The 113,987-nt window shown below is 67.8% G+C and carries 93 protein-coding genes (2 of these 93 only partly in view); 43 read left to right on the top strand and 50 right to left on the bottom strand.

Translation table 11 applies throughout. From position 1 onward, the window contains the following. Positions 1-1,462, top strand: the 3' portion of a protein-coding gene (locus M3149_RS13185; protein WP_251709999.1) for a UvrD-helicase domain-containing protein. The gene continues 902 nt to the left of window position 1, outside the view; only the last 1,462 of its 2,364 coding nucleotides appear in the window; the start codon falls outside the window, past its left edge; its stop codon occupies positions 1,460-1,462. Positions 1,463-1,471: 9 nt separating this feature from the next. On the opposite strand, the gene M3149_RS13180 is transcribed toward M3149_RS13185, so the two are convergent. From M3149_RS13180 to asd, 3 genes are all read right to left on the bottom strand, one after another. Next, positions 1,472-3,472, bottom strand: a complete 2,001-nt coding sequence (locus M3149_RS13180) for an LTA synthase family protein (protein WP_251709998.1) — start codon at positions 3,470-3,472, stop codon at positions 1,472-1,474. Between the two features lie 86 nt (positions 3,473-3,558). Then, complete coding sequence (locus M3149_RS13175; protein WP_251709997.1) at positions 3,559-5,730, bottom strand: PhoX family protein; 2,172 nt, start codon at positions 5,728-5,730, stop codon at positions 3,559-3,561. A 78-nt stretch (positions 5,731-5,808) separates the two neighbouring features. Then, positions 5,809-6,747 carry an archaetidylserine decarboxylase gene (asd, locus tag M3149_RS13170; protein ID WP_251709996.1) on the bottom strand — a complete coding sequence of 313 codons (939 nt, stop codon included), beginning with the start codon at positions 6,745-6,747 and terminating at the stop codon, positions 5,809-5,811. 58 nt (positions 6,748-6,805) lie between these two features. Between asd and M3149_RS13165 the strand changes: the two genes are divergently transcribed. Continuing rightward, a complete protein-coding gene (locus M3149_RS13165) occupies positions 6,806-8,455 on the top strand; it encodes an aminotransferase class III-fold pyridoxal phosphate-dependent enzyme (RefSeq protein WP_251709995.1) in 1,650 nt (549 codons plus the stop codon). A 309-nt stretch (positions 8,456-8,764) separates the two neighbouring features. Here M3149_RS13165 and M3149_RS13160 read toward each other — a convergent pair whose 3' ends face one another. Then, positions 8,765-9,367: a hypothetical protein gene (locus M3149_RS13160; RefSeq protein WP_251709994.1), complete on the bottom strand. Its 603-nt coding sequence runs from the start codon at positions 9,365-9,367 to the stop codon at positions 8,765-8,767. A gap of 170 nt (positions 9,368-9,537) precedes the next feature. On the opposite strand from M3149_RS13160, the gene M3149_RS13155 reads away from it, so the two are divergent. Beyond that, positions 9,538-10,770 (top strand): glycosyltransferase family 4 protein, encoded by a 1,233-nt coding sequence (locus M3149_RS13155; protein ID WP_251709993.1) that lies wholly within the window; start codon positions 9,538-9,540, stop codon positions 10,768-10,770. A 99-nt stretch (positions 10,771-10,869) separates the two neighbouring features. Here the strand turns inward: M3149_RS13155 and M3149_RS13150 are convergent, their stop codons facing one another. From M3149_RS13150 to M3149_RS13135, 4 genes are all read right to left on the bottom strand, one after another. After that, entirely contained in the window at positions 10,870-12,972 is a 2,103-nt protein-coding gene (locus M3149_RS13150) for a PhoX family protein (RefSeq protein ID WP_251709992.1), read from the bottom strand. Between the two features lie 128 nt (positions 12,973-13,100). Continuing rightward, entirely contained in the window at positions 13,101-13,907 is an 807-nt protein-coding gene (locus tag M3149_RS13145) for a BPSS1780 family membrane protein (protein ID WP_251709991.1), read from the bottom strand. Beyond that, positions 13,904-14,899 carry a homoserine kinase gene (locus M3149_RS13140; RefSeq protein ID WP_251709990.1) on the bottom strand — a complete coding sequence of 332 codons (996 nt, stop codon included), beginning with the start codon at positions 14,897-14,899 and terminating at the stop codon, positions 13,904-13,906. The genes M3149_RS13145 and M3149_RS13140 overlap by 4 nt, the downstream gene beginning before the upstream one ends. 25 nt (positions 14,900-14,924) lie before the next feature. Further along, positions 14,925-15,248 (bottom strand): hypothetical protein, encoded by a 324-nt coding sequence (locus tag M3149_RS13135; RefSeq protein WP_251709989.1) that lies wholly within the window; start codon positions 15,246-15,248, stop codon positions 14,925-14,927. Between the two features lie 66 nt (positions 15,249-15,314). On the opposite strand from M3149_RS13135, the gene polA reads away from it, so the two are divergent. From polA to M3149_RS13115, 4 genes are all read left to right on the top strand, one after another. Further along, a complete protein-coding gene (polA, locus tag M3149_RS13130) occupies positions 15,315-18,104 on the top strand; it encodes a DNA polymerase I (RefSeq protein WP_251709988.1) in 2,790 nt (929 codons plus the stop codon). 2 nt (positions 18,105-18,106) lie between these two features. Continuing rightward, the gene (locus tag M3149_RS13125) at positions 18,107-19,297 is read left to right on the top strand and encodes a serine hydrolase domain-containing protein (protein WP_251709987.1); all 1,191 of its coding nucleotides are present in this window, start codon (positions 18,107-18,109) and stop codon (positions 19,295-19,297) included. Positions 19,298-19,408: 111 nt separating this feature from the next. Then, entirely contained in the window at positions 19,409-20,308 is a 900-nt protein-coding gene (locus M3149_RS13120) for a dienelactone hydrolase family protein (RefSeq protein ID WP_251709986.1), read from the top strand. Between the two features lie 75 nt (positions 20,309-20,383). Next, the gene (locus M3149_RS13115; RefSeq protein WP_251709985.1) at positions 20,384-21,205 is read left to right on the top strand and encodes a ZIP family metal transporter; all 822 of its coding nucleotides are present in this window, start codon (positions 20,384-20,386) and stop codon (positions 21,203-21,205) included. A 34-nt stretch (positions 21,206-21,239) separates the two neighbouring features. Here M3149_RS13115 and M3149_RS13110 read toward each other — a convergent pair whose 3' ends face one another. The 4 genes from M3149_RS13110 to M3149_RS13095 all read right to left on the bottom strand — a co-directional run bounded on the left by M3149_RS13110 (position 21,240) and on the right by M3149_RS13095 (position 26,912). Beyond that, positions 21,240-23,852: a PAS domain-containing sensor histidine kinase gene (locus tag M3149_RS13110; protein WP_251709984.1), complete on the bottom strand. Its 2,613-nt coding sequence runs from the start codon at positions 23,850-23,852 to the stop codon at positions 21,240-21,242. Next, positions 23,839-24,705 carry a sulfurtransferase gene (locus tag M3149_RS13105; RefSeq protein ID WP_251709983.1) on the bottom strand — a complete coding sequence of 289 codons (867 nt, stop codon included), beginning with the start codon at positions 24,703-24,705 and terminating at the stop codon, positions 23,839-23,841. Before M3149_RS13105 ends, M3149_RS13110 begins: the two co-directional genes overlap by 14 nt. A 93-nt stretch (positions 24,706-24,798) precedes the next feature. Beyond that, complete coding sequence (locus M3149_RS13100) at positions 24,799-25,689, bottom strand: DMT family transporter (RefSeq protein ID WP_251709982.1); 891 nt, start codon at positions 25,687-25,689, stop codon at positions 24,799-24,801. A gap of 62 nt (positions 25,690-25,751) precedes the next feature. Further along, positions 25,752-26,912, bottom strand: a complete 1,161-nt coding sequence (locus M3149_RS13095) for an aromatic ring-hydroxylating oxygenase subunit alpha (protein ID WP_251709981.1) — start codon at positions 26,910-26,912, stop codon at positions 25,752-25,754. A gap of 242 nt (positions 26,913-27,154) precedes the next feature. Between M3149_RS13095 and xseB the strand changes: the two genes are divergently transcribed. The 7 genes from xseB (at position 27,155) to dut (ending at position 34,555) form a co-directional block, all read left to right on the top strand. Then, a complete protein-coding gene (xseB, locus tag M3149_RS13090) occupies positions 27,155-27,409 on the top strand; it encodes an exodeoxyribonuclease VII small subunit (protein ID WP_251709980.1) in 255 nt (84 codons plus the stop codon). Then, positions 27,406-28,305, top strand: a complete 900-nt coding sequence (locus M3149_RS13085; protein WP_251709979.1) for a polyprenyl synthetase family protein — start codon at positions 27,406-27,408, stop codon at positions 28,303-28,305. Before xseB ends, M3149_RS13085 begins: the two co-directional genes overlap by 4 nt. A 15-nt stretch (positions 28,306-28,320) precedes the next feature. Beyond that, positions 28,321-30,252 carry a 1-deoxy-D-xylulose-5-phosphate synthase gene (gene dxs / locus M3149_RS13080; RefSeq protein ID WP_285887071.1) on the top strand — a complete coding sequence of 644 codons (1,932 nt, stop codon included), beginning with the start codon at positions 28,321-28,323 and terminating at the stop codon, positions 30,250-30,252. Between the two features lie 192 nt (positions 30,253-30,444). Then, a complete protein-coding gene (locus M3149_RS13075; RefSeq protein ID WP_251709978.1) occupies positions 30,445-31,524 on the top strand; it encodes a TRAP transporter substrate-binding protein in 1,080 nt (359 codons plus the stop codon). A gap of 151 nt (positions 31,525-31,675) precedes the next feature. Beyond that, complete coding sequence (locus M3149_RS13070; protein ID WP_251709977.1) at positions 31,676-32,272, top strand: TRAP transporter small permease subunit; 597 nt, start codon at positions 31,676-31,678, stop codon at positions 32,270-32,272. Between the two features lie 11 nt (positions 32,273-32,283). Then, positions 32,284-34,095: a TRAP transporter large permease gene (locus tag M3149_RS13065; RefSeq protein WP_251709976.1), complete on the top strand. Its 1,812-nt coding sequence runs from the start codon at positions 32,284-32,286 to the stop codon at positions 34,093-34,095. 10 nt (positions 34,096-34,105) lie between these two features. Next, positions 34,106-34,555 carry a dUTP diphosphatase gene (gene dut, locus M3149_RS13060; protein ID WP_251709975.1) on the top strand — a complete coding sequence of 150 codons (450 nt, stop codon included), beginning with the start codon at positions 34,106-34,108 and terminating at the stop codon, positions 34,553-34,555. A 10-nt stretch (positions 34,556-34,565) separates the two neighbouring features. Here dut and M3149_RS13055 read toward each other — a convergent pair whose 3' ends face one another. Next, positions 34,566-35,105, bottom strand: coding sequence for an FKBP-type peptidyl-prolyl cis-trans isomerase (locus M3149_RS13055; protein WP_251710012.1), 540 nt, complete (start codon positions 35,103-35,105; stop codon positions 34,566-34,568). Positions 35,106-35,143: 38 nt separating this feature from the next. On the opposite strand from M3149_RS13055, the gene M3149_RS13050 reads away from it, so the two are divergent. Together M3149_RS13050 and M3149_RS13045 are read left to right on the top strand one after the other, a co-directional pair. Beyond that, entirely contained in the window at positions 35,144-36,274 is a 1,131-nt protein-coding gene (locus M3149_RS13050) for a JmjC domain-containing protein (RefSeq protein WP_251709974.1), read from the top strand. A 13-nt stretch (positions 36,275-36,287) separates the two neighbouring features. Further along, positions 36,288-36,824: a hypothetical protein gene (locus M3149_RS13045; RefSeq protein WP_251709973.1), complete on the top strand. Its 537-nt coding sequence runs from the start codon at positions 36,288-36,290 to the stop codon at positions 36,822-36,824. On the opposite strand, the gene bamC is transcribed toward M3149_RS13045, so the two are convergent. From bamC to M3149_RS13025, 5 genes are all read right to left on the bottom strand, one after another. Next, positions 36,821-37,936 (bottom strand): outer membrane protein assembly factor BamC, encoded by a 1,116-nt coding sequence (gene bamC, locus M3149_RS13040; protein WP_251709972.1) that lies wholly within the window; start codon positions 37,934-37,936, stop codon positions 36,821-36,823. The genes M3149_RS13045 and bamC overlap by 4 nt on opposite strands. Before the next feature lie 34 nt (positions 37,937-37,970). Beyond that, entirely contained in the window at positions 37,971-38,858 is an 888-nt protein-coding gene (gene dapA / locus M3149_RS13035) for a 4-hydroxy-tetrahydrodipicolinate synthase (RefSeq protein WP_251709971.1), read from the bottom strand. A gap of 69 nt (positions 38,859-38,927) precedes the next feature. Then, positions 38,928-39,482 carry a class I SAM-dependent methyltransferase gene (locus M3149_RS13030; RefSeq protein ID WP_251709970.1) on the bottom strand — a complete coding sequence of 185 codons (555 nt, stop codon included), beginning with the start codon at positions 39,480-39,482 and terminating at the stop codon, positions 38,928-38,930. Continuing rightward, positions 39,482-39,607 (bottom strand): hypothetical protein, encoded by a 126-nt coding sequence (locus M3149_RS23035; RefSeq protein ID WP_285887079.1) that lies wholly within the window; start codon positions 39,605-39,607, stop codon positions 39,482-39,484. The genes M3149_RS13030 and M3149_RS23035 overlap by 1 nt, the downstream gene beginning before the upstream one ends. Then, positions 39,604-40,839: an MFS transporter gene (locus tag M3149_RS13025; protein ID WP_251709969.1), complete on the bottom strand. Its 1,236-nt coding sequence runs from the start codon at positions 40,837-40,839 to the stop codon at positions 39,604-39,606. The genes M3149_RS23035 and M3149_RS13025 overlap by 4 nt, the downstream gene beginning before the upstream one ends. A 153-nt stretch (positions 40,840-40,992) precedes the next feature. On the opposite strand from M3149_RS13025, the gene M3149_RS13020 reads away from it, so the two are divergent. Together M3149_RS13020 and parC are read left to right on the top strand one after the other, a co-directional pair. Next, the gene (locus tag M3149_RS13020; protein WP_251709968.1) at positions 40,993-42,960 is read left to right on the top strand and encodes a DNA topoisomerase IV subunit B; all 1,968 of its coding nucleotides are present in this window, start codon (positions 40,993-40,995) and stop codon (positions 42,958-42,960) included. Then, on the top strand, positions 42,960-45,311 hold the full coding sequence (parC, locus tag M3149_RS13015) for a DNA topoisomerase IV subunit A (RefSeq protein ID WP_251709967.1): 2,352 nt from the start codon (positions 42,960-42,962) through the stop codon (positions 45,309-45,311). The genes M3149_RS13020 and parC overlap by 1 nt, the downstream gene beginning before the upstream one ends. A 61-nt stretch (positions 45,312-45,372) precedes the next feature. Here the strand turns inward: parC and M3149_RS13010 are convergent, their stop codons facing one another. From M3149_RS13010 to M3149_RS12995, 4 genes are read right to left on the bottom strand one after another with little or no spacing between them, the layout of a single operon-like run. Further along, positions 45,373-45,840 carry a RidA family protein gene (locus M3149_RS13010; protein WP_251709966.1) on the bottom strand — a complete coding sequence of 156 codons (468 nt, stop codon included), beginning with the start codon at positions 45,838-45,840 and terminating at the stop codon, positions 45,373-45,375. Between the two features lie 31 nt (positions 45,841-45,871). Beyond that, on the bottom strand, positions 45,872-46,786 hold the full coding sequence (locus M3149_RS13005; RefSeq protein ID WP_251709965.1) for a transglutaminase family protein: 915 nt from the start codon (positions 46,784-46,786) through the stop codon (positions 45,872-45,874). 10 nt (positions 46,787-46,796) lie between these two features. Beyond that, positions 46,797-49,385, bottom strand: coding sequence for a circularly permuted type 2 ATP-grasp protein (locus M3149_RS13000; protein ID WP_251709964.1), 2,589 nt, complete (start codon positions 49,383-49,385; stop codon positions 46,797-46,799). A 34-nt stretch (positions 49,386-49,419) separates the two neighbouring features. After that, positions 49,420-52,869, bottom strand: a complete 3,450-nt coding sequence (locus M3149_RS12995) for a DUF2126 domain-containing protein (protein ID WP_251709963.1) — start codon at positions 52,867-52,869, stop codon at positions 49,420-49,422. A gap of 115 nt (positions 52,870-52,984) precedes the next feature. Here M3149_RS12995 and M3149_RS12990 point away from each other — a divergent pair, with 115 nt between their 5' ends. The 5 genes from M3149_RS12990 to M3149_RS12970 all read left to right on the top strand — a co-directional run bounded on the left by M3149_RS12990 (position 52,985) and on the right by M3149_RS12970 (position 60,577). Next, a complete protein-coding gene (locus tag M3149_RS12990; RefSeq protein ID WP_251709962.1) occupies positions 52,985-55,411 on the top strand; it encodes a DNA internalization-related competence protein ComEC/Rec2 in 2,427 nt (808 codons plus the stop codon). A gap of 73 nt (positions 55,412-55,484) precedes the next feature. Further along, complete coding sequence (locus tag M3149_RS12985) at positions 55,485-57,530, top strand: hypothetical protein (protein WP_251709961.1); 2,046 nt, start codon at positions 55,485-55,487, stop codon at positions 57,528-57,530. Between the two features lie 30 nt (positions 57,531-57,560). Further along, entirely contained in the window at positions 57,561-58,061 is a 501-nt protein-coding gene (locus M3149_RS12980; RefSeq protein WP_251709960.1) for a type III secretion system chaperone, read from the top strand. A 97-nt stretch (positions 58,062-58,158) separates the two neighbouring features. Next, a complete protein-coding gene (locus tag M3149_RS12975) occupies positions 58,159-59,601 on the top strand; it encodes a circularly permuted type 2 ATP-grasp protein (protein WP_251709959.1) in 1,443 nt (480 codons plus the stop codon). 13 nt (positions 59,602-59,614) lie between these two features. After that, positions 59,615-60,577: an alpha-E domain-containing protein gene (locus M3149_RS12970; RefSeq protein ID WP_251709958.1), complete on the top strand. Its 963-nt coding sequence runs from the start codon at positions 59,615-59,617 to the stop codon at positions 60,575-60,577. Positions 60,578-60,599: 22 nt separating this feature from the next. Here the strand turns inward: M3149_RS12970 and M3149_RS12965 are convergent, their stop codons facing one another. The 6 genes from M3149_RS12965 to M3149_RS12940 form a co-directional block, all read right to left on the bottom strand. After that, the gene (locus tag M3149_RS12965) at positions 60,600-61,055 is read right to left on the bottom strand and encodes a type III secretion system chaperone (protein ID WP_251709957.1); all 456 of its coding nucleotides are present in this window, start codon (positions 61,053-61,055) and stop codon (positions 60,600-60,602) included. Then, a complete protein-coding gene (locus M3149_RS12960) occupies positions 61,052-63,850 on the bottom strand; it encodes a hypothetical protein (protein ID WP_251709956.1) in 2,799 nt (932 codons plus the stop codon). Before M3149_RS12960 ends, M3149_RS12965 begins: the two co-directional genes overlap by 4 nt. A gap of 91 nt (positions 63,851-63,941) precedes the next feature. After that, positions 63,942-65,012, bottom strand: a complete 1,071-nt coding sequence (mltB, locus tag M3149_RS12955) for a lytic murein transglycosylase B (protein ID WP_251709955.1) — start codon at positions 65,010-65,012, stop codon at positions 63,942-63,944. Positions 65,013-65,026: 14 nt separating this feature from the next. Further along, the gene (locus M3149_RS12950) at positions 65,027-67,054 is read right to left on the bottom strand and encodes a transglutaminaseTgpA domain-containing protein (protein WP_251710011.1); all 2,028 of its coding nucleotides are present in this window, start codon (positions 67,052-67,054) and stop codon (positions 65,027-65,029) included. Then, entirely contained in the window at positions 67,051-68,088 is a 1,038-nt protein-coding gene (locus M3149_RS12945) for a DUF58 domain-containing protein (protein WP_251709954.1), read from the bottom strand. The genes M3149_RS12950 and M3149_RS12945 overlap by 4 nt, the downstream gene beginning before the upstream one ends. An 8-nt stretch (positions 68,089-68,096) precedes the next feature. After that, positions 68,097-69,017, bottom strand: coding sequence for an AAA family ATPase (locus M3149_RS12940; protein WP_251709953.1), 921 nt, complete (start codon positions 69,015-69,017; stop codon positions 68,097-68,099). A gap of 42 nt (positions 69,018-69,059) precedes the next feature. Here M3149_RS12940 and M3149_RS12935 point away from each other — a divergent pair, with 42 nt between their 5' ends. Together M3149_RS12935 and M3149_RS12930 are read left to right on the top strand one after the other, a co-directional pair. Continuing rightward, the gene (locus M3149_RS12935) at positions 69,060-70,013 is read left to right on the top strand and encodes a histone deacetylase family protein (protein WP_251709952.1); all 954 of its coding nucleotides are present in this window, start codon (positions 69,060-69,062) and stop codon (positions 70,011-70,013) included. Positions 70,014-70,046: 33 nt separating this feature from the next. Continuing rightward, positions 70,047-71,372 (top strand): mechanosensitive ion channel family protein, encoded by a 1,326-nt coding sequence (locus M3149_RS12930; RefSeq protein ID WP_251709951.1) that lies wholly within the window; start codon positions 70,047-70,049, stop codon positions 71,370-71,372. Here M3149_RS12930 and M3149_RS12925 read toward each other — a convergent pair. The 3 genes from M3149_RS12925 to M3149_RS12915 all read right to left on the bottom strand — a co-directional run bounded on the left by M3149_RS12925 (position 71,359) and on the right by M3149_RS12915 (position 74,249). Further along, on the bottom strand, positions 71,359-72,654 hold the full coding sequence (locus tag M3149_RS12925; RefSeq protein WP_251709950.1) for a TRAP transporter large permease: 1,296 nt from the start codon (positions 72,652-72,654) through the stop codon (positions 71,359-71,361). The two genes, M3149_RS12930 and M3149_RS12925, sit on opposite strands and share 14 nt — an antisense overlap. Continuing rightward, positions 72,651-73,160, bottom strand: a complete 510-nt coding sequence (locus tag M3149_RS12920) for a TRAP transporter small permease (protein WP_251709949.1) — start codon at positions 73,158-73,160, stop codon at positions 72,651-72,653. Before M3149_RS12920 ends, M3149_RS12925 begins: the two co-directional genes overlap by 4 nt. A 78-nt stretch (positions 73,161-73,238) precedes the next feature. Beyond that, positions 73,239-74,249 carry a TRAP transporter substrate-binding protein gene (locus M3149_RS12915; RefSeq protein ID WP_251709948.1) on the bottom strand — a complete coding sequence of 337 codons (1,011 nt, stop codon included), beginning with the start codon at positions 74,247-74,249 and terminating at the stop codon, positions 73,239-73,241. Between the two features lie 335 nt (positions 74,250-74,584). Here M3149_RS12915 and M3149_RS12910 point away from each other — a divergent pair, with 335 nt between their 5' ends. The 4 genes from M3149_RS12910 (at position 74,585) to M3149_RS12895 (ending at position 79,147) form a co-directional block, all read left to right on the top strand. Then, positions 74,585-75,334, top strand: a complete 750-nt coding sequence (locus M3149_RS12910; protein ID WP_251709947.1) for an electron transfer flavoprotein subunit beta/FixA family protein — start codon at positions 74,585-74,587, stop codon at positions 75,332-75,334. A gap of 2 nt (positions 75,335-75,336) precedes the next feature. Continuing rightward, positions 75,337-76,269, top strand: coding sequence for an electron transfer flavoprotein subunit alpha/FixB family protein (locus M3149_RS12905; RefSeq protein ID WP_251709946.1), 933 nt, complete (start codon positions 75,337-75,339; stop codon positions 76,267-76,269). A 78-nt stretch (positions 76,270-76,347) separates the two neighbouring features. Then, positions 76,348-78,135 (top strand): acyl-CoA dehydrogenase, encoded by a 1,788-nt coding sequence (locus M3149_RS12900; protein ID WP_251709945.1) that lies wholly within the window; start codon positions 76,348-76,350, stop codon positions 78,133-78,135. Between the two features lie 31 nt (positions 78,136-78,166). Then, positions 78,167-79,147: an NAD(P)H-dependent flavin oxidoreductase gene (locus tag M3149_RS12895; protein WP_251709944.1), complete on the top strand. Its 981-nt coding sequence runs from the start codon at positions 78,167-78,169 to the stop codon at positions 79,145-79,147. Between the two features lie 87 nt (positions 79,148-79,234). Here the strand turns inward: M3149_RS12895 and M3149_RS12890 are convergent, their stop codons facing one another. After that, positions 79,235-81,571, bottom strand: a complete 2,337-nt coding sequence (locus tag M3149_RS12890; RefSeq protein ID WP_251709943.1) for a penicillin-binding protein 1A — start codon at positions 81,569-81,571, stop codon at positions 79,235-79,237. Positions 81,572-81,678: 107 nt separating this feature from the next. Further along, a complete protein-coding gene (locus M3149_RS12885) occupies positions 81,679-82,716 on the bottom strand; it encodes a LacI family DNA-binding transcriptional regulator (protein WP_251709942.1) in 1,038 nt (345 codons plus the stop codon). A 181-nt stretch (positions 82,717-82,897) separates the two neighbouring features. Here M3149_RS12885 and M3149_RS12880 point away from each other — a divergent pair, with 181 nt between their 5' ends. From M3149_RS12880 to M3149_RS12865, 4 genes are all read left to right on the top strand, one after another. Beyond that, positions 82,898-83,434 carry a gluconokinase gene (locus M3149_RS12880; protein WP_251709941.1) on the top strand — a complete coding sequence of 179 codons (537 nt, stop codon included), beginning with the start codon at positions 82,898-82,900 and terminating at the stop codon, positions 83,432-83,434. Further along, positions 83,431-83,922, top strand: a complete 492-nt coding sequence (locus M3149_RS12875; protein WP_251709940.1) for a TRAP transporter small permease — start codon at positions 83,431-83,433, stop codon at positions 83,920-83,922. The genes M3149_RS12880 and M3149_RS12875 overlap by 4 nt, the downstream gene beginning before the upstream one ends. Beyond that, positions 83,919-85,196 carry a TRAP transporter large permease gene (locus M3149_RS12870; RefSeq protein ID WP_251709939.1) on the top strand — a complete coding sequence of 426 codons (1,278 nt, stop codon included), beginning with the start codon at positions 83,919-83,921 and terminating at the stop codon, positions 85,194-85,196. The genes M3149_RS12875 and M3149_RS12870 overlap by 4 nt, the downstream gene beginning before the upstream one ends. A 64-nt stretch (positions 85,197-85,260) precedes the next feature. Then, entirely contained in the window at positions 85,261-86,277 is a 1,017-nt protein-coding gene (locus M3149_RS12865) for a TRAP transporter substrate-binding protein (protein ID WP_251709938.1), read from the top strand. A gap of 101 nt (positions 86,278-86,378) precedes the next feature. Here M3149_RS12865 and M3149_RS12860 read toward each other — a convergent pair whose 3' ends face one another. After that, positions 86,379-87,038 carry a hypothetical protein gene (locus M3149_RS12860; RefSeq protein ID WP_251709937.1) on the bottom strand — a complete coding sequence of 220 codons (660 nt, stop codon included), beginning with the start codon at positions 87,036-87,038 and terminating at the stop codon, positions 86,379-86,381. A 274-nt stretch (positions 87,039-87,312) separates the two neighbouring features. Further along, positions 87,313-87,681 (bottom strand): DUF4148 domain-containing protein, encoded by a 369-nt coding sequence (locus M3149_RS12855; protein WP_251709936.1) that lies wholly within the window; start codon positions 87,679-87,681, stop codon positions 87,313-87,315. A 230-nt stretch (positions 87,682-87,911) separates the two neighbouring features. Between M3149_RS12855 and M3149_RS12850 the strand changes: the two genes are divergently transcribed. Continuing rightward, positions 87,912-88,592, top strand: a complete 681-nt coding sequence (locus M3149_RS12850; RefSeq protein WP_251710010.1) for a heavy metal response regulator transcription factor — start codon at positions 87,912-87,914, stop codon at positions 88,590-88,592. Positions 88,593-88,632: 40 nt separating this feature from the next. On the opposite strand, the gene glxR is transcribed toward M3149_RS12850, so the two are convergent. From glxR to M3149_RS12825, 5 genes are all read right to left on the bottom strand, one after another. Beyond that, entirely contained in the window at positions 88,633-89,517 is an 885-nt protein-coding gene (gene glxR, locus M3149_RS12845; protein WP_251709935.1) for a 2-hydroxy-3-oxopropionate reductase, read from the bottom strand. 26 nt (positions 89,518-89,543) lie between these two features. Beyond that, positions 89,544-90,335, bottom strand: coding sequence for an HpcH/HpaI aldolase family protein (locus M3149_RS12840; protein WP_251709934.1), 792 nt, complete (start codon positions 90,333-90,335; stop codon positions 89,544-89,546). Between the two features lie 16 nt (positions 90,336-90,351). After that, the gene (gudD, locus tag M3149_RS12835) at positions 90,352-91,698 is read right to left on the bottom strand and encodes a glucarate dehydratase (RefSeq protein WP_251709933.1); all 1,347 of its coding nucleotides are present in this window, start codon (positions 91,696-91,698) and stop codon (positions 90,352-90,354) included. Between the two features lie 7 nt (positions 91,699-91,705). Continuing rightward, positions 91,706-92,656 carry a Bug family tripartite tricarboxylate transporter substrate binding protein gene (locus tag M3149_RS12830; protein WP_251709932.1) on the bottom strand — a complete coding sequence of 317 codons (951 nt, stop codon included), beginning with the start codon at positions 92,654-92,656 and terminating at the stop codon, positions 91,706-91,708. A gap of 124 nt (positions 92,657-92,780) precedes the next feature. Continuing rightward, on the bottom strand, positions 92,781-93,809 hold the full coding sequence (locus tag M3149_RS12825) for a LacI family DNA-binding transcriptional regulator (RefSeq protein ID WP_251709931.1): 1,029 nt from the start codon (positions 93,807-93,809) through the stop codon (positions 92,781-92,783). A 147-nt stretch (positions 93,810-93,956) separates the two neighbouring features. Between M3149_RS12825 and garD the strand changes: the two genes are divergently transcribed. Next, positions 93,957-95,486 carry a galactarate dehydratase gene (garD, locus tag M3149_RS12820; RefSeq protein WP_251710009.1) on the top strand — a complete coding sequence of 510 codons (1,530 nt, stop codon included), beginning with the start codon at positions 93,957-93,959 and terminating at the stop codon, positions 95,484-95,486. Positions 95,487-95,515: 29 nt separating this feature from the next. On the opposite strand, the gene M3149_RS12815 is transcribed toward garD, so the two are convergent. The 6 genes from M3149_RS12815 to M3149_RS12790 form a co-directional block, all read right to left on the bottom strand. Further along, positions 95,516-96,487 carry a hypothetical protein gene (locus M3149_RS12815; RefSeq protein WP_251709930.1) on the bottom strand — a complete coding sequence of 324 codons (972 nt, stop codon included), beginning with the start codon at positions 96,485-96,487 and terminating at the stop codon, positions 95,516-95,518. A gap of 144 nt (positions 96,488-96,631) precedes the next feature. Further along, positions 96,632-98,908 carry an NADP-dependent malic enzyme gene (locus M3149_RS12810; protein WP_251709929.1) on the bottom strand — a complete coding sequence of 759 codons (2,277 nt, stop codon included), beginning with the start codon at positions 98,906-98,908 and terminating at the stop codon, positions 96,632-96,634. 93 nt (positions 98,909-99,001) lie between these two features. Further along, the gene (locus tag M3149_RS12805; RefSeq protein ID WP_251709928.1) at positions 99,002-100,255 is read right to left on the bottom strand and encodes a M20 family metallopeptidase; all 1,254 of its coding nucleotides are present in this window, start codon (positions 100,253-100,255) and stop codon (positions 99,002-99,004) included. Positions 100,256-100,268: 13 nt separating this feature from the next. Next, entirely contained in the window at positions 100,269-102,050 is a 1,782-nt protein-coding gene (uraD, locus tag M3149_RS12800) for a 2-oxo-4-hydroxy-4-carboxy-5-ureidoimidazoline decarboxylase (protein WP_251709927.1), read from the bottom strand. 5 nt (positions 102,051-102,055) lie between these two features. Further along, a complete protein-coding gene (puuE, locus tag M3149_RS12795) occupies positions 102,056-103,003 on the bottom strand; it encodes an allantoinase PuuE (RefSeq protein ID WP_251709926.1) in 948 nt (315 codons plus the stop codon). After that, positions 103,000-103,677 (bottom strand): GntR family transcriptional regulator, encoded by a 678-nt coding sequence (locus M3149_RS12790; RefSeq protein WP_251709925.1) that lies wholly within the window; start codon positions 103,675-103,677, stop codon positions 103,000-103,002. The genes puuE and M3149_RS12790 overlap by 4 nt, the downstream gene beginning before the upstream one ends. A 65-nt stretch (positions 103,678-103,742) precedes the next feature. Between M3149_RS12790 and uraH the strand changes: the two genes are divergently transcribed. Then, a complete protein-coding gene (uraH, locus tag M3149_RS12785; protein ID WP_251709924.1) occupies positions 103,743-104,096 on the top strand; it encodes a hydroxyisourate hydrolase in 354 nt (117 codons plus the stop codon). A 51-nt stretch (positions 104,097-104,147) separates the two neighbouring features. Here the strand turns inward: uraH and M3149_RS12780 are convergent, their stop codons facing one another. Then, positions 104,148-104,717, bottom strand: a complete 570-nt coding sequence (locus tag M3149_RS12780) for a hypothetical protein (RefSeq protein WP_251709923.1) — start codon at positions 104,715-104,717, stop codon at positions 104,148-104,150. 142 nt (positions 104,718-104,859) lie between these two features. Here M3149_RS12780 and xdhC point away from each other — a divergent pair, with 142 nt between their 5' ends. From xdhC to sppA, 6 genes are all read left to right on the top strand, one after another. After that, on the top strand, positions 104,860-105,714 hold the full coding sequence (xdhC, locus tag M3149_RS12775) for a xanthine dehydrogenase accessory protein XdhC (protein ID WP_251709922.1): 855 nt from the start codon (positions 104,860-104,862) through the stop codon (positions 105,712-105,714). A 150-nt stretch (positions 105,715-105,864) separates the two neighbouring features. Further along, positions 105,865-107,064, top strand: coding sequence for a urate hydroxylase PuuD (locus M3149_RS12770; protein WP_251709921.1), 1,200 nt, complete (start codon positions 105,865-105,867; stop codon positions 107,062-107,064). A 291-nt stretch (positions 107,065-107,355) separates the two neighbouring features. Then, positions 107,356-108,156 carry a PEP-CTERM sorting domain-containing protein gene (locus M3149_RS12765; RefSeq protein WP_251709920.1) on the top strand — a complete coding sequence of 267 codons (801 nt, stop codon included), beginning with the start codon at positions 107,356-107,358 and terminating at the stop codon, positions 108,154-108,156. A 236-nt stretch (positions 108,157-108,392) separates the two neighbouring features. Continuing rightward, positions 108,393-109,049: an HAD family hydrolase gene (locus M3149_RS12760; protein WP_251709919.1), complete on the top strand. Its 657-nt coding sequence runs from the start codon at positions 108,393-108,395 to the stop codon at positions 109,047-109,049. A gap of 5 nt (positions 109,050-109,054) precedes the next feature. Next, positions 109,055-109,432 carry a Rieske (2Fe-2S) protein gene (locus tag M3149_RS12755; protein WP_251709918.1) on the top strand — a complete coding sequence of 126 codons (378 nt, stop codon included), beginning with the start codon at positions 109,055-109,057 and terminating at the stop codon, positions 109,430-109,432. A 14-nt stretch (positions 109,433-109,446) separates the two neighbouring features. After that, complete coding sequence (gene sppA, locus M3149_RS12750) at positions 109,447-110,421, top strand: signal peptide peptidase SppA (RefSeq protein ID WP_251709917.1); 975 nt, start codon at positions 109,447-109,449, stop codon at positions 110,419-110,421. Here the strand turns inward: sppA and galE are convergent. Together galE and M3149_RS12740 are read right to left on the bottom strand one after the other, a co-directional pair. Further along, positions 110,409-111,449: a UDP-glucose 4-epimerase GalE gene (galE, locus tag M3149_RS12745; protein ID WP_251709916.1), complete on the bottom strand. Its 1,041-nt coding sequence runs from the start codon at positions 111,447-111,449 to the stop codon at positions 110,409-110,411. The two genes, sppA and galE, sit on opposite strands and share 13 nt — an antisense overlap. Further along, positions 111,446-112,873, bottom strand: coding sequence for a mannose-1-phosphate guanylyltransferase/mannose-6-phosphate isomerase (locus M3149_RS12740; RefSeq protein ID WP_251709915.1), 1,428 nt, complete (start codon positions 112,871-112,873; stop codon positions 111,446-111,448). The genes galE and M3149_RS12740 overlap by 4 nt, the downstream gene beginning before the upstream one ends. A gap of 127 nt (positions 112,874-113,000) precedes the next feature. Between M3149_RS12740 and galU the strand changes: the two genes are divergently transcribed. After that, positions 113,001-113,885 carry a UTP--glucose-1-phosphate uridylyltransferase GalU gene (gene galU, locus M3149_RS12735; RefSeq protein WP_251709914.1) on the top strand — a complete coding sequence of 295 codons (885 nt, stop codon included), beginning with the start codon at positions 113,001-113,003 and terminating at the stop codon, positions 113,883-113,885. Between the two features lie 13 nt (positions 113,886-113,898). Here the strand turns inward: galU and M3149_RS12730 are convergent, their stop codons facing one another. Next, positions 113,899-113,987, bottom strand: the 3' portion of a protein-coding gene (locus M3149_RS12730) for an SAM-dependent methyltransferase (RefSeq protein ID WP_251709913.1). Its footprint extends 685 nt past the window's final position; 89 of the gene's 774 nt are visible here — the last part of the coding sequence; its start codon lies off the right edge, out of view — the gene reads right to left on this strand; the stop codon is at positions 113,899-113,901.

Below are 113,987 nucleotides of genomic sequence, written 5' to 3'. Positions count from 1 at the left end.
GAGCAACATCCTCGACGCCGCCAACCACCTCATCGGCCACAACCAGCGCCGCCTGGGCAAGAACCTGCGCACCGAGGCGGGCGCGGGTGAACCGGTGCGCGTGAACGAGGCGGTGAGCGATTTTGCCGAGGCGCAGTGGATGGTGGAGGAGATCAAGGCGCTGGTGCGCGAGGAGGTGCCGCGCAGCGAGATCGCCGTGCTTTACCGCAGCAACGCGCAAAGCCGCGTGGTGGAGACCGCGCTGTTCAATGCCGGGTTGCCCTACCGCGTGTACGGCGGCCTGCGCTTCTTCGAGCGCGCCGAGATCAAGCACGCACTGGCCTATCTGCGCCTGATCGAGAACCCGCACGACGACACCAGCTTCCTGCGTGTGGTGAACTTCCCGCCGCGCGGTATCGGTGCGCGCAGCGTGGAGCAGTTGCAGGACGTGGCGCGCGCTTCGGGCTGCTCGCTGCACGATGCGGTCAGTGCCGTCACCGGCCGCGCGGGCACGGCCATCGCGGGCTTCGTGGCGAAGATGGACGTGCTGCGCGAGCGCAGCGTGGGCGCCAGCCTGAAGGACATCATCGAGCTGGTGCTGGAGTACAGCGGCCTCATCGAGCACTACCGCCAGGAACGCGAGGGCCAGGAGCGGGTGGAGAACCTGGAAGAACTCGTCAACGCGGCCGAGAGCTTCGTGATGCAGGAAGGCTTCGGGCGTGACGCCACCGCGCTCACGCAAAGCCCCGTCAGCCAGGGGCTGGACCCGAACGTCCCGGTGCTCGACGAACCCCTCGCACCCGACGCCGACACCGGCGAAACCATGAGCCCGCTGGCGGCCTTCCTCACGCACGCCGCGCTCGAATCGGGCGACAACCAGGCCCAGGCCGGGCAGGACGCGGTGCAACTCATGACGGTGCACGCCGCCAAGGGCCTGGAGTTCGATTGCGTGTTCATCACCGGGCTGGAAGAAGGCCTGTTCCCGCACGAGAACGCGATGAGCGACCGCGACGGCCTGGAGGAAGAGCGCCGCCTGATGTACGTGGCCATCACACGCGCGCGCAAGCGCCTGTACCTGAGCCACTCGCAGACACGCCTGCTGCACGGCCAGACGCGCTACAACCTCAAGAGCCGCTTCTTCGACGAACTGCCCGAGCACTGCCTGAAATGGCTCACGCCCCCGCAGCCCTCGGGCTGGGGCGGCACCGGCAGCGCGGGCTGGGGCGGGCACCGCGCCATCGCGCAGAACGTGCCGCAGCCTGCGTGGTCACCGGGCTGGAAAGCCGCCAGCGCCCCTGCGCCCGAGCCCGACCGCGGCACGGCCATCAAGGCCGGCATGGCGGTGTTCCACAACAAGTTCGGTGAAGGCAAGGTGCTGGCCGTGGAAGGCGCGGGCGACGACGCGCGCGCGCAGGTGAACTTCCCGCGCCACGGCACCAAGTGGCTGGCGCTCAGCGTGGCCAAGCTCACGCCGATCGAGTGAATCGCCGCCTCAGGGCGCGGCGTTGGTGTGCCAGCGTTCGCGGTAGGCCAGGGGCGTGAACAGGGCCTGCGCCAACGCCTTGCGCACCAGGTCCGCGGGCGGTTCGCCGGCGGGCTGTGCCGCACCGGTGGCGGGGTCGTGGCGCAGCAGCGTGGGCGGCAGGTCCGGGCGCAGCACCACCACCTCGTTGTTTTCCATGTAGGCCTGCGACTTGTCGAACTGCATCACCGCGCGGCCGGGCAGGGCGCGCACCGCGGGTTGGGTGAGGTCGCGGCCGATCATGGGGTGACGGCCCTGCAGGCCCAGCAGCGAGATCAGCGTCGGGCCAAGGTCGATCTGGCTCGCGGTCTCGGCGATCACACCGGGCTGCACCGGCCCGCCCAGGATGAGGCCTGGGATGTGGAAGCGCTTCACCGGCACCAGGGTATCGCCATACACGCGTGAGTTGTGGTCGGCCACCACGAGGAACACGGTGTCCTTCCAGTAGGGTTCCTTCTGCGCCTGTTCGAAGAAGCGGCCCAGTGCGTGGTCGGCGTACTTCACCGCGTTGAGCACCGTGCCCTTGGGCTGCTCGTGCAGCGTGATCTCGCCATCGGGAAACTCGAACGGCGTGTGGTTGGACGAGGTGAACACGAAGCCGAAGAACGGTTCCCTGGTCTGCGTGAAGGCGCGGTGAGCGGCGTCGAGCAGGGGTCCGTCGGCCACACCCCAGGTGCCGCGGAACACCTCGGGACCGAAATCGTTCTGGTCGATCACCCGATCGAAGCCGTTGCCCATGAAGAAGCCGCGCATGTTGTCGAAGTGCGACTCGCCACCATAGAAGAAGGTCGAGGTGTACCCGCGCGCCTTGAGAAAGGAGGCGAGGGTGAAGAAGCCCTGCTGCGACTTCGCAAGCTTCACGGTGCTCGGTGCCGACGTGGGGGGAAAGCCCGCCAGCACCGCCTCGATGCCACGCACCGAGCGCGTACCGGTCGCGTAGAGCCGCTCGAACCACAGGCCTTGCGCCGCCAGTCGTTCGAGGTTTGGTGTCACCGCCTCGCCGCCGAGTCGCGCGACGAATTCCGCGCCCAGGCTTTCCTCCAGCACGATCACCAGGTTGCGCGGGCGCGCTGGCGCCGGAACGCTCGCCTGCAGGTGCATGCTCGGGTGGGCCGGGTCGTCAAAGCCCGCCGGGTCGGCGCCGGTGGCGGCGATCACTTCGCGCAGCACCTGCTCGCGCGGCATCTCGCCGTAGACGATGCCCCCGTCTTCGCTCTTGCGCGCCAGGTACAGCGCGTACGTGAGTGTGTAGGTGGAACCCATCGGCAGCTGGTTCACCAGGTTGTCGGCGGTGGTGGCGGCCAGTGCCGGGTTGGCGGGCCGGTGGCCCAGCGTGCCGCGCGCCAGCAACGCAGCGCCTGAGGTCAGCGCCAGTGCCAGCGCCAGCGCCGCCAGCGGGTGCAGGCGCGGCAGCGGCGCCCGCCATTGCGTGAGCCGGCGATAAGCCCAGAGCGCCAGCGGCAGCGCAACCACCGCGCCGAGCAGGGCTGTCAGGTGATCGCCAATCAACGTGCCGCCCACCTCGCGCATGTAGCCCAGGTATTCCACGAAGAGGTAGTTGGGACGGCTGTCGTACTCGGCGATGAAGCCGGGTGTGGACCATTCCATGAACAACAGCACCACGAAGGCCGTTGACGTGTACAGACGCATCGCTCGCCAGGCCAGCGTCTGCCCGCGCGGCAGGGTGCAGGCCAGGGGCCATAGCGCGGCGGGCAACAGCCAGATGAAGCCGAGCAGCACGCCATCAAAGCGCAGGCCCTGCAGCAGCACCTCGCCCCAGGCGTTCTGTGCCTGCACGCGCGGCGCAAGCCACACCATCAGGCCCAGCCGCGAGGCAATCAACACGAGCCACATACCGGCCACCAGCGGCCACAACGGCAGCAGGCAGCGCCAAACCGCGAGCAAGGCAGGCTCGCGCGGCGTGTCACGGGAAGAGGCGCAGAGGGCGGGTGCGGTGGTGGGCGGGGGCATGGTCGGGCCGGCGCGTGTGCGCCAGCCCGCAATTGCAGTTGCCCCGCCTTAAGTGGGGCTTAAGTGCCGCTTAAGTGAGGCTTCGCTCAGGTGCCGATCACGCCGCCGTCGTTCTTCGTGATCACGATGGTCGCCGAGCGCGGGCGCTGGCCGGCGCCGTAGCCTGCGTTGGCGGGCCAGCGGCTCTCGTACTTCGACGGGTCGTTCACATCGGCCATCTTCGTGTTCTCGCCCGCGTGCTGGATGTTCACGAAGATCGCGCGGCCATCGGGCGTCTCGGTGATGCCGGTGATCTCGGCGCCGCGCGGGCCGACGAGGAAGCGGCGCAGCGTGGCCGGCGTCTGCGGTTTGCCGGCGTAGGTGGTGACCTCCTTGTCGCCGGCCTTGATCTTCACCGGCGCGCCGTCGCCCACGCGGCCGGGCATGGCGGCCAGCAGCATGCAGTTGGTCTTGTCGGTGTAGGCGCCGTCGTCGGTCTGGATCCAGCAGATGCCGGTGGCGGGGCTGAACACCAGGCCGTCGGGCGAGGAAAGGTCGTTCTCGGCGCTCAGGTTGGACAGGTTCACCGTGGCCTTGTCAGCGTCGGCTTCGGACGCGAAGAGGTAGATGTCCCAGCGGAACTTCGCCTCGGCCGGGGCGGTCTCGGCCAGGCGCACGATGTGGCCGTGCACGTTGCCCTTTTGCTCCTTGCCGGCCTTCAGGTCGGTGTAGGCGCGCGGGTTGGCGGCGTCCACCGTGGCCGCGGTGCGTTCGCTGTTGTTGGTCAGCGTGATGTAGACCTCGCCGTTCTTCGGGTTCACGCCGGCCCACTCGGGACGGTCCATCTTGGTGGCACCCACGGCGTCAGCGGCCAGTCGCGTGAACACGCAGATGTCGGCCGCGGTCTTGAAATCAAAGCCCTTGTAGGCGGCAATGGCCGGGTTCTTCGGCGAGAGCTCGAGCCACTCGCCGTTGCCGTCGGCGTTGAAGCGCGCCGCGTACAGCGTGCCGCTGTCGAGGTACTTGTCGCCCGCGGCCAGGCGGTTGCGCGGGTTGGCGTCGGCCGGGTCCCACTTCTCGCTGGAGACGAACTTGTAGATGTACTCACCACGCGCGTCACAACCCATGTACGCCACCACGGGCTGGCCGGCCACGGGTTTGGCGAAGGTGACGTTCTCGTGCGCGAAGCGCCCGAGCGCGGTGCGCTTGGTGAGCAGCGTGTTCGGGCTGTAGGGGTCGAGTTCGACGATGTAGCCGAAGGTGTGGAACTCGTTGCGGTAGTCGTCGCGCGCGCTGGCACCGGTGGCGCCGGTGTTCCAGCGCTGGAAGCGGTCGTCGCTGCCGCCACTCTCCCAACCGTGGCGGCTGGGCGCGCCGGCGCGGCGGCCATAGCGGTTGAAGGCGGCGGTGATCTTCGGATCGTTGCGGCGCGCGTCGTCCTGCGCGTCGCGGAAGAAGTAGCCGAACCAGTTCTCTTCGCCCGAGACGAAGGTGCCCCAGGGCGTGCGGCCGGTGCCGCAGTTGTTGACGGTGCCGCGGCCCTTGGTGCCGGTGGGGCTGAACTTCGTCACCAGGTGCGCGCTGCCGGCCGCGGGACCCGTGAAGACGGCCTCGCTCATGGTGGTGATGCGGCGGTTCAGCGGCGAGTCCTGGCGCGTGGCCCAACGGCGGCCCCCCGGGCCCATTTCCTGGCGGACTTCGACCACCGACAGGCCGTGGATCATGAGCTCCTTGTCGATCTCGCCCGCCGGGCGCGGCAGCGTGGCGGTGCCGCCGTTGGCGTGGATGAAGAACGAGGAGAGTTTCTCGTCGGTGGTGGCCTCGTGGTTCATGGCCAGCAAGCCGCGCGAGGTGAAGGTGTCCGAGGGCTTGCCCTGCGCGTCGAGGCCGAACCACTCGATGCCGTCGTGGTGGTCACCGGCGCGGTTGCCCCAATCGTTGTCGGTGCCGTCGTTCTTGAATGCCGCCATGCCGGCCTTGAGCGGGTCGCCACCCGCGTACAGCACCTGCGCGGTGTAGCCCGCAGGCACGCTCACCGTGTCGGCCACGCTGCGCGCGACCGGCGTGAAACCCAGTTGCTGCACCGGGCCGCTGGCGGTGTTGGTCGCGGGCGTGGCGCAGCCGGCCACAGCGGCACCGGCGGCCACGGCAGCACCCCCGCCGAGCAGCCGGCGGCGGCTCAGGCGCGCGTCGAGCACGCTATCGAAGGTGGCGTTGTCGCTGCGGTTGGAATCTTCGTCGTTGAAGAGCGCGCCCGGGCGCAGGTCTGGTGCGTTCATGGAGGTCCTCGTGGGGTTGTTATGCCAGCGAATGCTGGGCGGCCTTCGTGAAAGTCACATGACAGCCGCGTGTCGCGTTCAGGCATCACGGCGCAGCAACGGCTGGCCCACACGGATCGGCTGCCCCGCATCCACACCGGGAACGATCGACACACCCGGCGGCGCGAACACCAGGATGGTGGAGCCGTGCTCGAAGTGGCCCATCTCCTCACCTCGGGCGTAGCGAGCGCTGCACGGTAGCTCGTCGGGGCCGCGATAGCGGGTGTTGAGCGGCAGGCGCAACGCGCGCAGGCGCAGGCTGGCCACCAGGATGGCGGCCACGGGCACCAGCAGCAGCGGCGTGCCGTCGTGCAACCGGGTGTAGAGCGCGGCGCGCTCGTTGCGGCAGAACAGTTTTTCGACGCGGGCGAGCGCGATCGGGTTCACGTTCCATGTGTCGCCACTGAAGTGCGTCACGTGCTCCAGTGTCAGCGCGTCGGGCGCGTGGAAGCGGTGGTACATGGCCGAGGTGAGGCGCAACGTCACGTAACTTCCGCCGCGCAGCGCGGCCGTGGCCTCGCGGGCGCGCGGCGAATCACCGATGAGTTCGTGCAGTGCATACGCAAAGCCCTTGGCCTGAAACACCTGGCCGCCGTCATCGATGCGCCCGCAGGCGCCCACGATGGCGTCGCAAGGGCTTGCGAGGGTGGTGGGGTCGGTATCGATCGGGCGCGCGCCTTCGCGCAGCTCGCGCGTGAAGCAGTCGTGCAGGCTGTCGAATTGCGTCTTCTTAGCGTCACTCAGGTCGAGATCGGTAAAGGCCTTCCACACCGCCATCGAGGCATCGCGCACCAGCGGCTGACGGATGCGGCTGAACCAGCCCATGAAGCGCGTGAGCGCGATGCGTGGCACGCGGTTGGTGAGCAGGAAGTTGAGGTCCTCGTTGAGGGCGAATCGGCGCAGCAGGCGGCGCCAGGCGCCGAACGGCGCGTCGGCGCCACCGGCCCGGGAGAGGGTGTTCTGTCGTGTGGCCTTCATACGTGGGTCATTCAACGGCCATACAAGGGTGGGCATCACCACCGCGGGATGCCCCTCCATGTCCTTGCTTCCTTACGCACTGCCAGCCGGCTCGCTGTTGCTGGCCTTGCCTTACCTCAAGCAGCGCCTCGAACTCTCGCGCGCCAAACACCGATCGCTTGCGGGCCATTCGCGCATGGCCAAGCGGCTGGCGCGCTGGCTGCCAGGTTACGGGTTCGACGAACACACCTTCTTCCGCGCCGACGGCGCCGACGACGCGCTCGCCGCGCGGCGCCGCGCGGCCTTCGATGCGCTGTGTACCGGCTTCGCCGAGCGCTACGCGCAATCGCTGGCCTTGACGGCCGAAGCGCGTGAAGGCCTGGCCGACCTGCAGTTCACCGGGGCTTACCGCGTGCCGTTCCCCTTCAGCCCGTACTTGCGCGAGCGCCTCAAGGTGGGGGCGTTCTTGCGTGCGGCCGACGGCGTCGAGGTCGAGGACATGGATGGCAACCGCTTCATCGACCTCACCGGCTCCTACGGCGTCAACGTGTTCGGTGTCGACTTCTACAAGGCCTGCATGGACGAGGGCGCGCATATCGGCCTCGAGCTTGGCCCGGTGCTGGGCGCGTACCACCCGGTGGTGGCCAGCAACATCGCGCGCCTCAAAGCCATCTCGGGCCAGGACCAGGTGTCCTTCCACATGAGCGGTACCGAGGCCGTGATGCAGGCCGTGCGCCTGGCGCGCTACCACACGAAGAAAAAGCACCTGGTGCGGTTCTGCGGCGCGTACCACGGCTGGTGGGAAGACGTGCAGCCCGGCCCCGGCAACCCGATGCCGCCACGCGAGACCTATACGCTGAAAGACATGGACCCGCGCAGCCTGCAGGTGCTGCGCACGCGGCGCGACATCGCCTGCGTTCTGGTGAACCCGCTGCAGGCCCTGCACCCCAACCGCAACGCGCCCGGCGACTCCACGCTCATGAACGGCCTGCGCAGCGCCGGCTACGACCGCGCTGCCTACACGCAGTGGCTGCGTGAGCTGCGGCAGGTGTGCACCGAGCGCGGCATCGTGTTGATCTTTGACGAGGTGTTCCTGGGTTTTCGCCTCGCACGCGGTGGTGCGCAGGAATACTTCGGCGTGAAGGCCGACATGGTGACCTACGGCAAGACGGTGGCGGGCGGCTACCCGGTGGGTGTGGTGTGCGGCCGCGCCGACCTCATGCAGCGCTTTCGCCCCGAGCGGCCGGCCGACCTGTGCTTTGCGCGCGGCACCTTCAACGCACATCCGCACGTGATGGGCGGCATGCACGCATTCTTCAGCCGTCTGGACACGCCCGGGGTGCAGGCGATGTACGCGGGCAGCGACGAGCGCTGGAACGCGCGGCGCGAACGTTTCAACGCGGCGATGGCCGACGCCGGCCTGCCAGTGCGCGCCGACAACCTGCACAGCGTGTGGACGCTGTCGTACACGCAGCCAGGGCGGTATCACTGGATGTACCAGTACTACCTTCGCTGGCATGGTCTGGCCTTGAGCTGGGTGGGTACGGGGCGCTTCATCTTCTCGCTCAACTTCGACGACGCTGTGTTTGACGAGGTGGTGCGGCGGTGTGTGGCGGCGGGGCGCGCCATGCAGGCGGGGGGTTGGTGGACCTTGCCTGCGGGTGTGGATGTGAAGGCGATTGGCAAGCAACTGCGGTCTGAGGCTTTGCGGGCGTTTCTCTCTCGCTGATGGCGGTCTCCGGTTGATCCGGTCGGCGCCGACCGGTATCCGGCTTCGCGACTGTCCCCCGCCAAGGGCTGCGCCCTTGGCTCCTCCTTTATGTCGCTGCGCCGGACACCGATCACCGCCGACCTCGTCGGCTTGCGACGGAGGCGCGCTCCAACGTCACTTCAGCTCGCGAGTGTGGGGTGCTCCCCGTAGCGACATAAAGGAGGAGGGCCGGCGCAGCCGGCCCGGGGGACAGTCGCGGAGGGGAGCACCCCGCGATCGCGAGCGTGCGCGAGGTGCAACGAGCGTGACGCCTCGAGCGACGAGTCCTCAACGATGCCCCACGCCCGGATCAATGAGCTGCCCCTTGAGCAGATACAGCGGCGCCCGGTGGTACAGCTTGATGTCGTGGAACGGGTCGGTGAGGATCTTGGTAGCCCACACCAGGCCGGTCTGGATGTCCTGCAGGAAGAACAGGTGAATGGTGCGGAACAGCAAGCCGCCGATGCCCAGCCCCAGCCACAGCGTGCCCACGTGGCGGATGTAGCCCACGTTGTCGTGGTGCGGCTCGAACAGGCCCAGCACCGTCGGGTCGATCCACACCAGCGCCGGTGCCAACGCCCACAGGCTCATCAGCACCACCTTGCGTTGCAGGTTGTAGCCCACCTTGATCTCTTCCTTGTATTCGTGCGTGGCCTGGTTCACGTGGTCGTAACCCTTGGGCTCGAAGAAGAAGTGGCCAGCCTGGCGCGAGGTCATCGACACCAGCCAGGCGATCAGCGCGGCCACCACCGGATCGAACCACAGCATCACGTAAGCCACCACGAAGCTCACCGCACTCAGCAGGTGCAGCGACTGGTTGATCCGGCTGTGGTGGTAGTAGCGGTGGTCGTCCCAGCGTTGGGTCTGCAGGGCATTGAAGAAGTCTTTCAAGGCGGGTACTCCGTCGTCAGGGTGGCGGGAGGAAGGCGAATGCGGCGGATCGTCGTGCGGGCCTGTGAAAGCGTGGTGACAACGCGCCAACGTCACCGCAACGGCACAGGTTCGTCATCGCCGCGTCGTGCTGTCACGAAGCTGTTGCGAAGCGCGCCGAGCATGCCGGTATGAGCAGTGCCGACACCGATCCCATCCTGGTCGAGGAATTTCTGGCGGCGCGGCCATCGCTGCGGCTGTCGGTCGTCACCGAGACCTGGCCGCCCGAGATCAATGGCGTGGCCCTCACGCTCTCGCGCCTGGTGCAAGGCCTGTGCGCGCGCAACCACCAGGTGCAACTCATCCGGCCGCGCCAGGCGCGCACCGAGGAAGCGCGCAGCGACCCGGGCTTCGAGGAGTTGCTCATGCGCGGCATGCCGATACCGCGTTACCCGGAGCTCAAGCTCGGCCTGCCGGGCAAGGGCGCACTGGTGCGCGCGTGGACGCTGCACCGGCCCGACCTGGTGCACATCGCCACCGAAGGGCCGCTGGGCTGGTCGGCGCTGCAGGCCGCGCGGCGTCTGCGCTTGCCCGTGACGTCGGACTTTCGCACCAACTTCCATGCCTACAGCCAGCACTACGGTGTGGGCTGGTTGAAGACGCCCATCGCGGCCTACCTGCGCAAGTTTCACAACCTCACGCGCTGCACCATGGTGCCCACGCAGGCACTGCGCGCCGAGCTGCAGGCCATCGGATTCCAGAACGTCCAAGTGGTGGCCCGCGGCGTGGACACACAGCTGTTCAGCCCCGCGCGGCGCAGCGCCGCCTTGCGGTCCAGCTGGGGCGCCACCGATGACACGCTGGTCATCGTGGTCGTGGGCAGGTTGGCGCCCGAGAAGAACCCTGACGTGACGCTGCGCGCCTACGAGGCGATGCGTGCCGGCGGCACTGCCGTGCGCCTGGTGTTCGTTGGCGATGGCCCGCAGCGCGCGGCGCTGCAACAGCGCTGCCCCGATGCGGTGTTCGCCGGCATGCGCCGCGGCGAGGATCTGGCCGCGCATTTCGCAAGCGCCGACCTGTTCGCCTTCGCCAGCCTCACCGAAACCTTCGGCAACGTCACCATCGAGGCGCTGGCCAGCGGCTTGCCGGTGCTGGCGTTCGACACCGCCGCTGCGGGCGACTGGGTGCGCCACGGCCACAACGGCTGGCTGCTTCCGGTGGACGATGCCGACGGTTTCGTGCAGCAGGCCGCGCTGCTCGCGCGTGAGCCTGCGCTGGTGCGCAGCGCCGCCGCACGCGCACGCAGCCAGGTGGCGCAGCTTGACTGGCAGCAGATCGCGCAGCAGGTGGAAGACATCTTCCTGCGCACCAGCGGGTGGCAAGGCGGTGGTGCGGACGTTCTACGGCATTCGCTGGTGACCTGAGCGCTGGCCCGCGCCGCCTGCGAGACACCGCGGATCCGGCACTGCCGGTCCGCGGGTGTCATCCCCGGCAACGGGGAAGCGCCGAAGGCGCTGCGGGGGTCAGCCCCCGATCACGCCGCCGTCGGTGCGGCGCACCACCACCACCGCCGAGCGCGGGCGGATGCCGGCCGTGGGCCAGGTGGAAAAGGCGGTCGGGTCGCGTGCGATGTCGTTGTCGCCATAGCCCGCGGGACGCCGCGGGTGGCTGCTCATCTCGCCCGGGTGCTGGATGTTGACGAACATGGTGCGACGGTCCGGCGTCCAGGTGATGCCGGTGACTTCACAGCCCGACGGGCCAACGAGGAAGCGGCGCACTTCCTTGGTCGTCGGGTCGGCAGCCAGCATCTGGTTGTTGCCGTTGCCCGTGAAGTTGCCGCTGTTGCTGAAGTTGCCGTCGGTCTGGATCCACAGCCGGCCGAAGCTGTCGAAGGCCAGGCCGTCCGGGCTGTTGAACAGGTTGTCGGCGTTGATGTTGCTGCTGGGCGCGTTGGGCAGGCCTGCGTTCGAAGGCTGCCCCGCGAGCAGGAAGATGTCCCAGTCGAAGGTGAGCGCGGTGGCGTCCCCGCCGGTTTCGTTCCAGCGCACGATGTGGCCCCACGAGTTGACGGCGCGCGGGTTGGCCTCGTCCACCGGTGGCCGCGCCGCGCCTGCGGCGGTGGTGCCGTCGGCCGCGTTGCTCGACGCGGTCGTCGTGCCGCGACGGCTGTTGTTCGTGCAGGTGATCATCACCTCACCCGGTTTGGTGGGGTTGGCGCTGACCCACTCCGGGCGGTCCATCATGGTGGCGCCCACGCGGTCGGCTGCCTGGCGCGTGCGGATGGCGATGTCGGCCTGGCTGGTCCACCCGTTGCCGGCGTCCAGACCGTTCTGGCCGAACACCAGCGGAATCCAGACGCCCGTCCCCATGCGGTCGCCGGCAGTGGTGCCGGCGTCGAAGCGTGCGACGTAGAGGGTGCCGTCGGCGAGCAGGTCGCGGTTGGCGGCGCTGGTGGGGTTGCTGGCGTCGAAGGTGCCGTTGGAGACGAACTTGTAGATGTACTCGTTCACCTCGTCGCAGCCCATGTACACCACGACCTTGCCGTTGGGCGCCACCACGAGTTCGGCGTTCTCGTGCTTGAAGCGGCCCAGTGCGGTGCGCTTGACGGGCTGGCTGGTGGGGGCGAACGGGTCGATCTCGACGATGTAGCCGAAGCGGTTGGGCTCGTTGCGGTTGACCGACATGTCGAAGCGCGGGTCCACCGTGTGCCACAGGTAGCCGAAGCCGCCCGTGGTCAGGCCGTAGCGCGCCTCGAGCGTGTTGCGCGTGAAGCCGGCGTCGGTGGAGCCGAAGTAGCCGTTGAAGTTCTCTTCGCAGGTGAGGAAGGTGCCCCAGGGCGTGCGGCCGTTGCCGCAGTTGTTGAGCATGCCCAGCACCGTGGTGCCGGCGGGGTCATCGGTGGTCTGCACCAGCGCATGGCCACGCGCCGGGCCCTGGATGTCCATCGGCGTGTTGCCGTGGATGCGGCGGTTGTAGGGCGAACCCGCCACCAGCGACCACTCACCCGCAGCGTTGCGGCGCACGTGCGCCACGCTCGCGCCGTGACCGGCCTGGCCCTTCTTCGCCTTCTCGAGCGTGAAGGGCAGCAGCCATTCGGCGGGGTCGGTATCGGGCTGGTAGAAGTACTCGGGGTTGATGTACTCGTGGTTGAACACCAGCAGGCCTTCATCGCTGCGATCGCCGAACCCGTTGCCCCCGGCGTTGAAGCCGAAGAACGCCATGCCGTCGTGGTTGTCGCCGACCTGCAGTTCCTGGTCGGCCGCGGTGTTGGAAGCATCGGCCGCGAAGGCGGGCGCGCCGGCCAGCAGCGGTGTGCCCCACGGCAGGAAGGCCGTGGCCACGTAACCCGTCGGTACCACCACGGTATCGCCGCTGCTGGTCGGCACGGCCTCGAAGCCCAGCATCTGCTCACCCGGTGCGGCCGGCGTGGTGGGCGCAGGGTCGTCGCCACCGCCGCCGCAGGCGGCCAGGCCACCGAGGAAGGGAATGGCCGCCGCGCCCAGGCCGGCCTTGAGCAGCGTGCGGCGGCTGGGCATGCGCGCGATGGCGCGGTCGACCAGCTCGGTCAGGTGGGGGTTGCGGGAGGGGTTCGAGACGCCGTCGTCGTCTCGCAAGGTGTCGGACATGCTTGTGTGCTCCAGAGGTGGTTTGTGGGAAACCCGGAGCGAAGCGTGATGGACGGTTGTTTAACGGTGATGGAAGGTTTGTGACGGTTTCGGATGGCGCAACGTTCGTGCGCTCGCGCAGCGGGCGATCAGGTCTGCTCGTCGGCAGTTGGTGCTTCGGCGTCTGGCAGCACGTCATCGAAGCGGAAGCTGTCGCGGAAGGTGAACCAGAGCGAGGTGTGGAACATCGAGGCCATGAACAGCACGATCGGGTAGAGCACCACCTGCATGGCCTGCGGACCGCCGAGCAGTGAGCCCAGCGCACCGAGTGCGACGCCCACGACGATGAACACGCACACCCAGCCCAGGGTGAAGACCAGCAGCGCACCCTTGTTGCCCCAGCAGGCCACGAGGCTGAAGAACAGGCTCTTGGCCGGCTTGACGCCGTGCCAGAACACCAGCGGCGGTGCGTGCCAGAAGGCCATCATCACCGGCAGGTAGAGCAGCATGGCGATCCACACGCCGGGGCGGTTCATGGCGGCGCTCATGGCCTCGGCGCTCACCTCGGTGCCGTCGGGCACGGGTGCGGGGATGTCGCCCATGAACAGGCTGGAGACGGTGATCACCAGCAGCAGGCTCACCGCATACAGACCGCCCAGCACCAGCATGGCCTGGCGGCGCGCCGGACCACCGCGAAAGGCCGTCACCAGCACCGACGGCATGGGAAAGCGCCCCTGGTCGGCTTCGCGTGTGGCGGCCATGAGGCCCAGCGTGGCAGCCGGTACCAGGGCTATGGCCACGGCCGTGCCCACCATCGGCAGCATGGACAGCAGCGATACCACCACCATGAACATGAAGAACAGGCCCGACATGGCCAGTGGCTGGCGCCAGAAGGTGCGCACGCCCGCCTTGACCCAGAGCCAACCGGTGGTGGCGGGATTGACGTGCAGCCTCATGCCAGCTCCGCTTCGACACGCGCGTGCGCGCTGCAATGCGGCAGCCGCGCGCGCAGCACGCGCTCGAAGTGCGCCGGATCGTGTGCCTGCAGCAATGCGGCCTCGCGCGGCAGGTGCAGGTCCCACAGGCGCGAGAGCCAGAAGCGCAGCGCGCCGGCGCGCAGCATCGCGGGCAAAAGCGCACGCTCGGCGGCGGCGAGGGGGCGCACGGCCTCGTAGGCGCCGAGCAGCGCACGCTGCAGTTCGTCCACCGGTTGACCATCGCGTTCGCCGCCGTGCACCACGCACCAGTCGTTCAGGCACACGGCGAGGTCGAACAGCCAGGTGTCGACACCGGCGAAGTAGAAGTCGAACACGCCGGTGAGCTCGCTGCCCTCGAACATCACGTTGTCGCGGAACAGGTCGGCGTGGATCGGGCCACGCGGCAGAGCCTGGTACGCACTGCCGGCGGCGATGTGGTTCTGGTAGGCCAGTTCGGCCTGCAGCAGCGCGGCCTGTGCGGGCGTGAGGAAGGGCAGTACCACGGGCACGGTCTCGTTCCACCACGGCAGGCCACGCAGGTTGGGTTGGCGGCGTTCGAACTCGCGCCCCACGAGGTGCAGGCGCGCGAGCATCGCGCCCACCGCCTCGCAGTGCGCCAGACCCGGGGCCAGCTCGCTGCGCCCGCGCAGTTTGTCCACCACGGCAGCGGGTTTGCCCTGCACGGTGTGCAGGATCTCGCCTTTCGCGTCGGCTGCGGGCTCGGGCACCGGCACGCCATGCGTGGCCAGGTGCTTCATGAGGTGCAGGTAGAACGGCAGTTGCTCGAAACCCAGGCGCTCGAACACCGTGAGCACGTGTTCCACGGTGGCACCGTCGCGCTCGCTGGTGACGAAATAGTTGGTGTTTTCGATACCACCCTGGATGCCGCGCAGCTCGGTGAGGGTGCCCAGGTTCAGGCGTTCGAGCAGGGCGGCGGCTTCGGCGAAGGGCACCTCGGTGTAGACGGCCATGAAGGATGAGGGTCCGTGTGCGGGGTCAGAAGTCGAGGACACGCCAACTGCTGCGACCGGCGTTGCCCGCGGGCCGGCCGGCGGACGCGCCCGGCGTCTGGCCTGGCGCCAGCGGCTGGATCTGGTAGGCCGGCGCGCCGTTTTTCGGCTGCACCTGGATGGACTGCGTCTGGCCGTCCACCCGCACTTCGTCGACGCGGGTGAGCGCGTCTTCGGTGGTGATGCGTTCAATGCGATCGCCCGGGCCGCGCTGCAGCGGCACGGTCTCCGGCGGGGGCGTCTGGGCGGCAGCGCCCGTGACCGCCAGCATGGCGAGCAGGGTCAGCAAGGGCGAGGGAAGGCGGCACATGGCCCGATTGTAGGCAGCGCCCCCGGACCCGGCGCCGCCACGGGGCCTTCCCTCACAATTGGCGGCATGACCCAGGACCCCGCCCGCACCCTGCTGCTGATCGACGGATCGAGCTACCTCTACCGCGCCTATCACGCCATGCCCGACCTGCGGGCCGTGCCCGGCGACCCCACCAGCCCGGCCACCGGCGCCATCCGCGGCATGATCAACATGATCCAGAGCCTCAAGAAGGAGGTTCCGGCGCTGTACGCGGCCTGCGTGTTCGACGCCTCGGGCCCGACCTTCCGCGACGCGATCTACGCCGACTACAAGGCGCACCGCAGCCCCATGCCCGACGACCTGCGCGCGCAGATTCCGCCGATCCACGAGGTGGTGCGCCTGATGGGCCTGCCGGTGCTCGACGTGCCAGGTGTCGAGGCCGACGACGTGATCGGCACGCTTGCGCGCACCGCGGCCGAACAAGGCATCGACGTCATCATCAGCAGCGGCGACAAGGACCTCGCGCAGCTCGTCAACGAGCACATCGCCATCATCGACACCATGAGCGGCAAGCGCCGCGACCTCGCGGGCGTGCAGGCCGAGTTCGGCGTGCCCGCGCACCTGATGGTGGACTACCAGACCCTGGTGGGCGACGCGGTGGACAACGTGCCCGGCGTGGAAAAGGTGGGCCCCAAGACGGCCGCCAAGTGGCTCATGGAATATGGCTCGCTCGATGCGCTGGTGGCGCGCGCGGGCGAGATCAAAGGCGTGGCGGGCGAGAACCTGCGCAAGGCGCTGGAGTGGCTGCCCACCGGGCGCCAACTGCTCACCATCAAGACCGATTGCGATCTGAACGGCTTCGTGCCCGGCCTGCCCGCGCTGGACGCGGTGAAGATGGGCGAGCCCGACCACGACGCGCTGCACGCTTTCTACGAGCAGTACGGCTTCAAGTCGCTCGCGGCGCGCGCGGCTGCGGGCAAGGAAGCGCCGGTGACCGGTGGTTCCACCGCCGTGCCGCCGGGCGTGACCGAGGGGCTGTTCGACGATGCGCCGGCGCCAGCTGCGCCGCGCAACGAACTGAAGTACGACACCATCCTGACCTGGGACGCTTTCGACACCTGGCTCGCGCGCATCGACGCTGCCGAACTCACCGCGATCGACACCGAAACCACTTCGCTCGACGAGATGGTGGCCCAGATCGTGGGCATCTCCTTCAGCGTGACGCCGGGCGAGGCGGCCTACATCCCGCTGCGCCACGCCGGCCCGGACGCGCCAACCCAGTTGCCGTTCGACGAGGTGCTCGCGAAGCTCAAGCCCTGGCTGGAAGACGCGACAAAGGCCAAGCTCGGCCAGCACATCAAGTACGACCGCCACGTGTTCGCCAACCACGGCATCGAGGTGCAGGGCTACGCGCACGACACCATGCTGCAGAGCTACGTGCTCGAGGTGCACAAGCCGCACAGCCTGGAGAGCCTGGCCGAGCGCCACACCGGGCGCAAGGGCATCAGCTACGAGGACCTGTGCGGCAAGGGTGCGCACCAGATCCCGTTCGCGCAGGTGGATGTGGCCAAGGCCGCCGAGTATTCGTGCGAGGACAGCGACCAGACGCTGGACGTGCACCGCGTGCTGTGGCCGCGGCTGCAGGCCGATGACAAGTTGCGCTTCATCTACGAACTCGAAATGCAGAGCAGCGAGACGCTCTACCGCATCGAGCGCAACGGCGTGCTGATCGACGGCCCCACGCTGGCCGCGCAAAGCCACGAACTCGGCCAGCGCATCGTGGCGCTGGAGCAGGAGGCCTATGCCATCGCGGGCCAGCCTTTCAACCTGGGCAGTCCCAAGCAGCTCGGGGAAATCTTCTTCGACAAGCTCGGCCTGCCCGTCATCAAGAAGACTGCCACCGGCGCGCGCAGCACCGATGAAGAAGTGCTGGAAAAACTCGCCGAGGACTACCCGCTACCGGCGAAGATCCTCGAGCACCGCAGCCTCTCGAAGCTCAAGGGCACCTACACCGACAAGCTCGCGCAGATGGCGCTGCCGCGCACCGGCCGCGTGCACACGCACTACGCGCAGGCCGTGGCTGTGACGGGCCGCCTCTCCAGCAACGACCCGAACCTGCAGAACATCCCCATCCGCACACCCGAGGGCCGGCGCGTGCGCGAGGCCTTCGTGGCCCCCGCGGGCCACGTGATCGCCAGCGCCGACTACTCGCAGATCGAGCTGCGCATCATGGCCCACATCAGCGAGGACGCGGCCCTGCTGCGCGCCTTCCACGAAGGGCAGGACGTGCACCGCGCCACCGCGGCCGAGGTGTTCGGCGTCGAGGTGGCGCAGGTCAGCAGCGAGCAGCGGCGCTACGCCAAGGTCATCAACTTCGGCCTCATCTACGGCATGAGCGCCTTTGGCCTTGCCAAGGCGCTGGGCATCGACAACACGGCGGCGAAGAACTACATCCAGCGTTACTTCGAGCGCTTCGAGGGCGTGAAGCGCTACATGGACGACACGCGCCAGAGCGCCAAGAGCAAGGGCTATGTGGAGACGGTGTTCGGCCGCCGCCTGTACCTGCCCGAGATCAACAGCCCCAACGGCCCGCGCCGCGGCGGTGCCGAGCGCGCCGCCATCAACGCGCCCATGCAGGGCACGGCGGCTGACCTCATCAAACTCAGCATGGTGGCGGTGCAGAAGGCGCTCGACACGCAGCGCAAGGCCACGAAGATGATCATGCAGGTGCACGACGAACTGGTGTTCGAGGTGCCCGAGGACGAGGTGGACTGGGTGCGCGCCGAGGTGCCGCGCCTGATGGCTGGCGTGGCCGAGCTCAAGGTGCCGCTGCTGGCCGAGATCGGCGTCGGCCCGAACTGGGACAAGGCACATTGAGCATGTGGAACCGGCGCGCGTTGTTGTCGGCCGGACTGGCCGTGGCCGGCCTGCCCGCCTGGGCGCAGACCGGGGACAAGTGGGGCGCGCAGCGCGGCTACCCCGAGAGCCGCGCGAGCTTCGAGCGCGCCACCGAGTTCCGCGTCGGCAACTACTCGGGTGGGCACGAACGCACCATCCGTCACAACAGAATCCGCGCCAGCGCGCAGGCCGCGCCCTGGCGCGAAGCACCGATGGCGGGCTTCCGGTACCGCTGGGGCCTGTTGCGCAAGACACCCGAGGAATACATGGCGCAGTGGCCGGTGACCGGGTTGCTGATCGCGCGCGACGGCGACATCCTGTTCGAGCGTTACGGCTTCGCGCGCACGCCCGACATGCGGCTCACGAGCTGGTCCATGGCCAAGAGCGTGAGTGCGCTGTTGCTGGGCATCTGCATCGACCGTGGCCTCATCGCCTCGTTCGACGACCCGGCCGCGGCCTACGTCCCCGAGCTGCGGGGCACGCTGCACGGTGAGGCCAGCCTGCGCCAGCTCGCCAACATGACCAGCGGCGCCGAGGTGGTGCACGAGCGCGACAACGCGAGCATCTACCCCGGCGCGCTGTTGGGCAACGACCCCGACATCGCGCGCACCGTGAGCGGCTGGAACCAACGGCGCGAAGCCGCAGGCGCGCGCTTCAACTACAACGAACTCTGCGCGTTGGCGCTGGGCATGGTGATCCGCCGCGTCACGGGCACCAGCCTGTCCGCGTTCGCCGAGCAGGCCCTGTGGCGCCCCATGGGCGCCGAGGGCGATGCCACTTGGCTCACCGACGCGCGCGGCGCGGAGTTCAACAGCATCGGCTTCGCAGCCCGGCTGCGAGACTGGGCGCGCCTGGCCCGTGTGGTGGCGCAGCGCGGCCGCGGCCCCGATGGTCAGCCGATCGTGAGCGGGGCCTGGATCGACGAGATCAGCCGCTGGGGCGAACGCGACGCGGCGGTGCGCTATGGCTGGCCGCGCCCGGCGATCGGCTACAAAGCGCTGTTCTGGCATTCCAAGGCCGACGGCTCCCGCCCCGCGATGCACGGCCACCATGGCCAGCGCGTGGTGATCGACCTGCCCACGCGCACCGTGCTCGTGCACACCGCGGTGGACCATGAGGGCCTGTGGGCGACAGAACTCATGGAGATGTTCGACGCCGTGACGCGCGTCTAGTGCCATGGAGTGCCGTGGGGTGCCGGGTGGCGCCCGGTCTCGCCGTATGGCGGAACCTTCTGCCGCCCTCGGCGGTCCCTTTCCTTCCCCGATCAACAACAGGAGACAACCATGCTTGAACACGATCTGGTCCGCGACGCCGAAGCCCTGCTGCCCGGCAGCAGCACCGCGGCGGGCGCCACCCGCCGCACCGCCCTCAAGGCCGCGCTGGGCGTGGGCTACGCCGCCGCCGCCGCGCCGCTGATGGCGCAGACCGCGATCAAGACCCCCGCCGACGGCCTGACCGTGGGCGAGGTCATGATCGATGTCAACGGCTTCTCGATGCCCGCCTATCGCGCCGCGCCGGCAGGTAGGACCGGTCTGCCCGTGGTGCTGGTGCTGTCCGAGGTCTTCGGCGTGCACGAGTACATCGCCGACACCGCGCGCCGTTTCGCGAAGGCCGGCTACCTGGCGATCGCGCCCGAGCTGTTCGTGCGCCAGGGCGACGCCATGAGCTACGGCGAGATCGCCAAGCTGATTGCCGAGGTGGTGAGCAAGGTGCCCGATGCGCAGGTGATGGGCGATCTGGACGCCACCGTGAAGTGGGCCGCCGCCAACGGCGGCGATGCGCGCAAGATCGGTGTCACCGGTTTTTGCTGGGGCGGGCGCCAGACCTGGCTGTACGCGGCACACAACCCCGCGGTCAAAGCCGGCGTGGCCTGGTACGGTCGACTGGTGGGCGATAGCACCCCGCTCACGCCGAAGCATCCGGTGGACATCGCGGGCCAGCTCAAGGGACCGGTGCTGGGCCTGTACGGGGGCGCGGACACCGGAATCCCTGTTGACACGGTTGCTAAGATGCAGAATGCCTTGGCGAGCGGCAGTACCGCCGCCAGGAAATCGACCTTCGTGTTGTACCGGGACGCGCCCCACGCCTTCCATGCCGACTACCGGCCGACGTTCCGCAAGGAGCCTGCCGAGGACGGCTGGAAGCAGGCCCTGGCCTGGTTCAAGAAGCACGGCGTGGCCTGAGCGCGGTCTCGGTCCGCCGGCAACCGATCAACGAAGGGCCGCTGGATCAGCGGCCCTTTTTTCGTGGTGAATCTCATGACCTTGTTGGCCATCCTCCTGGGCACCGTTGCCGCCGGCGTGGGCAGCGTCTGGATTGCGGCCCTGCTGGGGTTCGCGATGCTGGCGCGCTACACCCAGCACATGCTCAGTCTGGCCGCCGGCGCCCTCATGGCCACCGCCTTCATGCACCTGCTGCCCGAAGCGTTCGAGAGCGCGGCCGGCGCGCACGAGCTGTTTGCGCTGCTGCTGGCCGGCCTTGTGTTCTTCTTCCTGCTCGACAAGGCCGAGCTCTGGCACCATGGGCACGAGCACGGTCACGGCCCGGAACACGCGCATGAGGATCATGGTCACGCCCACCAAGGCCACGACCACGCTCACCACCACCACCACCACCACGGTGGACCTCGCTCTGGCGGCTGGACGGTGCTGCTGGGCGACAGCGTGCACGCCTTCGGCGACGGCATCCTGATTGCCTCGGCGTTCATGGCCGACATGCGGCTGGGCGTGGTGGCGGCGCTGGCCGTGCTGGCGCACGAGGTGCCGCACCACATGGGCGATCTCGTGGTGCTGCGCCACACCTCGGGCACGCAGCGCGCGGCGCTGGTCAAGGTGTCGCTGGCCGGCACGGTCACCGCGCTCGGGGGTCTGGTGGGCTATTTCCTGCTGGTGCAACTGGAGGACTGGCTGCCGTACTTCCTGGTGGCGGCCTCCAGCAGCTTCGTCTATGTGGCGCTGGCCGACCTGATACCGCAGTTGCAGAAGCGGCTCAGCCTGCGCGAGACGGTGGCGCAGGTGGCCTGGCTGGGGGCGGGCATTGCCCTGGTGAGCGTCGTCAGCGGGCTGGCGCACAGCCACTGAACGCCGCGTGTCCCTCGCCGCGGCGAGGGCTGGTTCACGCCACCGGTGGCGCGCCGAAGCTGAAGCGGATGGTGGCGCCCACGCCGGGCTCACCCTCGGCGCTGACTCGACCGCCATGGCGATCGATGATGCGGCGCACCGTGGCCAGACCGATGCCCGTGCCCTCGAACTCGTTGGCCCGGTGCAAGCGTTTGAAGGGCTTGAACAGCTGGTCCACGTAGGCCATGTCGAATCCCGTGCCGTTGTCGCGCAGATGGAAGTGCGGCACGCCGTCGTCGTCGATGTGGTCCAGACCCCAGACGATCTCGGCCACGTCGCGTTGCCGCGTGTACTTGAGCGCGTTGCCGAACAGGTTCTCGAGCACGATGCGCGCGAGGTCCGGGTCTGCGTGGACGATCAGGTCGGGCTGCAGCCGTGCGCGTACCTTGTGGCCGGGGTGTCGTGCCAGCTCTTGTTCCAGCACGCTTTGCGCCAGCGCGCTCAGGTCTACCTCGGTGCGTTGCAGCGTTCCCTGGCTCACGCGCGCCAGCGCCAGCAAGTCGTTGATGATGCTGCCCATGCGCTGGGAAGACGACAACACGCGCTCGATCAGCAGGCGGGCGTCGTCGTCGCCCAGGGTGTCCAGTTGCTCCTTGAGCAGTTGCGCGAAGCCGTCGATGGCGCGCAGCGGCGATTTCAGGTCGTGCGAGACCGAATAGGCGAAGGCGTCGAGTTCGGCGTTGAGCTTTTGCAGTTCGGCGGTGCGCTCGCGCACGCGCTGCTCCAGCGTCTCGTTGAGCCGCACGATCTCGCGCTCGCGGCGCAGGCGCACCAGCTCGGCTTGTGCACGCGCCGCGAAGATCGACAGCAGCGCCTGCGTATCGGGCTTGACCGCCAGAGGCTCGCGCCACATCGCCATCAGCAGGCCGATGGGCTGGCCGTCGGCGTCGCGAAGCGCCTGTCCCAGGTAGGACTCGAAGCCTTGTGCACGCAACTGCGGTGCGTCCGGGTAGTGCTCGGCCAGGCCCACCGGACAGGTCATCAAGCCGTTGCTTCTCAGGGTGTCGGCGCAAGGCGTGCCGGCGACACTGAATCCGAAGTTGCGGCCCAGGCGCCCGTCGCGCCAGACGGCCAGCGTGTCCAGCTTGTCGCCCGCGCGCACCTCGGCCACCGTCACCATCCCGGCATTGATGGCGCTGCTCAGGTGTCGTGCGAGGGCACTGAAGAAGGCCTCACCCGTCTCGGCCGCGACCCCTTTGGCGACCTCGAGCAGCAGTGCCTCGCGGCGCTTCTCCTCGGTCACGTTCATGGTGCTGGCCAGGATGCAGGGCTCGCCGTCGATGTCGATCAGTTCGGCCCAGATGCGCGCGTCGATCAGCGAGCCATCCTTGTGGCGCATGCGCGTGTCATAGCGGTTGACCACGCCATCGCGCTGTAGCTGTGCCACGAAGCGCTGGCGCTCCTCGGCCGTGAGCCAGGCTCCCACCTCCATCGACGTGCGCCCCTTGAGCTCCTCCGGCTTCATGCCCTGCGCGCGGTCTTCGGCGCGGTTGACTTCAAGGAAAGTGCCGTCGGACAGGCGCGAGATGGTGAGGTTCAGCGGTGCGAAATTGAAGGCGGTGGAAAAACGCGCCTCCGAACGCTGCAGCCGCTCCAGCAGGACCTCGCGCTGGGTCACGTCGGTGATGGCGGAGATGACGAGCAGGTCCTCGTCGTCGCTGCCCGTCTCGCTGGAAATGAGTGCCTCGAACGTGCTGCCATCGGCGCGGCGCCCGCGGCAGCGGTGTTGCTGGATGCTGCGCTCGCGAACAAGGCGCTCGACATAGCGCTCACGCTCCAGCGGGTCGGCCCACAGGAAGGTATCTTCGCGCCCGAGCACCTGGTTGCGGCTGTAGCCGTAGCAGCGCTCGAACGCGGGATTGACATCCAGGATGGCGCCGTTGCGCGCCGACTGCGCGAGCATCGGGCTCGGGCTGGAGCGGAAGATGCGCGCAAAGCGCGACAGGCTGCGGTCGCGTTCCTGCTCGCTCTGGCGGCGCCGTTCGAGCTCGTCGCGCAGGCGCAGCACGGCGCGCTGATTCAGCGCACGGCTGTGCATCACCATCAGCCCGACGCCGGCCAGTGCCACGGCCTGCGTGAACCACACGCGCAGGCCGACGCTGAAGTCGGGCGCAGCCCCCAGGCCACCGCGGCTTTCGATGGCAATGAGCACAGCCAGCAGGCACAGGGTGCCCAGCAGCACACCCACCATGGCGCGCCGGCCGAGGAAGATGCCCGCACCGACCACTGCGCCCACGAACAGGAAATTCACCGCGGTACGCACCGAACCGTAGGCCAGAACGGAAACCGTGGCGGCGCCCAGCACACCCAGCACCACCAGCGCGGCCACCGCTTCCGGCGCCAGGCGGCGCTGGCGCAGACCCCACCAGCACCCCCAGGCCAGGGCCGCCATCAGCGCGGCAATGCCCGCTTCGCTCTGGTCGGGCGGGGCGAGAACGATGTCCAGCGCCATCACCAGCGCTGCCGCCACGCCCACGCCTTGGCACAGCCACAGCAGGGTCTGGCGAAGATCGGCGGCGTCGGGGCTGTCGACGCGCACCGGGCGGTTCACCGGCCTGGCCGTTGTCGGCTCGTCAGCGCCCTCACGCACCCGGTCACCCCCTTGCACGTGGCGTGCCCTTCGTGTTGCACCAGGCGCTCCAGCTGCCCGGGTACAGCGCGGTGGTGCCCAGGCCGGCAATCTGCATCGCCAGCAGGTTGGGGACGGCGCTCACACCGCTGCCGCACTGGTGCACCACGCCGGCCGGGTCGCGCCCGCCCAGCAGGCGCTCGAATTCGGCGCGCAATTGCGCGGCCGGCTTGAAGCGACCATCGGCCTGCAGGTTCTCGCCGAAGGGACGGTTGAGAGCGCCGGGCACGTGGCCGGCCACCGGGTCGAGGGGTTCGACCTCGCCGCGAAAGCGTGCCGCGGCGCGGGCGTCGATCACGGTGGTGTCGGCACGGCCCAGGCGCTGCATCAGGGTGTTGGTGTCCAGGGCAGGCGCGAGGCTCTCGCTTGCCGTGAAGTCGCCCGGAGCCGGAACGGCGGCTGCGCCGGTTTCCACCGCGCCGCCGGCGGCCTTCCAGGCCGCGAGGCCGCCGTCGAGCACGGCCACGGCCTCGTGTCCGCACCAGCGCAGCATCCACCACAGGCGCCCACAGTAGTTGGCGCCCTGGCGGTCGAGCACCACGACCTGCGCGCCGCGTGACAAGCCCAGTTCGGCCATGCGTCGCGCAAACGCTTCCCGCGGCGGCAGCGGGTGGCGACCTTCACTGGCGGGACGATCGTGCGCACTGAGGTCGCGGTCCAGATCGACGTGCAGCGAGCCAGCGATGTGCTCGGCCTCGAACTGCGCGCACCCGGCGGCGGGGTTCATGAGGTCGAAGCTGCAATCGAGCACCAGCACCGGCGAGCCGGCATCGCGAAGCGCCTGCAGTTCGTGGGGCTGGATGAGGGTGGTGAACGGGTTGGCCGGTGTCATGCGCATGAATTGTGCGACCGTTCGAGTTCGCCCATGGCCTGAACCCCTGTCAAATCGCACAGTCGGGCCGATTGCGTGGGCAATCGGCGTCTTTCAGGACTCGGCGGCCGGGGCGCGCGGCACGCGCTTGGTACGCAGCACCGTGGCCGCGATGCCGCTCACCACGATGAGTGCCATGCCGATCCAGCCGATCAGGGGCAGGTGGTCACCAAACAGCGTGATGCTGAACAACGCCGCGAACACGATGCCCGAGTACTGCAGGTTGGCCACCACCATGGTGGCGCCCTGGGCGTACGCGCGCGTCATGCACAGCTGCCCGAACACCGCGAGCAGGCCGATGGGCAACAGCCACAGCGCGCTGGGCCAGCGCAGCGGGCTGGCACCCGCGAACAGCATGCCGCCCAGGCCGGCCACCAGGGCACCGAGCGAGAAGTAGAAGACCGTGCGCGATTCGGGTTCGCCCGCCTTCGACAGCGCGGCCACTTGCAGGTAAGCCAGGGCAGCGAACAGGCCCGAGAGCAGGCCGACCAGTCCGCCGAGTGCCTGCGCTTCGTTGAAGCTGGGTCGCAACAGCATGGCCACCCCCGCGAAGCCGGCGATCACGGTGAGAAAGAGCGGTGCCTGCTCGCGGATCGGTGCGTCGCGCCCCTGCACCAGCACCGCGCCGCCGAGCAGGAAGGTGGCTATCCACACGCTGCTCATGTAGTTGAGCGTCATGGCTGTGGCCAGCGGCAGCACCGCGATGGCGTAGAACCAGGCGGTGAGCGAGATGGTGCCGACCACGCTGCGCCACAGGTGCATCATGGGCACGCGCGTGGCGAGCGAGACACCCTGCCAGCGCGTGAGGCCCCACACGAACACCATGCCCACCAGGCCGCGGTAGGCCACGATCTCGAAGGGGTTGAAGTGGGCTGATGCGAGCTTGATGCACACGCCCATGCTCGCGAAGAAGAAGGATGCGAGCAGCATCCAGAGTGCCTGCATCGTTCAGGCCCTCTTCGTCGGGAGCAACGGCGTTGCGCGGACGCGGTGGATGATGGCTCCGATCAGCCCGCGAAGGCCGCGCCCATCTTGCGCCGGTACCACTCGTGGAAGTGCTGCATGCCGTCTTCCATCGGGCTCTGGTACGGGCCGACCTCGTTGTCGCCGCGAGCGAGCAGGGCCTTGCGGCCCGCGTCCATGCGCTCGGCGATCTCGTCGTCCTCGACGCAGGTTTCCATGTAGGCCGCGCGCTGCGCCTCCACGAACTCGCGCTCGAAGGCGGCGATTTCTTCGGGGTAGAAGAAGGCCACCATGTTCAGCGTCTTGTCCACACTGATGGGGTGCAGCGTCGAGACGGTGAGCACGTGCGGGTACCACTCGACCATGATGTGCGGGTAGTAGGTGAGCCAGATGGCACCGTGCGAGGGCAGCTCGCCGCCGCGGTAGCGCATCAGCGCCTCATGCCAACGCTGGTAGGTCGGGCTGCCTGCTTTCTGCAACAGGTTCTGCGCGCCCACGGTCTGCACCGAATACTCGGGTTTGAACTCCCAGCGCAGGTCTTCGCACGTGACGAAGTTGCCCAGGCCCGGGTGGAACGGTCCGACGTGGTAGTCCTCGAGGTAGACCTCGATGAAGGTCTTCCAGTTGTAGTTGCACTCGTGCAGCTCGACGTGGTCGAGCACCATGCCCTCGAAGCTGAGCTGCGACGCCGGGCCCATGCCGGCCAGATCGGCCGCGATGTCGACGCCGTTGTCCTCGAACAGCAGGCCGTTCCACTCCCGCAGCCGGTAGTTGTTGAGGTTCAGGCAGGGGTCCTGCTCGAAGTGCGGCGCGCCCAGCAGCTGACCGGCCTTGCCCCCGCCCTGGGGCGTGTTGGCACCGCTGTAAGTCCAGCGGTGCAGGGGGCAAACGATGTTGCCGCCGGCATGCCCGGGCTTTTGTTCGCCCAGGTTACCTTTGCCCCTGAGCATCACCGCCTGCCGGTGGCGGCAGACGTTGGAGATGAGCTCGATGCCCGAGGGCGTGCGCACCAGCGCACGACCTTCGCCCTCCTGAGGCAGGGTGGAATAGTCGCCGACGTTCGGCACCGAGAGAGCGTGCCCCACATAGCGGGGCCCGCGCTGGAAGATCGTCTCCAGCTCGCGCTGGAACAGCGCCTGGTCGAAGTAACTCGACACCGGGAATTGGCTTTTGGCCTGCTGCAGTTGAAGACTCAAATCAGACATGGCGTCCTGGACCTGAAGACTCCCCCTATGAAGGGGCAGGGAAGCGCTGTGCTCGTCAGACGAATTCGCGCGGGAAGGGTGAAGTGGTGCGTCCCTCCGGGCTCAAGGAGCCCGTCGTTTCGGAAAAAAAGAGCCGGGATTGTACCCCCGGGGGAAAGAGGGGCAGGCCGTCCGTCAGAGGGGCCTCGCTAGAATGAACGGTCTTTCCCCCCACCCCTCCGGGGTGTCCGTTCGTTCAGGCCATGCCCCCATCGAATTCCCGCACTTCCACGCCGGCGCCGGCGGCACCGGTGGCAGAAAGCTACGAGGCCGCTCTGCAGGAACTCGAACAACTGGTCGGTCAGCTCGATGCCGGCCAGCTCCCGCTCGATCAACTGCTGGCACGCTATCAGCGCGGCGCCGAGCTGCTGGCCTTTTGCCGCGAGCGCTTGCAGGCGGTGGAGCAGCAGATCCAGGTCTTCGAGGCGGGGCAGACCCGCCCCTGGGAGGCGCCATGAACGCCGTGATTCCCGACACGTTTGCGGCCTGGCGCGCCGCACGCCAGGCTGAGGTGGAGCAGGCGCTGTCGCGCTTCGTGCGCGCCGACGCGCCCGCCGGCCTGGGCGAGGCCATGCGCTACGCGGTGCTCGATGGCGGCAAACGCCTGCGCCCGCTGCTGGTGCTGGCCACGTGCGAAGCCGTGGGCGGACGGGCCGATGCCGCCCTGCGCGCGGCCTGTGCGGTCGAGCTGATTCACGCCTACTCGCTCGTGCACGACGACATGCCCTGCATGGACAACGATGTGCTGCGGCGAGGCAAGCCCACCGTGCACGTGCGCTTCGGCGAGGCCCAGGCCCTGCTGGCCGGCGATGCGCTGCAGGCCCTGGCGTTCGAACTGCTGGTGCCGGGCGACGCCACGCTGCCCGATGCCATGAGCGCGCGGCTGTGCCGCTTGCTTGCGCTCGCGGCCGGGGCCGACGGCATGGCAGGCGGCCAGGCCGTGGACCTGGCCAGTGTGGGCATCGCGCTGGATCGACCAGCCCTCGAAGCCATGCACCGGCGCAAGACCGGCGCCCTGCTGCAGGCCAGCGTCACCATGGGCGCGGCCACCGCGTCGCCTGCGCCCGCGGTACAGGCCGCGCTGGCCGATTACGGCGCCCACCTGGGCCTGGCGTTCCAGGTGGTGGACGACATCCTCGACGTGACCGCCGATTCGGCCACGCTGGGCAAGACCGCCGGTAAGGACGCCGCCGCCGACAAACCCACCTTCGTGTCCCTGATGGGGTTGGCCGAGGCGCAGGCCTATGCCGACGCCGTTCTCGCGCAGGCCCACGCCGCACTGGAGCGCAGCGGCCTGCCCCACACCGCCACCTTGCACGCCCTGGCCGACTGGGTGGGCCAGCGCCGCTCCTGAGCAGGAGAAAACAAGATGAACCCGATCCAGGAACCGCAACCCGGCGTGCCCGCCAACGCCTTGCTGCAGACCGTCAATGCACCGGCTGATCTGCGCAAACTCACGCGCGCGCAGTTGCGGCCGCTGGCCGACGAATTGCGTGACTACCTGCTGCACAGCGTGGCACGCACCGGTGGTCACCTGAGCTCCAACCTGGGAACGGTTGAGCTCACCATCGCGCTGCACTACGTGTTCAACACCCCCGAGGACCGGCTGGTGTGGGACGTTGGCCACCAGACCTACCCGCACAAGATCCTCACCGGTCGTCGCGAGCGCATGCACACCTTGCGCCAGCTCGACGGCCTCAGCGGCTTCCCGCGTCGCAGCGAGAGCGAGTACGACACCTTCGGCACCGCGCATTCTTCAACCAGCATCTCGGCCGCGCTGGGCATGGCCATGGCCGCCAGGGCCAAGGGGGAAGGGCGGCGTGCCGTGGCCATCATCGGCGACGGCGCCATGACGGCCGGCATGGCCTTCGAGGCACTGAACAACGCCGGCGTGGCCGATGGCCGACTGCTCGTGGTGCTCAACGACAACGACATGTCGATCTCGCCGCCGGTGGGGGCGCTCAACCGCTACCTCGCGCAACTCATGAGCGGGCGTTTCTATTCGGCTGCCAAGCACATGGGCAAGCAGGTGCTCAAGGGCGCGCCGCCGCTGTTCGAGCTGGCCAAGCGGCTGGAAGAGCAGGCCAAGGGCATGGTGGTGCCTGCCACGCTGTTCGAGAAATTCGGCTTCAACTACATCGGGCCCATCGATGGGCACGACCTCGACTCGCTCATCCCCACGCTGGAGAACATCCGCCAGCTGCTCGACGACAACGACGGTCCGCAGTTCCTGCACGTCGTGACGAAGAAGGGGCAGGGCTACAAGCTCGCGGAAGCCGACCCCATTGCGTACCACGGCCCGGGCAAGTTCGACCCGGCCGTGGGCCTGACCAAGCCCGCCACGCCACCCAAGCCCACCTTCACGCAGGTGTTCGGCCAGTGGTTGTGCGACATGGCGGCCGCCGACCCGCGCCTGGTCGGCATCACGCCAGCCATGCGCGAGGGCTCGGGCATGGTGGAGTTCGAGCGCCGCTTTCCGGGCCGCTATTTCGACGTCGGCATCGCCGAGCAGCACGCCGTCACCTTCGCGGCCGGGCTGGCCTGCGAGGGCATGAAGCCGGTGGTGGCCATCTACTCCACGTTCCTGCAGCGCGCCTACGACCAGCTCATCCACGACGTGGCGTTGCAGAACCTGCCAGTGGTCTTCGCGCTGGATCGCGCGGGCCTGGTGGGTGCCGACGGTGCCACGCACGCCGGAGCCTACGACATCGCCTACCTGCGCTGCATTCCCAACGTGTCGGTGGCCTGCCCCGCTGACGAAGCCGAATGCCGCCAGCTGCTATCCACCGCGTTCGCGCAGGAGCACCCGGTGGCTGTGCGTTACCCGCGCGGTGCCGGCGTGGGTGCGGCGCAGCCCGAGGGACTCGACGGCCTGCCGTTCGGCAAGGGCGAGCTGCGCCGCAAGGGCCGCGGGGTGGCCATTCTGGCCTTCGGCACCTTGCTCTACCCGGCACTTGCCGCGGGCGAGAAGCTCGGCGCCAGCGTGGCCAACATGCGCTGGGCCAAGCCACTCGATCTGGACCTGCTGCGCGAGATCGCCCGCACACACGATGCCATCGTCACGGTGGAAGAGGGCTGTGTCATGGGCGGTGCGGGCAGTGCCGTGATGGAGGCCCTGCAGATCGAGGGCCTGAGCCTGCCTGTGATGACGCTGGGCCTGCCGGATGCATTCATCGAGCACGGCGATCCGGCCAGGCTGCTGTCGCTGCAGGGCCTCGATGCGGCCGGCATCGAGCGCTCGGTGCGCGAACGCTTCGGCACGCTGCTGGACGGCTCGTCGGGCCTCAAGATCGTGGCGTGATCAGCCCGCGCACCGGTGTGGTGCGTGCCGGCCGTGAGCCTGACGAATCCCTGAACGGGAACCCGGGTATGCCCTTGCTGCAAGGGAAAACCCGCAAGGGCGCCCAGGGAGGCGTTCCTAGAATTCCTTGGCCTCGACGGCACCCGCAGCCCAGCTGCGGGACAAGCAATACAAACCACGGAGTTGAAGCAAATGGATCGTCGTTCCCTCATCAAGCACGCCGGTATCGCCGGCGTGCTCGCCGCCGGTGCCGCGCCTGCGGTGCATGCCCAGGCCGCCATTCGCTGGCGCCTGACTTCCAGCTTCCCCAAGGCTCTGGACACCATCCACGGGGCGGCCGACGTGTTCGCACAGTCGGTCAAGGCCATGTCCGGTGGCAAATTCGATGTGACGGTGCACGCGCCCGGTGAACTGGTGCCCGCGTTCGGTGTGGTGGATGCGGTGCAGGCCGGTACCGTCGAGATGGGCCACACCGCTCCGTACTACTTCTTCGGCAAGGATGACACCTTCGCGATGGCCACGGCCATTCCGTTCGGCCTGAACAGCCGCCAGCTCACCGCGTGGATGTACGACGGCAACGGTCTCAAGCTGTTCCGCGAGTTCTACGACCAGTACAACATGGTGAACTTCCCTGGCGGCAACACCGGTGCCCAGATGGGTGGCTGGTACCGCAAGGAGATCAAGAGCGCTGCCGACATCAAGGGCATGAAGATGCGCATCGGCGGCTTTGCCGGCAAGGTGCTCACGCGCATGGGCGGTGTGCCCCAGAACATCCCCGGTGGCGAGATCTATCAGGCGTTGGAGAAAGGCACCATCGACGCCACCGAATGGGTGGGCCCGTACGACGACGAGAAGCTCGGCTTCCAGAAGGTTGCCCGCAACTACTACTACCCCGGCTGGTGGGAAGGCGGCGCGCAGCTCGAGTTCTACGTCAACAAGGCTGCGTACAACGCGCTGTCGGCCGAGAACAAGGCCATCGTCGAAGTGTCTGCTTCGCACGCCCATACCGTGATGCAGGCCCGCTACGACGCGCGCAACCCGGCCGCTCTCAAGCGCCTGGTCGCCGGCGGCGCCAAGGTACTGGCGTTCCCGAAATCGGTGATGGACCTGGCCTACAAGGAATCGATGGCGCTCTACAGCGAACTCTCGGCCAGCAACCCGAACTGGAAGAAGATCTACGCCGACTACTCGAACTTCCGTCGCGACCAGAACCTCTGGTTCCGTTTCACCGAAGCGCAGTTCGATCGCTACATGCAATCGGCCAAGCTCTGAGCCCGGGCCGAGCGCATCGCGCCCCGCTTCGGCGGGGCTTTTTTCTGGTGCTTTGCGTCCTGCGCACGTCAGCCGTTCAACAGCCTGCGCCTGACGCCGCAGGCTAGACTGTCGGGCTCCGCCCGGCGTACCCGCCTGTCAAGGGGTCTCCATGCAAGCCCTACTCAAAATCTCCTCCGTCATCGACCGCTTCAACGACCTGCTGGGTCGCTTGATGATGTGGTTCATCCTGGCCGCCACGCTGATCAGCGCCGGCAACGCCATCGTGCGCAAGGTCTTCGGTGTCAGCTCCAACGCCTGGCTGGAAGTGCAGTGGTACCTGTTCGCTGCGGTGTTCCTGCTTGGGGGCGGCTACGCCTTTCTTCGCAACGTGCACGTGCGCATCGACTTTCTCTCCACCCGCTTCAGCCCGCGCACGCGCAACTGGATCGACATCATCGGCATCGTGGTGTTCCTGGTGCCGCTGTGCCTGATGCTGATCTACGAAGGCTGGCCGGTGTTCGAGCGCGCCTGGACCTCCGGCGAAATGTCGTCCAACGCTGGCGGGCTGATCCGCTGGCCGGTCATGTTGCTGATTCCGCTGGGTTTCGCGGTCCTGCTGGCGCAGGGCGCGTCCGAGTTGATCAAGCGCGCGGCCTTCCTGGCTGGCGCGGGCCCCGACGTGCTGGCCCACAAGGAGCCCGATGAGACCGAGGTCCTGCTCAAGGAACTCGCCAACAGCGATGCGACCGCCGGCACCAAAGCCTGAGTGAGCACACCATGACCGAATTCATCACCCAGAACTTCGTGCCGCTGCTCTTCTGCGGCTTGCTGGCCTTCCTGCTGACGGGCTTCCCGGTGGCCTTTGCACTGGCCGCCACCGGCCTGTTCTTCGGCTTCATCGGCATGGAGGTCGGCCTGTTTCCCCCCGGTCTGTTCCAGGCGCTGCCGCTTCGCGTGTTCGGCATCATGCAGAACGACACGCTGCTGGCGATCCCGTTCTTCACGCTCATGGGCATCATCCTGGAGCGCAGCCGCATGGCGGAGGACCTGCTCTCCACCATCGCCCAGGTGTTCGGCCCGGTGCGTGGCGGCCTGGCCGTGGCCGTGGTGCTGGTGGGCGCGCTGCTGGCCGCCACCACCGGCGTGGTGGCCGCGGCCGTCATCTCCATGGGCCTGATCTCTCTGCCCATCATGCTGCGCTACGGCTACAACCGCACCATCGCCATGGGCACCATCACCGCATCGGGCACGCTGGCGCAGGCCATCCCGCCCTCGCTGGTGCTGATCGTGCTGGCCGACCAGCTCGGCCGCTCGGTGGGCGACATGTACGCCGGCGCGCTGATCCCCGGCCTGATGCTGGTGGGCCTGTACCTGCTGTTCATCGCGGTGGTGGCCATCGTGCTGCCCAAGTGGGTACCGGCATTGCCGAAAGAGGCTCGCATCTACACCGAGGCCAGCGGCGCCTCGGGTCACCGTTCGCTGCTCGTGTTGCTGGTCATCTGCGGTGCGGTGAGCTGGTTCTGGTCCACGCAGCATGAGGCCATCATCAACCCGTTGATCGAGCGTCAGGTGCCCGCGGGCGGCGACGAGGTGCTGATCATGTCGATCACGGTCGGCTCCTTCCTGGCACTGGCCCTGGCGCTGGTGAACCGTCTGTTCAAGCTGGGCCTGCTCTCGCGCCTGGCCGAGCAGGTCACCTTCGTGCTGATTCCGCCGCTGGTGCTGATCTTCCTGGTGCTCGGCACCATCTTCCTGGGCATCGCCACGCCCACCGAAGGCGGCGCCATGGGCGCGGTGGGTGCCTTCATCATGGCCGCCGCGCGCCGTGCGCTCAGCTTCAAGCTGCTGAAGGAGGCGCTGGAGAGCAGCACGCGACTGTCCATCTTCGTGATGTTCATCCTGATCGGATCGACCGTCTTCAGCTTCACCTTCAATGCGGCCGATGGCCACATCTGGGTCGAGCACCTGTTCGACAAGTTGCCCGGCGGCGAGCTGGGTTTCCTGCTGTTCGTGAACTTCCTGGTCTTCGTGCTGGGGATGTTCATCGACTTCTTCGAGATCGCCTTCATCGTGATCCCGCTGCTGGCGCCGGTGGCCGAGAGCATGGGCATCAACCTGATCTGGTTCGGCGTGTTGCTGGCCATGAACATGCAGACGTCCTTCCTGACCCCGCCCTTCGGCTTCGCGCTGTTCTACCTGCGCAGCGTGGCCGCGCGCCAGGACTACACCGACAAGATCACCGGCAAGCTCATTCCCGCGGTCACCACGGCGCAGATCTACAAGGGCTCGATCGCCTTCATCGTGCTGCAGCTGATCATGGTGGGCGTGATCCTGTTCAACCCGCAACTCGTGATCGGCAGCCTGGGGGCCCCGGTCAAGATGGACAACGAGGCGGTGCAGGACCTGCTGCGCGACATGGCGCCACCCTCGAGCGAGGAAGGCTATGGCGGTGCCGCCGATGAAGAGCAGCAGGGCGAAGAGGAGGCAGCGCCCGAGGCAGACGGGCTCAAGCCCGAGCCCGAAGAGCCCGCGGCCGAGGACGACCCGGCCAAAGCCCTGCAGGACAGCCTGCAGAACGACAAGAAGTGAGGGCGCTGCCGTGCAGATCGATGTGAAGGTGCTCGATGCGCGCATGGCCGCGCAGATGCCCGCCTACGCCACGCCCGGCAGCGCGGGGCTGGACCTGCGCGCCTGCCTGGACGCTCCGCTCACGCTGGCGCCCAATGCCTGGCAGCTGGTGCCCACCGGTCTGGCGGTGCACCTGGCGGACCCGGGCTACGCGGCGCTCATCCTGCCGCGCTCGGGCCTGGGTCACAAGCACGGCATCGTGCTCGGCAACCTCGTGGGCCTGATCGACAGCGACTACCAGGGCCAGCTCATGGTGAGCGCCTGGAACCGCAGCGACGTGGCGTTCACCATCGAACCCATGGAGCGCATTGCGCAGATGGTCATCGTGCCCGTGGTGCAGGCGCGCTTCAACGTGGTGAGCGAGTTCGCTGCCGAAAGCGCACGCGGCAGCGGCGGCTACGGCTCAACGGGTCGCGGCTGAAGCCCTGCGCTCAGTGCAGCGTCGGTGGCACGGGCGGCGTGCCGCTCGCGTCCGTCGGTTCGATCTGCGTGCGGAAGAACCCCGCGCCCAGCGTGCCCTGGCCGATCTCTTCCTCGGTGGCCTCTCGCACGGCGTGCAGCTTGATGTGGATGCGCAAGGCGATACCGGCCAGCGGATGGTTGCCGTCGAGCACCACGTGGTCGGGGTAGATGTCGCTCACGAAGTACAGGCGGTCGCGCGGCGCGTCCGGGTTGCAGCCGGGTGGCAGCCCCTCGAAGCCCATGCCTTCTTCGAGTTCGGCCGGGAAGCGTTCGCGCGGCTCCAGGAACAGCAGGCGGTCGTCGTAGTCGCCAAAGGCGTCGATCGGCTCCAGGTGGAGCTCCAGCGTGTCGCCCGCCTGGTGGCCCTGGAGGCCTTCTTCGATCTTGCCCAGCAGATCGCTGCCGCCGACGAGGAACTCGACTGGTTCTTCCAGTTCGTCGAGCACTTCGCCCAGCGTGTCTTTGAGCGTCCAGGTCAGCGCCACCACGCATTGCGGTGTCACGGCCATCGGGTCTTGGTGCTTGGATTTCATCCGACAATTCTCCCATGACCCCTTCCCCCGACACCGCGTTGCCGCTCCTGGGCGGCCTCACGCCGGCGCAGTTCATGCGCCGGCACTGGCAAAAGAAGCCTTTACTCATTCGCCAGGCCGTGGCCGACCCGCTGGCCCCGCTGTCGCGCGACGCCCTGTTCGACCTGGCCGGCCGTGAGGGCGTGGAGTCGCGTCTGATCGCGCGGCGCGAGGGCCAATGGACGTTGCGTCACGGCCCGTTCGCGCGGCGCGCGTTGCCGCCGTTGTCTCGCCCTGGCTGGACCCTGCTGGTGCAAGGCGTGGACCTGCACGTGGAGGCCGCTCACGAGCTGCTGCAGCGTTTTCGCTTCTTGCCCGATGCACGGCTGGACGACCTCATGATCTCCTGGGCCAGCGAGGGCGGCGGCGTCGGGCCGCACTTCGACAGTTACGACGTCTTCCTGCTGCAGGCCACGGGCCGGCGTCGCTGGCGGATCGGCCGCCAGGCCGACCTGAGCCTGCAGCCCGATGTGCCGCTGAAGATCCTGCAACGCTTCGAGCCCGAGCAGGAATTCGTGCTGGAGCCCGGCGACATGCTCTACCTGCCCCCGCGCTGGGCGCACGATGGCGATGCCGTGGGCGGTGACTGCATGACCTGCTCGATCGGCTTTCGCGCGCCGCAGCGCGGCGGCCTGGCCGGTGAACTCCTGCAGCGTCTGGGTGAAGACATCGACGACCCGGTGCTCTACCAGGACCCGAGGCAGCCCGCCACCGACATGCCCGCCCGCATGCCCGCAGGCATGCAGGCCTTCGCCATGGCCGCGCTGCAGCGTGCCCTGGCAAGGCCCGAAGCGGTGGCGTTGGCGCTCGGCGAGGTCATGACCGAGCCCAAGCCTGCGGTGTGGTTCGAAGAGCCTGCGCAGGCCTGGCATCCCGGCGCCTTGAGGCTGGACCGACGCACGCGCATGATGTACGACACGCGCTTCGTGTTCATCAACGGCGAAGGCATTCGCGCCGGCGGTGCCGACGCGCGGCTGATGCGCCGGCTCGCCGATCGGCGACGCTTGAGCGCGCGCGAGGTGCTGGGTGCCAGCGAGGACGCGAAGGCCTTGCTGGGGGATTGGTACGAGGCCGGCTGGTTGCACCGGCTGCCCGAGGATCACTGAAGCGGAGCAAGCCATGGACGGCGACAACAGCGACGACAGCAACAACACCGCAGCCGGTGATCCGGTGCCTGCTTTGCCTGAAGGGCGCCTGGTCGGTCGGCTGGCCTTTGGCGACGCGGTGCGCGCCGCCTGCGCGAACGCGGCACAGGCGGGGTGGTCCAGCATCGTGCTGGCCGACGACGATTTCAGCGATTGGCCGCTGGGTGAGCGTGCGGTGATCGAGGGGCTCAACGCGTGGGCGCATCGTGGCCGCCACATGCGCCTGCTCGCGCGCGACTTCACCGCCCTGCGCCAGCAGCACCCGCGCTTCGTGCAATGGCGCACCACCTGGGCGCACCTCATCGAGGCGCACGCGGTGCCGCAGGCCTCGCCGCACGAGATTCCCGCGGTGATCTGGACGCCGACCTGGACCCTGGAGCGCCTGGACCCTGTGCGCAGCAGCGCCGTGGCGGAACACAGCGCCGAACGGCGGGTGGCGCTCGCCGAGCGCCTGGGCGACTGGTGGGCCAAAGGCCGACCGGCCTTCGCGCCCACCACCCTGGGGCTTTAGTTCAGGTCCGCGGCGAGCAATTGCACGATGCGCTGCGCGTTCTGCGAGGCATCGGGCTGGCCCTGCGCGTCAAGCACCGACACCGTGGTGGCGTCGTTCTCGCTCTTGACCAGGATGCGGTAGCGCTGCGGCGTGGGTTGTTTGCTCTCGGCCCCGAACATGCGCGCGAAGAAGCCGGGCTTGTTTGCCTCCACCACGGGCTCGACGTAGCGCACGAAGTAGGTGCCTTCGCTGCGGTTGCGGTCCTCGACGGTGAAACCGCTGCGATCGAGCGAGAGGCCGACACGGCGCCAGGCGCGGTCGAAGTTGTCGTTGAACTGCAGCACCGGCTGGTTGTTCACCGTGGCCACGCGTGCATTCTGGCGCGCCGGCGCGGTGGCGGCCACCGACTGCGCCTGTGCTTCACTCACGCCGAGCTTGAGCATGAGGCGGCGCAGGAACTCGGCCTCGAGCTCCGGGTCGGCCGGTCGCGGTTGCCACACGGTCGAGTCTTTCTCGCTGCTGCTGTACACCTCGACCATGCCGCGGTGCGTCACGTAGATCTCGGTGCCGCCGCTGGCGTTGCGCTCCAGGCGCGTGCGGAACTTGTCGCGCTCGCCGGTGGAGTAGGCGCTGTCGAAGATGCGGCCGATGGTGGAGCGGATGAAGTCCTGCGGAATCTTCGCGCGGTTCTCGGCCCAGTCGGTTTCCATGATGCCCAGGGTTTCCTGGTCGATGTCGAGCAGGAAGCCGTTCTCCTGCCAGAAATCGCGCAGCGGGCCCCACAGCTGCGCGGGCGCGCGATCAACCACCAGCCAGCGCTGTCCGCCGGCGCGCTCGATGCGCACGTCGCCCACCTGCAGCGGCGCGGTTCCTGCGGCAGCGGTGGCAGCGCCGCCGGTCTGGCTGGTCTGGTAGCCGCTGGCCGTGACCGCGGCGCCCGGCACGACATAGCGCGTGTCGCGGCTGAGCTGCGTCAGGTCGGGCGGCACGTCCAGGGTACTGCCGCGCTGCGCGCTCTTGTAGTCGATCTTGTCCTCCTGGAGGATCGAGCAGCCCGAGGCGAGCAGGGCAACGCAAGCAAGCAGGCCCAGGCAGTGGAGCGGACGGGCAGAGCGGACAGGTGAGCGCATCGGGGTGGGTCTCGACGTCAACGGGGGAATGGAATCAGCTCAGCAGGCCGGCGTCGCGCAACGCGGCCTCGACCTGCGGCACGTACTGTCGCGACATGGGCGTGAGCGGCAGGCGCATGGTTTCGCCGCACAGGCCCATGCGGGCCATGGCCCACTTGAGCGGAATCGGGTTCGCTTCACAGAACAGGTGCTTGTGCACTGGCAGCAGGCGCTTCTGGATGGCCATGGCCTTCTTCGCGTCGCCCGCGATGGCGGCCACGCAGAGCTCGTGCATTGCGCGCGGCGCGATGTTGGCGGTGACGCTCACGTTGCCGTGGCCGCCACAGAGCATGAGGGCCACGGCGGTGGGATCGTCGCCCGAATAGATGGCGAAGTCGGCCGGCGCCTCGCGGATGAGCCACTGCGCGCGCTCGATGTTGCCGGTCGCTTCCTTGATGCCGACGATGCCCTTGACCTGGGTCAGGCGCAGCACGGTGTCGATCTGCATGTCCGCCACGGTGCGGCCAGGCACGTTGTAAAGCACGATGGGCAGGTCGCCGGTGGCTTCGGCGATGGCCTTGAAGTGCTGGAACTGGCCCTCTTGCGTGGGCTTGTTGTAGTAGGGCACGACCTGCAGCTGGCAGTCGGCGCCGACGCTGCGCGCGAACTTCGCCAGGTTGATGGCTTCGGCGGTGGAGTTGGCACCGCAGCCGGCCATGATGGGCACCCGCTTGTTGGCCTGCTCGACCGACACGCGGATGATCTCGCAGTGCTCCTCGACCGACACGGTGGGCGATTCACCGGTGGTGCCGACCACGCCGATGCAGTCCGTGCCTTCGGCGATGTGCCAGTCGACCAGTTTTCGCAGACCGGCGTAGTCGACACTGCCATCGGGGTGGAAGGGGGTGGCCAGGGCCACGATGCTGCCGGTGATCATGTGCATGTCGGATCGTTGTGTCAGCGCACTGGCGCGTGCGCTGGGCGCCCTCCGGGGGCGGGTAAGCGGAGCATTCTACCCAGCGGCATCGAGCGCATATCGGGGCGGCGCTGCGCCGTGGGCCCGGCTTTCGCGCACCGCCACCAGGCGCTGCACGAAGCGGTCGGGGTCGCTGCAGAAACCATCTTCATAGGCCACGACACGCAGACCGCTGGCGGCCGCCAGCAGTTCCCCGGGGCGCAGCAGGAAATCGGGCCGGGAAGGCTTGCCGACCGTGGCGTGGTCGGCGGCGAAGGTCTCGTAAATCAGGACGCCGCCGTCGGCCACGCTGTCGACGATGTGCGGCATGAGCGCGCGCCACAGGTAGTGGGTGACCACCACCCCCGCGAAGCGCTCACCGGCAAACGGCCAGGGCCCGTTCTCGATGTCGGCCAGCACCGCCTTTCCGACGCCCTGCACCGCGGCGACGGCCTCGGGGTCGCGATCGACACCCGTCACCAGGTGGCCGCGCTGCGCGAACCAGCGCATGTGCCGCCCGCGACCGCAGGCCACGTCCAGTACGGCACCCCCCGGTGGCACCAGGTGGGACCATCGCCGCACCCAGGCCGAAGGCGCCTCGCTGCCGTGCATCAGAAGCAGCTCCAGAGGCGGTCGGCCATGTCGATCATGAAATCCGGGCGCTGGTAGAGCGCAAACGTGACGAGCAGGGCCGCGATGGCGGCGGCCCAGGTCAGCGCGCGTTGCAGCACGCTCACGCGGCCGCTCCCACGCGCTGTGGCGGGCGCGCAATCGGCGCCTCGCGCACCGGCAGGTTCACCAGCGCGGCGAACACACCGAGCGCGATGGCGATGTACCAGACAAGGTCGTAGCTGCCCGTGCGGTCGTACAGGTAGCCGCCGAGCCACACGCCCAGGAAGCTGCCGATCTGGTGGCTGAAGAACACGAAGCCGCCCAGCATGGACAGGTGCGCCACGCCGAAGATCTGCGCCACGGTGGCGTTGGTGGGCGGGATGGTGGACAGCCACAGCAGCCCCATCACGGCCGAGAACAGGTACACGCTCATGGGTGTGAGGGGCGCCCACAGGAACAGCGCAATGGCCACCGCACGACCGAAGTAGATGAACGCCAGGATGTGCCGCTTGGGCATGCGCTGCCCCAGGGCCCCTGCGGCGTAGGTGCCGATCACGTTGAACAGGCCGATGAGGGCGAGTGCGTAACTCGCCACCTGCGGCGACAGGCCGTTGTCCTTGAGGTAGCTGGGCATGTGCACGCCGATGAAAACCACCTGGAAGCCGCAGACGAAGTAGCCCGCCATCAGCAGCTGGAAGCTGCGGTACTGGAACGCCTCGCGCAGCGCCTGGACGATGGTCTGCTCGCGCTTCGGCGGTGCGGTGCCTGCAAAGCCCGGCTCGCGCAAGCCCATGGCCAGCGGGGCGATCAGCAGCACTGCGGCAGCCAGCGCCAGCAGCGCGTTCTGCCAACCGAGGCTGGCGATCAACCAGCCTTCCACCGGCACCATGAGGAACTGGCCGAACGAGCCCGCCGCGGCGGCCACGCCCATGGCCCAGGAGCGGCGCTCGGCCGGCAGCTGGCGGCCGATCACGCCGTAGATCACCGCGTAGGTGGTGCCCGCGTGAGCCGCACCGATCAGGATGCCGGTGGTGAGCGCGAAGGTGAGCGTGGAGGTGGACAGCGCCATGCCCACCAGCCCCAGGCCGTACAGCACCGCACCGACCACCAGCACGCGGAACGCGCCGAAGCGGTCGGCCGCCATGCCGGCGAAGATGCCGAACACGCCCCAGGCCAGGTTCTGCACCGCCAGCGCGAAGGCGAAGGTCTCGCGGCTCCAGCCCTGGGCCTGGGTGATGGGTTGCAGCCACAGGCCGAAGCCGTGGCGGATGCCCATGGACAGCGTGACGATGAGGGCGCCGCAGGCCAGCACCTGCAGGGCGGAGAGGCGCGGCGCGCCCGGGTTGGCGGAAGTCATCCGTGGATTGTGCCCAAGCCCTGGCACGACCGCGATGGCGCGATGGGTTTGCACCCTTGAAATTTGTGCCCGCCTTTGTTGCGCGCCGCGCATTGTCGCCGGCCTGTGAATTCATCCAGTGGTTTGGGCCGCACGCGCCTACAATCCGCGCCCATGGCAAGTACCCCCTCCACCTATTCCGAAGGCTCCATCCGCGTCCTCAAGGGGCTGGAGCCGGTCAAGCAGCGGCCGGGCATGTACACCCGAACCGACAACCCGCTGCACATCATTCAAGAGGTGCTGGACAACGCGGCCGACGAAGCGCTCGCGGGGTTCGGCAAGAAGATCAAGGTCACGCTGCACACCGACGGATCGGTGAGCGTGGAAGACGAAGGCCGCGGCATTCCCTTCGGCCTGCACCCGGAAGAAAAGGCGCCGGTCGTCGAGCTGGTGTTCACGCGGCTGCACGCCGGCGGCAAGTTCGACAAGGGCAAGGGCGGCGCCTACAGCTTCTCGGGCGGCCTGCACGGCGTGGGCGTGAGCGTCACCAACGCGCTGTCGAAGCGGCTGGAGGTGATCAGCTACCGCGATGGCCAGGTGGCGAAGCTGGCTTTCTCGGGCGGCGATGTGATCGAGCCGTTGGCCCTGGCACCGCGTGGCGAGGGCGACCGCAAGCAGGGCACCACCGTGCGCGCCTGGCCCGATGCGAAGTACTTCGAGGCCTCGGCACTGCCCATGAACGAGCTGGTGCACCTGCTGCGCAGCAAGGCCGTGCTGATGCCCGGCGTGACCATGCAGCTGTTCGTGGAGAAGACGAAGGACACCCAGACCTGGCAATACAAGGGCGGCCTGCGCGACTACCTGCAGCAGACGTTGACCGCCGACCCGGTGATCCCGATGTTCGAGGGCGAAGGATTTGCCGACGCCGGACACGACAGCTTTGCCGAAGGCGAGGGCGCCAGCTGGTGTGTGGCCTTCACCGAAGACGGTGCGCCGGTGCGCGAGAGCTACGTCAACCTCATCCCCACCAGTGCCGGTGGGACGCACGACAGTGGCCTGCGCGACGGCCTGTTCCAGGCGGTCAAGAGCTTCATCGACCTGCACGCGCTGCTGCCCAAGGGCGTGAAGCTGCTGCCCGAAGACGTGTTCGCGCGCGCTTCCTACGTGCTCTCGGCCAAGGTGCTCGACCCGCAGTTCCAGGGCCAGATCAAGGAGCGCCTGAACTCGCGCGATGCGGTGCGCCTGGTGTCGAGCTACGTGCGGCCCGCGCTGGAGCTCTGGCTCAACCAGCACGTGGACTACGGCAGGAAACTCGCCGAACTCGCCATCAAGGCCGCGCAGACGCGCCAGCGCGCAGGCCAGAAGGTGGAGAAGCGCAAGGGCAGCGGCGTGGCCGTGCTGCCCGGCAAGCTCACCGACTGCGAGAGCCGCGACCTCAACCACAACGAGATCTTTCTGGTGGAAGGCGACTCGGCCGGTGGCAGCGCCAAGATGGGCCGCGACAAGGAGTGCCAGGCCATCCTGCCGCTGCGCGGCAAGGTGCTCAACACCTGGGAGGTCGAGCGTGACCGCCTGTTCGCCAACAACGAGATCCACGACATCGCGGTCGCCATCGGCGTCGATCCGCATGGCCCGAACGACACGCCCGACCTGAGCGGCCTGCGCTACGGCAAGGTCTGCATCCTGTCCGACGCCGACGTCGACGGCTCGCACATTCAGGTGCTGCTGCTCACGCTGTTCTTCCGCCACTTTCCCAAACTGATCGAGAACGGCAACGTGTATGTGGCGCGCCCACCGCTGTTCCGGGTGGACATCCCCGCGCGCGGCAAGAAGCCCGCCGCCAAGGTCTATGCGCTCGACGAGGGCGAGCTGCACGCCATCCTCGACAAGGCATCGAAAGAAGGCGTGGCCGCCGACAAGTGCCAGGTCAGCCGCTTCAAGGGCCTGGGCGAGATGAGTGCCGAACAGCTCTGGGACACGACGCTCAACCCCGATACACGCCGCCTGCTGCCCGTGACGCTGGGCGCGCACGACTTCGCCACCACCGAGGCGCGCATCACCCAGCTCATGGGCAAGGGCGAAGCCGCGGCGCGGCGCGATCTGATGGAACTGCATGGCGATTCGGTTGAGGTGGACATCTGATGAGTGACGTGAACAACCCCGAACTGCCGCTGGCCGAGGGCGACAGCGACGACAGCCTGGCCGGCTACGCGCAGCGCGCCTACCTCGAATACGCGCTGTCCGTGGTGAAGGGCCGTGCGCTGCCCGACGTGTGCGACGGCCAGAAGCCGGTGCAGCGGCGCATCCTCTACAGCATGGACCGCATGGGCCTGAGCTTTGGCGGGCCCAACAACAACACGGCGGCGCGCCCGGTGAAGAGCGCGCGTGTGGTGGGCGACGTGCTCGGCCGCTTTCACCCGCACGGCGACCAGGCCGCCTACGACGCGCTGGTGCGCATGGCGCAGGATTTCGCGCAGCGCTACCCGCTGATCGACGGCCAGGGCAACTTCGGCTCTCGCGACGGCGACGGTGCCGCGGCCATGCGCTACACCGAAGCACGACTGGCGAAGATCAGCACCCTGCTGCTCGACGAAATCGACCAGGGCACGGTGGACTTCGTGCCCAACTACGACGGCTCCACCACCGAGCCCAAGCAGCTGCCCGCGCGACTGCCCTTCAACCTGCTCAACGGCGCCAGCGGTATCGCCGTTGGCCTGGCCACCGAGGTACCCAGCCACAACCTGCGCGAGGTGGCCGACGCCTGCGTGGCGCTGGTGAAGAACCCCAAGCTGGCCGACGACGAACTGCTCGCGCTGATCCCCGGCCCCGACTACCCGGGCGGCGGCCAGATCATCAGCCCCGCCGGCGACATCGCCGACGCCTACCGCACCGGCCGCGGCAGCCTGAAGGTGCGGGCGCGCTGGAAGATCGAAGACCTGGCGCGCGGCCAGTGGCAGCTGGTGGTGACCGAGCTGCCCCCGGGCACCAGCTCGCAGAAGGTGCTCGAAGAGATCGAGGAGCTCACCAACCCCAAGGTCAAGGCCGGCAAGAAGGCGCTCACGCAGGAACAGAACCAGCTCAAGGCCAGCATCCTGGCGGTGCTCGACGGCGTGCGCGACGAATCGAGCAAGGACGCGCCGGTGCGCCTGGTGTTCGAGCCCAAGAGCAGCCGCATCGAGCAGCAGGAGCTCATCACGCAGCTGCTCGCGCACACCAGCCTGGAAACGTCGGCGCCGATCAACCTCACCGTCATCGGCATCGACGGCAGGCCGGTGCAGAAATCGCTGCGCCAGATGCTGCTGGAGTGGATCGAATTCCGCCAGACCACCATCACGCGCCGTTCGCAGCACCGCCTGAACAAGGTGCTGGAGCGCATCCACATCCTCGAAGGCCGGCAGCTCGTGCTGCTCAACATCGACGAGGTGATCCGCATCATCCGCCACAGCGATGAGCCCAAGGCGGCGCTGATCGAGCGCTTCCGCCTGAGCGACCGCCAGGCCGAGGACATCCTGGAGATCCGTCTGCGCCAGTTGGCCAAGCTGGAGGCGATCAAGATCGAGCAGGAGCTCAAGGAGCTTCGCGATGAGCAGGCCAAGCTCGAAGACATCCTGGCCAACCCCGCGAGCCTGAAGCGCCTGATGGTGAAAGAGATCGAGGCCGACGCCAAGGTGTTTGCGGACGAGCGCCGCACGCTGATCCAGGCCGAGAAGAAGGCGGTGGCCGAGATCAAGGTGGTGGACGAACCGGTGACGGTGGTGGTGTCGAGCAAGGGCTGGGTGCGTGCGCGCAGCGGCCATGGCCACGAGGCCTCAGCCTTCGCGTTCAAGGCCGGCGACGGCCTGTACGGCACCTTCGAATGCCGCACGGTGGACACCCTGATCGTGATCGGCAGCAACGGGCGCGTGTACTCGGTGCCGGTGGCCAGCCTGCCCGGCGCGCGCGGCGACGGCCAGCCTGTTACCACCCTGATCGACCTGGAAAGCGGCACGCAGCCGCTGCACTACTTCGCCGGCCCAGCCAACGCGGCGCTGCTCTTGAGCAGCAGCGGCGGCTACGGCTTCATCGCCACGGTCGAATCGATGATCTCGCGCCAGAAGGGCGGCAAGACCTTCATCAGCCTGGGCGAGGGCGAGCTGCCTTGCGCGCCGTCGCACGCGGCCTTCACGTCGGGCGCACAGCCGCTGCTGCCAGCCACGCACGTGTGCTGCGCGTCGGCGGGCGGGCGCATCCTCACCTTTGAGATCACCGAGCTCAAGCAGATGGACAAGGGCGGTCGCGGCCTGATGCTGATCGACCTCGAACCCAAGGACACGCTGGCCGGCGCGGCTGCCTACACCCGCAGCGTGAAGATCGAAGGCATCGGCCGCGGCGGCAAGGAGCGCGACGAGACGCTGGAGATCCGCAGCCTGAACAACGCTCGCGCCGCGCGCGGCCGCAAGGGCAAGGCGGCCGACCTGGGCTTCAAGCCGAACCGCGTGACGCGGGTGGAATGAGCGCTGGCTGACCGACGCAACAAGGGCCGCAGCAGCGGCTCTTGTTGTTTGGGCCGACGACTCAGCCCAGCTCGGCGATCAGCTCGATCTCCACGCAGGCGCCCATGGGCAGCTGCGCCACGCCGAAGGCGCTGCGCGCGTGCTGGCCGGCGTCGCCGAACACCTCGGCCAGCAGCTCGCTGCAGCCGTTGGTGACAAGGTGCTGCTCGGTGTAGGTGGGCGTGCTGTTGACCAGGCTCAGCACCTTGACGATGCGCTTGACGTCATCGAGCGTCTTGCCCGAGGCCTGGCAGGCGGCCTGCAGCGTGCCCATGAGTGCGATGGCGATGGACCGCGCAGCTTCCTTGCCTTCCTCGGTGTCCATGGTGAGGCCGAGCTGGCCGACCCAGGCCTTGCCGTCCTTGCGGGCAATGTTGCCGCTGATGAAGATCAGGTTGCCGGTCTGCACGTAGGGCACATAGGCCGCAGCGGGGGTGGACACGGGGGGCAGGGTGATGCCCAGTTGCTTGAGCCTGGCGAGTGCACTCATCGGTTGCTCCGGTGGGGTCTTGAGGAGCGGGTCATTCTATCGACGGCGCCACCGTCACCGCGACCTCCAGCGTGTGCTGCGCACCGCCCTGGATGACACCGCGCATGGGCGACACGTCGCTGAAGTCGCGGCCGATGGCCAGCGTCACGTAGTCCTCGCCGGGGCTGCCGCGGCCGCATCGGTTGTTGGTGGGGTCGAAGTCGAACCAGTCGCCAGGCACCGTGTCGCTGCCTGGCACGTACACCGAGACCCAGGCGTGCGACGCATCGGCGCCGATCAGGCGTGCCTGCCCGGGTGGTGGTTGCGTCAGCAGGTAGCCGCTCACGTAGCGCGCCGGCAGGCCCAGGCTGCGCAGGCAGCCGATCATGATGTGCGCAAAGTCCTGGCAAACGCCCTTGCCCTGCGCGAGGGCCTCCAGCGCGGGCGTGCTGACTTCGGTGCTCGCGGTCTCGTACACCAGCTCGGTGTGGATGCGCTCCATGAGCGCGCGCACGGCGTGCAGCACCGGCGTGCCAGGCTCGAAGGCGGGCCGGGCCCAGGTGCTGAAGGCCTCGTCGCGCGGCACCAGTGGCGAGGCGAACACGAACTCCGCAGCGGCCTCGTAGGGCGCGTTCACGCGGTAGCGGAAGTGCTCACGCACGCGCTCCCAACCCATGGCCTTCCAGGGCGCGCCTTCGGGCAGCGGCTGCGGCGCGCGCGTGTGCACCGTGCTGTCGGCCACCACGCTCAGCACCTCGTGCGGTGCCTGCTGTGCGAAGAAGGTGCGCAGGTTGCCGAAGGCGTCGCGGCTGCGGTGTGTGCTCGCGGGCTCGGGCGCAATCGTGAGGTGGTGGCGGTGTACGCGCTGGGTGGCGGTGTCGCGCGGCGACAGGTGCAGCATGTGCTGCGCCATGTCCACCGGGCTCAGGTAGCGGTAGGTGGTGCGATGCTGCACGCGCAGTTCCATCGTCGGCTCCTCAGGTCGACAGGCTCTGGCTGTGCCGGTCTGCGTGGCTGAAGTGCAGCCGCGCGATGGCCTCGGAGAGGTCGGCTGCGGCGGACTCGCAGTCGGCCAGCACCGAGCCCAGCGCGCTCCAGCTGCGCCGGCCGTCGCTGCCGCGTTGCCAGTTGCTCAGTTCGATCAGCGACCACTCGGCCGGATCGGGCAGGTCGCGCGCCAGGTCGGCGTCGCCCGGCGCCACGCTCTGGCCCAGCCTGGACAGGCGCGCACGCAGCGTTTGCACGACCCAGGCCAGTGACCGGGGGTTGTCGCGGTCGAGCACCAGCAGGTCGATCAGGGCCACCATGTCGCGGCGCTGCTGGTACTGCGCATGGAAGGTGATGGTCGAGTCGAACAGCGCGATCATGGCCTCGAAGCCCGCGGGCTCGTGCACGCTGCCCGTTTCCAGGCCAACGGCGAGCGCGCGCGAGAGCGTGATCAGACGCTCGATGTGGCGGCCGATGGACAGCAGCCGCCAGCCGTCGTCGCGCACCATGCGGTCGGTCTGCGAACCGGTGATGGAGGCCAGCATCTTGCTGGCCTGCTGCAGCATGGACTGTGCTTCGCCGGTGGCGAACTCGGCGTCGTCGGCCAGGCGCTCGGCTGTGTCGACGAAACCGGCGTGTGTGAGCTCGATCAGGTTCCAGTGCTCGCGCGAGAGCCGCTCGCGCACCTGCGCTGCGGCCCCTTTGAGCGCTGCGAGGTTGAAGCCCACGCTGAAGGACTCCGCGGCCTGCGGGTCGTGCGGTCGCGGGGACAGGTTGGCCACGAGGCTGCGCGCGAACACGCGCGAGGACTGTGTGGCCTCGGGCGTGTCGGTCAGCACCAGCGCGTTCTCGCGCGCCACCGCCGAGAGCCAGGCGAGCAGCGCCTGCGTGCCCGGCTCCTCGCCATCGAGCTGGTCGAGCACGATCTGCGCCAGGCGCACCGTGTTCTCGGCGCGCTCGGTGTAGCGGCCCAGCCAGAACAGGTTCTCGGCGGCGCGGCTGGTCACGGGCTGCTTCTGCTGCGCGATGGCCAGCGAGCTGGGTTGGCTGGCGAGCAGGCTGGTGTGGTCCACCGGGCCGTCAGTAAGCACCCAGCAGTCGGCGCTGCTGCCGCCGCGCTGCATGGCCGCGACCAGTTGGCCGCGCGGCGCCAGGCGCACCAGGCCGCCAGGCAGCACGCGCCACGATAGCGGGCCGTCGGCCAGCGCGAACACGCGCAACATGGTCGAGCGCGGCAGGATGCGCTCACCGTCCCAGGTGGGCGTCTGTGAGAGCGGCAACCACGACTGCACCGTGTGTTCCTCGGGCAGGCGCGCCATGCGCCCGGACCACTCGTCCAGCTCGCGCGCGCTCAACCCCTGACCGATGGCGGTTTCGCGACCGCCGCGCGGGTAGGTCGACTTGATCACGCCGCCCTTGAGCAGCGGCAGCACGCTGCGCAGCGCGGCGTCCTCGCCGCACCACCAGGTGGCCAGCGAAGGCAGGGCCAGCGCTTCGCCGAGCAGGTGTTCGCTGATGGCGGGCAGAAAGCCCAGCAGCGCGCTCGATTCAAGCGGGGCCGAGCCGGGTGCATTGGCCAGCAGCAGGTTGCCGGCGCGGATGGCCTGCAGCAGGCCGGGCACGCCCAGCGTCGAGTCGGCGCGCAGCTCCAGCGGGTCGAGCCATTCGTCGTCGAGTCGCTTGATGAGCGCGTGGACCGGCTCCAGGCCGGCCAGGGTCTTGAGGTACACGCGCTGGTCGCGCACGGTGAGGTCATTGCCTTCCACCAGCGTGAGACCGAGGTAGCGCGCGAGGTAGGCGTGCTCGAAATAGGTCTCGTTGTAGGGGCCGGGTGTGAGCAGCGCGATGCGCGCGTTCTCGCCGGCCGGCGCCATCGCCTTGATGCCTTCCATGAGTGCGCGGTAGCTCGCGGCCAGCCGCTGCACGCGCATGCCGGCAAAGGCCTTGGGGAACTGGCGCGAGACAGCGATGCGGTTTTCGAGCAGGTAGCCCAGGCCCGAAGGCGCCTGCGTGCGCTGGCCCACCACCCACCAGCGGCCATCGGGGCCGTGCGCGAGGTCGAAGCCCACGATGTGCAGCCAGGTGTCACCCGGCGGGCGCACGCCCTGCATGGCACGCAGGTAGCCGGGGTGGCCCTGCACCAGCGCTGCAGGCAGCAGCGCGCGCTTGAGCAGCTGGTGTTCGCCATAGAGGTCGGCCAGCATGGCGTTGAGCAGGCGCGCGCGTTGCAGCACGCCGGCTTCGATCTGTGCCCAGTCGGACGGACTCACCAGCGCGGGAAAGAGATCCAGCGCCCAGGGCCGTTGCAGGCCATTGGCGTCGGCGTACACGTTGTAGGTGACGCCGTTGTCGCGGATCTGGCGCTGCAGGTTCTCGGTGCGGCGGTTCAGATCGGCCAGACCGTCGGGGCCGATGTGGTTGAAGAATTCGGCCCAGGCCGGGGAGAGGCCGTGCGGGCCGTCGCCGCGCAGTTCGTCGAGGTGGCCAGCGTCGGCCGGCACCGCGAGCGACTGCGCCCAGGCGCCGGGTTGCTCGGGATCGAGGGCGTCGAAAAGGGAGTCGCCGGGGTCGGTGTTCACGGCGCCCAGTATGCCCGTCAGGCCGAATGCGTCCTCAGCGCCTCAGGTCCAGGGTGCAGGGAAATTCACGGTTCACGGCCTCGGCCTGCACCCGCAAGGTCCCCGGGGTGTGGCCCATCTGGAAGAAGCGCGACAGGCGCCGGCTCTCGGCCTCGAAGGCGTTGACAGGAAAACTGTCGTAGTTGCGCCCGCCGGGGTGCGACACGTGGTACTGGCAGCCGCCCAGCGAGCGCTCCATCCAGGTGTCGACGATGTCGAAGGTGAGCGGCGCGTGCACGCCGATGCCCGGGTGCAGCGCTGACGGCGGCGCCCAGGCCTTGTAGCGCACGCCCGCAACGAACTCGCCCGCCACGCCGGTGTTGTGCAGCGGCAGCACCTGGCCATTGCAGGTGATGGCGTGGCGCCGGTCGGTCCAGCCGCGCACGTGCACCTCCAGCCGTTCGAGTGAAGAGTCCACGTAGCGCACGGTGCCACCCGCGCTGCCTTCCTCGCCCATCACGTGCCAGGGTTCGAGCGCGCTGCGCAGCGTGAGCTCGATGCCGCGCGCGGCCACCTGGCCGATCATCGGGAAGCGGAACTCGAAATGCGGCGCGAACCAGGCCATGTCGAAGCCGTAGCCGAAGGCCTTGAGGTCGGCGATCACATCCTCGAAGTCCATTTGCAGGTAGGTGGGCAGCAGCCAGCGGTCGTGCAGCTCGGTGCCCCAGCGCGCCAGCGGCGCCTGGCAGGGTTGTTGCCAGAAGCGCGCCACCAGCGCGCGCAGCAGCAGCTGCTGCGCGATGCTCATGCGCGCGTGCGGTGGCATCTCGAAGGCGCGCAGCTCCAGCAGGCCCAGGCGGCCGGTGGGGCCGTCGGGCGAATAGAGCTTGTCGATGCAGAACTCGCTGCGGTGGGTGTTGCCGGTGACGTCGACCAGGATGTTGCGCAGCGTGCGGTCGATGAACCAGGGAGGCACGCTGTCGCCATGGACCTGTTTCGCACGCTCGATCTGCGCCAACGCAATCTCCAGTTCGTAGAGCTGGTCGTTGCGTGCCTCGTCCACGCGCGGGGCCTGGCTGGTGGGGCCGATGAACATGCCGCTGAACAGGTAGGACAGCGAGGGGTGGTTGTGCCAGTAGCGCAGCAGGCTGGCGAGCAGGTCGGGCCGGCGCAGGAAGGGTGAATCGGCCGGCGTGGCGCCCCCGAGCACGAAGTGGTTGCCGCCCCCGGTGCCGGTGTGGCGGCCATCGGTCATGAACTTCTCGGCGCACAGGCGTGTCTGGTGCGCCGCTTCGTACAGGAACTCGGTGTGCTCCACCAGTTCGCCCCAATCGTGAGCCGGGTGGATATTGACCTCGATGACGCCCGGGTCGGGCGTCACCTGCAGCATCTTCAGCCGCGGATCGCGCGGTGGCGGGTAGCCTTCGAGCACCACCTTCACGCCCAACCGTTCGCAGGTGTCTTCCACCGCAGAGAGCAGGTCCAGGTAGTCCTCCAGCCGCGCGAGCGGCGGCATGAACACGTACAGGTGCTGGCTCTTGCCGCCCTTGGCTTTTTCCGCCTTGGGGCCGTTCGCGCGCTGCGGGTCGCGCGCTTCCACGCACAGCGCGGTGCGCGTCAGCCAGCCGGCCGATTCGCCGCGCTGCGGCAAGCGGTCGGACAGTGCCTGTGCGCGTGCCGCGCCGTCGCCTGTGGCCGCCGCCGCGTTGCCCAAGCCGGGCCTGCCGCCCTGCAGCGCCGCGGTACCGCCGTTGGCGACGCCGCCGATGGTGTGCGGCGCGATCTGCGTGCGCAGCCGGCCGGCGGGCAACGCCGTGCGTGGTGCGAACGGGTCCTGCTCGATGTGCATCGCTTGATCGCCCGCGCTTGCCCAGGGCAGCGAATCGAGCGGCAAGCGGTAGCCCATGGGTGAGTCGCCGGGGACGAGGTACATGCGCTCGTCCCGGAAGAACCAGGGCCCGGTGGACCAGACGGTGCCCGCGAGCGAGGGGTTTCCTGCGTTGGCCTGCAACGGCAGCACGTAGCCCACCACCGCGTCCAGACCCTGGGCAAACACGCGGCGCAGGCGCGCGCGCTCGAGCTCGTCGTCGAGCTTGCTGTCGAACGGGTCCACGTTCACCGGCAGCCGGCGCTCACGCCACAGGTGGTACCAGGTGTCCTCGTGGCCCGGGGTGATGTAGCGCGTGGCAACGCCCAAGCGTCGCGCCAGCGCCTGCGTGAAGCGGCGAGCGTCGTCGCTGGTGTGGTGCGCGTAGTCGCGCTCGTCGGCCAGCAGGGCGGGGTTGTGCCAGCAGGTCTGGCCGTCGGCGCGCCAGCACACCGACAGCGCCCAGCGCGGCAGCTGTTCGCCCGGGTACCACTTGCCCTGACCCATGTGCACGAAGCCGCCCGCGCCGTACTGCGCGCGCAAGCGGCCCAGCAGTTCGGTGGCGTAGCCGCGCTTGGTGGGGCCGAGCGCGTCGGTGTTCCACTCGGCGGCGTCGCGGTCGCCGGTGGCCACGAAGGTGGGTTCGCCGCCCTGCGTGAGACGCACGTCGTTCTGCACGAGGTCGGCGTCCACCTGCGCACCCAGTGCCAGCACCGCGGCCCATTGCGCGTCGCTGTAGGGCTTGGTCACGCGCGGTGACTCGTGGATGCGCGTGACCTGCATGTGGTGCTCGAACTGCACCTCGGCCTCGTCCATCAGGCCCTCCACCGGCGCCGCGCTGCCGGGCTGCGGCGTGCAGGCCAGTGGAATGTGGCCCTCGCCCGCGAGCAGGCCCGAGGTCGGGTCCAGGCCGATCCAGCCGGCGCCAGGCAGGAACACCTCGCACCAGGCATGCAGGTCGGTGAAGTCGGCCGTGGGGCCGCTCGGGCCGTCGATGGCTTTCACGTCGGGGGTGAGCTGGATCAGATAGCCCGAGACGAAGCGCGCTGCCAGGCCCAGGTGGCGCAGCAGTTGCACGAGCAACCAGCCGCTGTCACGACACGAGCCGCGCTTGAGCCGCAGGGTCTGCTCCGGCGTCTGCACACCGGGCTCCATGCGGATGGTGTATGCGATGTCGTGCTGCAGGCGCTGGTTGAGCTGGACCAGGAAGTCGATCGTGCGTTGCTTGGAACGATCGATGCCGTCGAGCCAGGCCTGCACCAGCGGCGTAGCAGGTTCGACCGCCAGGTACGGTGCCAGTTCGGCGCGTTGCGCCTCGTCATACTGGAACGGCACCTGTTCGGCATGCGGTTCGAGGAAGAAGTCGAACGGGTTGTGCACCGCCATCTCGACCACCAGGTCGACGGTGATCTTGAACTCGGTGGTGGGCTCGGGAAACACCAGCCGCGCCTGGTGGTTGGCAAACGGGTCCTGCTGCCAGTTGATGAAGTGGGTGGCGGGCTCGATCCGCTGCGAATACGACAACACCTTGCTTCGCGCGTGCGGTGCCGGGCGCAGGCGCACCACCTGCGGGCCCAGGCGCACGAGGCGGTCGTAGCGGTAGTGCGTGATGTGGCTCAGGGCGACGTGGATGGCCATATGCGGCGGGCTTTCAGGGAGGACGACAACAATGAGCGGATCGGCGGAGCGTTCGCCATCGACATGGCTGCGGGCCATGCTAGCAAGAGCTGCGCCACGGCACCATGACAAGCCGTTGCAAGGCGCGAACGTGCCGGATGCGCCGCCCACCTGGCGCGCCGGCTGGGCATTGGTCGGGGCGGTGCTGGGCACGGCCCTGCAACCGCAGCAAGCGGCGTTGTGGCCACTGGCGGCTTACCTGGCAGGGGCGGCGTTTGGTCTGTTGGTGGCGATGGGGACGGGCTGGGGCGGGCGGGCGTGGGCGCGGCTGGCCTGGGCACTCGCGGGCGCTGCGCTGGCGTTCTGTCTTGTGGGTGCTCGTGCCAGTCTGTATCTGGCCCAGGGCCTGGCGCCCGAGCTTGAGGGCCGCGATATTGCAGTGATCGGCCGCGTGGCGTCGCTGCCCCAGGCAGGGCCTGCGGGCGAGCGGTTCGAGTTTCTGGTTGAGCAGGCCACGCTTGACGGCAGCGCCGTGCGCCTGCCGCGGCGGCTGTTGCTGGGTTGGTACGAGGCCGCTTCGTCCCGAACCGAGCCGCCATTGCAAGGGCCGGGACGGGTGGCAGGCGAGCGCTGGGCATTCCAGGTGCGCTTGAAGCGCCCGCACGGCAGCCTCAACCCGCACGGATTCGATCGTGAGCGTTGGCTGTGGGAGCAGGGCATCGGCGCCACGGGCTATGTGCGCCTCTCGCCGCGTGCAAGTGCGCCGCAGCGTATGGGCATGACACCGTGGCACCCGGTGGAACGCATGAGACAGTCGATCGCGCAGGCCATTGCACAACGCGTGGATTCACCGCGGGCCGCCGGCGTGCTGGCGGCACTGGCGGTGGGCGAGCAGGCCGCCATCGAACGCGCCGACTGGGCCCTGTTCCGCGACACCGGCGTGGCGCACCTGATGGCCATCAGCGGATTGCATATCACGCTGTTCGCCTGGTTGGCCACGGCGGTGATCGGCGCGCTGTGGCGTCGCCTCGGCCGCCATTGGCCGGCGCTGCCCATGCGCTGTCCGGCGAGCGTGGCCGCGGGCTGGGGCGGCGTGATGCTGGCCGCGGCGTACGCCCTCTTGGCAGGCTGGGGCGTGCCGGCCCAGCGCACCGTGCTCATGCTGGCCATGGTGGTGGGGCTGCGCCTGTCGGTACGGCGCTGGCCCTGGCCCGCGGTGTGGCTGCTGGCCATGGTGGCCGTGCTGGCCTTGGACCCATGGGCGTTGCTCTCGCCCGGCTTCTGGTTGAGTTTTCTGGCGGTGGCCATGCTGTTCGCGGCCGACCCCGCCCAGCGCGAACAACCACCGGCCGGTACCCCGCGATGGCGGCGATGGGTGGCGCGCGGCGGCGCGCTGTTGCGCGAGCAATGGCTCATGACGCTCGGGCTCGCGCCGTTGGGCCTGGTGTTGTTCGGGCAGGTGTCCTTGGTCGGTTTGCTGGCCAACCTGGCGGCCATTCCCTGGGTGACGATGGTGGTCACGCCGCTGGCCCTGCTGGGCGTGCTCGCGGCGCCCTGCTGGGAGCTGGCGGCCGCGACGGTGGAAGGCATGGTGCTGGTGCTGCGTTGGTTGGCCGACTGGCCTTGGGCGGTGCTGCAACGGCCGGCCGCTCCCCTGCCGCTGGCGCTGGTTGCGGTGGCGGGCGGTGCGTTGGCAGCGTTGCGCCTGCCGCCCCTGTTGCGCGTGGCCGGGGTGTTGCTGGCGGCGCCGGCGCTGCTGCACACGCCGTCGCGTCCTCCCGAGGGCGTGTTCGAGTTGACGGCGCTGGACGTTGGCCAGGGCAGCGCCGTGCTGGTGCGCACGGCGAACCACGCGCTGCTGTACGACGCCGGACCGCGCTGGAGCCCCGAGGCCGATGCGGGCGAGCGCATCGTGCTGCCTTTGCTGCGTGCACTGGGCGTGCGGCCCGACATGGTGGCCATCAGCCACAGCGACAGCGACCACGCCGGGGGAGCCGACGCCGTGCGCGCCGCGTTCCCCGGCGCGACCTGGCGTTCTTCCTACGACGCTGACCCCGCACTGCGCTGCCGCGCGGGTGAGCGTTGGCGTTGGGACGGCGTCGAATTCCAGTGGATGCATCCCGACGAGCACGCTTACGCCACGCCCGGCTTGTCCACCAATGCGTTGTCCTGCGTTCTGCGCGTTGCCGCAGGCAAGCAGGTGGCCTGGCTCGCCGGCGACATACCGGCCGACCAGGAGGTGCGCCTGGCGCTGGCGCGACCGCACGAACGCGCCACCTTGTTGCTGGCACCCCACCACGGCAGCGCGACCTCCTCGAGCCCGGTGCTGCTCAACACGCTGCAGCCGCGCTGGGTGATCGTGCAATCGGGCTACCGCAACCGCTTCGGCCACCCGGCCGAGGCCGTGGTCGCGCGCTACCAAGCGCGCAGCGTCCGTTGGGTGGACTCGCCGCGTTGCGGCGCGGCCACCTGGCGCAGTGACGCGCCCGAGGCCGTGCGTTGCGAGCGGGAGACAGCGCGGCGCTACTGGCACGCCGATGGCAAGGCTGGCTCAAATCCTTGATACCGCATGGAACCGGATCCGCGACGAGGGCTACTCACGAAGCAATCACGCAACTCCCCTACGGATCCTGGCCATGGCATCGCGTCTTTCAAACCTTTTCTCCAGACTGCCCCCCATCGGAGGCCGCAAGGCGACGCTTGTCTTCGGACAGCACCGCATCGACAAGCCGATCGTGGACTTCGAGGAGGAGTCGATCTCGAGTTCCTCGGAAGAGCAGAACCCGCGCCTGGACAGCGCCCGGGAGGCGTCGCCCAAACGGTTCCTGGTGGCGCGGCCGACCATTCGTGAGCGCCCGCAGAACCACTTGCAACTGGAGGTGCGTGGGCAAAAGCCGGGCGCGGTGCCGGTGCACGTGGGGCCCATGGCGCAAGTGTCCAAGCCGTTGCACGAGCAGGCCAACAAGCTGGAGCGCCGCATCAACAAAGCAGGGCTCTTGGATGAGGCGAAGCCCCACTGGAAAGCGCTGAAGGACGTTGGCGATGCGCTGACCATGCTCAGGCGCGATCAAAGGCAGTGCCTGAATGCGGTCAATGGCTCGCCCAGCCTTTCGGCGCGCATTCGCAATGCCGAGGAGTTGCTGAAGAGTCTCGACCGGGCCAAACAGAAAATTGACGCCTGCTTGGCGAAGACGCCTGCTCTCTACGGGGCTGACCGGCGTTTTCTGCGCGAAGTTCTGGACAGCATCCACAGTCAGAAGATTCACATCGAGCAAGTCATCTGGGCGCTGGGGACAAGCACGAGTCTTCCCCAGAACCATATCAACGCTTACAGCGCATCGGCTGTGCCTATCAACTGGCGCACCAAAGACGCAGTGAATCTCGACGCCGTGATCGTTCCCGGCTCCTCCGCGCCGGTGGGCGAGGGCCAGGTGCACAAGGTCGAACGGTTGCGCATTCGGGTCCCGGACCCCATCACCGGTTCGCCAGGCGGCGAGGTGACGAAGGTGTTCAAGGGCGAGCCGCTGGCTCATGAATCAAGCCCTGAGGCGCTGAATTTGACACTTGATACACATTTCGGCACGCCATCATTTCTGTCCGGCCGTGCTGTGGCAGCTTCCAACGTAAGCAACAACGCTTTGCATGCCCATGTCATTCCTCGGACCGAATTGGCCATTCGTGAGGTGGGTGGCCGAGCCCAATTCGGTGTCGCGATGGATTACGTGGATGGCGTGCCCCCGCTTACCAAAGGCGAGATTTCGTTGCCGGTGCTGAACGACGCCAAGGCGCATTGGGCCCAGAACCACCCCGATAAGTTGAACGCGTTGGCCCAGCGATGGGGTTTCAGCAGTGCTCGCTGGAACGCCGATGCTTCCAGCATCACATTTGTGCATGAATACGAAGACAACAAATACGACGATTTGGGAGTGCTCATCGGTAGTCAACAGGTGCCGGGCAGCATCCAATACTTCGACAGCAACCTGGAGCGCGATCCAGTAGCCTTGCGCGAACTTTCCGATCTCGATTGGGTGAACTACCTGACCAACCAGGTCGATGGTCACGCAGGCAACTACGCCATCGAGCGCAACGCGGATGGGGGGGTGGTCGCGGTCCATAGCTTCGACAACGATCTGTCCGGCGGTGTGCACGGCTTGGATCACATTCGCGCGAACAGCATGACGAACCCGACGTACCTGACCGAGCTTCCGCCGGTGATCTCCGGGGCGATGTACATGCACCTCATGGCGCTTACACCCGAAGCATTGCGTGCCGAACTCACCGGGTTGGTGTCGCCGTCCGAGGTGGACGCGTACTGCGCACGCCTGGGCGTGCTGAAGCTTCATGCCGAACAGCTGAAGGAGGGTGGCCTCGTGCTTGACATGCCTAGCGATTGGACCAGTGAAGAAGCCTTCGTGGCCTTGAAGCTGAATCAACTTGCAGCGATCGACAAGGTCACCGTGACCGACGCGACCGACGCGACCAAGGCGACCAACGAGATGCTGGCGGTGTTGAGCAAGGTCGATCGAGCCAACATCGTGGCGCGCGACCTGGCCCATATGAAGATCGCGAAGCGGTGCAACGAACTCGGTATCAAGAACTGGCAAGGCACACCACCCGCGGCGGTTTTCGATCCTGTGGCCATTGGCCAGGAACTCGACAAGCTGGTCAACGCCGCCGATTGATCCTGGGGTTTCTTGGTGAACCCGCAATCCATGTCTTCACCGACCCCTCCGACCAGCGGCCAATGGCCGCAACAATTGGTTGACCTGATCACTGCGCTGGGCCAGCGCTGGGGCATTGAGGCCTTTGCGCTCGATCAGGCCGGTCGTGCGGCCCTGGCGTTCGAAGGCAAGGTGCCGCTCCAGCTTGACGTGGCGTGTCAAGGCATGCCTGTGCAGCTGCAGTTGCGCGTCGAGCTGGGCGGGCTGCCCGCGCGCGTCGACACCGAACTGCTGTTGGAGCTGATCCGCCTGAACCGACTGGGCAGCCAGGGCGACGACTGCTGCGTGATGCTGGCCGACGATGGCGTATCGGCCTGGTGGCTGCAGAACGTGCCCTGGCGCGGCCTGGACGCGGACGGTTTCGTACAGACCGTGGACCGTTTCCTCGCGGTGGCGCAAGACCTTGCGCCGGGGTTCGACCCCATCGCCGACCGTGCGGACGATGGCGAACCTGCGCGGCGCATGCCGCCCGAGTTGGGCTTGCGCGGCTGAACTGCCCTAAGGATCGCCATGGGCCACCGCATCGCGGTCCGTGGTTGCTGTGTGTTGGCCTGATCCTTGCTATCCTGCCGGCAGGAGCAAAACAGCCATGAGCAGCCGCCCGATGTTTGACGAGATGCATGCCTCGCCCACCGAAGTGCGCGAGCACTACCGGCAATATGCGCGCTGGCTGGCCGAGCAGCCCGATGAGCTGATGGCCTCGCGGCGCGAAGAGGCCGAGATGATTTTCCGACGCGTCGGCATCACCTTCGCGGTGTACGGCGCCAAGGACGAGGACGGAGCCGGCACCGAGCGGCTCATACCCTTCGACCTGATCCCGCGCATCATCCCTGCGCACGAGTGGCGCAGCATGGAAGAGGGCCTGGTGCAGCGCGTGACGGCGCTCAACCGTTTCATCCACGACGTCTATCACGAGCAGGAGATCATCAAGGCCGGCGTGATTCCGGCCGATCAGATCTTCCAGAACGCGCAGTTCCGCCCGGAGATGATGGGCGTGAACGTGCCGCACAACGTGTATTCGCACATCGCGGGCATCGACATCGTGCGAGCTCCCAACGCCGATGGCGAGGGCGAGTACTACGTGCTTGAGGACAACCTGCGCGTGCCCAGCGGCGTGAGCTACATGCTCGAAGACCGCAAGATGATGATGCGCTTGTTTCCCGAGTTGTTCGGCGAGAACCGCGTGGCGCCGGTGGCGCATTACCCAGACCTCTTGCTGGAGACGCTGCGCGCGGTGAGCCCGGCCACCACCGCCCAGCCCACCGTGGTGGTGCTCACGCCCGGCATGTACAACAGCGCCTACTTCGAGCACGCCTTCCTGGCGCAGCAGATGGGCGTGGAGCTGGTCGAGGGCCAGGACCTGTTCGTCAAGGACAACTTCGTCTACATGCGCACCACGCGCGGCCCGAAGCGCGTGGATGTGATCTACCGCCGCGTGGACGACGACTTTCTCGACCCGCTGGTGTTCCGGCCCACGTCCACGCTGGGCTGTGCCGGTCTGCTCGAGGTGTACCGCAGCGGCAACGTGAGCATCTGCAACGGCATCGGCACCGGCGTGGCCGACGACAAATCGATCTATCCCTACGTGCCGAAGATGATCGAGTTCTACCTCGGCCAAAAACCCATCCTGAGCAACGTGCCCACCTACATGGGCCGCAACCCGGAAGACCTGAAGTACATGCTGGCCCACCTCCACGAGCTGGTGGTCAAGGAGGTGCATGGCGCGGGCGGCTACGGGATGTTGGTAGGCCCGGCGGCCACCAAGGCCGAGATCGAGGAATTCCGCCAGGCCGTGGTCGCCAATCCGCAGGGCTACATCGCGCAGCCCACGTTGTCGCTCTCCACCTGTCCCACCTACGTCAAGAGCGGCATCGCACCGCGCCACATCGACCTGCGGCCCTTCGTGCTGTCGGGCAAGGAAGTGCAGATGGTGCCTGGCGGCCTCACGCGCGTGGCGCTCAAGGAGGGTTCCCTGGTGGTCAACTCGTCGCAAGGCGGGGGTACCAAGGACACCTGGATCCTCGAGGACTGAAGGGAACCACACAATGCTCTCGCGCACCGCCGATCACCTTTACTGGATGTCTCGCTACACCGAGCGCGCGGAGAACACCGCGCGCATGCTCGACGTCAACTACCAGACCTCGCTGCTGCCGCAATCGGCTGCGGTGGCGCAGGTGGGTTGGGAAGGCTTGCTCACCATCAGTGAGCTCATGCCGGCGTTTCGGGCCAAGTACGGCGAAAACGCGATCACCCCGCGCAACGTGCTCGACTTTATGGTGCGCGACGAGAACAACCCGTCAAGCATCGTGGCCTGCCTGCGTGCGGCGCGCGAGAACGCGCGCGCCGTACGGGGTGCGCTCACCACCGAATTGTGGGAAATGCAGAACCAGACCTGGCTGGAGCTCAACCGATCGCTGCAGGGCAAGAGCTTCGAGCGCGACCCGGGCCAGTTCTTCGAATGGGTGAAGTTCCGCTCGCACCTCTCGCGCGGGGTAGCCATCGGCACCATGCTGCAGGACGAGGCCTTCCACTTCTACCGCATGGGCACGTTTCTGGAGCGGGCCGACAACACGGCGCGCCTGCTCGATGTGAAGTTCCACGCCGTGCACAGCGATTTCTACGGTGCCGCCAGCGAGCTCGACCAGGAATACGACTTCTATCACTGGAGCGCGATTCTGCGCAGCGTGAGCGGCTTCGAGGTCTACCGCAAGGTCTACCGTGACGTGATCAAGCCCGAGCGCGTGGCGGAGCTGCTGATCCTGCGCGCCGACATGCCGCGCAGCCTGGCTGCCAGCCTGAACGAACTGGTGGCCAACCTCACGGTGGTGGCCAACGACCACAGCGCTGAAACCCTGCGGCGCGCCGGCAAGCTCAAAGCCGAGCTGCAGTACGGCCGCATCGACGAGATCCTCGCCACCGGCCTGCACGCTTACCTGACGCAGTTTCTCGATCGCGTCAACGAACTGGGCTGGCGCATCAGCCAGGATTTTCTGGTGCCGGCGGGTTGACGTGTGAGTCGGGCCGGATGTCTCAGGCCCGCAGCAACATCTGCGGTTGCAGGATGTTGGCCTGCGCCGAAGCGTCGTTCGCGACGACCTCGAGTTCATCGAAACGCTCCTGCCAGGCCAGTGCGGCGTCGATGAAGCGCTGCATGCGCGACTGGATGAGTTCGGTGGTCCAGCCATGGTTGCCGATGTCCATGCACAAGACGATCTCACCAAACTCCCGATCGATGGCCAGTGTGGCGCCCCCGGTTTCGACACCGAAGAGGTTGGCGGTCAGCAGCCGCTCATAGATTGCTGCCCGGTTGCCACTGGGCAGTTTGCCCAGCGAGCAATGCACATGCAGCAGATGGGTGGCCCCGGTCTCGAAATGCAGGTCGATGGTGTCGTCCACCCGCAAGCTCGCGCAGCCGTTGTCGTCCAGCGCGAGCGCTGGCGCACCAAACGACGTGGCAAGCGCCTGAATGACTTGATGGGTATTCATGGGTTGGCCTCTGGGTGAAGTTCATGCACCAGGGTGGCTGGCGCGACGAGTTCAACCGTTCCGTCCCTGCCGAGGGCAATTTCCAGGCTGAACCGGGCACCGCTGCGCCCGGGATCGAGCTTGGTCCAGCTGTCTGTCTGGTGGTGGTAGATCGCTTCGGCTGCGTCCACGGTGTATTCGGCACGGACCACGATCTTGTCGCCCGGGGCGCGTCGAAGCGTGAAGGTGGACATCTCCTTGCCACGCATCAATTGTCCCGTCTTGCCTGCCAGCCCGATCGGGCTGTCCGGGGACAACTGGGCGACGATCGCATATTGCACCAGGCCCTTGTGGCACATGTTCGACACGTGCAGCAGCCACTGCGCATCGCCGTCGGTAAGTTCTCTGAGCTGGTTCACCGCGTTCGCCACCTGCTGGGTCCGCTCGGGCGTCTTTTCGCCTGCCAGGTGTGCACGATCGATCAGCGGCTGCCGGTGGCCGGAGGCGTTTTCGATCTGGTAGTCGACCGACACCAGCTCTCTAACGAACTGTTCCGTCACGCCCATGTCTTGCCCCAGGAGCGAGTGGCTTTCGGCAGGCGTGTTCTTCATCGCCTCGAGGTTTTGCATACAGGCGTCGTGCGTGATCTGGCCTGCCAGCTCGGCTTTTTTCCCCAGGCTCCAGGGCGGCAGGTCTTCGTGGAACAGGGTGCGGATGACGTCGCGGCTGGTACGGGCCAGTTCGGAGGGTGTCTTGGGTGCGTGGGCTGAAGGTTGTTGCCAACTGCCGCTCGGGTCCAGCTCCTCCAGGCGGGCATCCACCGTGAGAACCAGGATTTCGTAATCCTTGGACATCATCATCAATCGGCTGGCCCAGGCGGTCCGGCTGTCCACCCGGGTGAAGCGATCGACCAGAACCTGACTGCCGAGGTCGCTGATCGTTTCCCAGGTGTGCTGCACCTGGGCGGACATCAGGGCCTGGCGCACCTCGACGAGCTCGGCGAGTGTCAGCCCTTCCGCCGCTCGTTGGCGCAGGTCGTCCGTGATGATCGCGACGTCCGCAGCGTCGCCAACATCGACACCCAGTTGCTGCAGGGGGATCGTGATCAGGTCGAGCGCTGCCTGTGATTCCTGCAGCGCGCGGAAGACCGCTTGCGGCTCGCCCGAGCGCATGGCGCGCAGGTGGTGGATTCGTGCGTCAACGCAGGACTGCACCAGCGCGTCCTTGCGTCGCAAGGTCTCCGCGGTAACGGCCGCCTGGCCCTGGGTAAGGCCCAGCGTGTTCGACATCTTGCCCAGCTCGCGCAGCGCCTCGTTCTCGATAACGTCGAGTGGCAGCCGGGCGAGATCGATGTTCTCGTGCAAGTACGCCTTCAGTTCTTGATGCCGTTGCTGAAGGTTGGCGTCCAGCGGGCCTGCATGTGCCTCTCGCAGCGCGTTCAGCGATTGCCATGCCGATGCGGCGAGGACGGCGGTGGTCACGAAGCGCGCCGGATCCTTGGTAGGCAGGGCTGCGCCGTTGTCCAGCAGCGCGATGGCTGCTTCTTCAAAGCGCTGCTGCGTCGTGGCCAATTGCTGCTGCACGGCCGCGTTCACCATGCGCTCTATCTCGGGCGTGGGCTCACTCAGCAGCGTCGAGTTACTGGCGAGCAGTTTGTGTTGCTGCGAGGGCGTCAGCAAGGCGAACAGATCGGCGAAGGCCGTTTGGTCTGGCGTGTTCTCCTTCAGTAGCGGGTTGATGATGTGCTTGGCGACCGCGTTGAGCAGGGCGTCGTCGCGGTTGACTGGGTGGTTTTTGAGCAGGGCGGTGATGCTGTCGGTGAACCGGGCAAAGGCGACTTGCGCGGCTTCGGGGCCCTTGGGTACTTCTTGAAGCAAACGCCGCGCCCCGGCCTGGAGCTGCTCACGGGCGCCCTCGATGATGCGTTGGCACAGCTGCGTGCGCACCTGGGTACCCAGCGTGGTCAGCGTGGCCTGCAGGGCCGCGGGAGCACCATCGCGCGATGTGCGGATCTTCTCCAGCCCTTGGCCCAGGGCGTCGAGTTGTTCCATGCTCATGCCTGGCAAGTGCGAGGCCACCGTTGCACCGATGTCTGGCGGTGCTGCGGACGAGGAGGGCACACGTGCCGCTGCATTGAACCTCTCCACGCAGGCGCTGAGGACGCTGGGGTGCTGCATCTCAGGCGTTTTGTGTGTGATGGCCTTGACCAACTGTTGCTCGGCGGCGTCCATGCGCGATTGCAGATGTTGACGTACCGCGCCCTCGAGGCAAGGCAGCCTGCCCTGCAGGCTAGGATCCATGCTGGCCGAGTCACGGTTTGCCCGTTCCAGGCTTGCCTTGAGCGACGCTATATCCGCCAGATTCATGGAGGCCAGGTGCACTTCGAGTCGGACCAGCACCGTGGCCAGCGGATCGTTGGCCTGGCCCTTCGCCAGGGAGGCCAACTTGCTCGCTGCCAGGAAGCACTTCTCCAGGTCCTGGGCGATCGACCCGGTGTCTGCCGGGCCGCTACGTGAAAGGCGCGCGACCAGATCGCCGACCCGGTGGCTGCACTCACGCAAGGCCTCCCGGGTTCTTTCATCTTGGCGGCGGCCCCTTGGCGCGATGACGTTGAGTACATGAATGGCTTTGCGCTGCACGGCGCTGGCCAATTGCAGGAGGGGTGCGCGCCGCCTACCGCTGGGCGTCACGCGATAGCGTTCCTTTCCCGTGGGCGAGTCGCCGAACGTCGTTCGAAGATCCGTTCGAGTGTCGATCAACGGTTGGGGCGCAGCGTGTACTCGGGGCATGGTCTTTTCCGTGACGGATTTGCCCATGAGTCACCTGCTCGAAACGAAGGTTCCAGGCCGCTTGGCCATCTCATGGTCATCGACTTGCCCGCAACGAAGGCCGCGCGTGACGCAGTGCTCAAGAGCCCTTGATCAGCACCTTCACCGCTTCACCCAGCTCAATCACCGCCATCGCGTAGTAACTGCTCCAGTTGTAGCGCGTCACGACGTAGAAGTTCTCGGTACCGGCCACGTAGGTGGAGGGCGCATCGGCGTTCTCCAGTTCCACCAGGGCGAGCTTGCCGCTGTGTTGCAGGGCCTCGCCTTCAAGCACGGCACCCCTGGCAAGGAAGCTCTCGACGCTGAAGCTGGGCAGGATGTCGGGCGCGAGCAGGGTGTCCAGGTCGAGCCGGCTGTCGTCGAAGCGCACCGGGTAGTGCGTGGGCTGGCCGCTTTGCCAGCCGAAGGCCTTGAAGTAGTTGGCCACCGAGCCGATCACGTCGGTGGGGCTGTTGAAGAGATCCACCTTGCTGTCGCCGTCAAAGTCGATCGCGTACTTCACCCAGCTGCTGGGCATGAACTGTGGCCAGCCCATGGCGCCGGCGAAGCTGCCCAGCAGCGTGTGCGGGTCGATGCCGGTGCGCTGCGCAAGGCTGAGCAACTGCTCCAGTTCGTCGCGGAAGAAGGCGCTGCGCGCGGCCGCGCGCGGGTGCACGGCGGGGAAATCGAAGGCCAGCGTGCTGAGCGCGTCCATCACTTTGTGATTGCCGGTGTGGCGGCCGTAGAGCGTTTCCACGCCGATGACGCCGACGATCAGGCTGGCCGGTACGCCGTATTCGGCCTCGGCGCGCGTCAGCGCCTCGCGGTGTTCCTGCCAGAAGCGCTGGCCCGCGGCCAGGCGCACCGGTTCGATGAAGCGCGATCGGTAAGCGGCCCAGTTCTTGGGCATGCCGACGGGCGGCGGGGTGACGCCGCGAATGGACGCCTCCAGGCGGCGCGCGCGGCCGATCTGCTCGCGCACCCAGGCCGGGTCGAGGCCGCGGCGCTGCGCCAGGTCGTCGGCGAAGGCCATGGCGGCTGCGTGGTCGCGGTAGAAGGTGTCTTGCGCGGCGCGGGCAGGGCGGCGCTTGGCGGGGCTGCCCTGCGACAAGGCCAGCGACGGCGAAAGAGCGAGCAAGAGCAGGGCGAGCGAGAGCGGGCGGCGTTTCATCGCCCCCGATTTCATCACGTTGCGCGGCGCGTGGGCCAGGCCAGTCGGCGGTAGTCGCGCCGCAGCTCGGCCAGGGTGAGCGGGCTGTGCGGCGCGTAGCGCTGCGCCTCCAGGCGAAGCAGCCAGTGGGCCAGGGCCTGGGCAGCTGGGTCGGCAGCGAAGCGCGTGCGCAGCTGCTGGGCCAGTTCTCGTGGCGGCGTGCGTTCGCTGCTGATCACACCCAGCGCGCGCAGCCGCTTGCGCGCACCCCGCAGCAGGCGAATCCAGGGGTCGTGCCGCTGGCGCTCCCACAGTGCCCAGGCGGCACCGGCCAGGCTCACGGCCACCACCACGGCGAGCAGCACCAGCGCCAGGTCCTGCCAGCTCGGCGAGGCCACGCCCAGCGAGCGGAGCAGGTTGAACTGGCTGTCCTGCGTGTAGTTGAGCACCCACTGGTTCCACACGTTGTTGAGCGCTTCCCAGTTGGCGCGCAGCAGCGCCATCAGGTTCGGGCTGATGGCGGCCTGCAGCACGCCCGCCACCGCGCCCGTCGGCGCCTGCAGCCGCAGCACCGAGCCCACGCGGCCCGGGAACACGGCGCCGGTCGGGTCCACGCGCACCCAGCCTTCACCCTGCAGCCAGACCTCCGTCCACGCGTGTGCATCGCGCTGGCGCACCGTCCAGTAACCGTCGACGCCGTTCATCTCGCCGCCCTGGTAGCCGGTGACCACGCGGGCCGGAATATCCATGGCGCGCATGAGCACGACAAAGGCGCTGGCGATGTGTTCGCAGAAGCCACGCTTGCGGTCGAACCAGAACTCGTCGGCCGTGTGCTGGCCGTACACGCCCGGCTCCAGCGTGTAGACGTAGCCGCCGGTGCGCAGGCGATCGAGCGCCGCGTCCACCAGCGCACGCGCGTGTTCGGGCCCGGCACCGTGCGTGCGCCGCAGTTCCTGCGCCAGTGCCATCGTGCGTGGGTTGAAGCCGGGCGGCAGTTGAAGGTGATCTTGCAGGCCCAGGCTGGTCTGCAGTGGGCCGTGGCCGAAATCCAGGTGGCTTTGCGCGCGATAGCGCACCAGAGAACCGATGGGGCGTTGGGTGACCCACTGGAGTTCGTCGGTCATGCGCACCCGGTTTCCCGGCAGCTCGGGGGCGGTGGTGGCGGCCTCCAGCACGAACAGCCAGCGGCGTCTGTTCGGCTCCATCGTCACCTCGTAGCTCACCGGTTCGCCGCCAGGGCGCAGCTCGCTGCGCAGGCGCAGGTTGCCGGGAAAGCCCGATTCGAGCGGTTGCCACTGGCGGCCGTCGAACTGGCTGAGCACCGGGCCACGGAAATAGATCAGGCCTGAGGGCGGCGGGCGGCCGTCGAAGCGCACGCGCAGCGCGATGCTGTCGTCCAGCGCGAGTTCGGCAATGTCGCCCACGCGCATTTCCTCCGACAGGCCGCTGGTGCCCATGCCGTCGTTCGGCACGCCCCACAGCGGCGCCATGCGCGGAAACAGCAGGAACAACGCCAGCATGATCGGCGCACCCAGCAAGGCCATGCCGCCGGCAATGCGGGCCGCCTGCGCCAGCGAGGGCCGGCCCACCGGCATGTGGGCGTTGACGACCGCCGTGAGCAGCCCGAGCAGCGCAACCAGGATACCCGCGGCCGTGAGCAGGGTTTGTGAATAAAAGAAGTGCGTGAGCAGCGCGAAGAAGCCCAGGAAGAACACCACGAAGGCGTCGCGCCGCGCGCGCAACTCCAGCGTCTTGAGCGCCAGCAGCACCACCACCAGCGTGACGCCCGCGTGCTGGCCGAGCAGCGTGCCGTGGGTCAGCCAGGTGCCTGCGAGCGCGATCACCAGCAGGCCCGCGCGCCAGGGCCAACCTGGCAGCGGTTGCGCCTTGAGCGCCAGCCAGGCACGCCAGGCCAGCACGGCGCCGGTGAGCGCGGTGGTCCAGGGCGGTATGTGCGCAGCCTGCAGCGCCACCACCCAGGCGATCACAGCGAGCAGAAACAGGGTATCGCGCGTGTCCCTCGGCAAAAGGACCACGCCGCGCGAGGGGAGGGCGTTCGTCAGCACAGCGCCAGTGCCTCCAGGCAGCGCGCCCGGTGTGCCGGGCCCTGGTCGGGAGCGATCTCGCGGCCGGGCAGGCGCAGGCCATAGTCCAGGCCCAGCCGATCGGCCATGAGCACCCAGGCGGTGAGGCGCGAAATCCGTCGCTCGAAGTCCGTGCCGCCGCATTGCTGCAGGTCCAGCCACAGCTGCTGGCGTTGGCTCGAGAGGGCGTCGCGGCTCACCAGCTCGTTGCGGCCGGCGGCGAAGGCCTGCGCGGCCTTCTTCCACACCACCGCCTTCATCGGGTCGCCGCGGCGGTAGGCGCGCACGCCGTCGTACTCGCCCGTGCTGTGCACGCGCGCGCTGCCCGCGCCACCGCCTTGCGGCTCGCCGGGGGGCAGGGGCGGCGGGTGCGCCTCGGGTTCGGGGTAGACCAGCGCGGTGGCCGCGGGCCGCCACAAGGCCCAGACGCGGAAGGTGCCGAGCGGGAACAGCGTCTGCGCGATCAGAGTGGGCAGCTTGTGCTGGCCGCGCCCGGGCGCGCGCCAAGCCACCTGCAGCTGCGCCTGGCCTTGTGCCGGCACGTCTGTCCAGGCCAGGTCAGGCGGGGTGCCGTCGTCGTGCACCACGCCCAGGCCGATCCCGTGGCGCGGCCGGCGGCGTTCGCTGGCGAAGCGCGCCTCCAGCACCACCGCCTGGTGGGCGTGCACCGCCTCGGGCGGGTGCAGGTGCAGCGCGAGGCCGCGCAGGTTGTTGTGACACACGTGCATGCCCACCAGCGCGCTGCCCGCGAGCAGGAAGGTGAGCAGGTAGCCCAGGTTGAGCTGGAAGTTGATGCTGGCCACCAGCAGCACGAGCAGCGTGAGCGCCAGCATCCAGCCCGCTCGGGTGGGCAGGATGTAGACATTGCGCTGTGTGAGCGTGAGCGTGTCCGTGCGGCGCAGGCGGCTGTGGAACCAGGCCTGCACGCGGCGGCGCACGGGCCGCAGCGGCGCGCGCCAGTGCCAGCCGCTGCCGGCACCTTGCGAAGCGAGCGGGGCGAGCGATGTGGCCATGAGCTCGGTCAGGGCAGTGGCACGGCGTCGAGCATGGCACGCACCTGCTCGGTAGGGCCCCGGCCAGCGTCGCGCACCGGGATCAGGCGGTGTGCGGTGGTCTGCGGCAGGATGGCGGCGATGTCGTCGGGCGCCACGTAGTTGCGCCCCTGCAGAAACGCCTGGGCCTTGGCGGCGCGCACCACGGCCAGCGCCGCGCGCGGCGACAGGCCTTGCAGGAACCAGCGCCCGCTGCGCGTGGCGGCCACCAGGTCCTGCAGGTATTCGAGCACCGGCTCGGCGGTGTGCACCTCGGCCACCGCGCGCTGCAGCCGCGCCAGATCGTCGGGCGTGAGTGCCGGCGGCAGCGATTCGATCAGCGCGCGCCGGTCGGCACCACGCAGCAGTTCGCGCTCGGCCGCGCGGTCGGGGTAGCCCAGCGACAGCCGCATGTGGAAGCGGTCGAGCTGTGACTCGGGCAGCGCATAGGTGCCGAGCTGGTCGTGCGGGTTCTGGGTGGCGATCACGAAGAACGGCTCGGGCAGGGCACGCGTCTCGCCCTCCACGGTGACCTGCTTTTCCTCCATGGCCTCCAGCAGCGCGCTCTGCGTCTTGGGGCTGGCGCGGTTGATCTCGTCGGCCAGCAGCACCTGCGCGAACACCGGGCCGGGGTGGAACACGAAGCCCTCGCGCGCTCGCTCGTAGATCGAGACGCCGATGAGGTCGGTGGGCATCAGGTCGGCGGTGAACTGCACACGGGCGAACTGCAGCCCGAAGGCGCGCGACAGGGCGTGCGCCAGCGTGGTCTTGCCCACGCCGGGCACGTCCTCTATGAGCAGGTGTCCGCCCGCGAGCAGGCAGGCCACGCAGTCGTTCACCTGCTGCGGCTTGCCGACGATCACCGTGTTAAGCTGGCCCAGCAGGTGCTGGATCTTCGAATCTTGTTGCATCTGGGCTTGCATATTGGCCGCGATTCTCACCGCGTTTCAGAGATGGCCCACACCACCGGTTATTTCACCCACAAGGCATGCTGGCAGCACGAGATGGGCGCCGGCCACCCCGAATGCCCCGAACGGCTCGATGCGATCGAGGACCGGCTGCTCATCACCGGTCTGGACGCTGCGCTGGAGCGCCGCGAGGCCACGCCGGCAGCCCTGGCCGACATCGAACTCGCCCACGATCGCATGCACCTGGCGGCGCTGCGCGGCCTGGCCGAGACCCTGCGCGAGGACATGCAGGCCGGTGGCCCCTCGCACGCGCAGGTCGACCCCGACACGTCCATGAACCCCCACAGCTGGGACGCGATCCTGCTGGCCGCGGGCGCTGCCATTGACGCCGTGGACGCGGTGATGGCGGGTGAACTGGCCAACGCCTTCTGCGCCGTGCGCCCGCCCGGGCACCACGCCACGCGCAGGCAGGCCATGGGCTTTTGTTTCGTCAACAACGTGGCCGTGGCGGCCAAGTACGCGCTGGAACGCCACGGCCTGCAACGCGTGGCCGTCATCGACTTCGACGTTCACCACGGCAACGGTACCGAGGACATCGTCGCCGGCGACGAGCGCATCCTCATGTGCAGCTTCTATCAGCACCCCTTCTACCCGGCCTGCGAGCATTCCACCGCGGCCAATCTGGTGAACCTGCCGGTGCCCGCCTACACGCGCGGCATGGCGATCCGCGAGTTGATCGATACCTACTGGATGCCGCGCCTGGATGAACACCGCCCGCAGATGGTGTTCATCAGCGCCGGTTTCGACGCCCACCGCGAGGACGACATGGCCCAGCTGGGCCTGGTCGAGGCCGACTATGCCTGGATGACCGAACGCATCAAGGCGGTGGCCGACCGCCATGCGCAGGGTCGCATCGTGAGCTGTCTTGAAGGCGGCTATGCGTTGGGTGCGCTCGCGCGCAGCGTGGAGGCACACCTGCGCGTGCTCACCGGGATCTGACCCCCGTTTCTTCTTGCTTCCTCACACGTAACGATGAACGACGCTGCGTCCGTTTCACCGCGCCCGGTCGACGACCTGGGCGCGTGGCTTCAAGGTTTGTTGCAACCGGCCTCGCTGGCCGAACTGGCCGCGCTGGTGCTCGCGGTGCTGCTGGCCTGGGGCTTTTGCCGCACCTTGCGCCGCGCGCTGTCGATGCAGAACGACCAGAACTCGGTGATGTTCGGTCGACGCATCGTCGACGGCGCCTTGTTCCCGCTGGTGTTGCTGCTGCTGGTGTACGTGGCGCGCGGCCTGCTGGCGCAGTACGTGCCTGCGGCCCTGTTCCACGTGGCCATTCCGGTGCTGGTGTCTCTCGCGGTGATCCGCCTGGGCGTGAAGGTGCTGCAGGTGGCTTTCGACGACAAACCCTGGGTGCGTGTGCTCGAGCGCACCATCTCGTGGGTGGCCTGGGGTGCCATGGTGCTCTGGGTGAGCGGCCTGCTGCCCGTGGTGCTGGCCGAGATGGACCAGATCACCTGGAAGATCGGCAGCAGCACGATCAGCCTGCGCACCATGATCGAGGGTTTGATCACCGCGGGTGCAGTGCTGATCCTGGCGCTGTGGATTTCCTCCGCGATCGAGTCGCGACTGCTGCGCAAGAGCGTGGGCAGCGATCTGTCGCTGCGCAAGGCGGTGAGCAACGCCACGCGCGCGCTGCTGCTGTTCATCGGCCTGATCGTCGGCCTGTCCGCGGTCGGCATCGACCTCACGGCCCTGTCGGTGCTGGGCGGGGCCATCGGCGTGGGTATCGGCTTCGGCCTGCAGAAGCTCGCGTCCAACTACGTGAGCGGCTTCGTCATCCTGGCCGAGCGCAGCGTGCGCATTGGCGACAACGTGCGCGTCGACAACTTCGAAGGCCGCATCACCGACATCAACGCCCGCTACACGCTGATCCGCAACCTCAGCGGGCGTGAATCCATCGTGCCCAACGAACTGCTCATCATCAACCGGGTGGAGAACCTCTCGCTGGCCGACCCCAACGTGTGGCAGTCCACCGTGGTGTCGGTGGCCTACGACAGCGACGTGGAGCTCGTGACGCGTTTGCTGCTGGAGGCGGCGTATGGGCAGCCGCGCGTGCTCAAGAGCCCAGGGCCTTCGGTGGCCTTGTCCAATTTCGGTGCCGACGGCCTGGAGTTCACATTGGGCTACTGGATTGCCGACCCCGAGAATGGCCAGCTTGCCCTGCGCTCGGCCATCAACATCGCCATCCTCACCGCGCTGCGCGCGCACTCGGTGGAGATTCCCTACCCGCAGCGCGTGGTGCACGTGCTCGGGCAGGGAGGCGAGGCGGGGGCCGCCGCGGCGATCAGCGGGTCATGAAGCCGGGCAGCCAGAGGGCGATCGCCGGAAACGCCACCAGGATGGCCAGGCGCGCCACGTCGGCCACCACGAAGGGCCAGACGCCGCGGAAGATCTGGTTGAGCGGCACCGACGGCAACAAGGCGTTGATGACGAACAGGTTCATGCCCACAGGCGGCGAGATCATGCCGATCTCGATCACGGTGACGATCAGCACGCCGAACCAAACCGGGTCGAAGCCCAGTCCGGTGATGATGGGGAAGAACACCGGGATGGTGAGCAGCACCATCGACAACTCCTCCATCACCAGACCCAACAGCACGTAGATCACCATCATCGCCACCACCACCATGATCGGCTCCGGGCTGAACTGCAGGATGAAGTCCCGCAGGTCACCCGGCATGCTGGTGAAGTTCACGAAGCTGGTGAACACCATCGCCGCGATCAGGATGGTGAAGAGCATGGCGGTGGTGCGCGCACTGTCCTGAAGGATTTCCACCAGCACGCGCGGGGTGAGGGTGCCCCTCAGCAGGGCGAACACGAAGGCGCCAGCCGCGCCCACGCCTGCGCCTTCGGTGGCCGTGAACACGCCGCCATAGATGCCACCGATCACGAGCGCGAACAACACGCCCACGCCCCACACGTTGCGCAGCGCGCGCAGGCGCTCCGGCCAGCTCTGGCGTTCCGCGGCCGGGCCGGCTTGCGGATCACGCCAGGTCACGAAGACCACCGCCAGGCACAGACACACCACCGCCACGATGCCCGGCAGGATGCCCGCGATGAACAGCTTGCCGATGTCGGTTTCGGTGATGATTCCGTAGATCACCATGATGGTCGACGGTGGAATCAGGATGCCCAGCGTACCGCCGGATGCAATCGCTCCGGTGGCCAGCGAATCGCGGTACCCATGGCGCTTCATCTCGGGGTAGGCCACCCGCGTCATGGTCGCGGCGGTTGCGATCGAGGAGCCGCAGATCGAGCCGAAGCCGCCCGAGGCAATGATGCTGGCCATCGCCAGGCCGCCCGGTCGGTGTCCCACGAACGAGTTGGCGGCCTGGTAGAGCTCGCGTGCCATGCCGGCGCGCGCCACGAAGTTGCCCATCAACACGAACAGCGGAATCACCGAGAGCACGTAGGCGAACCCGGTTTCGAAGATGACCTGGCTGGTGCTGGCCAGCGCGGGCTGCCAGCCGCGCAGCAGCGCCAGGCCACCCATGCCCACGGTGACCATGGCCACCGCCAGCGGAATGCGCAGCGCAGCGAGCAGGAAGACGGCCAGGAAGCCGATCGACGCTTCGATCATGTGCCGCTCCCTTCCCCGGCAGCGCCGTGAAAGCGGGGCTCGGGCGGCCGCACGAATACGAACACCAGGTGCACGAACGCGGTCACGAACAGAAAGGCAGCCATCATCCAGGCCACCGGCGTGAGCGGCAGTTGCAGGTAGACCGTGATGTCACCGTACTCGGCAAACCGGTCGGCTCGCAACAGCATCAGATAGGCCATGAAGCCGAACACCGCGGCGCACACCAGGTGAACCAGGCGTTGCTGGATGCGGTGCAGCCAGTCGGGCACGAACGGATCGAGCGAGTCGAAGACCACATGCTCGCCACGCCAGCTCACCAGGGGCAGCCCGCCGAAGATCACCACCACCATGAGCACCTCGGTGATCTCCAGCCCGCCAGGCACAGAGTGGTTGAAGAACTTGCGCCCCGTCACGTCGACGAGCGTGAGCCACATGATGGTGAACAAGGCCATTGCGGCCATCAGGCCGGTCGACCAGCGCAGCGCGCGGTCCAGAAAGGTGAGCATGGCAGGGCGGGTGCAAAAAAACCGGCGGGCAGTCGGGTTGGCGACTGCCCGCCGGCGGCGGCGCTGTGAGGGCCGCGGTTACTTGACCTTCTTGATCTCGGCGCGGAACTCCGCCAGCACCGCCTTCGGGTCCTTCAGGCCCTTGGCAGCGGCGGCTGCGGCCCACTTGTCTTCCAGCTCGGCCTGCTTGGCCGCCACGGCCTTCACGAAAGATTCGTCGGCCTGCACTCGCTGCACACCCTGCGTCTTCTGCAGTTCGCGGCTGGCTGCGTCCACCCTGTCCCAGCCCTCGCCGAACAGGCGCGCAGCGTACTCACCCGAGAGCTTGTCGACCACAGCCTTGTCCTGCGCCGACAGGGCGTTGTACTTGGCCGGGTTCATCATGAACACGAAGCTGGTGTTGTACAGGCCACCGGGGAAAATGGTGGCGTGCTTGATCATGCTCAGCTTGAAAGAGGCGATGGACTCGTCGGGGAAGAAAGTGCCGTCCATCACGCCGGTGGAAAGCAACTCGAACGATTCGGGCGCGGGCTTGAGCGTGGTGTTGAAGCCCATGAGCTTGGAAAGCTCGTTGATGTTGCCGCCACCGATGCGGAACTTGAGTTTGGTGGCGTCGTCCACCGTCTTCACCGGTTGCTTGCTGTTGAAGATGATGCCGGGGCCGTGCGTGAACACCGCCAGCACCTTCACACCGCGGTGCTCGCCCAGCGGGGCGAAGTGCTTGTCGTAGATGCGCTGATAGGCGACCGAGGTCGGCACGGCGCTGTCGCCCAGGAAGGGGAACTCGGCCACCTGGGTGTTGATGAAGCGCCCGGGGGTGTAGCCATCCACCGTGTAGGAGATATCGGCCAGCCCGTCGCGCACTGCGTCGAAGGTTCCCGGCGCGGCGGCCACGGCCTTGGGCAGGATGTTGCACTTCATGCGCCCGGCGCTTTCCTTCTCGAGTGCATCGCACCAGCCTTTCTGGGCCACGCTGAGGGTGTGGGTGGGGCCCACCCAGGAGGAAACAGAGAACACGGTCTGGGCGGCGGCCGGTGCGGCGGCCAACAGGGCGGCGGCGCTGGTGGCCAGGAGGAACGAGAACTTCATGCGCGGGCTCCGGGAAGGGCGGTGGAGGTGGGGCACCGGTTGGTTACTCAACATAAGCAAGTGGTGCTGACTCACTATAGGTGAAGGGGTCTGTGGTCGGCCTCCAGACTTACCCGGGTTCGCCGACCTGTCGGTCGGGAAATGTCGGTGCGGCGACATCCGACCGCTGGCAGGGGATTCGCGTTGGCGATCCGTGCGGGATCGATATAATCGAAAAAAGCACGATCGTTCGTTTTATTCGCTGCGGCCAGCGGCTCCGCCCCGCCCCCTACAATGCCGAGTTGACGTGCACGTCAACTGCGCGACCGCATCAACCATCACAGGAGCAAGCCAGCATGAAGGTTCTCGTCCCCGTCAAACGCGTGGTCGACTACAACGTGAAAGTTCGCGTCAAAAGCGACGGCACGGGTGTGGACATCGCCAACGTGAAGATGTCCATGAACCCGTTCGACGAGATCGCGGTGGAAGAGGCGGTGCGCCTGAAGGAAAAAGGCGCGGCCACGGAAGTGATCGCTGTCTCCTGCGGCGTCGCCCAGTGCCAGGAAACGCTGCGCACGGCCATGGCCATCGGCGCCGACCGCGCCATCCTGGTCGAGACGAACGAAGAGCTGCAGCCGCTGGCCGTGGCCAAGCTGCTCAAGGCCCTGGTGGACAAGGAGCAACCCGGCCTCGTGATCCTGGGCAAGCAGGCGATCGACGACGACTGCAACCAGACCGGCCAGATGCTGGCTGCGCTGGCCGGCCTGCCGCAGGCCACCTTCGCCTCCAAGGTCGAGATCGACGGCGGCAACGCGAAGGTCACGCGTGAGGTCGACGGCGGCCTGGAAACCCTCTCGGTCGCCATGCCCGCGGTCATCACCACCGACCTGCGCCTGAACGAGCCGCGTTACGTGACGCTGCCCAACATCATGAAGGCCAAAAAGAAGCCGCTGGAGACCGTCAAGCCCGAAGACCTCGGTGTGGATGTCGCCCCGCGCATCAAGACGCTGAAGGTCAGCGAGCCGCCCAAGCGCGGCGCCGGCGTGAAGGTGGCCGACGTGGCCGCCCTGGTCGAGAAACTCAAGAACGAAGCCAAGGTGATCTGAACATGACCGCATTCGTCATTGCCGAACACGACAACGCGTCCATCAAGGGCGCCACCCTCAACACCGTCACCGCCGCCGCTGCCTGCGGGGGCGACGTGCATGTGCTGATCGCCGGCCACAACGCCGCGGGCGCTGCGCAAGCCGCCGCGCAGATCGCCGGTGTGAGCAAGGTCATCCACGCCGACGCCGCCGGCCTGGACCACGGCCTGGCCGAGAACGTGGCCGCGCAGGTGGTGGCGCTCGCCGCCAGCTACAGCCACATCCTGTTCCCGGCCACCGCGGCGGGCAAGAACGTGGCCCCGCGCGTGGCCGCGCTGCTCGACGTGGCGCAGATCAGCGACGCCACCAAAGTCATCAGCGCCGACACCTTCGAGCGCCCGATCTACGCCGGCAACGCCATCGCCACCGTGCAGAGCACCGACAAGATCAAGGTCATCACCGTGCGCACCACCGGCTTCGACCCGGCGGCGGCCAGCGGCGGCAGCGCCGCGGTGGAGAGCGCCAGCGCCGTGGCCGATTCCGGCAAGAGCCGCTTCCTGGGCAGCGAGATCGCCAAGAGCGACCGCCCCGAGCTCACCGCGGCCAAGATCATCGTCAGCGGTGGCCGCGCACTCGGCAGCAGCGAGAAGTTCAACGAGGTCATCACGCCGCTGGCGGACAAGCTGGGTGCTGCCATCGGCGCCAGCCGCGCCGCGGTGGACGCGGGCTACGCACCCAACGACCTGCAGGTCGGCCAGACCGGCAAGATCGTCGCGCCGCAGCTCTACATCGCCGCGGGCATCTCGGGCGCCATCCAGCACCTGGCGGGCATGAAGGACTCCAAGGTGATCGTGGCGATCAACAAGGACCCCGAGGCCCCGATCTTCAGCGTGGCTGACTACGGGCTGGAGGCCGATCTGTTCGAGGCCGTGCCGGCCCTCGTCAAGGCGCTCTGAACCAGCGACCCCGTTCCCAAGGGCATCGCTTGCGATGCCTTTTTTTCGGCTTTTGCGCATTCCCGGAGACATCTCGTCATGAGTTACACCGCCCCCATCAAGGACATGCTGTTCAACATCGAGCACCTGGCGCGCATCGACCAGGTGGCCCAGATGCCCGGCTTTGAAGACGCCGGCCTGGAAACGGCGCAGGCCGTGCTCGAGGAATGCGCCAAGCTCAATGAGGGCGTGGTGGCGCCGCTCAACCGCGAAGGCGATCTCAAGCCATCGTTCGTGAAGGACGGTGTGGTCACCACCACGCCGGGTTTCAAGGACGCTTACCGCCAGTACGCCGAGGGCGGCTGGCAGGGCTTGCAGCACCCGGTGGACTTCGGTGGCCAGGGCCTGCCCAAGACCATCGGCGCGGCCTGCGGCGAAATGCTCAACAGCGCCAACCTGAGCTTTGCGCTGTGCCCGTTGCTCACCGACGGCGCCATCGAGGCCCTGCTCACCGCGGGCAGCGACGAGCAGAAGGCGATCTACCTGCACAAGCTGGTGAGCGGCGAGTGGACCGGCACCATGAACCTCACCGAGCCGCAAGCCGGCTCCGACCTCGCAGCGGTGCGCACGCGCGCCGAGCCGCAGCCCGACGGCACCTACAAGATCTTCGGCACCAAGATCTACATCACCTACGGTGAGCACGACATGGCCGACAACATCGTCCATCTGGTGCTTGCGCGCGTGGTCGGTGCGCCCGAAGGTGTGAAGGGCATCAGCCTGTTCGTGGTGCCCAAGTTCATGGTGAACAAGGACGGCTCGCTGGGTGCGCGCAACGACGTGCACTGCGTGAGCGTGGAGCACAAGCTGGGCATCAAGGCCAGCCCCACGGCGGTGCTGCAGTATGGCGATCACGGTGGTGCCATTGGCACCCTGGTCGGCCAGGAAAACCGCGGCCTGGAGTACATGTTCATCATGATGAACGCGGCCCGCTACGCCGTGGGCGTGCAAGGCATCGCCATCAGCGAGCGGGCCTACCAGCAGGCCGTGCAATACGCGCGCGACCGGGTGCAGAGCCGCCCGGTGGACGGTTCCATGAACACCGCCGCGCCCATCATCCACCACCCCGACGTCAAGCGCATGCTCATGACCATGCGCGCCGCCACCGAGGGCTGCCGCGCCATGGCCAGCGTGGCCGCGGCCGCGTACGACGCGGCCCACCACCATCCCGACGCCGAGGTGCGCAAGCAGAACCAGGCCTTCTATGAATTCCTGGTGCCGCTGGTGAAGGGCTACAGCACCGAGATGAGCCTGGAAGTCACCAGTCTGGGCGTGCAGGTGCACGGGGGCATGGGCTTCATCGAGGAAACCGGCGCCGCCCAGCACTACCGCGACGCCAAGATCCTCACCATCTACGAAGGCACGACGGCGATCCAGGCAAACGATCTGGTGGGCCGAAAGACCGCGCGCGACGGTGGCACCGTGGCCAAAGCCATTGCGGCGCAGATTCGCGCCACCGAAGCCGAGCTGGCCAAAGGCGGCACCAATGCCAAGGCGGTGGCCAAGCGCCTCACGGCCGCCCGCGAGGCCTTCGAGCAGGCGGTGGACTTCATCGTGGCCAACACCAAGGCCAACCCCAACGCGGCCTTCGCGGGCAGCGTGCCCTACCTCATGCTCGCGGGCAACCTCATGGCGGGTTGGCAACTGGGGCGTGCGCTGCTGGTGGCCGAAGGCCTGTCGGCCAAGGGACAGGACAAGGCCTTCATGGACGCGAAGATCACCACCGCGCGCTTCTATGCCGACCACATCCTCGGCCGCGCCCCGGGCGTGGCGGCCTCCATCGTTGAAGGCGCCGAGGGCGTGACCGCGATGGCCCTCGAAGCGTTCTGACCGCGAACCGCCCTTTCCACACGGAGACAACATGCCCGCACCCGAGCGCTACCTGCCCCCGGTTCTCAAGAACCTCAAGTTCCCGGTGATCGGCTCGCCGCTGTTCATCATCAGCAACCCCAAGCTCGTCATCGCGCAGTGCAAAGCCGGCGTGGTGGGCTCCATGCCGGCGCTCAACGCGCGCCCGGCTTCGCAGCTGGATGAGTGGCTGGCCGAGATCACCGAGGCGCTGGCGGCGCACGACAAGGCCAACCCGGACAACCCGGCCGCGCCGTTCGCCATCAACCAGATCGTTCACAAGAGCAACGACCGGCTCGAGCACGACATGCAGCTGTGCGCCAAGTACAAGGTGCCGATCATCATCACCAGCCTGGGCGCGCGCGAGGACGTGAATCAGGCCGTGCACGGTTGGGGCGGCATCGTGATGCACGACGTCATCAACAACGTGTTCGCGCACAAGGCGATCGAGAAGGGCGCCGATGGCCTGATCCCGGTGGCCGCGGGCGCGGGCGGCCACGCCAGCACCAAGAGCCCGTTCGCGATGATCCAGGAGATCCGCGAGTGGTTCGGCGGCCCGGTGGCGTTGTCTGGCGCCATTGCCTCCGGTGGTGCGATCCTGGCCGCGCAGGCGATGGGGGCCGACCTCGCCTACATCGGTTCTGCCTTCATCGCCACGCACGAAGCGCGCGCGGTGGAGGGCTACAAGCAGATGATCGTGGAGAGCAACTCCGACGAGATCGTCTACAGCAACTTCTACACCGGCATCCACGGTAACTACCTCAAGGGCTCCATCCGCAACGCCGGCATGGACCCGGAGAACCTGCCCGAGAGCGACCCGAGCAAGATGAACTTCTCCACCGGGGAAGGTGCCAACGCCGCCAAGGCCTGGCGCGACATCTGGGGCTGTGGCCAGGGCATCGGTGCGATCCGCGAGATCGTGGGCGCGGGTGAGTTGGTGGCGCGCTTCAAGCGCGAGTACGCCGAGGCCAAGGCGCGGATCTGCGCCGCCTGAACACCGGCACGACGCCCTGCACAAAGCAACAAGCCGGCCTTGGGCCGGCTTGTTTTCTTCCGTTCGCTTGATCCGTCAGTCAGTCGGTCAGTCGCTGGGTGGCGTGGGCGGCGTGCCGCTGCGCAGCCAGTTGCCGAAGGATTCGAGCGCGCGACCGATCTCGGCGCCCAGCGTGGTCTTGTACTGCACGCCGCCGGCGTCCGAGATCTGCGAGACCCAACCGCCGTCGCGCCACTCCGCGTACAGCCACTCGTTGCCGTCGCGCACCAGCCCTTCGGGCGGCGCGGCAGGGGCAGCCACCGGCCGGCCCTTGAGGGCTGCGCCCATGTAGTCCACCCAGATCGGCAGCGCGATGCGCCCGCCCGATTCGCTGCCTCCGAGGCTGCGCGGCTGGTCGTGGCCCACCCACACGGCCGCGGCCAGCGTGGGCTGATAGCCCACGAACCAGGCGTCCACCGCGTCGTTGGTGGTGCCGGTCTTGCCGTAAACGTCGCTTCGCTTGAGCAGTGCCTGTGCGCGCGCTGCGGTGCCGCTGCGCGTCACCTCGTTGAGCAAGCCGGCCATCACGTAGGCGTTGCGCGCGGGAATCGCGCGGGTGTCCTCGGTGAGTGGCGCGGGCGCGGGTGCCTCGAACAACACTTTGCCTTGCGCGTCGGTGATCTTCTCGATCACCACGGGCGGCACGCGCCAGCCGCCGTTGGCGATCATGGCGTAGGCCTGCACCATCTGCATCGGTGTGACGCTGCCCGTGCCCAGCGCCAGCGTCAGGTCCTCGGGCTGGCGCGCCGGGTCAAGCCCGAAGCGGCCCAGCCAGGCGCGCGCCGCGGGCGTGCCGGTGTGCTGCAGCACCCGAACGCTCACCAGGTTGCTCGAGCGCGCCAGTGCCTCGTGCACACGGATCGGGCCCAACGCCTGGCCGTCGCTGTTGCCCGGGCTCCAGCCGTTGGCGGCGGTGAAGGGCAGGTCGTCCACCAGCGTGGCCGGCATCACGCGCGCTTCCAGCGCAGCAGAGTACAGCAGTGGCTTTAGCGCCGAGCCCGGTTGGCGCCAGCTCTGCGTGACGTGGTTGAAGGGCTGGCGTGCAAAGTCGAAACCGCCCACCAGCGCGCGCACGCGTCCGCTTTGCGGGTCCATGGCCACGAGCGCCGCCTCCACCTCGGGCCACTGCGAGATGGCCCACACATCGCGCTTCCTGTCCTTGGTCTTGCCCGTGCTCACGACGCGCACCACCGCACCGCGCGCGATCTTGAAGGGCGCCTTGGCCTTTGGCCCGAGCCCCCGCTGTGCCCAGCGCAGGCCTTCGCCCTGCACGGTGATGCGCTCGCCCGTGGCCAGTTGCACCTGCAAGGCTTTCGGGTTTGCGTCGAGCACGATGCCCACGCGCAGGGCCTCGTCATCGCGGTGGGTCTTCAGCGCTTCGGCCGCAGCGCGTTCCAGTTCCGGCCCGTTGCCCGCGGGCAGCGATTCGTTGTCCTCCGGCCCGCGCCAGGCACCGCGCCGCTCGAAGGCCAGCACGCCGCGTTGCACCGCCGCGTGGGCCGCGCGCTGGTCAGCCGCCACGAGCGAGGTGGTCACGCGCAAGCCCTTGGAATAGGCCTGTTCGCCAAAGCGCTCCACCACCGCCTGGCGCGCCATCTCGGCCACGTGGGCCGCATGCACGCTGCGCAACCCGGGGGTACGGATCGTGAGCTTCTCGGCGCGCGCAGCAGCCAGCTGCTTGTCGGAGATCACGCCCGTGGCGTGCATGCGCTCCAGCACCACGCGCTGGCGTTGCGTGGCGCGCTGGAAGTTGGCCACCGGGTTGGCGTAGTAGGGGTTCTGCGGCAGGCCTGCGAGCATCGCGTTCTCGGCCAGCGACAGTTGTTCCAGCGGTTTGCCGAAGTAGGTCTTGGCCGCGGCGGCAAAGCCGTAGGCGCGCTGGCCCAGGAAGATCTCGTTCATGTAGATCTCCAGGATGCGGTCCTTGGAGAGCTGGTCCTCCAGCTTGAGCGCGAGCCAGATTTCCTTGGCTTTGCGTTCTGCGGAAAACTCGCGCGTGAGCAGCATGGTGCGCACCAGCTGCTGCGTGATGGTGGAAGCGCCCTGGCGGCGCCCACCGGTGACGGCTGCCACCAGCGCGCGCGCCATGCCCTTGGGGTCGACACCCGCGTGTTCGCGAAAGCGTGCATCTTCCACCGCCAGCACGGCTTGCTGCAGCTGCAAGGGAATGCGTGAGAGCGGCACGTACTCGCGCCGCTCGGCACCGAACTGTGCGATTTCAACGCCGTCGGCGGTGAGCACCTGCAGCGGCAGCTTCGGCTGGTAGTGGACGATGCGGTCCAGCGAAGGCAGCTCGAACGCCAAGGCATCGTTGGACGCGGTCGCGCCCAACGAGAGCACAAGGGCCAGGACGAGCGTGGTGCTGTGGAGGGGGCGCGCAGACATGGGGCGGTATTGTCCGTCGCGCTCGTGAAGCGCAGGTGTGGTGGAAGGTCGTTCGCGTTGCGATCTGTAACCGTCGGGCGACGCTTGCCGCCCGGCAGTGTGCACGCTCAGCTGCTGCCGCGCACCACCAGCTCGAAGCCGAGGTCGGCGCTGTGGCGGGCAGGCGGCTCGCCGCGCATGAGCGACAGCAGCATGCGCGCGCCTTCCTCGCCAATGGCGCGCCGCGGCGTGCGCACGGTGGTCAGCGGCGGCAGCATCTGGTCGCTGCCCGAGAGGTCGTTGAACCCGGCCACGGCGATGCGCTGGGGCACCGCCACGCCCAGGCGCAACGCAGCGAGCAGGCCGCCTTGTGCGAGGTCGTCGTTGCAGAAGAACACGGCGTCCACATCGGGTCGTGTGCGCAGCAGGTCTTCGAGCAGTTCGCCGCCCAGGCGCATGGACGAGGGCTGCGGGCTCAGCAGTTCCAGCCGGGCGTCGTAGAGGCCAGCCGCGCGCAGACAGCGGCGGTAGCCCTCGGCGCGCTGCAGCACGCGCGGATCGAGCTGGGCGGCGATGAAGGCGATGCGCCGGCGCCCGCGATCGAGCAGGTGCTGGGTGATGGCGTGTCCCGCGTCCTGCTGCGAGAAGCCGACGCAGTGCACGCCAGGCGCGTCCGTGAGCTCCATCAGGTAGACACAGGGCATGCCGCTGGCGGCCACCAGTTGGCGGGCGGCCTCGGTGCGGTCGAAGCCGGTGAGCAGCACGCCCGCCGGGCGTTGCGCCAGGTAGGCGCGCAGCAATTGCTCCTCCTCCATCGGGTCGTAGTGCGTTACGCCGATGAGGGGCTGATAGCCGTGCGGCAGCAGCACGCGGTGCACCGCTTCGATCACGTCCACGAACAGCGCGTTGGACAACAACGGTACGAGCACCGGCACCTGAGTTCCTCGCTGCGAGGCCAGGGCGCGCGCGGCCGGGTCGGGCACGTAGCCCAGTTGCTGCGCGGCGGTTTTCACGCGTTCGACCAGATCGGCCGCCACGCCGCGCTCGCCGCGCAGCGCGCGCGAGGCGGTGATGGGGCTGACCTCGGCCTCGCGGGCCACGTCCTGCAGGGTGATGCGCCCGCTGGGGCGGCGGCGGCGTTCGGTGGGTGGCGGAGAGAGCGGCAAGGGTTTTCCCTGTCGATGGATGGTCAGGTATCGCCGTAGGATAGCGCTACCATAGCGAACTTCGCATCCGGATTCGCCCTGATCATCCCACACCACAGGGCAAGCTGAGGCGAGTTTGCGTGTACAGAACGGTCCGATCACCCGGACCGTTTCTTTCGAATTCTTTGGATAGCGCTACCCAATGACCTTCAACCCCGTTCCCACCCGCCTCGTCGTCATGGGCGTGGCCGGTTGCGGCAAGTCCAGCCTCGGCCAGCTAGGCGCCGCGGCGCTGGGTCTGCCGCTGCTCGAAGGTGACGATTTCCACCCCGCCGCCAACGTTGCCAAGATGCGCGCCGGCGTGCCCTTGAGCGATGAGGACCGTGCCGCCTGGCTCGACACGCTCGCCCAGCAACTGGCCAGCCGGACCGAGGGCGTGGTGCTCACCTGCTCCTCGCTCAAGCGCCGCTACCGCGAGCGGCTGCGTGCGGCCGCACCGGGTTTGCGCTTCGTGTTCCTGCAACTCAGCCGCGAGCAGGCGCGCGAGCGTGTGGCCGCGCGCCCGGGCCACGTGTTTCCGGTGAGCCTGGTCGACAGCCAGTTCGAAGCGCTGGAGGACCCGCGGGACGAGCCCGGCGTGCTGGCACTCGATGCCATGCGCCCCTTGCCCGAGTTGGTCGCCGAGATTTCACGCTGGGTGCGTTCCGTGCCCGCGCCGGGTGACGAGGTGCGCGCATGAAGCTGCTGTCGCTGGTCAAGCACGCCGCCGAAGCCTTGCTGGCCCTGTGCCTGCTGGGCATGGTGGTCGCCGTGTTCGGCAACGTGGTGCTGCGCTATGTGTGGGGCACTGGCTGGGTGGTGTCCGAGGAGCTGTCGCGGCTGCTGTTCGTGTGGCTGGTCTCGGTGGCCGCCACGCTCACCTTCGCCGAGGGCAAGCACCTGGGGTTCGACCTCGTGACCGCGCGCCTCACCGGCAAACCCGCGGCCGCGATGCGCTGGCTCACGCGCGGGCTGATCGCACTGGCGCTGTATTACCTGATCACCGGCGCCTGGGCGCAGTTGGTGGTGGGCATGGACAGCCGCAGCCCGGTGATGAACTACCCGCTCGCGCTGGGTGCCGGCGCCATCTGCGTGATGGGCGTGTGCATGGCCGTGCTGCTGGCGCTGCAGGCCGTGGCCGAACTGCGCGGTGGCAGCCGGGGTGAGAGCCAGGGAGACGCCGCATGACCATCGCGCTCTTCCTGCTGGTGCTTTTCGCTGCCATGACCGTGGGCGTGCCGATCGCCTTCGCGCTCATGCTCACCGCGCTCGCGCTGATGGTGCACCTGGACTTCTTCGACGCCCAGTTGCTCGCGCAGAACGTGCAGGCCGGCTTCGACAGCTTTCCGTTGCTGGCCGTGCCCTTCTTCATCCTCGCGGGGGAACTGATGAACGCCGGTGGCCTGAGCCGGCGCATCATCGACCTGGCGCGGGCCTTCGTGGGTCACATCCCCGGCGGCCTGGGCTACGTCGCGATCGCGGCCTCGGTGATGCTGGCCTCCATGAGCGGCTCGGCGATCGCCGACACCGCCGCCCTGGCCACGCTGCTGCTGCCCATGATGCGCCAGCAGCGCTACCCCGAGGGCACCAGCGCCGGCCTCATCGCCTCGGGCGGCATCATCGCGCCCATCATCCCGCCGTCGATGCCGATGGTGATCTACGGGGTGACCACCAACACCTCCATCAGCAAGCTCTTTCTCGCAGGCATCGTGCCCGGCCTGCTGATGGCTGTGAGCCTGGTGCTGGTGTGGCGGCGCATTGCCGGCAAGGAACAACTGCCGGTGGCGGAGAAGACCGACTGGTCGCACCGCCGCCGCGTGCTGGCGTCCAGCATCTGGGCGCTGTTCATGCCGGTCATCATCATCGGCGGCCTGCGGCTGGGCATCTTCACGCCCACCGAGGCCGCGGTGGTGGCCGCGGTGTACGCGCTGATCGTGGCCATGTTCGTGTACCGCGAGCTCAGCGTGACCGGCCTGTACCGCGTGTTCGTGGACGCGGGCCGCACCACCGGCGTGGTGATGTTCCTGTGCGGCGCGGCCACCGCGGCCAGCTACATGATCACCCTGGCCGATCTGCCCAACCAGCTCGCCGATGTGATGGGCCCGCTGCTGCAGAACCCGATGCTGTTCATGGCGGTGGTGGCGCTGTTCCTGCTGGCCGTGGGCATGGTGATGGACCTCACGCCCACCATCCTGATCCTCGCGCCGGTGCTCGCGCCACTCGCGGCCAAGGCCGGCATCGACCCGGTGTATTTCGGCTTCGTGTTCATCTTTGTCGGCTGTTTGGGGCTGCTGACACCGCCAGTGGGCACGGTGCTCAACGTGGTGGCTGGCGTCGGCGGGCTGCGCATGGAGCAGGTGATCCGCGGCGTCACGCCCTTCCTGCTGATCTACGTGGCCATGCTGGTGCTGCTCATCGTGTTCCCGGCCATCGTGCTGCAACCCCTCAAGTGGATGTTCTGACGCCCGTTCGTTTTCACCCGGCGGCCTGGATGTGCCAGGCTGCCAACAACCCCAGGAGATGACCATGAAACTCAAGCAACTCGCCATCACGCTGTCAGTGGCCCTGGCCACCGTGGCCGGCGGCCTGGCCCAGGCGCAGGACATCAAGCCGCGCATGATCCGCTTCGGCTACGGCCTCAACGAAGACTCCAACCAGGGCCGCGCCGTCAAGCTGTTCGCGCAAGAGGTCGAAAAAGCCTCGGGCGGCAAGATGCGTGTGCGCGCCATTGGCGCTGCTGCCCTCGGCTCGGACGTGCAGATGCAGCAAGCCCTCATCGGCGGTGCGCAGGAAATGATGGTCGGCTCCACCGCCACGCTGGTGGGCATCACCAAGGAAATGGCGATCTGGGACACGCCCTTCCTGTTCAACAACGCGCAGGAAGCCGACGCCGTGCTCGACGGCCCGGTGGGCCAGAAGGTGATGGACAAGCTGCAGGACAAAGGCCTGGTGGGCCTGGTGTACTGGGAGAACGGTTTCCGCAACCTCACCAACAACAAGCGCGCGGTCACCAAGCTGGAGGACTTCGACGGCATCAAGCTGCGCGTGATGCAGAACAACGTCTTCATCGACAGCTTCAAGACCCTGGGCGCCAACGCGGTGCCGCTGGCCTTCTCCGAGCTCTTCACCGCGCTGGAGACCAAGACGGTGGACGGCCAGGAGAACCCGTACAACACCATCCTCTCGAGCAAGTTCTACGAGGTGCAGAAGTACCTCACCGTCACCAACCACGTCTACAGCCCGTGGATCGTGACCGTGAGCAAGAAGTGGTGGGACCAGCTCAGCAAGGACGAGCAGAAGGTGCTGATGGACGCCGCCGTGAAGAGCCGCGACTTCGAGCGCAAGGACACGCGCGCCGAAGCCGACAAGGCGCTCGCCGAACTCAAGGGCAAGGGCATGACGATCAACCAGCTCAGCCCGGCTGAAGCCAACCGCATGCGCGAGAAGCTCGGCGCGGTCAACGCCAGCATCGCCGCCAACGTGGGTGAAGACCTGTGGAAGGAAACCCAGGCCGCGGTGGCCAAGGCGCGCGCCGGCAAGTAAGGCGCAGCGCCCTCAGGCAGCAATGCACAGGCCGGCTCCGCAAGGGGCCGGCCTTTTCGTTGTCAGCGGGTGTGCGTTTGGCGTGCTTGTCCCTGTGCACGTCACTTCGCAGGGCGCACGCGCGACAGCAGTTCGGCGTCCAGCACGCCCGCACCTTGCGGGTGCGAAGCCGGGCGCTCGACGTGGCGCTTGATGGTGGCCAGCCCGTCGCCCGGCGCGGTCCAGCGCGTCTCGGCCTCACCCAGGTTGTCGGTCCATTGCAGTTTCCAGGCCTTGAAGGTGCCGGCCGGCACCGTCACGATCTCATAGGCCGCCACCTTCCACTGGATGGTGATCTTCTGCTTGTTGCCGGTGACGAAGTTGGTCACGTCGTGGCTGGAGGTCCAGGTCTTCCCCACCTCCAGCGGCCAGCGGTAACCCATGGGTGGCTCGAAGGCCGAGAACGGTAAGCCGTCGGGCCGCAGGTAAGCCACCACGTCGAACGTGGTGGGGTCGTGCAACGCGACGCCGGCCTGCGGCGCGCCGAAAGCAATCACCGGCTTGCCCTGCCAGGTGGCCGGCGCGTGCGTCCACACCACCTTGCCGTCGAAGGTGCCCAGGCTGCCAGAGCTCTTGCGGTGGTAGGTGGTGACGGTACCCATCGGGTCCATCACCAGCTTCTCGGCCACGGGTGGCGGGCTGGCGCAGCCAGCGATGAGAACCAGACTGGCCGCCGCCGCAGTGGCCAGCAGCGAAAGGGTGGTGGTGCGTCGGGTGAGCATGAGGTCTCCGGTGGTGCGTTGATGGATGGGCAGGCAAGGCGCCTGCCATCAACCACTCTAGGAAGAACTTCCCGCGCCATGCTGATGCGCGTCAATGTGCCCAACGGCAGGGCACCGTTCGGCTCACATTGCGAACGTTGTTTGATCTGCGTCAACGCTGCGGCGGCTGGGCAAGCAGCGCACCGCCCCGCGCGGCGAGGTCTCCAAAAAGAAAGGGCAGCCCGTGGGCTGCCCTTTGAACCTTGGAGGAGACAAGAACCGGGTTGTGCGCGGATCAGTTGGCGGCGGTCACGCTTTGCACGGCACGCAGGCCGGCCAGACGAATCTGCGCGTTCTGCTCGGCGGTGGCCACCGGCATGTGTTCGCCGTAGTTCACCAGACCCAGGCGCACTGCTTCGGCCGCTTCGGCGCGAACCTGCGCACGGGACAGGGTGCTGGTCACCACGAGGGCGCCGTCCTGGCCATCGCTGGCTTCGCCGCGGGCGATGCTGCTGTTCTGGTAGGCGGGCGCGACTTGCGCGGCGACTTCTGCGCGACTCGCTTGCGATTGGAAGTTGAAGACTTCGTTGCCCTGGATCGGGCCTTCAGCGAAGGCGGCACCGGCGGTCAGGGCGAAGGCGATGGGGAGAAGAGCGGCTTTCATGAGGGTTCCTTTGGAGACGGCAGACAGTTGGTGAGGAGTGAAGCTGTATGCCGTTTCGTTTCGGCATGGGATGAACTGTAGAAATCGAAACCGTCATCTCGCGAACCTGCGGATTACCGATCGGTAACCCAAGAAAGTGTCAAACGTCGGGAGAATTTTCCGGCTGCGCAGCTTTTGCGCTCCCCACTCACGCCTACCGTTGCGCTCTCGTGCGCGCCTTGCTCATTGCCATGCGAATCCTGGTCATCGAAGATGAAATCAAACTGGCCGACTACGTCCAGCGCGGTCTGTCGGAGGCCGGCTATAGCGTGGATGTGGCGCACAACGGCATCGAGGGGCGTGATCGCGCCGTCCGGGGCGATCACCAGCTCATCGTGCTCGACATCATGCTGCCTGGTCTTGACGGTTTCGGCGTGCTCGCCGCGTTGCGTGAGCGGCGCAACACGCCGGTGCTCATGCTCACCGCACGCGATCTGCTGGAAGATCGCGTGCGTGGCTTGCAGGCCGGCGCGGACGACTACCTCGTCAAGCCCTTTGCATTCACGGAACTGCTGGCCCGCGTGGCGGCGCTCTTGCGCCGCGGCCCGGCGCACAGCGATTCGACCAACACCAGGCTCACCATCAGCAACCTGGAGCTGGACTTGATTGCGCGTCAGGCCTGGCGCGACGGCCAGCGCTTGGCACTCACCGCCAAGGAGTTCGCGCTGCTGGGGCTGCTCGCGCGGCGCAGAGGCCAGATCCTGTCGCGCAGCCGGCTGGCCGAGCAGGTGTGGAACATGAACTTCGACTCCGAGACCAACGTGGTCGAGGTTGCGATCCGGCGCCTGCGCGCCAAGATGGACGACCATTTCCAGCCCAAGCTGCTGCACAACGTACGCGGCATGGGCTACGTGCTTGAAGACCGCACGTGACCACGAAAGCGCAGAAGCGTGTGTGCCCGCCGTGGCGCGCTCACCCCTTTGCGACCGGGTGCTCCGCCATGATTTCCAACGCCTGAACCAGCGCCGAGTGATCGAGTTCGCCCAGGCCGCGGGCGGCGCAGGCCTGCATGAGTTGCGCGGCGTTCGCCGTCTGCGGCAGGGCCACGCCGAGTTCTCGAGCGCCTTGCAGGGCCAGGCCCAGATCCTTCTGGTGCAGCTTGATGCGAAAGCCCGGGTTGAAGGTGCGCTTGATCATGCGCTCGCCGTGCACTTCCAGGATGCGGCTCGCCGCGAAGCCACCCATCAACGCCTCGCGCACCTTGGCCGGGTCGGCGCCGGCCTTGCTGGCAAACACCAGGGCTTCGCTCACGGCGGCGATATTGAGCGCCACGATGATCTGGTTGGCGACCTTGGTGGTCTGGCCGTCGCCATTGCCACCCACCAGCGTGATGTTCTTGCCCATGCATTCCAGCAGGGGTTTCACGCGCTCGAACACAGCGGCGTCACCGCCGCACATGATGGTGAGCGTGCCAGCCTTGGCGCCGACCTCGCCGCCCGAGACCGGCGCGTCGATGTAGTCGGCACCGAGCGCGTTGATGCGTTTGGCGAAGGCCTTGGTGGCCATGGGCGAGATGGAGCTCATGTCGACCACGACCTTGCCTTTGCCGATGCCTTCGGCCACGCCGCCCTTGCCGAACAGCACGGCTTCGACGTCGGGCGTGTCGGGCACCATGGTGAAGATGACCTCGGCCTCGCGCGCCACGGCGGCGGCGCTGTCCACACGCACGCCACCAGCGGCAGTGATGGCCTCGGGCACCTGGCTGCGCGTGTACACGGTGAGCGCGTGGCCCTTGTTGACGAGGTGCAGGGCCATGGGTGTGCCCATGATGCCCAGGCCGATGAATCCGACTTTCATGCCTGTGTTTCCGGTAAGGGGGTGAATCAGTGACCGCTCTGGGGCTTGATGGCTTGCAAGCCGCCGCGCATGGTGTTGACGATCTGCTGCGCGCCCGCGGCCATGAGGCGCGCGTCGGAGCTGATGGTGACGAACTGAAAGCCCATGCCGATGCGCTTGAGGGCGGCCTCCGGCGTGCCGTTGTGGATGCCTGCCACCACGCCGTGCGCCTTGGCACGCGCCAGGATGTGCTGCACCGCCTCGGCGGCCTTGGGGTCGAGGTCGTCGAAGGTGGGCTTGCAGCCCAGCGCGAGCGACAGGTCCGACGGCCCGATGTAGACCGCGTCCAGGCCTGGCGTGGCGAGGATGTCGTCCAGGTTCTCGAGCGCCTGCGCGGTCTCGATCATGGCGAAGGCGACGATGGTGTCGTTGGCGTGGGCGGGATAGTCGGCACCGCCGTAGAGCAGGGCGCGCACGGGGCCGAAGCTGCGCGTGCCTTGGGGTGCGTAGTGGGTGTACGCCACCAGCTTCTCGGCGTCCGCGCGCGTGTTCACCATGGGGCAGATCACACCGTAGGCACCGGCGTCCAGCGTCTTCATGATGATGCCCGGCTCCAGCCAGGGCACGCGCACCACGGGCACGGTGGGCGTGGTGCTGATGGCCTGCAGCATGGGCACCATGCCGGCGTAGTCCACCACGCCGTGTTGCAGGTCGATGGTGAGCGAGTCCCAGCCCTGGTGGGCCATGGTCTCGGCGGAGAAGCTGTTCGCAATGGCGAGCCAGCCGTTCACCACGGCGCCGCCACGGGCCCAGATCTCGCGCAGCTTGTTCGGTCTCATCGGATGTGCCGTTTGTTCAGCGGTCCATGCAGGGCCGCTTGGGGTTGAAGGTCCAGTTCGGTATCAGGTATTGCATGGCCATGGCGTCGTCGCGCGCACCCAGGCCGTGCTGTTGGTAGAGCCGGTGGGCTTTCTCTACCTCGGCCATGTCGAGCTCGATGCCCAGGCCGGGCTTCTTCGGCACCGCCACGTGGCCGTTGACGATCTGCAGCGGCTCTTTGGTGAGGCGCTGGCCGTCCTGCCAGATCCAGTGTGTATCAATGGCGGTGACCTTGCCCGGCGCTGCTGCGCCCACGTGCGTGAACATGGCCAACGACACGTCGAAATGGTTGTTGGAGTGCGAACCCCAGGTCAGCCCCCAGTCGCGGCAGGTCTGCGCCACGCGCACGCTGCCGGCCATGGTCCAGAAGTGCGGGTCGGCCAGCGGGATGTCCACGCTTTGCAGTGCGAGCGCGTGCACCATCTGGCGCCAGTCGGTGGCCACCATGTTGGTGGCCGTGGGCAGCCCAGTGGCGCGGCGGAACTCGGCCATCACCTCGCGGCCAGAGAAGCCGTCTTCGGCGCCACACGGGTCTTCGGCGTAGGCCACCACGCCGCGCATGCGCTGGCCCAGGCGGATCGCGTCCTTGAGCAGCCAGCCGCCATTCGGGTCGAGGGTCACGCGCGCGTCGGGGAAGCGTTCGTGCAGCGCGGTCACGGCGTCCACCTCGTCGTCGCCGCGCAGCACGCCGCCCTTGAGCTTGAAGTCGTTGAAGCCGTAACGCTCACGCGCGGCCTCGGCCAGACGCACGATGGCTTCGGGTGTCATGGCCTTCTCGTGGCGCAGGCGGAACCAGGCGTTGTCGGCGTTCGGTTCGCTGGCATAAGGCAAGTCGGTCCTGGTGCGATCGCCCACGAAAAACAGGTAGCCCAGCATCTCCACCGATTCACGCTGCTGGCCTTCGCCCAGCAGCGCGGCCACCGGCACCTCCAGGTGCTGGCCCAGCAGATCGAGCAATGCGGATTCCACGGCGGTGACGGCGTGGATCGCGGTGCGCAGATCGAAGGTCTGCAGCCCGCGTCCGCCACTGTCGCGGTCGGCAAAGCGGGTCTGCAGTTCGCGCAGCACACGCTGGTGGTCGCCGATGGAGCGGCCCACCACCAGTTCGCGTGCGTCTTCCAGGGTCTGGCGGATCTTCTCGCCCCCGGGCACCTCGCCCACGCCGGTGCGGCCCGCGCTGTCGCGCAGGATCAGCAGGTTGCGGGTGAAGAAAGGCGCGTGCGCCCCGCTCAGGTTGAGCAGCATGCCGTCGCGGCCCGCGACGGTAATGGCGATGAGCTCGGTGACGCGGGGCGTGGCGCCGACGGGGACGGGGTTCAGCATGAGGCGCTCAATCGGCCTTGATGTTGCGGGACTGGATGAGCTTTTGCCAGCGCGCAAACTCGGCGGCCTGGAAGGCGGCAAACTGCTCGGGCGTGCTGGCCACGATCTCGAAGCCGACTTCGAGCAGCTTGGGCTTGACGGCCGGGTCGTTCAGCGCGTCCTTGATGGCCGCATGCAGCTTGGTCTTCACGTCGGCCGGCAGCCCCTTGGGGCCTGCCACGGCCTGCCAGGAATAGACATTGGCGTCCTTGATACCGAGTTCGTCGAGCGTGGGCACGTCGGGCAGGAGCGGCGAGCGCTGGGCACTGGTGATGGAGAGCGCGCGCAGTTTGCCGCCCTTGATTTGCGGCATCGCGGTGTTGATGTTCATGAACGACGAATCGACCTGGTTGCCCAGCAGATCGGTCATCACGGGGCCACCGCCTTTGTAGGGCACATGCACGCCGCTGGTGCCGGTCTGCTGCCAGTACAGCTCGGCGGTCAGGTGGTCGCTGCTGCCATTGCCCGAGGAAGCGAAGGTCATCTTGCCGGGGTTGGCCTTCTGGTACGCGATCACGTCGGCCATGCTTTTATGCGGGGAGGCGGCGGGGACCACCAGCACGTTGGGTGCCTGCACCGCGACCGAAATGAGGTCGAACTCCCGGGTCGCGTCATAGCTCACCTTGAACAGGTGGGGCGCGATCACGAACGGGCCGAGCGACGAAACAAACAGCGTGTGGCCATCGGGCGCGGAACGCACCACGTGCGTGGCGCCGATGGTGCCGGTGGCGCCGGCCTTGTTTTCCACCACGAAGGTGCCGCCCAGCTTTTCCTGCAGCTTGGGTTGCAACGTGCGGGCGATCACATCGGTGGAGCCACCGGGCGGGAAGGGCACCACAAGGGCGACGGGTTTGGTGGGCCAGGCCATGGCCGAGGTGAGGGTCATGGCGGCGCCGAGCGCGCACAGCAGCTGTTTCATGGTCGTGTGTCTCCTGGGGGGTGGAAAGGCCTTCGGTTGGTACCGGTACCAAGCGAAACCGGAGCGCATGGTACCGGTACCAAATGGGGGCGTCAACCCGCGTTCGTCGGTGGCTGTCGCCACGTCAGCTGGTTTCGCGTTCCACGATGGAGAAACCCACGTCCTGCACCCGCGGGGAGACCTCGCGGCCTTCGGCGCGGTCGATCAGCCAGCGTGCAGCCTGGCGGCCGATGTCGGCACCGTTGATGCGCACCGTGCTGAGCGCGGGCGCCATGTCGGCCGCGAACGACACGTCGCCGAAGCCGACCAGCGCGAGGCGGTCAGGGATGGCGATGCCGCGCACGCGCGCCTCGGTGGCCGCGCCCAGGGCCAGCAGGTCGGAGCTGCAGAACACGGCGTCGACATCGGGGCGCTGCTCAAGTAGCCGCACCAGCGCGTCGCGCCCACTGCGCAGCGAGCGTGACGCGCCCACGTTCACCTCCGTCACCGGCCCGTGTCCCGCGCGCGCCACCGCGGCGCGAAACGCGTCGGCGCGGCGCGCGGCGCGCTCGTCGTCGGCGCGGATGAGTGCGAGCCGGCGCCGGCCCTTGCCCAGCAGGAAGCGCGCCACCTCGCGGCCGATGTCGGCGTGCGAGAAACCCACCAGCATGTCGATCGGCGTGGGCGTGAGATCCCAGGTTTCCACCACCGGGATGCCCGAGGCCAGCAGCCGCGTTCGACCCTGGCTGGGCCCCAGGATGCCGGTGAGGAAAATCCCATCGGGTCGGCGGCCGACGATGGCTTCGAGCAGCGCCTCTTCGCGCTCGGCCGAGTAGTCCGACTGGCCGAGCATGAGCTGGTAGCCGGCACCGAAGAGGGTGTCGTTGAGCGCCTCGATGGTGGGCATGAAGACCGACATCACGGTGCTGGGCACCACGGCCGCAATGAGCTTGCTGCGCGACGAGGCGAGGCCGCCGGCCATGCGGTTGGGCACGTAGCCCGTTTTCTGCACCACGGCCAGCACCTTCTGGCGCACGTCGGGCGAGACCTGATCCGGCGTGTTGAGTGCGCGTGAGACGGTGATCGGTGCCACGCCGGCCAGGCGTGCGACATCGCGCACGGTGATGGCCCCGCTGCCACGGCGGGAACGCCGGGAGTTGTCGGATTCTTTCATTTGCAGCGTAAAATGGTACCGGTACCAAGCGCGGTGTGGAAGCACCCCGGCCATGAAGCCGGTGACCCGCAGCGCGCTGAATCATAGGAGACGCGGATCTTGGACACCCTTGCGACCCACGCAGCCGCCACGCCGCTGACCATCCGCATGCACGCCGACGACAACGTGGCCATCGTGGCCAACGATGGCGGACTGCCCGCGGGTGCCGCGCTGGCCGATGGCCCTGTGCTGGTGGAGAAGGTGCCGCAGGGCCACAAAGTGGCTTTGGTGCCGCTGCCCAAGGGCACCGCGGTGCTGCGTTATGGCGTACCGATCGGCTTCGCGCTGGAGGACATCCCCGCCGGCGCCTGGGTGCACGAGCGCCGCCTGCAGATGCCCGAGGCGCGTGGCCTGGACAACCTGCCCATGGCCACGCGCGGCAGCGTGCCGTTGCCGCCGCTGGAGGGCTACACCTTCGAGGGCTACCGCAACCCGGACGGCTCTGTCGGCACGCGCAACATCCTGGCCATCACCCAGACCGTTCAGTGCGTGGCCGGCGTCACCGAATTCGCGGTGCAGCGCATCAAGAGCGAGTTGCTGCCCAAGTACCCGAACGTGGACGACGTGGTGGCCCTGGAGCATGGCTACGGCTGTGGCGTGGCCATCGACGCGCCCGACGCGGTGATCCCCATCCGTACGCTGCGCCACATCAGCCAGAACCCGAACTTCGGCGGCGAGGTGATGGTGGTTAGCCTGGGTTGCGAGAAGCTGCAGCCCGAACGCTTGCTACCGCCGGGCAGTATCCCGATCGCCGACCAGCGTGGCGAACCTGAAGCGCTCGACATCGTGTGTTTGCAGGACGAAGCGCACGTGGGCTTCATGTCGATGGTCGATGCCATCCTGCGCCAGGCCGAGGAACACCTGAAGCGATTGAACGCGCGCCACCGCGAGACCGTGCCCGCGAGCGAACTGGTGGTGGGCGTGCAGTGTGGCGGCAGCGACGCCTTCAGCGGCGTCACGGCCAACCCGGCGGTGGGCTTCTGCACCGACCTGCTGGTGCGCGCCGGTGCCAGCGTGATGTTCTCCGAGACCACCGAGGTGCGCGACGGGATCGCACAACTCACCGCGCGCGCCACCACGCCCGAGGTGGCCAAGGCCATGGTGCGCGAGATGGCCTGGTACGACGATTACCTCAAGCGCGGCAGCGTGGACCGCAGCGCCAACACCACGCCGGGCAACAAGAAGGGTGGCCTGTCGAACATCGTCGAGAAGGCCATGGGGTCCATCGTGAAATCAGGCAGCGCGCCCATCGGCAACGTGCTCTCACCCGGCGAGAAGCTGCGCGCGAAGGGCCTCACCTACGCCGCCACCCCCGCGAGCGACTTCATCTGCGGCACGCTGCAACTGGCCGCCGGCATGAACCTGCACGTGTTCACCACCGGCCGCGGCACGCCCTACGGCCTGGCCGCGGTACCGGTGATCAAGGTCGCCACGCGCAGCGAACTGGCGCGCCGCTGGCACGACCTGATGGACATCAACGCCGGCACCATTGCCGATGGCACGGCCAGCATCGAGGATGTGGGCTGGGCGTTGTTCCGCTACATGCTCGAGGTGGCCAGCGGCCGCCAGAAGACCTGGGCCGAGCGCTGGAAGCTGCACAACCAGCTGGTGCTGTTCAACCCGGCGCCGGTGACCTGAGGCGACTGTTGAGGAGGCCTGAAAGTTCGTCAGCGCGTGATCGCGCGTGCACATCGAACGCCTTGGATACCCGAAGGGAAAGTGGTGACTTGTGCGGCGGGTATGCCCGGCCCGAAAACCTGAACCCACACATCGGTCTGCGAACCGGTGGAACTCCAGTATTCGACATGTCTGAAGGGCCCCGCGTCCACCCCCTTGTCCAATATCTGGCTGGCGATATTGTTCATCGTTGGGGCTGCAGCGGTGCCGCAGCCCGAGCCGCGCCCGTCTCGGTCGTAGCCCCATTCGCAGATGGCAGGGAGATACCAGGCGTCATGGCCGTCACCGTCATGCGCGTCACAAGCCCAGGCGCTGTAGGGCCTGTCCGGATCGCCTGGTAGACCCGTGGCATTCACCATATGGGTGGTGTTGAGAGCGCCGTCTGTGTTGCTGGTGGGCGTATTTGCAGTGCCCCACCTGACCGTATCGGGCGTAGCGTCCTCAAGCGCCAGTACTTTGCCGCCGACGCTGCTGGTGAGCGGTGGCGTGTCGTCGAGATCGAACACGAATCCTCCCTGGTACACGCTGCCCGGCCCCAGCACCCAGACATGCAGGAGCAGCGCAGGCGTGTTGCTGCCGGTCAGGGTCAACGCCACGGGTTGCGGTGCCCTGTCGCCAGGGGCAGAGGTCGGCATGGCGCCAGGGGTGACGGTGAGGGTGCAGCTCGCTGCCGGGGCGAGTGTGCTGCAGTCGCTGTTGAGGGCGCTGCCCGGCGGGAGAGCGGCGACACCCGATACCGTGAGGTCGTGCGCGACGTGCTCCCCCACATTGGTGATCACGAAATCGCGCGACTGACCCGACGAGGCCAAGGCCAGCGCGGCGGTGCTGACCGTCAGGACGGCTTCGTTGGGGAGGGTCAGAACCGGGGCGGGCGGTGCCGGCTGCGACGAACCTCCTCCACAGGCGCAAAGGGCTGAGGCCCACAGCATGAGGGTGAGGCGGGGATGCGTGGAGGCTGGCATGCGTACGGATCCACAGAAAGGGCTGATGCCCGCAAGGTAGCCCCGCGGGCCGCCTTGCGCGGCGCGGGACCGCTCAACGGGCCCGCGACACTTCCGGTGGGATCGACGTACTTCGTTCGCACTAGGCCAATGGAGCGGCTGCCCTCAACGCTGCGCCGCGGCCAGCGCCGTCATGTTGAGCACACGGCGCACCGTGGCCGCCGGCGTGAGAATGTGCACCGTGCCCGCCACGCCGGTGAGCATGGGGCCCACGGTGACGCCACCGCTGGTGGTGGTCTTCATCACGTTGTAGAGGATGTTGGCGGCGTCCAGGTTGGGGCAGATCAGCAGGTTGGCTGAGCCGCTGAGCGTGCCCTCGGCCAGGTAGGCCTCGCGGATTTCGGGCTGCAGTGCGGCGTCGCCGTGCAGTTCGCCGTCGCATTCGATCTGCGGGTGTGCGGCCACGAACAGGTCGCGCGCGCGGGCCATCTTGCGGGCCGATGCGCGCTTGCTGGAGCCGTAGCTGGAGTGCGAGAGGAACGCCACCTTGGCCGGGTGGCCGAAGCGCTGCACTTCCTGCGCCGCCATCCATGCGATCTCGGCCAGCTCTTCGGCGCTCGGGTCCTCGTTCACATAGGTATCGGCGATGAACACCGGGCCGCGGTCGGTCATGAGCGCGTTCACCGCGGCGAACAGGTTGGCACCGTCGCGGCGGCCCAGGATGCTGTCGATGCGCTCCAGGTGCGTCATGTAGCTGCCCACCAGGCCGCAGATGAGGGCGTCGGCATCACCGAGCGCGATCATGAGCGAGCCGATGATGGTGTTGGAGCGGCGCACCGCGGCCTTGGCCACCTCGGGCGTGGCGCCATGGCGGCCCATGAGGCGGTGGTAGTGTTCCCAGTACTGGCGAAAGCGAGGGTCGTCCTCGGGGTTGACGTTCTCCACATCCACGCCGAGCTTCATGCGCAGGCCGGCCTTGGCGATGCGCGCCTCGATCACCGCCGGGCGGCCGATCAGGATGGGGTGTGCCAGGCCGTCGTCGATCGCCATCTGTGCGGCGCGCAGCGCGCGCTCGTCCTCGCCGTCCGCGTAGGCCACGCGGCACTTCTTCGCGGCTGCGCGCGCGGCGTTGAAGATCGGCTGCATGAGGATGCCGGTCTGATAGACGAAGCGCCCGAGCTGCTGGCGGTAGGCGTCCATGTCGGTGATGGGCCGTGTGGCCACGCCCGAGTCGGCCGCTGCTTGTGCCACCGCGGGCGCGATGCGCAGGATCAGGCGCGAGTCGAACGGCTTGGGAATCAGGTACTCGGGGCCGAAGCGCAGCTCCTGGCCGGCGTAGGCGTTGGCCACCTCTTCACTGGTCTCGCTCTTGACCAGATCAGCGATCTGGCGCACGCAGGCCAGCTTCATGGCCTCGGTGATGCGCGTGGCGCCGCAGTCGAGTGCGCCGCGGAAGATGTACGGGAAGCACAGGACGTTGTTGACCTGGTTCGGGTAGTCGCTGCGGCCGGTGGCAATGATGCAATCGGGCCGCACCGCCTTGGCGAGTTCAGGGCGGATTTCGGGTTCGGGGTTGGCCAGCGCCAGGATGATGGGCTGTCGGGCCATGGTCTTGACCATCTCGGCCGTCATCACGCCCGGGGCCGAACAGCCCAGGAACACATCGGCGCCGTTCACCGCGTCGGCCAGCGTGCGTTTGTCGGTAGCCTGTGCGTAGCGCTGCTTGGATTCGTCCATGCCACCCGGGCGGCCCTGGTAGAGCACGCCCTTGGAGTCGCAGACGAAGATGCGCTCGCGCGAGACGCCGAGACCCACCATCACGTCCAGGCACGCGATGGCTGCAGCACCGGCGCCCGAGACCGCCACCGTGACCTCTCCGATGGACTTGCCCACGAGTTCGAGTCCGTTGAGCAGCGCGGCCGCGCTGATGATGGCGGTGCCGTGCTGGTCGTCGTGGAACACGGGGATGTTCAATCGGTCGCGCAGCTGCTTCTCGATGTAGAAGCACTCGGGCGCCTTGATGTCTTCGAGGTTGATGCCGCCCAGCGTGGGCTCGAGCGCGGCAATGATCTCGACCAGCTTGTCCGGGTCCTTCTCGGCCAGTTCGATGTCGAACACGTCGATGCCGGCGAACTTCTTGAACAGACAGCCCTTGCCCTCCATCACCGGCTTGCCCGCGAGCGGGCCGATGTCGCCCAGGCCGAGCACGGCGGTGCCGTTGGTGATGACACCGACGAGGTTGCCGCGGCTGGTGTAGTCGGCGGCCTTGTTCGGGTCGGCCTGGATCTCCAGGCAAGGGTAGGCCACGCCCGGGGAATAGGCCAGCGACAGGTCGCGCTGGTTGGACAGTGGCTTGGTCGGCGTGACGGCGATCTTGCCGCGGCGCGGCGTGCGGTGGTATTCGAGCGCGGCGTCGCGCAGCGCCTGTTCGGCGGGGGTCATGGCGGTCTCCTGTGTTGTCCGTTGCCGAGATGATTTTGGCATCGTGCCCGGGCGCAGCGGCTTGCTTGCGCCAAACCCGATGGGTGCGCGGGCTTAGCGCGCCTGCAGCAGGTCGAACAGCGCGCGTGCGATGACTTTGGTGGCGCGGCGCAGGTCGTCCAGCCGAACGTGCTCGTCGGCACGCTTGGCGTTCGATTCGCGCACCGTGCGCGGACCGGCGCCATAGATCACGCCGGGAATGCCGCGCTCCACGTAGAGGCGCACGTCGGTGTAGAGCGGTGTGCCCAGCGCGGGGATGGGCTCGCCGAACACCTGCTCGCCGTGGGTCTGCAGCGCCTTCACCAGCGCGGCATTGCCCGCCAGCGGCTGCATGGCGCGCGCCAGCAACATGCGTTTGATGTCGACCCGCAGCGCCTTGCCGCCGCGTGGCGGTTGGAAGCTGGCCGCGGCTTGGGCGATGGTCTCGCGCAACGCCGCCTCCACCTGCGCCGGGTCTTCTTCGGGAATCATGCGGCGATCGAGCTTGAGCACCACCTTGCCGGGAATGACGTTGGTGTTGGTGCCGCCGCTGATGAGGCCGACGTTGAGGTAAGGGTGGCTGATGCCCTCGACCGATGACGTCACCCGAAGGTAGTCGCGGTTCAGCGCGTACAGCGCGTTCAGGATGTTGGTGGCGCCCTGCAGTGCGTCGGTGCCGCTGTCGGGAATGGCGGCGTGGGCCATCTCGCCTTGCACCGTCACTTCCAGCTGCAGGCAGCCGTTGTGCGCCACCACCACCTGATAGCTGAAACCCGCGGCCACCATCAGGTCGGGTTTCGTCAGGCCCTTGGCGAGCAGCCAGCCGGGGCCGAGTTCACCGCCGAACTCTTCGTCGTAGGTGAAGTGCAGCTCCACGCCGCCCTTGAGCGGCGCGTTCAGCGATTCGAGCGCGCGCAGCGCGAAGGTGAAGGTGGAGAAGTCGCTCTTGCTCACCGCGGTGGCGCGGCCGTACATGGCGCCATCGGCGATCTCGCCGCCGTAGGGATCGTGCGTCCAGCCCTCGCCGGGGGGCACCACATCGCCGTGGGCGTTGAGTGCGATCACCGGGCCGCCGTCGGCGAAGCGGCGGCGCACGATGAGGTTGGTGATGCTCTGCAGGCCGGCGGTTTTCACATCGGCGTCGGGCACCGCGTGCTTCTCGGCCACGTAGCCGAAGGCCTGCAGCAAATCGGCGGTGCGCTCGGCATGCGGCGCGTTGTTGCCGGGCGGTGTGTCGGTGGGCACGCGCACCAGTTGTTGCAGGAAGGCGAGCTGCTCGTCAAAGTGCGCGTCGATCCAGACGTCGAGTTGCTGGTGGGGTTTGGTCATGTTCATGCGGCCGTCACGAGGCTTCGTGGGCCAGTTGTTCAAGCAAGTGGTCGAAGGCCAGCACGCACAGCTCGATGTCGTCGCTGGTGCTGCTCTCCAGGGGGTTGTGGCTGATACCGCTGTTCTCGCCGCGCACGAACAGCATGGCCTGGGGCATCACCTCGTGCAGCTTCATGGCGTCGTGGCCGGCGCCGCTGGGCATGCGGTGCACGGGCAGGCCGAGCGAGGCCACGGCGTGCTCCCAGCGCTGCTGCCAGGCGGGTGCGCTGGGCGCGGCGCTGGCGTCCATGGTCTTCTCCAGCCGGTGCGCCACGCCGCGGCGCTTGCAGATGGCGCGCAGCTCGGCCAGCACATCGCGCTCCAGCGCGTCGCGCTGTGCGTTGCTGGGCGCCCGCAGGTCGAGCGAGAACGCGCAGCGCCCGGGCACCACGTTGATGGAGCCGCCGGGCACGTTGAGCAGGCCGATGGTGGCCACCGAATCGCCATCCTGCGCCGCGCGCCGTTCGCAGTACAGCGCGAGCTCGGCCACCGCACAGGCGGCGTCGCGGCGCCGGTCCATGGGGGTGGTGCCGGCGTGACTGGCCATGCCGATCACCTCGCCCACGTGGCGCACGCTGGCGTTGATGGACGTCACCACGCCCAGTGGCAGGCCCATTTCGTTGAGCACCGGCCCTTGTTCGATGTGCACCTCGACGAAGCCGAGGTAGCGCGTCGGGTCGCGGCGGATGCCGAGAATCGCTTCCATCGTGCCGGGCAGGCCGGCGGCGCGCATCGCGTCCTGCATGGGCACGCCGTCGGCATCGCGCTGTTCCAGCCAGGCCGGGTTGAAATGGCCGGTGAGCGCGCCCGATCCCAGGAAGGTGGCCTTGTAGCGCTGGCCTTCCTCTTCCGCGAAGGCCACCACCTCGATGCCGAAGGGCAGGCGCCGGCCCGCCTGGTGCAGGCGCTCCACGCAGGCCATCGGCACGAAGATGCCCAGGCGTCCGTCGTACTTGCCGCCGTTGCGCACCGTGTCGAAGTGACTGCCGGTGAGCAGGCGCGGCGCGCCGGGCGCGGCCGCTTCGTACACGCCCACCACGTTGCCCACGGCATCGATCGACACGTTGTCGAAGCCGCACTCGCGCATGCGAACCATCAGCTCGCGCTGGCAGGCCCGGTGGGCGTCGGTGAGGTAGGTCACGGTGAGCTGGCCGTTCTCCTTGAAGCCCGGGTCGCTGTGCTGCGCCAGGTTTTCGTGCCAGTCCCACACGCGGTGGCCGAGCACGGGTTCGGCGCCGAACTTGTCGGCCAGGCGGATCTCGGCGATGCGGTGGATGTTGCGCAGCGCTTCCTCGCGCTCGAAGCCTGGCGGGTTGTGCAACCGGCGCTCGAAGGTGGCGATGATCTGCTGGCGCGTGAGCCCGCTGCCGCGCGGGCCGCGCACCGCGAGGATGAAGGGGAAGCCAAAGCGCGCGTTGTAGTCGGCGTTGAGCTGCTGCAGCCTGGCGAATTCCTCGGGCGTGCAGTGGGTGAGGCCGGCGCGGCTTTGTTCGCCGGTGCTCTCGGCGGTGAGTGCCTTGGCCACCATCGCCTTGCCTGCAAGCTCGGGGTGGGCGCGTATCAGGGCGAGCTGTTCGTCGCTTGACGCCACAGCCAGCGACTGCACCAGCGCCCACTTGAGCGCTGCCAGGCTCTTGAAGGGGCGTTGCGGCAGCGCGCGCTCCACCACCCAGGGCGAATGTTCGTACAGGCCGTCGAGCAGGCGCAGGGCGTCGCCCGTTGTGGCGGTGTTGAGTTGATCGAGGGTGAGGGCCATGGTGGTCAGACCGGCTGGGGAAAGAGGGATTTCCAGTGGCGTGCGATGTCGAGCCGGCGCGCGACCCACACCCCCTCGTGCGACTGGATGTGATCAAGGAAGCGCTGCAGCGCGGTGATGCGCCCCGGGCGGCCGAGCAGGCGGCTGTGCATGCCGATGCTCATCATCTTCGGGCGGTCGAGCCCGGCCGGGTCGCCCTCGGCGTAGAGCGCGTCGAAGGTGTCCTTCATGTACTGGAAGAACGGATCGGCGTGCGAGTAGCCCTGGGGCAGCGCGAATCGCATGTCGTTGCAGTCGAGCGTGTAGGGCACGATGAGCTGGTGCGCGGTGCTGCCATCGCTCTTGCGCAGCTTCATCCAGAACGGCAGGTCGTCGCCGTAATAGTCGCTGTCGTACTCGAAGCCACCGAAGTCGGCCACCAGGCGGTGTGTGTTGGGGCTGTCGCGCCCGGTGTACCAGCCCAGCGGGCGCTGGCCCGTGAGTTCGGTGATGAGTGCCATGGCTTGCGCCATGTGGCGGCGCTCGGTGGCCTCGTCCACGTTCTGGTAGTGGATCCACTTGAGGCCGTGGCAGGCGATCTCGTGCCCGAGTTCGACGAAGGCCGCGGTGATCTCGGGGCAGCGTTGCAGCGCGGTGGCCACGCCGAACACGGTGAGCGGCAGGCCGCGGCGTTCGAACTCGCGCAGGATGCGCCACACACCCGCGCGCGAACCGTACTCGTAGATGCCCTCCATGCTCATGTGCCGTGCCGGGTAGGCCGCGGGGTTGAACATCTCGGAGAGGAATTGCTCGGACGCTTCGTCGCCATGCAGCACGCTGTTCTCGCCGCCTTCCTCGTGGTTGAGCACGAACTGCACGGCGATGCGCGCGCCATTCGGCCAGCGCGCGTGGGGCGGGTTTCGGCCATGACCGCGCAGGTCGCGCGGGTAGGGGGCGGTGGCGTCGTAGGTCATCGGGCGAGCGCGAGGGAGAGATCGTTGGCGGGCGTCTTGCGGTCGAAGGCGAGGCCCGCCTCCACGTTGAGCAAGTGCTGTTCCATGAGCTGCACGGCCAGCGCTTCATCGCGTGCCGCGAGGGCCTTGACGATGGCGGCGTGTTCGTCGCTCGAATCGGCAGCGGCCTCGTTGCTCTGGTACATGAGGGTGATGAGCGCGCAGCGCGAGATGAGGTCGCGCAGCAGGCCGGCCAGCACCTGGTTGCCCATGAGTTCGGCCATGTGCACGTGAAAGTCGCCCAGCAGCTCGGTACGGCCGGGCACGTCCTGTTGGTCCACGGCAGCGCGTTCCTGCGCCACGTGTTCACGCAACGAGCGCAACATGGCGGGGCTCACCTGGCGCACGAACGCGCGCGTCATTTCCACCTCGAGCATGCGGCGCACGGCAAACACCTGGCGCGCTTCGTCGGCCGAGGGCGTGGCCACGAAGGCGCCGCGCGCGGGTTCCAGACGGATCAGACGGTTCTGCGAGAGCTGGAACAGCGCCTGGCGCACGAGGGTGCGAGAAACGCCAAAGTGGTCGGCCAGCTTCTGCTCGGCGAGCTTGGTGCCCGGGCGCAGCCGGTGTTCGACGATGGCCTTGGTGAGGGCTTCGACGATCTGGGCCGTGCTGGAGGTTTCCATGCGCGGCATGATAGCCAGAATCCGCTCAAACTGTATACACTTTCGGTCGACCAAAAAACCGCAGGAGGCGCCCCATGGGCTTGAGCACCCACGTTCTGGACACGATGCACGGCTGCCCCGCGGCGGGCATGCGGGTGACGCTCTACCGCACCGCTGGCGCGCAGGCCGAACTGATCAAGCGCTTCACGCTCAACGCCGACGGCCGCAACCCCGACGGCCCCTTGCTGGACAACGCCACCATCCGCGTCGGCACCTACCGCCTGGTGTTCGACGTGAAGGGCTACTTCGACGCGCGCGGCGTGGCATTGCCCGAGCCGCGTTTTCTCGATCAGGTCACGCTCGATTTCGGCATCGCGAACACCGACCAGCACTACCACGTGCCCCTGCTCGTGAGCCCGTGGAGCCATTCGACCTACCGCGGCAGTTGAGCCAAAAGAAAGGCCCGCTGAGGCGGGCCCAAGCGTTCAACCCCCTGGAGATCACCGGTTGCGCTGGCCTTCGGTCAGCGTGTCGAGTTGGAAATTGCCGCTCTTGTCCCAGAGCCAGACGTCCGTGTACGTGACCCGGCCCATGCGCACGGGGGCGGGGAAAGGCGCTGCGGCACGCACGGTGCGCTCGATCTCGCGCATCACGTCGGGCGCGTGGCTGGGCGCACGCATCCAGCTCACCTGCTTCACATGACCCATGTTGTCCACTTCGACCTGCAGCACCCCCACGGCGTGCAGCAGCGGCGGCAACTGGCCCTTGTAGATGCGGTGGCTGTTGTGCTGGTAGAGGTGGCGCGCACCGTCCTTGCGGTAGTCCTGCGGCGTGGCCGCTTGCGACACATGCTTGGGTTCGGGCGCTTTGCTCACGGGCGGTGGCGGCGGCGGTGCGGGCATGGGGGGCGGCGGTGGTGGGGGCGGCGGCGGCGGGGGCAGCGGTGCCGCGCAGGCCGCCAGCAGGGCGGCGACGGTCAGGCCCGCCCAGCGCCAAGCGGTGACGGGGTTGGCGGCGCGGGCGGTCGCGCCTTCGGGGCGCGGGGCGGGTGCAATGTCTCGTTTGGTCATGCTCATCTTCTCGAACGGGCCCCGTGGGGTATTGGCTAACCCGAAGACCGGGTGAAGTGTATGTGCGATATCGCACGTTTCATCACGGTCTTCGGCCGATACTCACGGCGCTGAAACCTTCTTACAGATGCATACAGCTTCCATGTCCTCGGCGCCACATACCACGGTCGATCTGCACACTTTCTTATGCCGCTTGCGCGAGGCACCGGCGGTGCTGGTGTCGGTGCACGAAGCGCGTGGCTCCGTGCCGCGTGGGGTGGGCGCCTGGATGGCGGTTTTCGACCGTGAGGTCGTCGGCACCATCGGCGGCGGACACCTTGAATGGGACGCCATGCGCCGTGCGCGCGAGTTGCTGGCGCGACGCGCGGTCGAAGCAGTTGTGCAATCGGTCACGCTCGGGCCCTCTCTCGGCCAGTGCTGCGGGGGCGCGGTGACATTGGGTTACGAGCCGGTGGATGCGCGGCATGCGCCAGCGCTCGAGCGGCGTCTGGCGGCGGTACGCACCCCGGTGGCACTGTTCGGCGGCGGGCATGTGGGCCGCGCCATCGTGCAGGCGCTCGCACCGCTGCCCTTTGCGCTGACCTGGATCGACAGCCGCGACGAGGTGTTCCCCGACCCGTTGCCGTTCGGTGTGCAGGCCGAGCACTCGGCGCCCGTGCAGGCTGCGGTGGCTGACCTGGCAGCGGGTTCGCACGTGCTGGTGATGAGCTTCTCGCACGCGGAGGATCTGGACATCGTGGCCGCCTGCCTTGACCGTGTGCGCACCCGCGACGACCTGGGCTTCATCGGTCTGATCGGCAGCCGCACCAAGTGGGCCACGTTTCGGCACCGCCTGGGCGATCGCGGATTCGACGAAGCATCGCTGGCGCGCGTCACCTGCCCGATCGGCCTGCCCGGCATCACGGGCAAGGAGCCCGCAGTGATTGCGGCGGCGGTGGCGGCACAACTGTTGCTCGTGGAATCTGGCGCGCCAGCGGGGTCGCCGATGCCCGCCTGAGCCGATACACTGCTGCGCGTCTGTGGTCGCAGCGGAGCCGGCGCCATCCCGTCAGGGAGCGGTGCTGTGTATCGCGGCCCTCGGTCGGCTCAGAGCGCCCGCGGTGGTGAGTCGAAAAGCGGGACCTTGCCGTCCCTTGAACGAGGTGCCATGGAAACCTACCTGCTCGATTGGGCCAACCTGCTGTTGCGCTGGCTGCACGTCATCGTCGCCATCGCGTGGATCGGCTCATCCTTTTATTTCGTCTTCCTCGACAGCAGCCTCACGCCGCCCGAAGACGAAGCGCTGCGCCGCGACGGCGCCACCGGCGAGCTCTGGGCCGTCCACGGTGGCGGCTTCTACCACCCGGTGAAGTACGCGGTCTCGCCCCCGAAACTGCCCGGCCACCTGCACTGGTTCTACTGGGAGAGCTACTCCACCTGGCTGTCGGGCTTTGCGCTTTTTCTGGTGTCGTACCTCTGGAGCCCCAAGGTCTACCTGATCGATCCGCAGGTGTTCGACTGGTCGCCGCCGGCGGCCATCGCCACGGCGCTGGCCTTTCTGGTGGTGTTCTGGCTGGCGTACGACGCGATCTGCCGCACGCTGGGGCAGACGAAGAACGGCGACGCCAAGGTCGGCGCCGCGGTGGCGCTGCTGGTGGTGGGGGCATCGCTGCTGGCCACCGAATTGTTCGCCGGCCGCGCCGCCTTCCTGCTGGTGGGCGCCATGATCGCCACCGCCATGAGCGCCAACGTGTTCTTCTGGATCATTCCCGGGCAGCGCAAGGTGGTGGCAGCGCTCAAGGCAGGCCTGCCTGTTGACCCGATTCATGGCCAGCGTGGCAAACAACGCAGCGTGCACAACACCTACTTCACGCTGCCGGTGCTGTTCGCCATGCTCAGCAACCACTACAGCTTCACCTACGCGCACCCCCACAACGGCTGGGTGCTCATTGGAATGATGGCGGCGGGCGCCGCGATCCGGCAGTTCTTCGTGCTGCGCCATGGGTTCAAGCTCGGCCGCAACCCGCACCCCTGGCCCTACGCCGCGGCGGGCGTGGTGGTGCTGATCGGGCTCATCGTGTGGCTGCGGCCAGCACCGATGGAGCCCAGTGTCGGACTACGTGACACCGTCTCCACGGCCCGGATCCAGCCCGTGATCGAGCAACGCTGCGTGATGTGCCACAACGCCGCCCTGCCGTCCAAGGGCGTCCGGCTCGATTCGATCAGCGAAATCGACCGTCACGCCCAGGCGATCTACCAGCAGGTGGTGGTGACGCGGCAGATGCCGATGAACAACGCGACGGGGATGACGGAGAGCGAGAGGGCGTTGATTGGCCGGTGGTTTTTGGCCGCAGCCGCTGTGAAATGACGGGGCTGAAGTCGCGCGCCTAGTCGACATCGGATCGCTGGTGTGGACGCCCGTCGCGTGGCCACCCGTCAGCGGCGCTTGTGTCGTCCTTTTTGACAAATCTCGCGGGGCGTTCATCGTAGAAAACCCCAGACTGCTTGCAAGTGCTTGAAAACAAAGGTAACCGCTTTCGTGGCACGAAAGCTGCTTCGAAATGGCGACGGTAAAGGCGGTCAAGTGGTCCGAAAGTGCTCACTGACCCCCGAAGCCTGCAGTGCAAGACCATTTAGCCCAGTTCGCCTGGAGCACCTCATGAACACCATTCAAGCCATCAAGCGGGTCGCAAGCGCGGCAGCGCTGTCAAGTTTGCTCTTTGCCGGCTCCTCGGCGAATGCAGCCCTGGTGACCCAGCTGATCCATTTTGACGATGCCGGAAACGGGTGGAGCTGGTACAGCGACGCTGACCGCAATTTCCTGTTCGATCCGACCAATTTCCAGTCGGCCACGCTTTGCGCCGATTCCACCAACGGTGGGAACGGCAACTGCGTGATCGAGGGCAAGGGAGAAAACGGGCAGCTTCCCCGCATGACCCGTCCCACGGACGGCACTACTTTGCAGGGTTCACCCAATAAGGCCCCCGACGCCTCTGGCCCCCTGCTGACCTTCACGCTGGACTCCTTCTACTTTCTGCTGACCGGCAATGGCGAAGGCGCTGAGAACGCGATCAGCGTGAAAGGAAGCAATTCCAACGTGACCTACACGTTCCAGTTGGGCGGAAACTATGACGCCGCAGGCATGCCCGATGTCACCTTCTATGAGGGGGCGAACGCCGGTGATCTGGCCGGGAACCTGGCGAAAAACACTGGGTACATCGTGTCGTTTGGAGACCTGTTTAAGGACGTGACCTGGATTCAGTTCTCGGCGCCGGACACCGCGCAGCTTCGCCTGGATTGCGTGGTGGCTACATTTGATGGCACCACGTCTGAGCCGAAGTCGGGCTTCAGTGGCGCATGCGGTGGCGGAGGCCAAGTTCCTGAGCCCGGTACGCTTGCGCTGCTCGGGCTGGGCTTGCTGGGTGCGCTGGCCCTGAGCAGGCGCAGAAGGTCTGTCTGAGCCTTGCTTCAGCTTGTGCAAGATGCCCCGTTTGACGGGGCATTTGCTTTTTCGGGCTCCGTTTTTCGCTCGTCCGGGCAACGCCTTCGCCATCGAGACGGCGTGCGTCTCGCGGTCAGCCATCCCGCCATATGACCTTCCAAAGCGCCGCTCTCGCCGAGGGTCGGTATAAACCGGGGGTGTTACTTGAGTTCGAGCCACTTGATGACGCCAAGTTGGGCTCGGACAGCAAATCCATGCCCCGCCAATTTGACCTCATCGCCTTCGACTGGGACGGCACCCTGTTCGACTCCACCGCCGTCATCGCGCACTGCATCCAAGCAGCGGTGGCCGACGTGGGTGGCACGCCGCCCACGCGCGAGCAAGCCAGTTACGTGATCGGCATGGGCCTGATGCAGGCCCTGGCACACGCCGCGCCTGATGTGCCGCCCGATCTTTATCCGCGCCTGGGCGAGCGCTACCGACACCACTACCTGGCCCATCAGAACGACCTGAGCCTGTTCGAGGGCGTGCTGCCCATGCTGGCCGAGCTCAAGGGCCGGCAGCATTGGCTGACCGTGGCCACCGGCAAGAGCCGCCGGGGCCTCGACGAGGTGCTGCGCACGGTGGAGCTGAGCGGTGTGTTCGATGGCTCTCGCACCGCCGACGAGACCGCCGGCAAACCGAGCCCGCTGATGCTGCACGAACTGATGCGCGAGTTCGGCGTGGAGCCCGAACGCACCCTGATGATCGGTGACACCACGCACGACCTGCAGATGGCCGTGAACGCCGGTTGTGCCAGTGTGGGCGTGAGCTACGGCGCGCACGAGCCCGATGCCTTTCACGCGCTGGCGCCGCGCCACGTGGCGCACTCGGTGCGCGAACTGCACGACTGGCTGCGCCTCAACGCCTGAGTGCCATGCCCCCACCGGCCGACGACCTGAACCCGCTGTGCAACAGCCGCGACCTGGTCGACGGCGGCCGGGCGGTGTCGTTCGACGTGAACTACGCCGGGCAGACCTGCCGCGCGTTTGCGATCCGCTACCGGGGGCAGGTGCACGCCTACCTGAACCGTTGCGCGCACGTGGCCATGGAAATGGATTGGCAGCCCGACCGCTTCTTCGATGAAAGCGCGCGCTGGCTGCTGTGCGCCACGCACGGTGCGGTGTACGAGCCCGACACCGGCGAGTGCCGTGGCGGCCCATGCCGCGGCGGCTTGTTCAAGATCGAGGTGTTCGAGCACGACGGCGTCGTGCACTGGCGATCACAATACCACCTCAAACCTGTCGAATTTTGACCATCGAGACCGCCATGAACGACGATTTCAACGCCACCGGCACACCGCGGCCCGCGGGCGTGCCCTGGGAACGCGAGGCCATCGAGAAGCTGCTGTTCGCTCAGCTCAACGAGCAGCGCGCGGCGCGCCGCTGGAAGCTGTTCTTTCGCCTCATGTGGCTGCTGGTGATCGTCGCCATCGTGTGGCTGGCGGTCAAGGCCGAGGGCATGGCCTCGTCGCAGGTGTCCACGCCCCACACCGCGGTGATCGCGGTCGAGGGCACCATCGCCTCGGGTGCCGAGGCCAGTGCCGAGAACGTGTTGCCCGCGCTCAAGCAGGCCTTCGAGGACGAGGGTGCGCAGGCCATCGTGCTGCTGATCAACTCGCCGGGTGGCAGCCCCGTGCAGGCGGGCATCATCAACGACGAGATCCACCGCCTCAAGGCGCTGCACAACAAAAAGGTGTATGCCGTGGTCGAAGAGACCTGCGCCTCGGCGGCCTACTACATCGCCGCCGCGGCCGATGACATCTACGTCGACAAAGCCAGCCTCGTGGGCAGCATCGGCGTGTTGATGGACGGCTTTGGTTTCACCGGCCTGATGGACAAGCTCGGCGTGGAGCGCCGCCTCATGGTGGCGGGCCAGAACAAGGCGCTGCTCGATCCGTTCAGCCCGCTCGACGAATCGCAGAAGGCGTACCTGCAGAGCATGCTCAACGAAATCCATGAGCAGTTCATCGCCGTGGTGAAGAAGGGCCGTGGCCAGCGCCTGAAGGAAAACACCGACACGTTCAGCGGCTTGGTCTGGAGCGGGCAGCAGGCCGTCAACCTCGGGTTGGCCGACGGTCTGGGCAACCTCGATCACGTGGCGCGCGAGGTGGTGAAGGCCGAGGAGATCGTGGACTACACCCAGCGCGAGAACCTGGGGCTGCGGCTGGCGCGGCGCTTCGGTGCAAGCGTCGGCGAGGGCGTTTTCAAGGCCGCGCAGTCGGCCGGTATTCAGCTGCGGTAACCGCGCGGGTTCTGGCGCTGCCAGCGCCAGGCGTCGGCGCACATCTCGTCGAGCGTGTGGCGCGCCTGCCAGCCCAGCAGGCGCGACGCCAGGGTGACGTCGGCCCAGCATTGGGCCACGTCTCCGGCACGCCGCGGCGCCACCCGGTAGGGCACGGGCCGCCCGCTGGCGCGCTCGAAGGCGGCCACCACCTCCAGCACGCTGTGCCCGCGGCCGGTGCCGAGGTTCACGGTGAAGCTCTCGCCCTGGTTCAACAAGCTCTGCAGGGCTGCCACGTGGCCGCGCGCGAGGTCCATCACGTGGATGAAGTCGCGCACACCGGTGCCATCGGGCGTGGGGTAGTCGCCGCCGAACACATTGAGGTGCTCGCGCACGCCCACAGCCACCTGCGCCACATAGGGCATGAGGTTGTTGGGAATACCCGCCGGGTCCTCGCCGATGAGGCCGCTGTCATGCGCGCCCACCGGGTTGAAGTAGCGCAGCGTGCCGATGCGCCAGTGTGGCTGCGCAACCCGCAATGCGCTGAGCATGTCTTCGATGACCAGCTTGGTGTGCCCGTAGGGGTTGGTGTGGCTGCGCGGAAAATCTTCGGTGATGGGCACGCGCGCCGGATCGCCGTAAACGGTGGCGCTGCTGGAGAACACCAGGGTGGGTGCTGTGCCGTGCTCGGTGGCGACCGCTGACATCGCTTGCAGCAGGCTGGTGGCTCCACCCAGGTTGTTGCGGTAGTACTTGAGCGGGTCGGCCACGCTTTCGCCCACGGCCTTGTCGCCCGCAAAGTGCACCACCCCCGCGGGGCGGTGGCGGCGCAGCACATCAAGCAACCAAGGGGCGTCGAGCACATCGCCGCGCTCCAGCGGGAGTGCCCGGCCGGTGATCTGCTGCAGGCGCTGCAACACCACCGGGTGGCTGTTGGCGAAATTGTCCAGGATCACCGGATCGAACCCCGCTTCCACCAGGGCAACCGCGGTGTGGCTGCCGATGTAGCCGGCGCCGCCCGTGAGCAGGATGGTCCGCGCGGCCGTCATGAGGCCTGCCTGGGCTGGCGACCGTAGACGTCTTCCAGGCGCACGATGTCGTCCTCGCCCAGGTAGGCGCCAGACTGCACCTCGATCATTTCCAACTCCATCTTGCCTGGGTTGTGCAGGCGGTGCACCTCGCCGATGGGGATGTAGGTCGACTGGTTCTCGGACAGCAGGAACACCTCCTGCCCGCGTGTGACCTCGGCCGTGCCCTTGACCACGATCCAGTGTTCGGCGCGGTGGTGGTGTTTCTGCAGGCTGAGCGACGCACCCGGTTTGACACCGATGCGCTTGACCTGGAAGCGTTCGCCCAGGTCGATGCTGTCGTACCAGCCCCAGGGCCGCGCCACGCGCCGGTGGGTGGCCGCTTGTGGCACCGCATGGCCTGCGAGGTGTGCCACCACGTCCTTCACTTGCTCGGCGTGGTCCCGCTGCGCCACCAGCAACGCATCGGGTGTGTCGACGATGAGCAGGTCCTGCGTGCCCAGCGCCACCACCGGGCGGTGTGGGGCATGAATGAAGGTGTTGCGTGCCTGCAGCGCATGACCCTGGCCGCGCACGCGGTTGCCCGCGTCGTCGGCGGGGGCCAGGTCGGCCACCGCGTTCCAGCTGCCGACGTCGCTCCACTGGCCCTGGAAAGGCACGACAGCCACATCGTCATGCCGCTCCATCACGGCGTAGTCGATGCTTTGCGAGCGGCAGGCGAGGAAAGCCTCGGCCTGTGGACGAACGAAACGGATCCGGCCCAGGGCCTCGGACGTTGCGCCCGACATCGCCTGCTCGCACGCCGTCCAGATATCTGGCGCATGGCGCTGCAGCGCTGCCCGCAGCGTGCTGGCCTTGGTGAGGAAGATGCCGGCGTTCCAGAGCACGCCGCCCTTGAGCAGCAACTCGGCCGCGGCAGCAGGCTGTGGCTTCTCGATGAAGCGCGCCACGCGGCGGCTGCCGTCGGCGCGCGGCTCGCCTTGTTCGATGTAGCCGTAGGCGCTGCTCGGGAAGGTGGGGACCACCCCGAAGGTGACGATGGCGCCGGCCTCGGCCGCCGCCACACCCCGGCGCACGGTGTCGCCGAAGGCCACGGGGTCGGGGATGTGGTGGTCGGCAGGGCAGAACAGCATCAGCGCATCGCCCGTGGTCTGGGCGTGCAACACCGCCAGCGCCATGGCGGCCGCCGTGTTGCGTGCGGCCGGCTCCAGCACCACGGCGCCACGCTGGCTGGCGCGCTCGATGTCGTCAGACACCAGGAAGCGGTGATCCTCCGAGGCGATGCACAGCGCGGGTTCGCCGCACCAGGCCAGTCGTTCGAGCGTCAGGCGCAACAGCGATTTGTCGCCCACCAGGGGTACGAATTGTTTGGGCAGACTCTGGCGCGACAAAGGCCACAGGCGGGTGCCCGAGCCACCGCACAGCACGACGGGTGTGATGTTCATGTGAAATATTCTGTTTCAGCATCCCCGCGCAGCGGGGTGCGGCATGCCCGGCGTTTCCTGTCCCTGCCGTAGGCCGTCGGTATTATGGTTGGCTTGTTTGACAGCGCATACCGAAATACTCCACACCATGACGATCCGCAAAGCCGTGTTTCCCGTGGGTGGCCTGGGCACCCGATTCCTGCCCGCCACCAAGGCCATTCCCAAGGAGATGCTGCCGGTGGTGGACAAGCCACTGATGCAGTACGCCGTCGAGGAGGCTTACGCCGCGGGCATTCGCGAGATGATTTTCGTGACCGGTCGCAACAAGCGCGCGATCGAGGACCACTTCGATGTCGCCTACGAGCTCGAGGCCGAACTGGAGGCCGCGGGCAAGGGCGCGCTGCTTGAGCTGGTCAACTCCATCAAGCCCGATGACATGGACTGCGCCTACGTGCGCCAGCCGCGTGCGTTGGGCCTTGGCCACGCGGTGTTGTGCGCCGAACGCCTGGTGGGCGACGAGCCCTTCGCCGTGTTGCTGGCCGACGACCTCATGATCGGGCGCGAGCAGATGCAGGGCGGCCCCACGGTGCTGGCCCAGATGGTCAAGGCCTACGAGCAGAGCCCGGGCACCGTGCTGGCGGTGCAGGACGTGCCGCGCGCCGAGACGCGCCGTTACGGTGTGGTTGATGTGCACGGCGTGAGCGCGCCGCTCGCAGAGGTGTTCGCGATGGTTGAAAAGCCCGCGCCCGAGAAAGCCCCGTCGACGCTGGCGGTGGCCGGGCGCTACATCCTCACGCCCGCGGTGTTCGAGAGCATCCGCCAGCAGCCGCGGGGCGCGGGCGGCGAGATCCAGCTCACCGATGGCATCGCCGCGCTGATCGGCAAAGAGCGCGTGCAGGCCTTCCGCTACGACGGTCGGCGCTACGACTGTGGCAGCAAGGAAGGCTTCCTCGAGGCCACCATCGATCTTGCCCTGGCCAACCCCGAACTCAGCGGCGCGGTGCGCGCGCACCTCAAGCGCGTGATGGGTTGACCCCGCACGGCGCTCAAGGCCCGAACAGGAACACCGCCGGCATCGACAGCGGCAGCGCCTCTCGCCAGGCGGCTTGCTGGCGCCACTGCGCCACCGTGGCGC

The organism is Hydrogenophaga intermedia, from assembly GCF_023715105.1.
GTDB classification, from domain to species: domain Bacteria; phylum Pseudomonadota; class Gammaproteobacteria; order Burkholderiales; family Burkholderiaceae_C; genus Hydrogenophaga; species Hydrogenophaga intermedia_A.
Note: the sequence above shows the minus strand (reverse complement) of the source record. Positions and strands in the feature narration are given on the sequence as shown.

What these genes read in the sequence shown, in the direction of transcription:
- M3149_RS13180 (WP_251709998.1), bottom strand. Translation starts at nt 3,472, where the DNA reads ATGCCCCCGCCCACCACCGCACCCGCCCTCTGCGCCTCTTCCCGTGAC.
- M3149_RS13175 (WP_251709997.1), bottom strand. Translation starts at nt 5,730, where the DNA reads ATGAACGCACCAGACCTGCGCCCGGGCGCGCTCTTCAACGACGAAGAT.
- asd (WP_251709996.1), bottom strand. Translation starts at nt 6,747, where the DNA reads ATGAAGGCCACACGACAGAACACCCTCTCCCGGGCCGGTGGCGCCGAC.
- M3149_RS13165 (WP_251709995.1), top strand. Translation starts at nt 6,806, where the DNA reads ATGTCCTTGCTTCCTTACGCACTGCCAGCCGGCTCGCTGTTGCTGGCC.
- M3149_RS13155 (WP_251709993.1), top strand. Translation starts at nt 9,538, where the DNA reads ATGAGCAGTGCCGACACCGATCCCATCCTGGTCGAGGAATTTCTGGCG.
- M3149_RS13150 (WP_251709992.1), bottom strand. Translation starts at nt 12,972, where the DNA reads ATGTCCGACACCTTGCGAGACGACGACGGCGTCTCGAACCCCTCCCGC.
- M3149_RS13145 (WP_251709991.1), bottom strand. Translation starts at nt 13,907, where the DNA reads ATGAGGCTGCACGTCAATCCCGCCACCACCGGTTGGCTCTGGGTCAAG.
- M3149_RS13140 (WP_251709990.1), bottom strand. Translation starts at nt 14,899, where the DNA reads ATGGCCGTCTACACCGAGGTGCCCTTCGCCGAAGCCGCCGCCCTGCTC.
- M3149_RS13135 (WP_251709989.1), bottom strand. Translation starts at nt 15,248, where the DNA reads ATGTGCCGCCTTCCCTCGCCCTTGCTGACCCTGCTCGCCATGCTGGCG.
- polA (WP_251709988.1), top strand. Translation starts at nt 15,315, where the DNA reads ATGACCCAGGACCCCGCCCGCACCCTGCTGCTGATCGACGGATCGAGC.
- M3149_RS13125 (WP_251709987.1), top strand. Translation starts at nt 18,107, where the DNA reads ATGTGGAACCGGCGCGCGTTGTTGTCGGCCGGACTGGCCGTGGCCGGC.
- M3149_RS13120 (WP_251709986.1), top strand. Translation starts at nt 19,409, where the DNA reads ATGCTTGAACACGATCTGGTCCGCGACGCCGAAGCCCTGCTGCCCGGC.
- M3149_RS13115 (WP_251709985.1), top strand. Translation starts at nt 20,384, where the DNA reads ATGACCTTGTTGGCCATCCTCCTGGGCACCGTTGCCGCCGGCGTGGGC.
- M3149_RS13105 (WP_251709983.1), bottom strand. Translation starts at nt 24,705, where the DNA reads ATGACACCGGCCAACCCGTTCACCACCCTCATCCAGCCCCACGAACTG.
- M3149_RS13100 (WP_251709982.1), bottom strand. Translation starts at nt 25,689, where the DNA reads ATGCAGGCACTCTGGATGCTGCTCGCATCCTTCTTCTTCGCGAGCATG.
- M3149_RS13095 (WP_251709981.1), bottom strand. Translation starts at nt 26,912, where the DNA reads ATGTCTGATTTGAGTCTTCAACTGCAGCAGGCCAAAAGCCAATTCCCG.
- xseB (WP_251709980.1), top strand. Translation starts at nt 27,155, where the DNA reads ATGCCCCCATCGAATTCCCGCACTTCCACGCCGGCGCCGGCGGCACCG.
- M3149_RS13085 (WP_251709979.1), top strand. Translation starts at nt 27,406, where the DNA reads ATGAACGCCGTGATTCCCGACACGTTTGCGGCCTGGCGCGCCGCACGC.
- dxs (WP_285887071.1), top strand. Translation starts at nt 28,321, where the DNA reads ATGAACCCGATCCAGGAACCGCAACCCGGCGTGCCCGCCAACGCCTTG.
- M3149_RS13075 (WP_251709978.1), top strand. Translation starts at nt 30,445, where the DNA reads ATGGATCGTCGTTCCCTCATCAAGCACGCCGGTATCGCCGGCGTGCTC.
- M3149_RS13070 (WP_251709977.1), top strand. Translation starts at nt 31,676, where the DNA reads ATGCAAGCCCTACTCAAAATCTCCTCCGTCATCGACCGCTTCAACGAC.
- M3149_RS13065 (WP_251709976.1), top strand. Translation starts at nt 32,284, where the DNA reads ATGACCGAATTCATCACCCAGAACTTCGTGCCGCTGCTCTTCTGCGGC.
- M3149_RS13055 (WP_251710012.1), bottom strand. Translation starts at nt 35,105, where the DNA reads ATGGCCGTGACACCGCAATGCGTGGTGGCGCTGACCTGGACGCTCAAA.
- M3149_RS13050 (WP_251709974.1), top strand. Translation starts at nt 35,144, where the DNA reads ATGACCCCTTCCCCCGACACCGCGTTGCCGCTCCTGGGCGGCCTCACG.
- M3149_RS13045 (WP_251709973.1), top strand. Translation starts at nt 36,288, where the DNA reads ATGGACGGCGACAACAGCGACGACAGCAACAACACCGCAGCCGGTGAT.
- bamC (WP_251709972.1), bottom strand. Translation starts at nt 37,936, where the DNA reads ATGCGCTCACCTGTCCGCTCTGCCCGTCCGCTCCACTGCCTGGGCCTG.
- dapA (WP_251709971.1), bottom strand. Translation starts at nt 38,858, where the DNA reads ATGCACATGATCACCGGCAGCATCGTGGCCCTGGCCACCCCCTTCCAC.
- M3149_RS13030 (WP_251709970.1), bottom strand. Translation starts at nt 39,482, where the DNA reads ATGCACGGCAGCGAGGCGCCTTCGGCCTGGGTGCGGCGATGGTCCCAC.
- M3149_RS13025 (WP_251709969.1), bottom strand. Translation starts at nt 40,839, where the DNA reads ATGACTTCCGCCAACCCGGGCGCGCCGCGCCTCTCCGCCCTGCAGGTG.
- M3149_RS13020 (WP_251709968.1), top strand. Translation starts at nt 40,993, where the DNA reads ATGGCAAGTACCCCCTCCACCTATTCCGAAGGCTCCATCCGCGTCCTC.
- parC (WP_251709967.1), top strand. Translation starts at nt 42,960, where the DNA reads ATGAGTGACGTGAACAACCCCGAACTGCCGCTGGCCGAGGGCGACAGC.
- M3149_RS13010 (WP_251709966.1), bottom strand. Translation starts at nt 45,840, where the DNA reads ATGAGTGCACTCGCCAGGCTCAAGCAACTGGGCATCACCCTGCCCCCC.
- M3149_RS13005 (WP_251709965.1), bottom strand. Translation starts at nt 46,786, where the DNA reads ATGGAACTGCGCGTGCAGCATCGCACCACCTACCGCTACCTGAGCCCG.
- M3149_RS12995 (WP_251709963.1), bottom strand. Translation starts at nt 52,869, where the DNA reads ATGGCCATCCACGTCGCCCTGAGCCACATCACGCACTACCGCTACGAC.
- M3149_RS12985 (WP_251709961.1), top strand. Translation starts at nt 55,485, where the DNA reads ATGGCATCGCGTCTTTCAAACCTTTTCTCCAGACTGCCCCCCATCGGA.
- M3149_RS12980 (WP_251709960.1), top strand. Translation starts at nt 57,561, where the DNA reads ATGTCTTCACCGACCCCTCCGACCAGCGGCCAATGGCCGCAACAATTG.
- M3149_RS12975 (WP_251709959.1), top strand. Translation starts at nt 58,159, where the DNA reads ATGAGCAGCCGCCCGATGTTTGACGAGATGCATGCCTCGCCCACCGAA.
- M3149_RS12970 (WP_251709958.1), top strand. Translation starts at nt 59,615, where the DNA reads ATGCTCTCGCGCACCGCCGATCACCTTTACTGGATGTCTCGCTACACC.
- M3149_RS12965 (WP_251709957.1), bottom strand. Translation starts at nt 61,055, where the DNA reads ATGAATACCCATCAAGTCATTCAGGCGCTTGCCACGTCGTTTGGTGCG.
- M3149_RS12960 (WP_251709956.1), bottom strand. Translation starts at nt 63,850, where the DNA reads ATGGGCAAATCCGTCACGGAAAAGACCATGCCCCGAGTACACGCTGCG.
- mltB (WP_251709955.1), bottom strand. Translation starts at nt 65,012, where the DNA reads ATGAAACGCCGCCCGCTCTCGCTCGCCCTGCTCTTGCTCGCTCTTTCG.
- M3149_RS12945 (WP_251709954.1), bottom strand. Translation starts at nt 68,088, where the DNA reads ATGGCCACATCGCTCGCCCCGCTCGCTTCGCAAGGTGCCGGCAGCGGC.
- M3149_RS12940 (WP_251709953.1), bottom strand. Translation starts at nt 69,017, where the DNA reads ATGCAACAAGATTCGAAGATCCAGCACCTGCTGGGCCAGCTTAACACG.
- M3149_RS12935 (WP_251709952.1), top strand. Translation starts at nt 69,060, where the DNA reads ATGGCCCACACCACCGGTTATTTCACCCACAAGGCATGCTGGCAGCAC.
- M3149_RS12930 (WP_251709951.1), top strand. Translation starts at nt 70,047, where the DNA reads ATGAACGACGCTGCGTCCGTTTCACCGCGCCCGGTCGACGACCTGGGC.
- M3149_RS12925 (WP_251709950.1), bottom strand. Translation starts at nt 72,654, where the DNA reads ATGATCGAAGCGTCGATCGGCTTCCTGGCCGTCTTCCTGCTCGCTGCG.
- M3149_RS12920 (WP_251709949.1), bottom strand. Translation starts at nt 73,160, where the DNA reads ATGCTCACCTTTCTGGACCGCGCGCTGCGCTGGTCGACCGGCCTGATG.
- M3149_RS12915 (WP_251709948.1), bottom strand. Translation starts at nt 74,249, where the DNA reads ATGAAGTTCTCGTTCCTCCTGGCCACCAGCGCCGCCGCCCTGTTGGCC.
- M3149_RS12910 (WP_251709947.1), top strand. Translation starts at nt 74,585, where the DNA reads ATGAAGGTTCTCGTCCCCGTCAAACGCGTGGTCGACTACAACGTGAAA.
- M3149_RS12905 (WP_251709946.1), top strand. Translation starts at nt 75,337, where the DNA reads ATGACCGCATTCGTCATTGCCGAACACGACAACGCGTCCATCAAGGGC.
- M3149_RS12900 (WP_251709945.1), top strand. Translation starts at nt 76,348, where the DNA reads ATGAGTTACACCGCCCCCATCAAGGACATGCTGTTCAACATCGAGCAC.
- M3149_RS12895 (WP_251709944.1), top strand. Translation starts at nt 78,167, where the DNA reads ATGCCCGCACCCGAGCGCTACCTGCCCCCGGTTCTCAAGAACCTCAAG.
- M3149_RS12890 (WP_251709943.1), bottom strand. Translation starts at nt 81,571, where the DNA reads ATGTCTGCGCGCCCCCTCCACAGCACCACGCTCGTCCTGGCCCTTGTG.
- M3149_RS12880 (WP_251709941.1), top strand. Translation starts at nt 82,898, where the DNA reads ATGACCTTCAACCCCGTTCCCACCCGCCTCGTCGTCATGGGCGTGGCC.
- M3149_RS12875 (WP_251709940.1), top strand. Translation starts at nt 83,431, where the DNA reads ATGAAGCTGCTGTCGCTGGTCAAGCACGCCGCCGAAGCCTTGCTGGCC.
- M3149_RS12870 (WP_251709939.1), top strand. Translation starts at nt 83,919, where the DNA reads ATGACCATCGCGCTCTTCCTGCTGGTGCTTTTCGCTGCCATGACCGTG.
- M3149_RS12865 (WP_251709938.1), top strand. Translation starts at nt 85,261, where the DNA reads ATGAAACTCAAGCAACTCGCCATCACGCTGTCAGTGGCCCTGGCCACC.
- M3149_RS12860 (WP_251709937.1), bottom strand. Translation starts at nt 87,038, where the DNA reads ATGCTCACCCGACGCACCACCACCCTTTCGCTGCTGGCCACTGCGGCG.
- M3149_RS12855 (WP_251709936.1), bottom strand. Translation starts at nt 87,681, where the DNA reads ATGAAAGCCGCTCTTCTCCCCATCGCCTTCGCCCTGACCGCCGGTGCC.
- M3149_RS12850 (WP_251710010.1), top strand. Translation starts at nt 87,912, where the DNA reads ATGCGAATCCTGGTCATCGAAGATGAAATCAAACTGGCCGACTACGTC.
- glxR (WP_251709935.1), bottom strand. Translation starts at nt 89,517, where the DNA reads ATGAAAGTCGGATTCATCGGCCTGGGCATCATGGGCACACCCATGGCC.
- M3149_RS12840 (WP_251709934.1), bottom strand. Translation starts at nt 90,335, where the DNA reads ATGAGACCGAACAAGCTGCGCGAGATCTGGGCCCGTGGCGGCGCCGTG.
- gudD (WP_251709933.1), bottom strand. Translation starts at nt 91,698, where the DNA reads ATGCTGAACCCCGTCCCCGTCGGCGCCACGCCCCGCGTCACCGAGCTC.
- M3149_RS12830 (WP_251709932.1), bottom strand. Translation starts at nt 92,656, where the DNA reads ATGAAACAGCTGCTGTGCGCGCTCGGCGCCGCCATGACCCTCACCTCG.
- M3149_RS12825 (WP_251709931.1), bottom strand. Translation starts at nt 93,809, where the DNA reads ATGAAAGAATCCGACAACTCCCGGCGTTCCCGCCGTGGCAGCGGGGCC.
- garD (WP_251710009.1), top strand. Translation starts at nt 93,957, where the DNA reads ATGCACGCCGACGACAACGTGGCCATCGTGGCCAACGATGGCGGACTG.
- M3149_RS12815 (WP_251709930.1), bottom strand. Translation starts at nt 96,487, where the DNA reads ATGCCAGCCTCCACGCATCCCCGCCTCACCCTCATGCTGTGGGCCTCA.
- M3149_RS12810 (WP_251709929.1), bottom strand. Translation starts at nt 98,908, where the DNA reads ATGACCCCCGCCGAACAGGCGCTGCGCGACGCCGCGCTCGAATACCAC.
- M3149_RS12805 (WP_251709928.1), bottom strand. Translation starts at nt 100,255, where the DNA reads ATGACCAAACCCCACCAGCAACTCGACGTCTGGATCGACGCGCACTTT.
- uraD (WP_251709927.1), bottom strand. Translation starts at nt 102,050, where the DNA reads ATGGCCCTCACCCTCGATCAACTCAACACCGCCACAACGGGCGACGCC.
- puuE (WP_251709926.1), bottom strand. Translation starts at nt 103,003, where the DNA reads ATGACCTACGACGCCACCGCCCCCTACCCGCGCGACCTGCGCGGTCAT.
- M3149_RS12790 (WP_251709925.1), bottom strand. Translation starts at nt 103,677, where the DNA reads ATGCCGCGCATGGAAACCTCCAGCACGGCCCAGATCGTCGAAGCCCTC.
- uraH (WP_251709924.1), top strand. Translation starts at nt 103,743, where the DNA reads ATGGGCTTGAGCACCCACGTTCTGGACACGATGCACGGCTGCCCCGCG.
- M3149_RS12780 (WP_251709923.1), bottom strand. Translation starts at nt 104,717, where the DNA reads ATGACCAAACGAGACATTGCACCCGCCCCGCGCCCCGAAGGCGCGACC.
- xdhC (WP_251709922.1), top strand. Translation starts at nt 104,860, where the DNA reads ATGTCCTCGGCGCCACATACCACGGTCGATCTGCACACTTTCTTATGC.
- M3149_RS12770 (WP_251709921.1), top strand. Translation starts at nt 105,865, where the DNA reads ATGGAAACCTACCTGCTCGATTGGGCCAACCTGCTGTTGCGCTGGCTG.
- M3149_RS12765 (WP_251709920.1), top strand. Translation starts at nt 107,356, where the DNA reads ATGAACACCATTCAAGCCATCAAGCGGGTCGCAAGCGCGGCAGCGCTG.
- M3149_RS12760 (WP_251709919.1), top strand. Translation starts at nt 108,393, where the DNA reads ATGCCCCGCCAATTTGACCTCATCGCCTTCGACTGGGACGGCACCCTG.
- M3149_RS12755 (WP_251709918.1), top strand. Translation starts at nt 109,055, where the DNA reads ATGCCCCCACCGGCCGACGACCTGAACCCGCTGTGCAACAGCCGCGAC.
- sppA (WP_251709917.1), top strand. Translation starts at nt 109,447, where the DNA reads ATGAACGACGATTTCAACGCCACCGGCACACCGCGGCCCGCGGGCGTG.
- galE (WP_251709916.1), bottom strand. Translation starts at nt 111,449, where the DNA reads ATGACGGCCGCGCGGACCATCCTGCTCACGGGCGGCGCCGGCTACATC.
- M3149_RS12740 (WP_251709915.1), bottom strand. Translation starts at nt 112,873, where the DNA reads ATGAACATCACACCCGTCGTGCTGTGCGGTGGCTCGGGCACCCGCCTG.
- galU (WP_251709914.1), top strand. Translation starts at nt 113,001, where the DNA reads ATGACGATCCGCAAAGCCGTGTTTCCCGTGGGTGGCCTGGGCACCCGA.